The sequence below is a fragment of the Pseudomonas sp. PB101 genome, from assembly GCF_009764265.1.
Lineage (GTDB): Bacteria > Pseudomonadota > Gammaproteobacteria > Pseudomonadales > Pseudomonadaceae > Aquipseudomonas.
Genome location: NZ_RWIR01000045.1, coordinates 1 through 115,343 on the forward strand (window position 1 = coordinate 1; position 115,343 = coordinate 115,343).

At 61.3% G+C, this 115,343-nt stretch carries 104 protein-coding genes (1 of these 104 running past the window's edge); 81 read left to right on the forward strand and 23 right to left on the reverse strand.

Translation table 11 applies throughout. From position 1 onward, the window contains the following. The 3 genes from EI969_RS13095 to EI969_RS13105 form a co-directional block, all read left to right on the forward strand. The coding region (locus tag EI969_RS13095) for an S-layer family protein (protein ID WP_160388189.1) at window positions 1-5,119 on the forward strand (5,119 nt) is incomplete at its 5' end. A 277-nt stretch (window positions 5,120-5,396) separates the two neighbouring features. Further along, complete coding sequence (locus EI969_RS13100; protein WP_160388190.1) at window positions 5,397-7,373, forward strand: hypothetical protein; 1,977 nt, start codon at window positions 5,397-5,399, stop codon at window positions 7,371-7,373. 223 nt (window positions 7,374-7,596) lie between these two features. Beyond that, window positions 7,597-9,879, forward strand: coding sequence for an autotransporter outer membrane beta-barrel domain-containing protein (locus EI969_RS13105; RefSeq protein WP_160388191.1), 2,283 nt, complete (start codon window positions 7,597-7,599; stop codon window positions 9,877-9,879). A gap of 70 nt (window positions 9,880-9,949) precedes the next feature. Here EI969_RS13105 and EI969_RS13110 read toward each other — a convergent pair whose 3' ends face one another. From EI969_RS13110 to EI969_RS13135, 6 genes are all read right to left on the reverse strand, one after another. Continuing rightward, window positions 9,950-11,440, reverse strand: a complete 1,491-nt coding sequence (locus EI969_RS13110) for a hypothetical protein (RefSeq protein ID WP_160388192.1) — start codon at window positions 11,438-11,440, stop codon at window positions 9,950-9,952. 260 nt (window positions 11,441-11,700) lie between these two features. After that, window positions 11,701-12,915: a carboxypeptidase-like regulatory domain-containing protein gene (locus EI969_RS13115; protein ID WP_160388193.1), complete on the reverse strand. Its 1,215-nt coding sequence runs from the start codon at window positions 12,913-12,915 to the stop codon at window positions 11,701-11,703. 146 nt (window positions 12,916-13,061) lie between these two features. After that, window positions 13,062-15,002: a cyclic di-GMP receptor LapD gene (gene lapD / locus EI969_RS13120; RefSeq protein ID WP_160388194.1), complete on the reverse strand. Its 1,941-nt coding sequence runs from the start codon at window positions 15,000-15,002 to the stop codon at window positions 13,062-13,064. A gap of 22 nt (window positions 15,003-15,024) precedes the next feature. Beyond that, window positions 15,025-15,732, reverse strand: a complete 708-nt coding sequence (gene lapG / locus EI969_RS13125) for a cysteine protease LapG (RefSeq protein ID WP_160388195.1) — start codon at window positions 15,730-15,732, stop codon at window positions 15,025-15,027. 74 nt (window positions 15,733-15,806) lie between these two features. Continuing rightward, on the reverse strand, window positions 15,807-16,202 hold the full coding sequence (locus EI969_RS13130) for a YbaN family protein (protein ID WP_160388196.1): 396 nt from the start codon (window positions 16,200-16,202) through the stop codon (window positions 15,807-15,809). A 10-nt stretch (window positions 16,203-16,212) separates the two neighbouring features. After that, a complete protein-coding gene (locus tag EI969_RS13135) occupies window positions 16,213-16,800 on the reverse strand; it encodes a YecA family protein (RefSeq protein WP_046816855.1) in 588 nt (195 codons plus the stop codon). Between the two features lie 273 nt (window positions 16,801-17,073). On the opposite strand from EI969_RS13135, the gene recQ reads away from it, so the two are divergent. The 4 genes from recQ (at window position 17,074) to EI969_RS13155 (ending at window position 21,393) form a co-directional block, all read left to right on the forward strand. After that, complete coding sequence (recQ, locus tag EI969_RS13140; RefSeq protein WP_160388197.1) at window positions 17,074-19,200, forward strand: DNA helicase RecQ; 2,127 nt, start codon at window positions 17,074-17,076, stop codon at window positions 19,198-19,200. Window positions 19,201-19,319: 119 nt separating this feature from the next. Further along, entirely contained in the window at window positions 19,320-19,754 is a 435-nt protein-coding gene (locus EI969_RS13145) for a MarR family transcriptional regulator (protein WP_160388198.1), read from the forward strand. Window positions 19,755-19,881: 127 nt separating this feature from the next. After that, the gene (locus tag EI969_RS30790) at window positions 19,882-21,072 is read left to right on the forward strand and encodes a hypothetical protein (protein ID WP_160388199.1); all 1,191 of its coding nucleotides are present in this window, start codon (window positions 19,882-19,884) and stop codon (window positions 21,070-21,072) included. Window positions 21,073-21,105: 33 nt separating this feature from the next. Then, entirely contained in the window at window positions 21,106-21,393 is a 288-nt protein-coding gene (locus tag EI969_RS13155) for a SelT/SelW/SelH family protein (RefSeq protein ID WP_160388200.1), read from the forward strand. Here EI969_RS13155 and EI969_RS13160 read toward each other — a convergent pair. Both EI969_RS13160 and EI969_RS13165 read right to left on the reverse strand, forming a co-directional pair. Further along, window positions 21,387-22,280: a DMT family transporter gene (locus EI969_RS13160; RefSeq protein WP_160388201.1), complete on the reverse strand. Its 894-nt coding sequence runs from the start codon at window positions 22,278-22,280 to the stop codon at window positions 21,387-21,389. The genes EI969_RS13155 and EI969_RS13160 overlap by 7 nt on opposite strands. Window positions 22,281-22,351: 71 nt before the next feature. Continuing rightward, on the reverse strand, window positions 22,352-23,116 hold the full coding sequence (locus EI969_RS13165) for an AraC family transcriptional regulator (protein ID WP_160388202.1): 765 nt from the start codon (window positions 23,114-23,116) through the stop codon (window positions 22,352-22,354). Window positions 23,117-23,250: 134 nt separating this feature from the next. On the opposite strand from EI969_RS13165, the gene EI969_RS13170 reads away from it, so the two are divergent. Beyond that, a complete protein-coding gene (locus EI969_RS13170; RefSeq protein WP_160388203.1) occupies window positions 23,251-24,066 on the forward strand; it encodes a UDP-2,3-diacylglucosamine diphosphatase in 816 nt (271 codons plus the stop codon). Window positions 24,067-24,244: 178 nt separating this feature from the next. On the opposite strand, the gene EI969_RS13175 is transcribed toward EI969_RS13170, so the two are convergent. Beyond that, a complete protein-coding gene (locus EI969_RS13175; RefSeq protein WP_160388204.1) occupies window positions 24,245-24,835 on the reverse strand; it encodes an HD domain-containing protein in 591 nt (196 codons plus the stop codon). Between the two features lie 27 nt (window positions 24,836-24,862). Further along, entirely contained in the window at window positions 24,863-25,174 is a 312-nt protein-coding gene (locus EI969_RS13180; RefSeq protein ID WP_103394688.1) for a DUF962 domain-containing protein, read from the reverse strand. A 160-nt stretch (window positions 25,175-25,334) separates the two neighbouring features. Between EI969_RS13180 and EI969_RS13185 the strand changes: the two genes are divergently transcribed. Continuing rightward, window positions 25,335-26,396, forward strand: coding sequence for an AraC family transcriptional regulator (locus tag EI969_RS13185; protein ID WP_160388205.1), 1,062 nt, complete (start codon window positions 25,335-25,337; stop codon window positions 26,394-26,396). On the opposite strand, the gene EI969_RS13190 is transcribed toward EI969_RS13185, so the two are convergent. Beyond that, window positions 26,353-27,807 carry a TrkH family potassium uptake protein gene (locus EI969_RS13190; RefSeq protein ID WP_160388206.1) on the reverse strand — a complete coding sequence of 485 codons (1,455 nt, stop codon included), beginning with the start codon at window positions 27,805-27,807 and terminating at the stop codon, window positions 26,353-26,355. The genes EI969_RS13185 and EI969_RS13190 overlap by 44 nt on opposite strands. Window positions 27,808-27,928: 121 nt before the next feature. Between EI969_RS13190 and EI969_RS13195 the strand changes: the two genes are divergently transcribed. Then, window positions 27,929-28,495, forward strand: coding sequence for an NAD(P)H nitroreductase (locus EI969_RS13195; protein ID WP_160388207.1), 567 nt, complete (start codon window positions 27,929-27,931; stop codon window positions 28,493-28,495). Between the two features lie 128 nt (window positions 28,496-28,623). Here the strand turns inward: EI969_RS13195 and EI969_RS13200 are convergent, their stop codons facing one another. From EI969_RS13200 to EI969_RS13225, 6 genes are all read right to left on the reverse strand, one after another. Next, entirely contained in the window at window positions 28,624-29,967 is a 1,344-nt protein-coding gene (locus EI969_RS13200) for a HAMP domain-containing sensor histidine kinase (RefSeq protein WP_160388208.1), read from the reverse strand. A gap of 179 nt (window positions 29,968-30,146) precedes the next feature. Continuing rightward, window positions 30,147-30,596, reverse strand: a complete 450-nt coding sequence (locus EI969_RS13205; protein ID WP_160388209.1) for a Spy/CpxP family protein refolding chaperone — start codon at window positions 30,594-30,596, stop codon at window positions 30,147-30,149. Window positions 30,597-30,818: 222 nt separating this feature from the next. Next, window positions 30,819-31,496 carry a response regulator transcription factor gene (locus tag EI969_RS13210; RefSeq protein ID WP_160388210.1) on the reverse strand — a complete coding sequence of 226 codons (678 nt, stop codon included), beginning with the start codon at window positions 31,494-31,496 and terminating at the stop codon, window positions 30,819-30,821. Window positions 31,497-31,503: 7 nt separating this feature from the next. After that, window positions 31,504-31,917 (reverse strand): translation initiation factor 2, encoded by a 414-nt coding sequence (locus EI969_RS13215; RefSeq protein WP_150716551.1) that lies wholly within the window; start codon window positions 31,915-31,917, stop codon window positions 31,504-31,506. Between the two features lie 110 nt (window positions 31,918-32,027). Further along, on the reverse strand, window positions 32,028-32,327 hold the full coding sequence (locus EI969_RS13220; protein ID WP_160388211.1) for a YciI family protein: 300 nt from the start codon (window positions 32,325-32,327) through the stop codon (window positions 32,028-32,030). A 1-nt stretch (window position 32,328) separates the two neighbouring features. Further along, entirely contained in the window at window positions 32,329-32,925 is a 597-nt protein-coding gene (locus EI969_RS13225) for a septation protein A (protein ID WP_160388212.1), read from the reverse strand. Window positions 32,926-33,012: 87 nt separating this feature from the next. Between EI969_RS13225 and EI969_RS13230 the strand changes: the two genes are divergently transcribed. From EI969_RS13230 to arfB, 7 genes are all read left to right on the forward strand, one after another. After that, window positions 33,013-33,876, forward strand: a complete 864-nt coding sequence (locus tag EI969_RS13230) for a PHP domain-containing protein (RefSeq protein WP_160388213.1) — start codon at window positions 33,013-33,015, stop codon at window positions 33,874-33,876. A gap of 13 nt (window positions 33,877-33,889) precedes the next feature. After that, window positions 33,890-34,519, forward strand: a complete 630-nt coding sequence (locus tag EI969_RS13235) for an L-threonylcarbamoyladenylate synthase (RefSeq protein ID WP_160388298.1) — start codon at window positions 33,890-33,892, stop codon at window positions 34,517-34,519. A gap of 60 nt (window positions 34,520-34,579) precedes the next feature. Further along, the gene (locus EI969_RS13240; protein ID WP_173862173.1) at window positions 34,580-35,338 is read left to right on the forward strand and encodes a ScpA family protein; all 759 of its coding nucleotides are present in this window, start codon (window positions 34,580-34,582) and stop codon (window positions 35,336-35,338) included. Window positions 35,339-35,349: 11 nt separating this feature from the next. Then, complete coding sequence (gene scpB / locus EI969_RS13245; RefSeq protein ID WP_160388214.1) at window positions 35,350-36,309, forward strand: SMC-Scp complex subunit ScpB; 960 nt, start codon at window positions 35,350-35,352, stop codon at window positions 36,307-36,309. A 258-nt stretch (window positions 36,310-36,567) separates the two neighbouring features. Next, entirely contained in the window at window positions 36,568-37,788 is a 1,221-nt protein-coding gene (gene rluB / locus EI969_RS13250; RefSeq protein ID WP_160388215.1) for a 23S rRNA pseudouridine(2605) synthase RluB, read from the forward strand. Window positions 37,789-38,706: 918 nt separating this feature from the next. Beyond that, window positions 38,707-40,119 carry an amino acid permease gene (locus tag EI969_RS13255; protein ID WP_160388216.1) on the forward strand — a complete coding sequence of 471 codons (1,413 nt, stop codon included), beginning with the start codon at window positions 38,707-38,709 and terminating at the stop codon, window positions 40,117-40,119. A gap of 203 nt (window positions 40,120-40,322) precedes the next feature. Continuing rightward, a complete protein-coding gene (gene arfB, locus EI969_RS13260) occupies window positions 40,323-40,736 on the forward strand; it encodes an alternative ribosome rescue aminoacyl-tRNA hydrolase ArfB (protein ID WP_160388217.1) in 414 nt (137 codons plus the stop codon). On the opposite strand, the gene EI969_RS13265 is transcribed toward arfB, so the two are convergent. The 6 genes from EI969_RS13265 to phhA form a co-directional block, all read right to left on the reverse strand. Then, window positions 40,733-41,932, reverse strand: a complete 1,200-nt coding sequence (locus tag EI969_RS13265; RefSeq protein ID WP_160388218.1) for an MFS transporter — start codon at window positions 41,930-41,932, stop codon at window positions 40,733-40,735. The two genes, arfB and EI969_RS13265, sit on opposite strands and share 4 nt — an antisense overlap. A 98-nt stretch (window positions 41,933-42,030) precedes the next feature. Next, entirely contained in the window at window positions 42,031-42,216 is a 186-nt protein-coding gene (locus tag EI969_RS13270) for a hypothetical protein (RefSeq protein WP_160388219.1), read from the reverse strand. Window positions 42,217-42,288: 72 nt separating this feature from the next. Further along, window positions 42,289-42,420 carry a hypothetical protein gene (locus EI969_RS30550; RefSeq protein WP_008051162.1) on the reverse strand — a complete coding sequence of 44 codons (132 nt, stop codon included), beginning with the start codon at window positions 42,418-42,420 and terminating at the stop codon, window positions 42,289-42,291. Between the two features lie 275 nt (window positions 42,421-42,695). Beyond that, window positions 42,696-43,889 (reverse strand): amino acid aminotransferase, encoded by a 1,194-nt coding sequence (locus tag EI969_RS13275; protein ID WP_160388220.1) that lies wholly within the window; start codon window positions 43,887-43,889, stop codon window positions 42,696-42,698. Continuing rightward, window positions 43,889-44,245, reverse strand: a complete 357-nt coding sequence (locus EI969_RS13280) for a 4a-hydroxytetrahydrobiopterin dehydratase (RefSeq protein ID WP_046816880.1) — start codon at window positions 44,243-44,245, stop codon at window positions 43,889-43,891. The genes EI969_RS13275 and EI969_RS13280 overlap by 1 nt, the downstream gene beginning before the upstream one ends. 105 nt (window positions 44,246-44,350) lie before the next feature. Further along, on the reverse strand, window positions 44,351-45,142 hold the full coding sequence (phhA, locus tag EI969_RS13285; protein ID WP_160388221.1) for a phenylalanine 4-monooxygenase: 792 nt from the start codon (window positions 45,140-45,142) through the stop codon (window positions 44,351-44,353). Between the two features lie 280 nt (window positions 45,143-45,422). Here phhA and EI969_RS13290 point away from each other — a divergent pair, with 280 nt between their 5' ends. The 64 genes from EI969_RS13290 to EI969_RS13605 form a co-directional block, all read left to right on the forward strand. Then, window positions 45,423-46,982, forward strand: a complete 1,560-nt coding sequence (locus tag EI969_RS13290; protein ID WP_160388222.1) for a sigma-54-dependent transcriptional regulator — start codon at window positions 45,423-45,425, stop codon at window positions 46,980-46,982. Window positions 46,983-47,300: 318 nt separating this feature from the next. Next, window positions 47,301-48,041 (forward strand): flagellar basal body rod protein FlgF, encoded by a 741-nt coding sequence (locus EI969_RS13295; RefSeq protein ID WP_160388223.1) that lies wholly within the window; start codon window positions 47,301-47,303, stop codon window positions 48,039-48,041. Window positions 48,042-48,086: 45 nt separating this feature from the next. Then, the gene (flgG, locus tag EI969_RS13300; protein WP_047532060.1) at window positions 48,087-48,872 is read left to right on the forward strand and encodes a flagellar basal-body rod protein FlgG; all 786 of its coding nucleotides are present in this window, start codon (window positions 48,087-48,089) and stop codon (window positions 48,870-48,872) included. 52 nt (window positions 48,873-48,924) lie between these two features. After that, on the forward strand, window positions 48,925-49,620 hold the full coding sequence (flgH, locus tag EI969_RS13305; protein WP_150716535.1) for a flagellar basal body L-ring protein FlgH: 696 nt from the start codon (window positions 48,925-48,927) through the stop codon (window positions 49,618-49,620). Window positions 49,621-49,647: 27 nt separating this feature from the next. Further along, window positions 49,648-50,736 (forward strand): flagellar basal body P-ring protein FlgI, encoded by a 1,089-nt coding sequence (locus EI969_RS13310; protein WP_160388299.1) that lies wholly within the window; start codon window positions 49,648-49,650, stop codon window positions 50,734-50,736. A gap of 11 nt (window positions 50,737-50,747) precedes the next feature. Further along, entirely contained in the window at window positions 50,748-52,034 is a 1,287-nt protein-coding gene (flgJ, locus tag EI969_RS13315) for a flagellar assembly peptidoglycan hydrolase FlgJ (protein ID WP_160388224.1), read from the forward strand. A gap of 23 nt (window positions 52,035-52,057) precedes the next feature. Further along, window positions 52,058-54,103: a flagellar hook-associated protein FlgK gene (flgK, locus tag EI969_RS13320; protein ID WP_160388225.1), complete on the forward strand. Its 2,046-nt coding sequence runs from the start codon at window positions 52,058-52,060 to the stop codon at window positions 54,101-54,103. Window positions 54,104-54,116: 13 nt separating this feature from the next. Beyond that, the gene (locus tag EI969_RS13325; RefSeq protein ID WP_160388226.1) at window positions 54,117-55,688 is read left to right on the forward strand and encodes a flagellar hook-associated protein 3; all 1,572 of its coding nucleotides are present in this window, start codon (window positions 54,117-54,119) and stop codon (window positions 55,686-55,688) included. 113 nt (window positions 55,689-55,801) lie between these two features. Beyond that, window positions 55,802-59,395 carry a glycosyltransferase gene (locus EI969_RS13330; RefSeq protein WP_160388227.1) on the forward strand — a complete coding sequence of 1,198 codons (3,594 nt, stop codon included), beginning with the start codon at window positions 55,802-55,804 and terminating at the stop codon, window positions 59,393-59,395. 699 nt (window positions 59,396-60,094) lie between these two features. Further along, a complete protein-coding gene (gene rfbF / locus EI969_RS13335) occupies window positions 60,095-60,868 on the forward strand; it encodes a glucose-1-phosphate cytidylyltransferase (protein WP_160388228.1) in 774 nt (257 codons plus the stop codon). Further along, window positions 60,850-61,932, forward strand: coding sequence for a CDP-glucose 4,6-dehydratase (gene rfbG, locus EI969_RS13340; protein WP_160388229.1), 1,083 nt, complete (start codon window positions 60,850-60,852; stop codon window positions 61,930-61,932). Before rfbF ends, rfbG begins: the two co-directional genes overlap by 19 nt. Then, complete coding sequence (locus tag EI969_RS13345; protein ID WP_160388230.1) at window positions 61,929-62,489, forward strand: dTDP-4-dehydrorhamnose 3,5-epimerase; 561 nt, start codon at window positions 61,929-61,931, stop codon at window positions 62,487-62,489. Before rfbG ends, EI969_RS13345 begins: the two co-directional genes overlap by 4 nt. After that, the gene (locus EI969_RS13350; protein ID WP_160388231.1) at window positions 62,486-63,712 is read left to right on the forward strand and encodes a class I SAM-dependent methyltransferase; all 1,227 of its coding nucleotides are present in this window, start codon (window positions 62,486-62,488) and stop codon (window positions 63,710-63,712) included. The genes EI969_RS13345 and EI969_RS13350 overlap by 4 nt, the downstream gene beginning before the upstream one ends. Beyond that, window positions 63,709-64,830, forward strand: coding sequence for a DegT/DnrJ/EryC1/StrS aminotransferase family protein (locus tag EI969_RS13355; RefSeq protein WP_160388232.1), 1,122 nt, complete (start codon window positions 63,709-63,711; stop codon window positions 64,828-64,830). Before EI969_RS13350 ends, EI969_RS13355 begins: the two co-directional genes overlap by 4 nt. Then, window positions 64,827-65,492: an acetyltransferase gene (locus EI969_RS13360; RefSeq protein WP_160388233.1), complete on the forward strand. Its 666-nt coding sequence runs from the start codon at window positions 64,827-64,829 to the stop codon at window positions 65,490-65,492. The genes EI969_RS13355 and EI969_RS13360 overlap by 4 nt, the downstream gene beginning before the upstream one ends. A 30-nt stretch (window positions 65,493-65,522) precedes the next feature. Then, window positions 65,523-66,251, forward strand: a complete 729-nt coding sequence (locus tag EI969_RS13365) for a cephalosporin hydroxylase family protein (protein ID WP_160388234.1) — start codon at window positions 65,523-65,525, stop codon at window positions 66,249-66,251. A gap of 52 nt (window positions 66,252-66,303) precedes the next feature. After that, window positions 66,304-69,225, forward strand: a complete 2,922-nt coding sequence (locus EI969_RS13370) for a TIGR00180 family glycosyltransferase (RefSeq protein WP_160388235.1) — start codon at window positions 66,304-66,306, stop codon at window positions 69,223-69,225. A 135-nt stretch (window positions 69,226-69,360) separates the two neighbouring features. After that, window positions 69,361-70,551, forward strand: a complete 1,191-nt coding sequence (gene pseC, locus EI969_RS13375) for a UDP-4-amino-4,6-dideoxy-N-acetyl-beta-L-altrosamine transaminase (protein WP_160388236.1) — start codon at window positions 69,361-69,363, stop codon at window positions 70,549-70,551. Beyond that, window positions 70,551-71,171 (forward strand): pseudaminic acid biosynthesis-associated methylase, encoded by a 621-nt coding sequence (locus tag EI969_RS13380; RefSeq protein ID WP_160388237.1) that lies wholly within the window; start codon window positions 70,551-70,553, stop codon window positions 71,169-71,171. Before pseC ends, EI969_RS13380 begins: the two co-directional genes overlap by 1 nt. Continuing rightward, window positions 71,168-71,875, forward strand: a complete 708-nt coding sequence (gene pseF / locus EI969_RS13385) for a pseudaminic acid cytidylyltransferase (RefSeq protein ID WP_160388238.1) — start codon at window positions 71,168-71,170, stop codon at window positions 71,873-71,875. The genes EI969_RS13380 and pseF overlap by 4 nt, the downstream gene beginning before the upstream one ends. Continuing rightward, on the forward strand, window positions 71,872-73,377 hold the full coding sequence (gene pseG, locus EI969_RS13390) for a UDP-2,4-diacetamido-2,4,6-trideoxy-beta-L-altropyranose hydrolase (protein ID WP_160388239.1): 1,506 nt from the start codon (window positions 71,872-71,874) through the stop codon (window positions 73,375-73,377). The genes pseF and pseG overlap by 4 nt, the downstream gene beginning before the upstream one ends. After that, on the forward strand, window positions 73,370-74,422 hold the full coding sequence (pseI, locus tag EI969_RS13395) for a pseudaminic acid synthase (protein WP_160388240.1): 1,053 nt from the start codon (window positions 73,370-73,372) through the stop codon (window positions 74,420-74,422). Before pseG ends, pseI begins: the two co-directional genes overlap by 8 nt. Before the next feature lie 226 nt (window positions 74,423-74,648). Next, entirely contained in the window at window positions 74,649-75,575 is a 927-nt protein-coding gene (locus EI969_RS13400; RefSeq protein WP_150716515.1) for a ketoacyl-ACP synthase III, read from the forward strand. 90 nt (window positions 75,576-75,665) lie between these two features. Next, window positions 75,666-76,958 carry a motility associated factor glycosyltransferase family protein gene (locus tag EI969_RS13405; protein WP_160388241.1) on the forward strand — a complete coding sequence of 431 codons (1,293 nt, stop codon included), beginning with the start codon at window positions 75,666-75,668 and terminating at the stop codon, window positions 76,956-76,958. Beyond that, window positions 76,955-77,221 (forward strand): hypothetical protein, encoded by a 267-nt coding sequence (locus tag EI969_RS13410; protein ID WP_160388242.1) that lies wholly within the window; start codon window positions 76,955-76,957, stop codon window positions 77,219-77,221. The genes EI969_RS13405 and EI969_RS13410 overlap by 4 nt, the downstream gene beginning before the upstream one ends. Before the next feature lie 244 nt (window positions 77,222-77,465). After that, window positions 77,466-78,317: a flagellin domain-containing protein gene (locus EI969_RS13415; protein ID WP_015096259.1), complete on the forward strand. Its 852-nt coding sequence runs from the start codon at window positions 77,466-77,468 to the stop codon at window positions 78,315-78,317. Window positions 78,318-78,389: 72 nt separating this feature from the next. Continuing rightward, window positions 78,390-78,743: a flagellar protein FlaG gene (locus EI969_RS13420; RefSeq protein WP_102699439.1), complete on the forward strand. Its 354-nt coding sequence runs from the start codon at window positions 78,390-78,392 to the stop codon at window positions 78,741-78,743. An 83-nt stretch (window positions 78,744-78,826) separates the two neighbouring features. Continuing rightward, window positions 78,827-80,263, forward strand: a complete 1,437-nt coding sequence (gene fliD, locus EI969_RS13425; protein ID WP_160388243.1) for a flagellar filament capping protein FliD — start codon at window positions 78,827-78,829, stop codon at window positions 80,261-80,263. 129 nt (window positions 80,264-80,392) lie between these two features. Further along, the gene (gene fliS, locus EI969_RS13430; protein ID WP_160388244.1) at window positions 80,393-80,788 is read left to right on the forward strand and encodes a flagellar export chaperone FliS; all 396 of its coding nucleotides are present in this window, start codon (window positions 80,393-80,395) and stop codon (window positions 80,786-80,788) included. Between the two features lie 10 nt (window positions 80,789-80,798). Next, window positions 80,799-81,095, forward strand: coding sequence for a hypothetical protein (locus EI969_RS13435; RefSeq protein ID WP_015096255.1), 297 nt, complete (start codon window positions 80,799-80,801; stop codon window positions 81,093-81,095). A 172-nt stretch (window positions 81,096-81,267) separates the two neighbouring features. Continuing rightward, window positions 81,268-82,743 carry a sigma-54 dependent transcriptional regulator gene (locus EI969_RS13440; RefSeq protein WP_102699435.1) on the forward strand — a complete coding sequence of 492 codons (1,476 nt, stop codon included), beginning with the start codon at window positions 81,268-81,270 and terminating at the stop codon, window positions 82,741-82,743. 110 nt (window positions 82,744-82,853) lie between these two features. Continuing rightward, complete coding sequence (locus tag EI969_RS13445) at window positions 82,854-84,062, forward strand: PAS domain-containing sensor histidine kinase (RefSeq protein ID WP_160388245.1); 1,209 nt, start codon at window positions 82,854-82,856, stop codon at window positions 84,060-84,062. Window positions 84,063-84,067: 5 nt separating this feature from the next. Continuing rightward, window positions 84,068-85,453, forward strand: a complete 1,386-nt coding sequence (locus EI969_RS13450; protein WP_160388246.1) for a sigma-54 dependent transcriptional regulator — start codon at window positions 84,068-84,070, stop codon at window positions 85,451-85,453. A 237-nt stretch (window positions 85,454-85,690) separates the two neighbouring features. Continuing rightward, on the forward strand, window positions 85,691-86,017 hold the full coding sequence (gene fliE, locus EI969_RS13455) for a flagellar hook-basal body complex protein FliE (protein ID WP_008021337.1): 327 nt from the start codon (window positions 85,691-85,693) through the stop codon (window positions 86,015-86,017). A 15-nt stretch (window positions 86,018-86,032) separates the two neighbouring features. Continuing rightward, entirely contained in the window at window positions 86,033-87,820 is a 1,788-nt protein-coding gene (fliF, locus tag EI969_RS13460; RefSeq protein WP_160388247.1) for a flagellar basal-body MS-ring/collar protein FliF, read from the forward strand. Beyond that, window positions 87,813-88,832 carry a flagellar motor switch protein FliG gene (gene fliG / locus EI969_RS13465; protein ID WP_007983391.1) on the forward strand — a complete coding sequence of 340 codons (1,020 nt, stop codon included), beginning with the start codon at window positions 87,813-87,815 and terminating at the stop codon, window positions 88,830-88,832. Before fliF ends, fliG begins: the two co-directional genes overlap by 8 nt. Before the next feature lie 4 nt (window positions 88,833-88,836). Then, a complete protein-coding gene (gene fliH, locus EI969_RS13470; RefSeq protein ID WP_160388248.1) occupies window positions 88,837-89,634 on the forward strand; it encodes a flagellar assembly protein FliH in 798 nt (265 codons plus the stop codon). After that, a complete protein-coding gene (gene fliI, locus EI969_RS13475; protein WP_046037767.1) occupies window positions 89,624-90,982 on the forward strand; it encodes a flagellar protein export ATPase FliI in 1,359 nt (452 codons plus the stop codon). Before fliH ends, fliI begins: the two co-directional genes overlap by 11 nt. Before the next feature lie 6 nt (window positions 90,983-90,988). Further along, window positions 90,989-91,438: a flagellar export protein FliJ gene (gene fliJ, locus EI969_RS13480; RefSeq protein WP_160388249.1), complete on the forward strand. Its 450-nt coding sequence runs from the start codon at window positions 90,989-90,991 to the stop codon at window positions 91,436-91,438. 136 nt (window positions 91,439-91,574) lie between these two features. Further along, window positions 91,575-91,874, forward strand: coding sequence for an STAS domain-containing protein (locus tag EI969_RS13485; RefSeq protein WP_150716501.1), 300 nt, complete (start codon window positions 91,575-91,577; stop codon window positions 91,872-91,874). A gap of 5 nt (window positions 91,875-91,879) precedes the next feature. Next, window positions 91,880-93,586: a fused response regulator/phosphatase gene (locus EI969_RS13490; protein ID WP_160388250.1), complete on the forward strand. Its 1,707-nt coding sequence runs from the start codon at window positions 91,880-91,882 to the stop codon at window positions 93,584-93,586. Window positions 93,587-93,616: 30 nt separating this feature from the next. Next, window positions 93,617-93,967: an Hpt domain-containing protein gene (locus EI969_RS13495; RefSeq protein ID WP_160388251.1), complete on the forward strand. Its 351-nt coding sequence runs from the start codon at window positions 93,617-93,619 to the stop codon at window positions 93,965-93,967. 100 nt (window positions 93,968-94,067) lie between these two features. After that, window positions 94,068-95,414: a flagellar hook-length control protein FliK gene (locus tag EI969_RS13500; RefSeq protein WP_160388252.1), complete on the forward strand. Its 1,347-nt coding sequence runs from the start codon at window positions 94,068-94,070 to the stop codon at window positions 95,412-95,414. A 236-nt stretch (window positions 95,415-95,650) separates the two neighbouring features. Beyond that, window positions 95,651-96,154 (forward strand): flagellar basal body-associated protein FliL, encoded by a 504-nt coding sequence (gene fliL, locus EI969_RS13505; RefSeq protein WP_160388253.1) that lies wholly within the window; start codon window positions 95,651-95,653, stop codon window positions 96,152-96,154. Window positions 96,155-96,163: 9 nt separating this feature from the next. Next, window positions 96,164-97,132 carry a flagellar motor switch protein FliM gene (fliM, locus tag EI969_RS13510; RefSeq protein WP_103394738.1) on the forward strand — a complete coding sequence of 323 codons (969 nt, stop codon included), beginning with the start codon at window positions 96,164-96,166 and terminating at the stop codon, window positions 97,130-97,132. A 66-nt stretch (window positions 97,133-97,198) separates the two neighbouring features. Next, entirely contained in the window at window positions 97,199-97,645 is a 447-nt protein-coding gene (gene fliN / locus EI969_RS13515; RefSeq protein ID WP_095944071.1) for a flagellar motor switch protein FliN, read from the forward strand. Between the two features lie 30 nt (window positions 97,646-97,675). Further along, window positions 97,676-98,089 carry a flagellar biosynthetic protein FliO gene (gene fliO / locus EI969_RS13520; RefSeq protein ID WP_160388300.1) on the forward strand — a complete coding sequence of 138 codons (414 nt, stop codon included), beginning with the start codon at window positions 97,676-97,678 and terminating at the stop codon, window positions 98,087-98,089. After that, window positions 98,089-98,847: a flagellar type III secretion system pore protein FliP gene (gene fliP / locus EI969_RS13525; protein ID WP_150716495.1), complete on the forward strand. Its 759-nt coding sequence runs from the start codon at window positions 98,089-98,091 to the stop codon at window positions 98,845-98,847. The genes fliO and fliP overlap by 1 nt, the downstream gene beginning before the upstream one ends. Further along, window positions 98,844-99,113 carry a flagellar biosynthesis protein FliQ gene (gene fliQ / locus EI969_RS13530; protein WP_015096238.1) on the forward strand — a complete coding sequence of 90 codons (270 nt, stop codon included), beginning with the start codon at window positions 98,844-98,846 and terminating at the stop codon, window positions 99,111-99,113. The genes fliP and fliQ overlap by 4 nt, the downstream gene beginning before the upstream one ends. Window positions 99,114-99,116: 3 nt before the next feature. Continuing rightward, window positions 99,117-99,899 carry a flagellar biosynthetic protein FliR gene (gene fliR, locus EI969_RS13535; protein ID WP_150716493.1) on the forward strand — a complete coding sequence of 261 codons (783 nt, stop codon included), beginning with the start codon at window positions 99,117-99,119 and terminating at the stop codon, window positions 99,897-99,899. A 3-nt stretch (window positions 99,900-99,902) separates the two neighbouring features. Continuing rightward, complete coding sequence (gene flhB, locus EI969_RS13540) at window positions 99,903-101,042, forward strand: flagellar biosynthesis protein FlhB (protein ID WP_160388254.1); 1,140 nt, start codon at window positions 99,903-99,905, stop codon at window positions 101,040-101,042. A 229-nt stretch (window positions 101,043-101,271) separates the two neighbouring features. Beyond that, the gene (flhA, locus tag EI969_RS13545; protein WP_160388255.1) at window positions 101,272-103,401 is read left to right on the forward strand and encodes a flagellar biosynthesis protein FlhA; all 2,130 of its coding nucleotides are present in this window, start codon (window positions 101,272-101,274) and stop codon (window positions 103,399-103,401) included. A gap of 11 nt (window positions 103,402-103,412) precedes the next feature. Next, a complete protein-coding gene (gene flhF / locus EI969_RS13550; protein ID WP_160388256.1) occupies window positions 103,413-104,741 on the forward strand; it encodes a flagellar biosynthesis protein FlhF in 1,329 nt (442 codons plus the stop codon). Window positions 104,742-104,857: 116 nt separating this feature from the next. After that, window positions 104,858-105,688 carry a flagellar synthesis regulator FleN gene (fleN, locus tag EI969_RS13555; protein ID WP_007975361.1) on the forward strand — a complete coding sequence of 277 codons (831 nt, stop codon included), beginning with the start codon at window positions 104,858-104,860 and terminating at the stop codon, window positions 105,686-105,688. Then, entirely contained in the window at window positions 105,685-106,425 is a 741-nt protein-coding gene (gene fliA, locus EI969_RS13560) for an RNA polymerase sigma factor FliA (protein WP_007894214.1), read from the forward strand. Before fleN ends, fliA begins: the two co-directional genes overlap by 4 nt. Window positions 106,426-106,592: 167 nt before the next feature. Beyond that, entirely contained in the window at window positions 106,593-106,964 is a 372-nt protein-coding gene (locus tag EI969_RS13565) for a chemotaxis response regulator CheY (protein WP_003183998.1), read from the forward strand. Window positions 106,965-106,985: 21 nt separating this feature from the next. Beyond that, the gene (locus tag EI969_RS13570; RefSeq protein ID WP_160388257.1) at window positions 106,986-107,774 is read left to right on the forward strand and encodes a protein phosphatase CheZ; all 789 of its coding nucleotides are present in this window, start codon (window positions 106,986-106,988) and stop codon (window positions 107,772-107,774) included. Between the two features lie 54 nt (window positions 107,775-107,828). Further along, entirely contained in the window at window positions 107,829-110,090 is a 2,262-nt protein-coding gene (locus tag EI969_RS13575) for a chemotaxis protein CheA (protein ID WP_160388258.1), read from the forward strand. Between the two features lie 48 nt (window positions 110,091-110,138). After that, the gene (locus EI969_RS13580; RefSeq protein WP_160388259.1) at window positions 110,139-111,281 is read left to right on the forward strand and encodes a chemotaxis response regulator protein-glutamate methylesterase; all 1,143 of its coding nucleotides are present in this window, start codon (window positions 110,139-110,141) and stop codon (window positions 111,279-111,281) included. Then, on the forward strand, window positions 111,281-112,021 hold the full coding sequence (locus tag EI969_RS13585; RefSeq protein ID WP_007980738.1) for a flagellar motor protein: 741 nt from the start codon (window positions 111,281-111,283) through the stop codon (window positions 112,019-112,021). Before EI969_RS13580 ends, EI969_RS13585 begins: the two co-directional genes overlap by 1 nt. Window positions 112,022-112,033: 12 nt before the next feature. Beyond that, on the forward strand, window positions 112,034-112,924 hold the full coding sequence (motD, locus tag EI969_RS13590; RefSeq protein ID WP_150716486.1) for a flagellar motor protein MotD: 891 nt from the start codon (window positions 112,034-112,036) through the stop codon (window positions 112,922-112,924). 43 nt (window positions 112,925-112,967) lie between these two features. Then, window positions 112,968-113,756 (forward strand): ParA family protein, encoded by a 789-nt coding sequence (locus EI969_RS13595; RefSeq protein WP_150716485.1) that lies wholly within the window; start codon window positions 112,968-112,970, stop codon window positions 113,754-113,756. Window positions 113,757-113,882: 126 nt separating this feature from the next. Further along, a complete protein-coding gene (locus tag EI969_RS13600) occupies window positions 113,883-114,821 on the forward strand; it encodes a CheW domain-containing protein (protein ID WP_160388260.1) in 939 nt (312 codons plus the stop codon). Window positions 114,822-114,894: 73 nt separating this feature from the next. Then, on the forward strand, window positions 114,895-115,343 hold the 5' portion of the coding sequence (locus EI969_RS13605; protein ID WP_007980742.1) for a chemotaxis protein CheW. 37 nt of this gene lie beyond the right edge of the window; only the first 449 of its 486 coding nucleotides appear in the window; the start codon lies at window positions 114,895-114,897; the stop codon falls past the right edge of the window.

Here is a 115,343-nt window from a genome sequence, read left to right on the forward strand (position 1 = left end):
GGACGGCGACAGCAGCACCGCCAACCTGGTCCTGCAGATCCACAACAACGATGACCCAGTGACCCTCCAGGGCCTCAACGTGTACGGCGGTGAACTGACGGTCTACGAAAAAAATCTCAGCGACGGCTCCCACCCCGACACCCCGGCGCTGACTCAGAGCGGGACCTTCACGGTGACCGCCCTCGATGGCCTGCAAACCCTGACCGTGGGCGGCATCGCCGTGGTCACCGGAGGCGTGGCGGCCGGCTTCCCGCAATCGATCACCACGCCACTGGGCAGCACCCTGACCATCACCGGCTTCAACCCGGTTACCGGCGTGATCAGCTACAGCTACACCCTCAACGATAACGAAGCCCATCCGACGGCCAACGGCGCCAACAGCCTGCCCGAGAATTTCAACGTTGTGGCTACCGACACCGATGGCGACATCGCGAACGGGCAGATCAACGTCAACATCATCGACGACCTGCCGAAGGCTAAAGCCGATAGCGATTCGGTGCAGGAGGGCGGAACCGTCAGCGGCAATGTGCTGGACAACGACATCGCTGGGGCCGATGGCCCGGCGGCCACTGGCGCCGTAGTCGGCGTACGCGCCGGCAGCGACACATCAACCCCGGCCCTCGATGGGCTGAACACGCCCATCAACGGCACCTACGGTTACCTGACCCTCGATGCCAACGGCAACGCCGTATATCACAGCACGCCTAACGCGGTGAGCGGCCCCGGCGCGGTGGATGTGTTCACCTACACCGTGCGCGATTCCGATGGTGACGAAAGCACCACGACCATCACCATCGACGTCTACAACAGTTGCCTCAAAGCGGTCAGCGACAACGACGTAACCGTCTACGAAAAAGCCCTCGACCTGGGCAAGGACGGCCAGGACCTGGTCGCCGGTACGGTCATCGGCAGCGATCCGACCAACACCGGCGAAACCGCGTCCGGCACGCTGGTGGGCTCGGTCACCCACGCCGTCGGTGCGATCACCTACGCCCTGGTCGGCACCCATGTCGGGGAGTTCGGGCAGATTCAGCTCAACGCCAACGGCACCTATACCTACACCCTGACGACCCCGCCGAGCACCACGCCGCACGCCAACGACGGCCCGAACGTGATGCACGAGACCTTCACCTATCAGGCCACCGACTCGCTGGGCAACATCGTCACCAGCACCATCGTGGTGGACATTGTCGATGATGTGCCGAAGGCGATGAACGACAGCAATCTCAGCACGGCCTCGGAGACTACGCTGAGCCTCAGCGGCAATGTGTTCAACAACGACGTGATCGGCGCCGATAAAGTCGCCCTCGGCCTGAATGCAGGCCCGGTCACCCCCGGCACTTTCACCGGTACCTATGGCACCCTGGTGCTCAACGCCAATGGCACCTACACCTACACGCTGAGCACCAGCGATGCCGACTTCAAGGCGTTGCACGGCGGCGGCAACGGCACCGAAACCTTCACCTACACCATCACCGACTCGGACGGCGACATCAGCACCGCCAACCTGGTGCTCAACGTCCACAACAACGATGACCTGGTCACCCTCAACGGCCTCGACGTGTATGGCGGCGAGCTGACGGTCTACGAAAAAAATCTCGGCGACGGCACCACCCCCAACATATCGGCCCTGACCCAGAGCGGGACCTTCACGGTGACCGCCCTCGATGGCCTGCAAACCCTGACCGTGGGCACCCTCACGGTCATCAGCGGTGGCGTGGTCGCCGGCTTCCCGCAAACCGCCACCACACCGCTGGGCAGCACCCTGACCATCACCGGCTTCAACCCGGTCACCGGCGTGCTCAGCTACAGCTACACCCTCAACGATAACGAAGCCCATGCGACTGCGAGCGGCGCCAACAGCCTCACCGAGAACTTCAACGTCGTCGCTACCGACACCGATGGCGACATCGCGAACGGCCAGATCAACGTCAACATCGTCGATGACCTGCCGGGCGCCAAACCTGACTCGTCGTCGGTGACGGAGGGCGGCACGGTCAACATCAGTGTGCTGGGCAATGACATCAGCGGCGCCGATGGTCCGGCGACAGTGGTCGGCGTGCGTGCCGGCAGCAATACCTCGACGTCGGCCGTCGGCGGGCTGGGCAACCAGATCACTGGCGCCTACGGCTACCTGACCCTCGATGCCAACGGCAACGCGGTGTATCACGCCAATCCGAATTCGGTGGGCCCTGCCGGGGCTACGGATACGTTCACCTACACCGTGCGCGACACCGATGGCGATGAAAGCACCACCACCATCACCGTCAACGTGGCCAACAGCATCATCAAGGCCAACCCCGACAGCGACGTGACGGTCTACGAAAAAGCCCTCGACCTGAGCAAGGACGGCCAGGACCTGGCTGCCGGTACGGTCACCGGCAGCGACCCGGGCAACAGCGGCGAAACCTCGTCCGGCACCCTGGTCGGTTCTGTTTCGGGGGCCAGCGGCGCGCTCACCTATACCCTGGTCGGCAGCGCCACCGGCACCTACGGGCAGATCCTGCTCAACGCCGACGGCAGCTACACCTACACCCTGACCTCGGCGCCGAAAACCTCGCCGAACGCCAACGACGGGCCGAACAGCCTGAGTGAAAGCTTCACCTACAAGGCCACCGATGCGTCGGGCAACAGCAGCACCAGCACCATCGTGGTCAACATTGTCGATGACGTGCCCAAGGCGGTGGCAGCGGATCGCTCGGTGGCGGCGGTGGAGATCGACTCCAACCTGCTGATCGTGCTCGACGTCTCCGGCAGTATGGTCGACCCTTCCGGCGTACCTGGCCTGTCGCGGCTGGAGCTGGCCAAGCAGGCCATCAGTGCCTTGCTGGATAAATACGACGACCTCGGCGACGTGAAAGTGCAGCTCGTCACCTTCAGCAGCAGCGCCACCGACAGGACCTCGGTGTGGGTCGATGTCGCGACCGCCAAGACCCTGCTCATCGGCCTCACCGCGAACGGCGGGACCAACTACGACGCCGCCGTGGCGACCATGAAAACGGCGTTCACCACCTCGGGCAAACTCACGGGTGCACAAAACGTCGGCTACTTCTTCTCCGACGGCAAACCCACCGATGGCCAGGAAATCGGCACCTCCGACGAAACCTCGCTGAAAGCCTTCCTCGATGCCAACAACATCAAGAACTACGCGATCGGCTTGGGCAGCGGCGTGAGCAACGCCAACCTCAATCCGCTGGCCTATGACGGCAGCAGCCACACCGACACCAATGCGGTGGTGGTGACCGACCTCAACCAGCTCAACTCGGTGCTGTCCGGCACCGTGATCGGCGCACCGGTGACCGGTTCGCTGCTCGGCGAAGGCGGCACCTTCGGCGCCGACGGCGGCTTCATCAAGACCATCACGGTGGATGGCACCACCTATACCTACGATCCGGCCGGCAACGGTTCGCTGAACTTCAGCGGCGCTGCCAACCACGGCACCTTCAACACCGCGAACAACACGTTGAGCATTGCCACCAACAACAGCGGGACCTTGCTGGTCAACCTGGATAGCGGTGAATACACCTACATTTCGCAGAAAACCACGGCGGTGGTGATCACCGAAAACATCGGCTTCACCGTCAGCGACAACGATGGCGACCTTTCCAGCTCCACCCTGACGATCAAAGTCATACCGAACGCCCCGCCAGTGGCTACCGATGACCATGTCATCACCAACGTGCTCGAGGGCACCGTGGTGGTGCCGGGCGAGCTGTTGCTGGCCAACGACACCGATCCCAACGGCGATCCACTCTCGGCGAATCCGACGTCCTTCAACACCGGCTGGGTAGCGAGGGGGGCGGAGTTCACCGGGCTCACCCAGGTTCCCAACTTCACTGGCAGCAGCGCGCAAGCCCTGACCCTTGCCCGCAGCGCTTTCGTCGCCAACGCGGCGGCCATGACCGCCGTCCTGGTGGTCAGTGGTGCGCTGGGCTCGGTCGGCAACAGCAACTATGACGACCGTATTACCGTCAACCTCAAGGATGGCGAAACCCTCCACCTGAACCACGACCTGGCGGCCGGGCGCATCGCCATGGAGTACTCGATCAACGGCGGCGCGTTCACCCCCATCGCGGACGGTGGGATGATCACCGCAACATCGGATGCAACCTATCAAATCCACATCAGCAACATCCCCAATAGCTCAAGTGGCGGCAACGGTTCTGAAACCTATAAATTGACCATGACCGTCAACTACTCCGAGGCCCATGACATTGCCCCGGACTACCACGGCACCTACACCGCCAACGACAACCATGGCGGCAGCGACTCGGCCAACGTGACCATCAGCTATCAGGGTGGCCATACCCTCACCGGCACCGGCGGGGATGATGTCCTGGTGGCGGGCGCGGACAGCAACGTCATAAATGCCGGCGGTGGCAACGATGTGCTCACCGCTGGTTCCGGCAACAACGAGCTGCACGGCGACGCCGGCAACGACTTGCTCTTCAGCGGCCCGGGCAATGACACCCTCGACGGCGGCACGGGCATCGATACGGCCAGCTACGCCCACGCCACGGCCGGGGTAACGGTCAACCTCAGCCTGCTCGGTGGTCAAAACACCCTGGGCGCGGGAACAGACATCCTGACCGGCATCGAAAACCTCACCGGTTCGAACTTCAACGACACCCTGACCGGCGACAACACTGGCAACGTCATCACCGGCGGCCTGGGCAATGACGTCCTCAACGGTGGAGGCGGCGATGACTTGTTGATCGGTGGCCTGGGCAACAACACCCTCAGTGGCGGGGCGGGGGCCGATACCTTCCAGTGGCTCAAGGGCAACAGCGGTCATGACGTGATCACCGACTTCACGCCCGGCACCGACAAGCTCGACCTGTCGCAACTGCTGCAAGGGGAAAACGGCACCACGGCGTCGCTGGATGACTACCTGCACTTCACCGTCACCGGCAGCGGCCCATCGACGGTGACCAGCATCGACGTCAGCGCCATGGCCGGCGCCGCGCCGAACCAGACCATCGACCTGGCCGGCGTCGACCTGGCCAGTCATTACGGTGTGACGCCGGGGGCGGGCGGGGTGATCGCTGGCGGGCATGACACGGCCACCATCATCAACGGCATGCTCAACGACCACTCGTTGAAGGTGGATACCGTGTGACCTGAAAGCCTGAACGAAAAACCCGCCATTCCTGCGCAAGGGATGGCGGGTTTTTTGTTGTCTGCGTCAAAGGTATCTGTCCGACCGACGGTAACGAAAACTGTAATTTCTGACAGTGGTCAGCCCCCCGTGTCTGCCGTTAAATCAAGACATTCGGGTGAGTGAAGTGATCGTCCAGGTACCCGTTAATGCACGGCAACTAATCAGTGCCGGAGTTCCCCGTCTGACATTGGACGACCAAGTATGAGCAACCAGCTCAACACCAAGGAGTAGTGAAATGTCTAAAAGCGAAGATTTTGCCATCAACGGCAGAAACAGGGCGCAATACCGGGCGTATCGCGCCAGCCTGCGTCTTGTGGATCTGGGAGCCCCTGAACCTGATTCGAGTAACCCACTATTGCCGCCCTTGACAGCGTTAGGACCACAATATCTTCCGTATTCTTATAGAAGCCAGCCGCTCAAGTTCATGATTCCGACATTCGACGATCATGATTCTACTGTGCCGACACTCGTGACTATCCGAATGACGGTAGATGGAACCAAGGACGATGTTAGTTATAAATATGAAGATGTGACACCTCTCACCCCACCGCCACCTATTTCTATGACCTTGCATTTGGCAAGCAGGAATACTCCCGGACTACGTAAAATCAGTTATACCCTGGACTTTGGCGGGAATGAAGCAACTGTAAACGAACTGGAGTATAGGGTGGACTTTGTACCGCCAAATCTTGATAAGTTGATTGCTGTGCCTCAATCCGTGAAAGATTATGGTATCGGCCCGGAGGATTTTCAAAGTGGTGCAACTCTTGCTTTGACCTATCCGGATTACTCTAACAAGAGGCTGGGCGATACGATCAAGTGTTATATCGGTCCCGATAGCACCGTCAAGAGAGAAGTGGGCTCCATTACATTTGATGAAAGTAATTTTAGCAAACCAATAGTATTTAATTTAACGGCTGCTCACGTCGCTGGTTACAATGGAAAGTGCATTGTTTTCTGTGAGGCAGTCAGTTACCCGGGTGTCCCAACCACCCCTTCAGGCAATACCGAGGTGTGGGTATCCCAAAAGCTCAGGCCGGTGGTCGCAGAGGAATTGGACGTTCCGCAGGCGCCCTCCTTGACCAGTACGCTTCTGGTAGAGCACTTGATTGATGGCGTCGGTGCCGGTCTTAAACTTGTATTTCCAAATTTCGACAATGCGGTGGATGAAATCGAGTACTCCATCGATGGCGCGGTGCAACCTCCAAAACATATAACCGCTATTCCGTTTCTGAATATGCTGAACAACCAGGCGCTCCTCAATTCGGGGCATGGCAGGCGACAAGTAAAGCTCGGCTACAGAATCAAGCGCGGTAACTTTTACTTTCCTGTGGCACCTGTTGAGAAACAGGTTTGGCTTGATGTGAGGAAACCCGCTGCACCCTTTGATCCTGCCAATCCTGCTCCGCCGGATCTCACCTTGTTGCAGCCATGGATCCAGGGACCCTACAGTACTGAAAAAAATAAACTGACGGTGGCGGACAAACAAGACGGTGGCGTCGTCAAAGGTTATTTGCCTTTCCACACTCGTTTTAAAAAAGGCGACACGGTACGCTTTTATATTAATGGGCGTGACGCGCCGCCGCCGGGTGGCGTTTGGGTCTTCCCTAGCGATGACAGCGAAGACCCATCAAAACCAATAGAGTTTGAGTTCGAATGGGATTGGCTTGGCACCATTCCAGATGATGTCGATGCAAATCTTAATTGCATTGTGGAACATGATCTCAATGACAACTTGGCAATTTCCCCGGTGGAGTATGCGGAAATCAAGATGCAGCCGATCGTTTTGACTGCAGCCGCATTTGCGCATATGCATGCAGACCCACGAATTGGTTTTATTTGCAGTTCGTTGAGAAAGCTACCAGGTGGTCAAGTTGTCGGCGTCGTTAGAATTCCTGCGGATACGCGGCTGGAAGACAATGAAGTTGTACTGACTTACGGTGGCTATCCCACGGATGCTGCTGATGAAACGAGTATTATTCCAGGGACCAAGGTTGAGGTAAAACACACTCCCACCAAGGCGGAAGCCGCTACCGGCTTTGATATGTATGTTCCCTATATCCATCTGCAAACCACGCATAACGCGTATGGCCGAACGGACTATGAGCTCAACATTGCCGGTGAGGATGTTTTCACCAAGGGTGCTGTGGTCCGGGTCAACATGAGTCGAGGTTCGGACACCTGCGATCTGGTTCCGGTCATTCCTGTTTGACCTGAGCATCGGCATGGGAATCCTTGCCTGCCAGGCCCATGGGTGTATCCGGTACCGAGGTGCCGGATACCCCCCCTTTGTTGCGTTTAAATTTTGTGTTGGATTTTTCATACACCTTAAAGGATTAATCCTACATTTTTTTGTAGGAGGCATCTGTAAAGTCCGCAGCCCTCAACGTTTTCCGTTCTCTTCGGAAGACGAGAAGACGAAACAGGACCCAGCTATGAGTATTGATAATCGAACTGCATTTAAACCATTGTCCACAAAAGGTTTCGGAGTGCTGGCACTATTGCCAGCATTTTTTTTGGTGAACACTTCGGCGATGGCGGCAATCATTGTTGGCGCTGGGGAGAATGTAACGGTAGGTCCGACGGATCCGCTTAGCGACTACGTGGTGGAAAAGGGAGGGGCACTCAACCTGGTGGGAGCCACGACCCAAAGCCTGTCCATTCGGACCGGCTCGACCCTGAACATCGATGGCGCCGTCATCAACAGCAACAAGGGCGACCATGGGATTTCAGTGAATAGCAGCCAGGCCACCATCCGCTCGGCCGTTGTAACCGCCGACGGTCGAGCGCTGTGGGTCAATCGGCCACCCTCGTCCACTCAAGGTTCGACAGTCACCGCCAGCGATAGTCAGTTTCGGGGCGGAGAGAGCGGCGCGTTGGTCACGGGCCTGAGTACATTGACGCTGCTCAACAGCGAGTTGCGAGGCGTGAATGCCGGCAGCGTCGGCCTCGACAGTCGCGGCGGCGATGTGCGTGCACTGGCGGACACGCTGATCAGCGGCGACAGCGCAGGTGTGCGGATGACCAATGACTCCTCACGCGTCGGCCGCAATTCACTGGTGCTGGACAACTCCACCGTAGAGGGTCGCAACGGCCCGGCAATCCTGGTGGAGGGGGGCGTTCAGGGGGCGACGATTGATGTGCGCAACAATGCCGTCTTGCGCGCGGCGGATGGCAACCTGTTGACAGTGCAAGGCGCCTCCACGGCGGCAATGAACATCGTCGGCAGTGCGCTGGAGGGCAATGTACAGGTCCTGGGCAACAGCAGCGTCGACCTCTCCTTCGACGGGGCTTCGATGGTGGGTGACATCGTGCGCGAGGACGGCTCGTCTGCCCAGGTCGATTTGAACAACGGATCATCCTTCACCGGGCGCCTGAACAACAGCAACCTGAGTATCAACAGTCAATCGAGCCTGACGATGGTTGGCGATGACAGCATCGACCATTTATCAATGAATGACGGCACGCTTAATTTCGGCGCGGCTGGCGAGCAACGTGACTATCGTCAACTCGAGGTCGGCAGCCTGGAAGGCAGCGGCATCATTGCCATGCAGGGGGATTTCGCCACCGGCGAAAGTGACTTGCTCAAGGCGGCAAGCGCGACGGGCAGCTTTGAGCTGGCCGTCAACGCGTCGGGGACAGATGCCGCTTCTCCGCAATCATTGACCCTGGTTCAGGTCGGCAGCAATCAGGCGACCTTTGCGTTGCTGGGAGGCAGGGTCGATCTGGGTACCTGGGAATACGATCTGGCCGAAAGGGCCAACGCATCGGGCGGAACCGACTTCTATCTGAACCCGACCACACGGCTCAGCTCGAGTGCCCAATCGGTGGTGGCGCTGTTTCAAACGGCCCTGACCGTGTCGTATGGCGAGACCAAGTCACTGGAAAACCGCATGAGTGAATTGCAGGCGGACGATCGACTTCACGGTGTCTGGGTACGGCCATATGGCAACAAGTACAACGTCGACGATGGTTCCGGTGTCGGCTACCGACAGCAGCAGCAAGGGTTTTCCATGGGGGCCGATACCCGATTGGGGGACAGCCGTTGGCGGCTCGGCCTGCTGGCCGGTTACAGTCAATCCGATCTGGATCTGCATGGCGGCACATCCGCCACGGTCGACAGCTACTACGTGGGTCCCTATTTTGGCTGGCTGAATCCGGATAATGGTTATTACGTCGATGGTGCGCTCAAGTTCAACCATTTCCGTAATGACTCCAAAGTCACCATGAGCGATGGCACGCGCGCAAAAGGCGATTACAGCAATTCAGGGGTGAGCGCGCTGGTAGAGGCTGGCCGCCATATCAACCTGGGGAACGACTGGTTTGCCAAGCCGTCAGCCCAGGTGTCGGCGGCGAGGATCGAAGGCGCAGACTACCGGCTCGACAACGGTATGGAAGCTGACGGCGATCACATCGATTCACTGCGGACAAAGCTCGGAGTCAGTGCCGGTCGAAGCATCAAACTGGAGCGCGACGTCCGTGTGCGACCGTACGCCAGTGTGGCCGTGATCCACGAGTTTGCCAGCAACGACGACAATGTGCGGGTCAACGGAAACAGCCTCAACAACGATCTGTCCGGCTCGGGTCTCGAGTTCGGCATGGGAGTTACCGTTTCCTTGTCCGAGTCGATGCGGCTTGACGCCGGTGTCGATTATTTCAAGGGTAACGATGTTGAGCAGCCGGTTGCGGCCCGCCTCGGCTGGAGTTACCAGTGGTAAAGACTGAAGTGAAAAAAAACCGCATCAAGCGGTTTTTTTTCGTTTTGCCAGCCTCGATGTTTACCAGCCCTTACCGAGAGGGCGCCCCAATAACGCTAATGGTCCATGTATTGGACTCGGCATCAGGGTTATCTGCATCGACGGCGCTGACGACATAGGTGGTGCCGACTTCCAGCGCGCTGACAAGTCTCACCCATTGGCCATTGTCGTTGGAGTCCTCCGGCTTCGAATCGATGACCCCATTGATCTTGACCCTGACCGATGCCAGCGGCCTGGTTTCACCCCGGACATAGACGTGCTTGGAGAGGGTGCTGCCACCGTCGTCAATCACTGTGCCGGCAGAGTCGTGAACCAAGGTGATTTTCGGTGCCTGGTTGCCTTTCACGGTAAACGGATACGGGGCAGACTCGCCGCCATCGGCATACTTTGCCTTGGCGACAAGGGAATAGGATTTCTCCGCCAATGGCCCGATGGGGAGCTTGTAGTGTCCGCTTGTCACTGTTGCCATACCTAAAGATTCGGTGCCGTTGTAAATCTCGATTGACTGGTTCTCTTCACCCCCGCCTTCAACATCCAGTTCTGTTTCGAAGGTGTCGCCATCCTTGTCTACGACCTTGCCCTTTTTATCGGTGACGGTATCGAGGGTAGCGGCTTGCGCCGTTCTGACGGTAAAGGTCCGCGGGCCGTCGACATCATCATTATAGGAAGCCTCGACGCCGAGGCTGTAATCGCCATCCGGTAACGCTGTAAAGGTGTGGCTCCATTCACCCTTGTCATCGGCTTTCAGCGGGACGGATTCCGGACGTCCTCCAATCAGTGAAAGATTTCCCTCGGCGAGTGCGCCGCCTTTGACGGTCAGCTTTCTTCGGATGGTAGTTGCACCCTCTGCAACGGGATTGCCTTCGTCGTCGGTCACCTCGTCGATGGACAGAGGGGTCGCTGCTTTCACGGTAAAGGTGAAAACGCTGGACTCTTTACCCGCGGAAGACTTGAGTTTGATGGCGTATGTCTTTGCTTCCAGGTCGACGAGTTTGATGCTGAGTTTTCCGCAACCGTTGGTCAAACCGGACTCCAGTTCAGTTTCCCCATCGAATGCCAGGGTGTCTTCGCTGGGCACCGCATCGGCGTGGATGGTGACCGAACTTTCATAGGTCGTGCCATTGTCTGGAATCAGGCCTGTCGCCCCGCGCACTTCTCTGATGATTGGGGTTTCGGTCGCTACAGTGAATTTTTTGGGGGGCAGGGAGACAGGTTCAGAGCCGTACTTGCCTACTGCGAATATCGAGAAGCAATCAAGTTTCGTCACCGTGATCAGCGGCGTCTCCCAATTGCCGCTGCCGTCACTGTTCGCTTCGCCCAGTTTATCCGAGCCATTCACTATCCAGATGATCTTATTGGGCTCCGCACCGTTTCCGATCACCTTGAAAGATGTTTTGAAGGTGGTTTGGCCCACGATGGAAATGCCGTCGGGGTCGAGGACTTGCCTGATCGTCAGCAGATCGAGGTCTTCAATTGCTGGGTCGGAAGAGAGTGATGAATGGCCTGTCGGTAAGCTGGTCATGGCGGTGACTCCGGTTATGAGAGTAAACGGAGTTATTAGGGAGGCAAACTTGAACGCTGACTACTGTCATAAATAACAGGCTTGCAGCGGTTTCCGATAGACGGCTTATGCTCATGGGGGGCATTGCAGTTTTTGAAATGGCTGGATATTCGGTGCCGGGCTGGAATGGCTTATGTCATCATTATCTGATGTGCATTGATTTAAATGAAAAAAAACCGCATTGAGCGGTTTTTTTTCTGTTGCCTGCATTCGGTTTTAAATTAACGCTCAGTGGAATTCTTGGTTGGCGCAACGGTAATGGTCCATGTATTGGACTCTGCGTTATCGCCGTACTGGGCTACCGCGCTCATCGCATACCGGGTTCCAGGGATCAGTCCGGTGACGAGCTTGACCCAATCGCCCTTATCATTTGCAGGTTCTGCCTTTTCCACAATGACACCATTGATCTTGAGCTTGATTGCCTCCAACGGTGCGGCAACACCCCTGACATAAACATATTTTTGCGTGGTGCTGCCGTTATCCTCGATCGGGCCATTTGTATCGTAGATACGGGTGCTGTGCGGCTTGATGGTCGAATCGACGGTGAAGGTCCGCGGTGCGGTCGTTTCCACGGGGGTATAGTTGGTCCGAGCGGTCAGGCTGTAGAGCGCCGCGGGCAAATCACTGAATGTATGCTCCCAGAATCCGGAATCACCCGCTGTCACGGTCACTGACGCCGGTTGTCCGCCAAGCAGGGTCAGCTCACCATTGTTGCGTGCCTTGCCTTTGATGGTCAGGGTCGTTTGGGCGGTGGTGTCGCCCTCTTCTACGCTGTTCCCGTCATCGTCCAGTACATCATCAAGACTCAGCGGCATGTCCCCGGCCACTGTAAACCTGAACACAGTGGACTCTTTATTGTTCGGTGCCTTGATCTTGATGTTGTATTGCCCCGTTTTCAGTTCATCCAGGCGCAGTTGGAACAGCCCGTCAGCATTAACCAATGCTTTCTTGCCCGTTGTCGTGTCGCCATTGAAGGCCTCGACTTCAACGTTGGGCGGGGCATTGCCGGTGATTTCTGCCCAGTCGCCGTCGTAGGTGCCGCCCTCTTCGATAGCACCGTCCTTGCCAGCGACGGAATTGATAATGGGTGTTTCGGTCGCCAGGACAAAGATTTTACGTCGGGAGCTATTTTGCGGCGGGAATTTTTCCTGGGCGAAAATCGTGTAGCGCCTGAAGTCTGACAGCGTGAAATTTTTTTCCCAAATGCCCGAAGCATTGCTGGTCATCTCAGTGAGCCTGATCTCGCCATCGCGCAGCCTCAGGTCGGTATTTACCTCGGACGTGCCTTTGAAGGTCAGGGTTTTATCGTACGTGATGCCGTTATCATCAATGAGATTATTGCTGGAATCGCGGACTTCATCGAGAGTTACAGGTGTGGATACTTCAAGGGGGACGTCAGGGAAGTGCTCCGAGGTGCTTGGTGTTTTACCGGTCATGTTGATAACTCCATTTGCTGTTGAGGGAAACGAAGTTATTTAAGGCCCGAAGTACTTCAGGTGGCTACTGTCATAACTAACAGGTATTTGTTGATTTTCGAAAGATGCGGCGTGTTATTCGAACAAAGTGACTAGCGCCAAATACTTCACATCGGCTGCGGCGGTCCGATCAAACGCCCCATTACGCCAAATATCCCCAGTGCCCTGATCGTTTCCAACTCCCCTTGGGTTTCTACTTGCTCCGCAATCAACGGCAAATCGATGCTGTTGGTCGTCCGGTAAACCGCCTCGATAAACAGACGCTTGTCAGTCTGTTCGTCGATGTTGCGAATGTACGCCCCATCGATCTTCAAGTACGCCAGGCCCAATTGGGTGAGGTTGCCGATCTGACTGAAACGCCCGCCAAAATGTTGCAGGCCGACTCGATAACCCGTGGCCAGCAGGCTGTGGCTCAAACGCTGCAGTTCTTCGGGGGACGGCAGTTGGCGTTCGTCTATTTCCAGGGTCAGCAGCGGCGCCAGTTCCGGCAGGGAGTCGAGCAGGTCGAGGATTGCTCGCCATTGCACCGGGTCGCGCAGGGTGCTGCCGGACAGGCTCAGTGCCAAGGGGCGGCGGTTGATCACCAGGTCGTCCAGCGTGGCTTCGAGCATCGCCAGGTCGAAACGCGCAGACCAGCCGAGACGTTCGATCCATGGCAGGAAATGCCCGGCGGCAATCGCCTCGCCCTGTGGGTCGAGCAGGCGTGCGAGCACTTTGTGATGCAGCACCTGACGGGTGTCGGCGCATTGCACGACGGGCTGGAAGTACAGCTGCATTTTTCCCTCGGTCAAAGCGTCGTCGATCCAGGTACGCCAGTCGTGCTGGGAGTGATTGGGCGCCGTGTCGCGGTGGCTTAGATGAATCCAGGGTCGCCCCGGATGCTGGCGTGATTCAGTCAGGGCCTGATCGAGGCGCAGGAGTACGGTGCTGACCGGCTCGCCGGGGCGGTAGGCGACAACCCCCAGATGGGCGACCGGCATGCAATCGCTGGCGCCGGTCAGGCGCAGGTTTTCCAGGCTGATGCTGATATCGGCGGCCAGGCGCGCGGCACTTTCTGCGTCCAGGCCCGGGGTCAACAGGCTGAATTCGCCGCCCCGGTTGCGCGCCGCCAGCCAGGTGCGCCGCTCGGGCAATTGAGTCAGGCGCCTGAGCAATACGCCGACGGCGCAGATCAGCGCGTCAGTGCGTTGGCCGCCCAGGCGCTGGTTGAGCCCGTTCAGGTCGTTGATCCGCAACATCAACAAATGGCCATCGCGGCTCTGTTCGCACGCGCGCAAATAGTCGGCCAGTTGCTCATCGAGCAGGCGTCGGTTGGCCAGGCCGGTGAGGCTGTCCAGATAGGATTCGGCCCGCAGCTTTTCGCTGCGCGCGGCCTCTTCGGCGAACAGCGCCTTGAGCTTCTCGACCATCTGGTTCATCGCCAGCACCACCCGCTTCAGTTCCGGTGTCCGTGGCAGTTTCGCCAGGCTGAGAAACTCGCGTTTACTGATGGCCTCGGCTTGTCGAACCATGCTGTCGAGCGGGCGAAATTGCCGGCGCAGCATCCATCCTCCAATCACCGCACTGAACAGTCCGCACCATAGCAACCAGATCAGGCTACCCAGGGTGCTGTCCCAGAGCTTGGCCAGGGCGAATTGCGGATTGCTCAGCACTTCGACCCGAGCCAGTTGCTCCCAGCCGCGCATGATCAAGGCGTCGCCACCTTCCGGGCGCAGGTTGACCAGCTTGACGAACCAGCCAGGCACACCGTCGATTTCCGTTGGTGTACTGCGTTCCACCAGCGTCTGCTGATCCTTGAGCCTGATGACGCGGATGCTGCTGAAATAGCCGCTGTCGAAAATCGAACTGACCATCAGCTCCATCATCGCCGGGTCGTCGACCTGTGCGGTCAGTGACAGCCCCAGCGCGGTGGCCGCGTCCTGGGCGTGGGCGCGCAGTTGACTGAGCGTTTGCTCGCGGGAGCTTTCCAGGCTGGCGAAAAAACTGCCGCTGAACGCCACCAGCAGGAACAGGCAGATGGCCAGGAACAACTGTTTACGCAGTGTCATACATCGCTCCTTGCCATGGCGGTTAGCCGTCGCCGATGTCGAACCCTTCGGCCTGCATTTTTTTCAACACGTCCTGCCAGCGCGACAGCTTCTTCGAGTCACTGCTGCGCTGACCGCCGTTCTTGCCCGGCAGGTACAGGCCTTCAGCGTTGAATGCGTAAACCGGCAGCAGGTCTTTGCGCTGCGAGGCGGGGCGGATTTCGCCGATCAGGTTGTCCAGCACCAGTGGATCGGCCGTGGGGGCGCTGTAGAACGTCAGCACCATGTGCGCCTGGTTCTGGCTGAGGGCCTTGACGTAGGTGATGCGCAGCTTTTCGCTGGGGATGCCGAGCCGGCGCAGGCTGAAATACTTCGCCAGGGCGTAGTCCTCGCAATCGGCGGCGCCCTTGATCAGGGCTTCGACGGGCGTGGCCCAGTAGTCGGTCTGTTGCCAGATGCGTGTATCGTCCTGGAAATTCAGCTGCTGATTGAAGAAGCGGTTGACCGTATTGAGCTGCTCACGTTCGGGCGCGCCACGTGCACTTTGCAGCATTTGACTCCACGCCTCGATCCGGCTTCGAGCCGGTCCCGGCAGGCCGTAGCGTTTTTCCACGGTTTGCAGGATCTGCGCAAAGTCCCAGTCGGCACGGACCACATTGAATGCGGTCAGCAGCAAACCGGCCAGCAGCACCCAACCGCCGAGCCGAAGTCGGAGCGCTGGCCATCCTGGACTACGCAGACTGCGGGCCATGTCTGGCTGCTCGAGTGTAGGTGGGTGGAGTTTAGGTGGAGTTTTTGCCGGGGTAGGGCAGGTCTCGGGAAATTTCAGGGCTTTTGCAGGGTTTTTTGCTTGAGGATGTAGAGGGTCACCAGCACCGCACTGGTCAGCATGAAGCCCCGCGCCCAGGGCAATGGCACCAGGTAGCATGAGAAGAGGATGCTCGCCCACATCAGGCCGATGGCGTAGACCTTGCCCTTGAGCGGGATACCGTTGCCGTCGAGGTAATCGCGGATCCATGGACCAAGCCGTGGATGCTCCACCAGCCATTGATAGAAACGCGGCGAGCTACGGGCGAAGCAGGCAGCCGCCAACAGCAGGAAAGGCGTGGTGGGCAATACCGGCAGGAAAATCCCGATCACCCCCAGCGCCACGCTCAGCCAGCCGATGGCCAGCAGCACGTAGCGCAACATCAGGGGACGGTTGCCTATGGGGTTGTCCATAGGCCCGATCTTAGTGGTGACGTGGCTTGAGAATCGCCGGTTTTTCGTCTGGCGCGTTGCACAGCAGGTACAGCGCGGTCAGGGCTTCCGGGATCTGCACGATCATATCGTCCATCAGGTTGGCATCGGCGGCAATGTCGGAGAACTCCGGTTGCTCGTCGAACAGGCCCGAGCCGACCATGATCGGCAGCAGCATTTCGCTGACTTCGTCTTCGGCGGTTTCAAACCAGGCTTCTTCGCGCAGGAACACGCCTTCCATGAAACCGATGCACCAGCCGCGCAGTTCGGAGTCGTCCGGGTCGTCGCCCAGGTCGAGGTCGCACGGCAACTCGAACTCCTCGTCGGAGGCCAGTTGGCGGGCGATGTGGGCCTTGAGGCCGATCAGCGTGGCTTCGATCTCTTCGCGCTGGGCTTCGCCACTGTAATGCGGCTCTTCGGCGAACAGTGCGTCGATCCACTCACGGTCAGGAACGGTTTCGGAACAGATCGACAGCGCGGTGAGGTAGCCGTGGGCGGCCACGTAGTCCAGCGCCTCGTCATGCAGTTCATCAGCGTCGAGGAATACTTGCAGGCGGGTTAGTTGCTCAGCGAAGGACATTAAAGGACTACCTTGGGGAATGTTCGATGCGGGAATTCTAGGCCTTCTTGAGCGCTTGGGCCAGCCGCACGGCATATTTGCGCGTTGATGTGTCTTATCAGCGGTGCCCTTTGCCGGACGGTGCTCGGGTATACTCGCGCGTTTTGTGATGCCCTGCTGGCGTCACGGCTGAAATGTGAAGCGTCATGCAATGCGCACTTACGATTTGTCGGTGCAGCGTCGCGGGTTCTGAACCAGCCTTGCAGGGATGTTTCGGTGATTTTTGGAGTTTTTATGCTCGAACAGGCTCAACGCGTCCTCAAGGACATCTTCGGCTACGACAGTTTCCGTGGCCGCCAGGGTGCAATCATTGAGCGCGTGGCCAGCGGCGGCGATGCCCTGGTCCTGATGCCTACCGGCGGCGGCAAATCCCTGTGCTTCCAGGTCCCGGCGTTGCTGCGCGAAGGCCTGGCGGTGGTGGTCTCGCCGCTGATCGCACTGATGGACGATCAGGTCGCCACCCTCGAAGAGCTGGGCGTGGCCGCCGCCGCCTTGAACTCCACCCTCAGTGCCGAGCAGCAGCGCGACCTCGCCGTGCGCATCCGCCGCGGTGAAGTGAAGATGCTCTACCTGGCGCCGGAACGTCTGGTCCAGCCGCGCATGCTGTCCTTCCTGCAGGGGCTGAACATTTCCCTGTTCGCCATCGACGAAGCCCACTGCGTGTCGCAATGGGGCCACGATTTCCGCCCGGAATACCTGCAACTGGGCCAGTTGGCGGAAATGTTCCCCGACGTGCCGCGCATCGCGCTGACCGCCACGGCCGACAAGCGCACCCGGGAAGAAATCGTCACCCGCCTGCACCTGCAAGACGCCGAGCGCTTCCTGTCGAGCTTCGACCGGCCGAACATCTTTTATCGCATCGTGCCCAAGGAACAGCCGCGCAAGCAGTTGCTGGCGTTCCTTGCCGAGCGCCGCAGCGATGCCGGCATCGTCTATTGCCTCTCACGCAAGAAAGTCGAGGAGGTCGCCGCGTTCCTCAGCGAGCAGGGCTTCCCGGCGCTGCCGTACCACGCCGGCCTGCCCAATGATCTGCGCGCCTTCAATCAGAAGCGCTTCCTCAATGAGGAAGGCCTGATCATGGTCGCGACGGTGGCGTTCGGCATGGGCATCGACAAGCCCAACGTGCGATTTGTCGCGCACCTCGATCTGCCGAAATCCCTTGAGGCCTACTACCAGGAGACCGGTCGCGGCGGCCGTGACGGCTTGCCGGCGGATGCCTGGATGGCCTACGGCCTGCAAGACGTGGTGATGCTCAAGCAGATGTTGCAGAACTCCGAAGGCGACGAGCGACACAAGCGCCTGGAGCAACACAAGCTCGACGCCATGCTCTCGCTCTGCGAAGAAACCCGCTGCCGTCGGCAAACGCTGCTGGCCTACTTCGACGAAGACATGCCCGAGCCTTGCGGTCATTGCGACAACTGCGTCGATGGCGTGCAGACCTGGGACGCCACCGAGCCTGCGCGTCAGGCGCTGTCGGCGATCTACCGCACCGGCCAGCGCTACGGCGTCGGGCACCTGGTGGATGTATTGCTGGGCAAGGACAACGAAAAGGTGCGCAACTTCGGCCATCAGCACCTGTCGGTGTTTGGTGTCGGCAAGGCGAGGGCGGAGGGCGAATGGCGCTCGTTGTTCCGTCAGTTGGTGGCCCGAGGTCTGGCCGACATCGACCTCGAAGGCTACGGTGGCTTGCGTCTGAGCGACAAATGCCGGCCGCTGCTCAAGGGCGAGGTGACGCTGGAGTTGCGTCGCGACCTCAAGGCGCAAACCGTGGCGAAAAGCAGCAAGAGCCAGGCGAGCCAACTGGTGCGCGGCGAAGAGCGCGAACAGTGGGAAGCCTTGCGCGCCCTGCGGCGCAAGCTCGCCGAAGAACATGGCGTGCCGCCGTACGTCATCTTCCCCGATTCGACCTTGCTGGAAATGCTCCGCAGCCAGCCCACCTCGCTGGCGGAAATGGCCACGGTCAGCGGCGTCGGCGCGCGCAAGCTCGAGCGTTATGGCGAGGCGTTCCTCGAAGTGCTCGGCGGCCAGGTCGAGGCGCCGAAGGTGGTGGCCGACGTGCGTCACGAACTGATCACCCTGGCGCGCGCCGGCATGACGCCGGTGCAGATCGCCGGTCAGTTGCAGTGCTCGGAAAAGAACGTCTACACCATGCTGGCCGAAGCGATCGGCAAGCAGCAGTTGTCGCTGGAGCAGGCGCTGGATCTGCCTGAAGAGCTGATGGGTGAAGTCCAGGACGCCTTCCTCGACGGCGAAGGCGAGTTGCCGCCGGTTTCCGAGATCGCTGCGCTGTTCGCAGGCAGGGTACCGGAAGGGGTTTTGTACTGCGTCCGCGCTGCCTTGCAGTCGGAATTCGAGATTTGAGACATCGGCAGTGCTGATGTAACGATTCACTACAGATCAAGCCTTGCCTCAAATCGAGGCTCATGCTTAGCTGACTAATAATTAGTTTTAATTTATTTCAGTCTAATCATGAGTGTTTTATGCCGTTAACCGATCAACACCGCTTTGGCATGCAATTGGCCCAGATGTCCCGTGGCTGGCGCGCCGAACTGGATCGCCGACTGGCGGGCCTGGGCTTGTCCCAGGCACGCTGGCTGGTGCTGCTGCACCTCGCGCGTTTCGAAGAAGCCCCCACCCAGCGTGAGCTGGCACAAAGCGTCGGCGTCGAAGGCCCGACCCTGGCCCGTTTGCTCGACAGCCTGGAAAGCCAGGGTCTGGTGCAACGCCAGGCCGTGCTGGAGGACCGTCGGGCGAAGAAAATCGTGCTCTGCGCGCCGGCCCGCCCCCTGATCGAACAAATTGAAACCATTGCCACGCAACTGCGCCACGAACTGTTCGAAGGCGTCGATGAGGCGGACTTGAAGGTGTGCATGCGGGTCCACGGGCATATCCTGGGCAACCTTGAAAAATCCTGAGGCATAACCGACCGCCAGGCTTTTGAGCCAGCGCATTGAGCAGACTATAAGAACTACTCGGCAATATCGTGTTCGTAACGGACGTACGAACCTGTTCGGGTAGTTTTTGCAGATCTCAAGGATGCTCATGCTCAAGTGTTGGCGATTGGTTTTACGCATTGGTTCTCTGGGGTTGCTGGCCGGGGTCGCGGTCACTTACTCGGCATGGACACTGGCGCTGGGCCTGGGGGAAATCACCCTGCATTCGGCGCTGAACCAGCCGTTGCGTGCCGATATCGCCCTGGTGGATGCGGCCGGCCTGGAGGAGAGCGAGCTGTCGGTGAGCCTGGCAACGGCAGACGAGTTCAGCCGCGCCGGGGTCGACCGGGTGTATTTCCTCGACAACCTGAAGTTCACCCCGGTCCTGCGCGGCAATCGCCGCCTGATCCAGGTGACTTCCAGCAAACCGGTCAGCGAACCCTTTCTGAATTTCCTCGTGCAACTCGACCAGCCCAACGGTCGGTTACTGCGCGAGTACACGGTGCTGATCGATCCGCCGGGTTCGCCTGGGGTTGTTCCTGCCACTGATGAAGTCGTTTCGATTTCGCCTGCGTCCGCATTTCCCAGTGTTCAACCGGTCGCAGCGCCGTCACCCGTGGCCAGGACGACGCCGGAGGCCGACGTCCTCCCGGTCGACCCCGCTGACGAGCAACTGGCTGACAGCGCCCTGCAAACCACTGTCGATGAGCTCAACGCGAAGCTTCAGGGCCAGGAAGTGCTGATCGCCGAGCAGAAGCAGCGGTTGGCCGAGCTGCAGACCCAGCTGGCGGAACTCAAGAAGGTCAAGGCGCAACCGATGGCTTCCGATACCGCGGCGCGAGCCTCCGCAAAGGTTGAAAGCCCCGGGATTGGCTGGCTGCAGATTACCGGCGTGTCGGCGCTGATGGTGTTGCTGGCGCTGCTCTGGTTTGTTCGTCGTCGGCGCCGGGAACATCAGGCCATAACGTCAGAGGATGGGCCTTCGCCGCATGAACCGTTGCCGGAGATTTTTACCGAGCCAGTGAAGTGGCCGACCGTCATGCCGCCGTCCCCTGCGTCGTGCGACGAGGTACCAGCCAGCGAAGGGTCTGAGCCGGTCGCAGCGGGTGTGGCGATAGCCGCTGAAACCGCGATTGACGATGGCTACCGGCTCAACCTGGATGAGCTGTCCATTGCGTCGAACTGGGAGGTGATCAGCCCAGACGATAACAGCCAGCCGGCTGCCCTGACCGTGCCTGCGTTCGCGTTGGAGGAACTACCTGCTCCAGCGACTCGGCAGCAGTCGGTCGGGCTATCATAGCGGCGTCGTCAAACTCTGGAGCCTTGTCCCATCATGACCGCTGCCAAACCCGAAATCGTCATCACCTATTGCACGCAATGCCAATGGCTGTTGCGTGCGGCCTGGCTGGCCCAGGAACTGCTCAGCACCTTTGGTGATGACCTGGGCAAAGTCTCCCTGGTGCCGGGCACCGGCGGGGTCTTTCATGTGTTCTGTGACGCTGTGCAGATCTGGGAGCGCAAGGCGGACGGTGGCTTCCCCGAGGCCAAGGTGCTCAAGCAACGGGTCCGCGACCAGATCGATCCGGACCGAGACCTGGGACACAACGACCGCACTCAGTGAGACGCGGCCTCGGCGGCAACGGCTTGCTTGCTGGAGCCACTTGAGAACCGGCTGGACACCACAATCGCCACAATGATCAGCGCGCCTCCGAGCAACATGCGCAGGGTCGGGTTTTCGTTGAACAGCAGCCACGCGACGGTGATGCCGTAGACCGGCTCCAGGGCGAATACCACGGCGGCGGTGCGTGCCTTGATCACCGCGAGGCTGGCGACGAACAGGCTGTGGGCGACACCGGTACAGAACACGCCGAGCAGGCCGATCCACAGCCAGTCGATGGCGCGCACTTCGCTCAACTGAGGCGCCGCCACCGGCAGCAGGCACAGGGCAACCACCACGTTCTGGCACAACGCTGCCTGCACGGGCGGAACGCGTCCGGAGCTGGCACGGTTGGTCAGCGACAGCAGGGCGAACAGCAACCCGGAAGCCACGGCCCACAACAGGCCGGTGGTGGCGCCGCTGGCCAGATCGAAGTCAGGCGTGACCAGCACCAGCCCGACACTCACCAGCAGCACCAGCACGATTTCATTGGCGCGAATGCGCTCGCGGAAGATCAGCCCTTCGAGGATCACGGTAAAGGCCGGGAAGCTGGCGAAGCCGAGCGTCGCAATCGCCACGCCTGCGACTTTCACCGCAATGAAGAAGCTCACCCAGTGCCCGGCTAGCAACAAGCCGCTGAGCAGCAGCCGACGCCAGTCCACGGCCTCGAGTTTTTGCCAGCGCGTCTGGCTGGCGAACCGTGCAAAAAAACCCAGCGCGAGCACGGCAAAAGCGGCGCGGCCGAACACGATGACCGCCGGTGACGCGGCAGCCAGTTTGCCGAACACGCCGGTCAGGCCGAACATCAGTGCGCCTATATGCAAGGCGCCAAGGGCGGTACGGGGAGTCATTGCAATCCTTAACGACAAACGAACAGAGGCATCATTGAAGCGCGTAACCGCCCGGCAAGTCTGTCGGCAGACTAGCGTTTTTTGTCGCCAGTCTCGCGCCGCAGTTTGCTGGGCGATGCCCCGAACTCGCGCAGCACCGCCGCCGCGAACGCACTCTGGGAGCTGTAGCCGACGCGGCTGGCAATCTCGCCGATGGCCAGCGCCGAGTTGCGCAGCAAGCCCACCGCGATGTGCAAGCGTCGGCTGCGGATGTAGTCCATCGGCGTCTGCCCGCACTCGGCCACGAACCGCGCATGCAAACGGGCGCTGGAAAGGCCGGCCACCCGGGCCAGGTCGGCCACTTGCAGCGGGTAGGCCGCGTACTGATCGATGTGTGAGTTCAGCGCAGCGTAGGGCAGGCGCCGACCGCCGACGGCGTCGGGCCTGGCGTTGTTCAGACTGGCCAGCAACAGCACCGCGCCTTGCTGGGCGATCAGCGGGTCATCGACCGGACTGTTCGCCAGCCAACTGACGAGTTGGCTTTGTCCCGCGTCCAACGACAGGCGGCCGGGGTTGTCGAGCAAACGTCGGCTTGGCTCGGCGTGATCGCCCAACGACTGGGCGACCCATTGTTCACTGGGCACATCCAGCACCAGGCAGCGGCTGCCATTGGGGCTGCCACACGCATGATGAGCGCCCGACGGTATCACCACGAAGCTCTGCTGGACCACCTGGCTGCCACGGCCGTCAACCTCGAAATCCAGGGCGCCCGAAAGCCCGAACACCAGTTGCGCGTGGTCGTGGCTGTGGACGATCAGGTCGTGGCTGTATTGGCGCAGCGTGAGGATCGGTCTCATCGCGGGTCTCCCGGTTCAGGGCGTCAGTCTACACCGAGCGGGCCTGCAAGCGCTGTCACAGGACTGACTTGGCGCTGTCATGGACGATTAACCGGGCCGGAGCAGACTTGGCAAAACTTGCCTGAGGGTTGCCCATGACCAGCGCCGAGCTCGCCAAACCCACCCGTAAGCAACGCGTACGGACTTTATGGATTTCCGATGTGCATCTGGGCACCCGGGATTGCCAGGCTGAACACCTGTCGCGGTTTCTCAAGGGTTACCATGCGGACAGGATCTACCTGGTCGGCGACATCATCGACGGCTGGAAACTGCGCGGCGGCATGTACTGGCCGCAGGCACATACCAACGTTATCCGGCGCCTGTTGACCATGAGCAAGCGTGGCACCGAGGTGATCTACGTCACCGGTAACCATGACGAATTCCTGCGCCGCTATTCGAAGCTGATCCTGGGCAATATCCAGCTGGTGGACGAAGCCGTGCACGTCACCGCCGACGGCCGGCACCTGCTGGTGATCCATGGCGATCAGTTCGATGTGATCACCCGCTACCATCGCTGGCTGGCCTTTCTCGGTGACTCGGCCTACGAATTCACCCTGACCCTCAACCGCTGGCTCAATCATTGGCGCGCGCGATATGGCTATGGCTACTGGTCGCTGTCGGCCTATCTCAAGCACAAGGTGAAAACCGCGGTCAGCTTCATCAGCGACTTTGAGGAAGCCATCGCCCATGAATGCGTCAAGCGCGAACTGCACGGGGTGGTGTGCGGGCATATTCACCATGCCGAGATTCGCAAGGTCGGCGAGGTGGACTATCTCAATTGCGGCGACTGGGTGGAGTCGTGCACGGCGCTGATCGAGCATTGGGATGGTTCGATCGAGCTGTATCGGTTGGCGGATGCGCAGGCGCGGGAGGCGCAGTTGAAGGCGGCTAAAGTCGCAGAACTGGCTTGATTGATTTGATTTTTGTGGCGAGGGGGCTTGCCCCCGTTGGGCTGCGCAGCAGCCCCAAAACCATTCACCACGGAATGCCAATAGATCGGCACTTGTAGGTTTACGGCGGCTTCGCCACCGAACGGGGCGGTGCGGCGATCCGACAAGCCCCCTCGCCACAATGGTTCCGCCGGATCTGTCAGGCTGGCGAATGCTCTTGCATCGCCGCCTTGTAGATCGAATGCCTCGGGTGCGCAAACAGGCGCTCCATCATCGGCTCGAAAAAGCTCAATGGCAGCGTGTCATATTCCGGGTCAAACGCCGCCGCATCGTACCTGGCGCAGAACTCGACGGTCGCCTGGTATTGCGGATGGTCCTGGAATTGCTCGCGCAGATGCCGATCCATGCCCAGGTGATGAAAAAAGTAGTAGCCCTGAAAGATCCCGTGCTTTTCCACCATCCACAGGTTCTCGGCGCTGACGAACGGCTTGAGGATCGCCGCTGCGATGTCCGGGTGATTGTAGGAACCCAGGGTGTCGCCGATGTCGTGGAGCAGGGCGCAGACCACGTACTCTTCGTCGCGACCATCGCGCCAGGCGCGGGTGGCGGTTTGCAGCGAGTGGGTCAGGCGATCCACCGGGAACCCGCCAAAATCACCCTCCAGCAACTTCAGGTGCGCCACGATCCTGGTCGGCAATTGTCGTGCGTAGGCACTGAAGTCCGCGGCGATGATCGCCCAGTCTTCCTGTGTGCCGTCCTTCATGTGGGTGAAGCGGGCATTGGCATTCATGAGCAACTCTCTTGTGGCGGCTGTCGGCTAGAACGGAACGCGCCCCAGGACCATGTCCCGGTACATGACAAAATCGCCGAGCAGGCTGTAGAAGGGATGTTGGAAGGTGGCCGGACGGTTCTTCTCGAAGAAGAAGTGACCGACCCAGGCAAAGCTGTAACCGGCCAGAGGCAGGGCCCACAACAGCATCCAGGCACCCCGACCAATGGTCAGCGCCAGTATCAAGATAACCAGCGTTGTGCCGATAAAGTGCAGACGGCGACAGGTACTGTTGCTGTGTTCGCTGAGGTAGTAAGGGTAGAACTCAGCGAAACTGTTGAATCGTTTGACGTTTTCCACGACTGCGATCTCTGTGGTTATTGTTCTGACGGCAAGTTGTTCTGCGGGTAGCTTATTTGAGTCTAGAGTGATCAATGGCATCAGCCAGTGACAATAGGCGCCACTTTAGTATCCTTCGGTCAATAGCCGTCACAGGCGGCTCACCATGTAAGAAAACGCCATGAGCGAACGAACGACTTCTGCAAGCTGGGCGATGGGGATTGTCAAAGCGCTGGAGATGGACGGCCTGGATTGCCGGGTTCTGTTCAAGCAGCTGGGGCTCGACTACGCGGCACTGGATGATCCGGATGCACGCTTCCCGCAAGATTCCATGACACGACTGTGGCAACGCGCCGTCGAACTGTCCGGCAACCCGGCCATCGGCCTGAACATGGGCAAGGTGGTACGGCCGGCGCAGTTCCATGTGACCGGTTATGCCTTGATGTCCAGCCGGACCCTGGCCGAAGGCTTTCAGCGTCTGGTGCGCTATCAGCGAATCATCGCCGAAAGTGCCGACCTGAGTTTCAAGCTGCTGGAAGAAGGCTACGCGCTGATTCTGACGGTGCATGGCGACCATCTGCCACCGACCCGGCAAAGCGCCGAGGCTTCGCTGGCCTGCGCCCTGGCGCTGTGCGGCTGGTTGACCGGGCGTACGTTGCATCCGCGCAAAGTGTTGGTGCAAGGCGCCGAGCCGGTCAACCTGGAACCCTACAAACAAGCCTTCCATGCACCGCTGGTGTTCAACGCGCCTTACGATGCGCTGATTTTCGAACGCGCGGACATGGAAGCCCCACTGCCGACGGCCAACGAAGCCATGGCATTGCTGCATGACCGCTTTGCCGGCGAATACCTGGCACGCTTTTCCGAAAGCCGCGTGACCCACAAAGCGCGGCAGGTGTTGTGTCGCCTGTTGCCCCAGGGCGAACCCAAGCGCGACGCCGTGGCGCAGACCCTGCATCTTTCCCAGCGCACCCTGCAACGGCGTTTGCAGGAAGAGGGCACGAGCTTTCAGGTGCTGCTGGACGATACCCGGCGCGAACTGGCCGAGCAGTACCTGGCGCAACCGACCATGACCTTGCTGGAGATCGCCTACCTGCTGGGGTTCGCCGACCCGAGCAACTTCTTCCGGGCTTTTCGCCGCTGGTTCGATGCCACGCCCGGCGAGTACCGGATGCGGCTGATGCAGGCTCCTGAAGCGGTCAATGACGCCAAAATGCCGGAATACAAAGCACAAACACAGTGATGATCTCCAGTCGGCCGAGCAGCATGCCGAACGACAGGATCCACTTGGCGGCATCCGGCAGGGTCGCGAAGTTGCCCGCCGGGCCGATGGTCTCGCCGAGCCCCGGGCCGACACCGGACACGGTACTGGCCGCGCCGGTGAGGGCGGTCATCCAGTCCACGCCGAGCAGCGACAGCAACAGCGCAATCACGCAGATAGTGATCGCAAAGAAGAACGAAAAGGTGAGGATCGAACGTACGATCTCTTCGTCGAGACGGTGACCGTTGTACTTCTGCTTGATGACCGCGCGCGGGTGAATCAGCTGGTTAAGGTTGGCCTTGAGCAGGATATAGGCCACCTGGAAGCGGAAAATCTTGATGCCGCCCGCGGTCGAGCCTGAGCAACCGCCGACAAACCCAAGATAGAAGAACAGCATCAGCGAGAAATTGCCCCACAGGCTGTAGTCCCCCAGCGCGAAACCGGTCGTCGTCACCACCGACGTCACGTTCAGCGCCACATGCCGCAGCGCATCCAGCCAATGCAGCTGGGTCGTCCACCAGTACCAGGTGCCGAGCACCAGCCAGGTCACCAGCAGCATGCCGAGCAAACCTTGCACCTGCTGATCCTTGATCAACGCCCGACGGTTACCACGCAACGTTGCCACATACAGGGTGAACGGCAGGGCGCCGAGAATCATGATGACGATCGCGACCCAGTGCACCGCCGGTTGCGGCCACTTGGCCAAAGACTGGTCGGAGGTGGAGAAGCCGCCGGTGGAAATCGCTGACATCGCATGGTTGATCGCATCGAACAGGCTCATCCCGGCCCACCAGAACGCCAGGCTGCCGACAATGGTAATGCCGACGTAGGCCGCCACGATCAAGCGCGCCACCATGTGCGAACGGGGCATGACTTTTTCCGAGCGGTCCGACGATTCGGTCTGGAACAGCCGCATGCCACCGATGCGCAGCAGCGGCAGGATCGCCACCGCCATGCCGATAAAGCCGATGCCGCCGATCCAGTGCAGCAACGAGCGCCACATCAGGATGCCGGGGGACATGGTGTCCAGGCCGTTGAGCACGGTGGCGCCGGTGGCGGTGATGCCGGACATGCTTTCGAAGAATGAATCGGTGTAGCTGATGTGCTGGGTCAGCAGGAACGGCAATGCGGCGAAGATGCACACCACCAGCCAACTGCTGACTGTCAGCAGGTACATGTCCCGGGGGCGCAGGTGGATGTGCTCGGGGCGGCCCGGAATCACCAGCGCCAGCCCGGCGACAAAGGTGATCATGCTGGCCCAGAGGAACGACGGCAGATCGCTGGTGCGCTCGAAAATGACCAGCGTGGCCATGGGCACGACCATGGAGATCGCCAGCGTGATCAGGAAGATGCCGATGATGAAACCAATGATCCGTAAGGTCGGCAACGCCATGAGGTCCGCTCGGCTGATAGGGGAAAGGGCGCCATTCTACCCGTGAGACAGGGCATGTAAACCGGCACCGCTGCGACAGTTACAGCTAGAATAGCCGCACTCATTTTTCAGGAGGTGGCCGATGCAGGCTCTCGACGTTTTGCTCAACCGTGTTTCCGTTCCCCGACTTGTTGAACCTGCACCCACCGCCGAGCAGCGCGAGGTGTTGTTCGGCGCCGCCATGCGCGCCCCGGATCACGGTCACTTGCAGCCTTGGCGCTTCCTGACGGTGGAAGGCGCGGCGCGTGAGCAAATGGGCGAGTTGCTGGCTGAAGCGGCAAAGCTTGCGGACATTGAAGTCAATGAAGCGGCCATCGACAAGGCGCGCAATGGTCCGCTGCGGGCGCCGTTGGTGGTGGTGGTGATCGCCCGCGTGCAGGAGCACTTCAAGTATCCCAAGTCCGAGCAACTGCTGGCGGCGGGCTGCGCGGCCCACGGGATTTTGCTCGCGGCCTATGCCCAGGGCATTGGTGCGGTGTGGCGTACCGGCGACCTGGCTTACTCGGCGCATGTGGCCAAGGGGTTGGGCCTGGCGGAAGGGGAGGAGGTGATTGCCTTCCTGTATCTGGGCACGCCGCAAAAAGAACCGCGAGTGGCCGAGAAAGTCGACCTCGCCGAATTCGTCAGCGCCTGGCCAGGCAAGGCCTGACACCGCAAAACCTGTGGGAGCGAGCCTGCTCGCGATAGCGGCCGGTCAGTCAATTTGATTGTTGAGTGTGCCGCCGTCATCGCGAGCAAGCTCGCTCCCACAGTAGAGCTGTGTAGTTCAAACCAGGATCAGGGCTGAACGACAGCCCCAGGCACCAACGGCAATTCAATACTGGCAATGAACCCGCCCTCCGGGTGATTGGCCAGCACCAGGCTGCCGCCATGTCGCTCCGCCGCACGGCGGGCGATGGCCAGGCCCAGGCCATGTCCGGCCGCGGTCTGCCCCGGCGCCCGATAGAACGGCTCACCGAGCTGGCTCAAATGTTCGGCACTGACCCCGGGCCCGTGATCGCGCACGGTCACGACGATCCGCTCACCCTGACGCAGCGCCTGCATCTCGATCGGCAGGCCACCCGCCGGATTGAAGCGCTGGGCATTGCGCAGCAGGTTGTCCACGGCCCGTTCGATCATGGTCGGCCAGCCCTTCAGGTTCAGTTGCGACTCGGCTTCGAGCTGCACGAGCTGCTCGGGTGAACCGAGTTGCGCATCCTTTTGCAGGGTACTGAGCAAGGCGTTCAAATCCACCTCTTCGGCGCTGGCGTTGTCGGAGTCGACCCGCGCCAGCACGAGGATTTCGCTGATCAGCGCTTCCAGCCGGTCGCACTCTCGGGTCAGGCGCGGCCAGAGCTGTTCGCGTTCCTGCGGGCCGGCCCGTTCGGCGAGCGCCAGCGCGATACGCAGGCGGGCGAGGGGCGAACGCAGTTCGTGGGAGACATCACGCAGCAATTGCCGCTGGCTGCCAATCAGGCTTTGCAGGCGCGCGCCCATGCGATTGAAGTCGTTGGCCAGCACACCAAATTCATCGCGACGATTGGCCAGTTTGACCAGGCTGTTCTGTTGATAGGTGGTTTGTCCAAGGTCATGCACCGCGCCGCGCAGACGGCTGAGCGGGCGGGTGATGGAAAAGGTCACCAACAGGCTGAACAGGGTCAGCACCACCAGGGCGATCCCCAGCGCACTGAGCGGCCAGAGCAGGCTTTCGCGGTGCCAGGCGTCCAGCTCCGGGTGCGGTATGCGGTAGATGAACAGGTAGGTGTCACCGGTTTTTTCGCTGGTGAACTCATCGGTCAGGCGCCGCCATGGCAGGCGTCGGTCATCGTTGTTCTGGCGCGCCTCAAAGGCCGCCGCACGTTTGGGGAAGGTGCCGCGCACCACCGGATCGCCGCTCTCGTTGAGCACCTGGACGTCGATGTGATACTGGTGTTTGCGCTCCTGCAGAAGGTCCTGGGCAGCGTCTTCGCCCTGGGATTCGTAGGTTTGCGTCCATTGTTCGGCCAGCGTGTTGAGGCCCGGGTGACGGCTGAGAATCCAGGCGTCCTGGTTGAGCATGTGCCCGAGCAGGATGGAAAGCCCCGCAACCAGAGTGATGGCCAGCCAGAAGCTGGCCAGGATACGCCAGAACAATGAACGCACGGAAAATCCTCGAACGATACAATTCTATGTAGGAGCGAGCCTGCTCGCGAAAAACGAATAGACGACACGTGCTGCCTGATGCCGCGCGTTATCGTTGACGTCCATCGCGAGCAAGCTCGCTCCTACAGTAAAAACTTCAGACCCAACGGTGATAAGCCATTGGGTCCGGGGTCAGCGCATTATTGCGCTTTTTGCGGTTGCTGCGCTTTCCAGGCCTTGAATTCAGCCCACTCGGCGCGACGCTCGGCCTGTTTCTTCTGGATCTCGTCGAATTTCTTCTGTTGATCCGGTTTCAACACGGCGCGCACGTCAGCTTCGGCTTTCTGGTGCTTGGCCGCCATCTCGTCTTTCATGGCTTTCTGGTCGGCTGGCGAGAGTTTCTCCAGGTATTTATCGACCAGTTGCTTACGCTCGTGCATCTGTTCGCCCATGATCTTGCGGATCTGCTCGCGCTGCTCGCGGCTCAGGTCCAGTTGACTGTACGGTCCTTTGCCGTGCATGCCGTGCATCTGACCGCCGTGGCGCGAGCCGTCCATCGGCCCACCCATCGGGCCTGCGTCTTCAGGCATGGCCATGGCAACGGTCGGCAGGGCGGCAGCGAACATCAGAGCGATAAGAGTCTTGCGCATGGTGTATCTCCTTGTCTCGTTCCCGGTACGTTCCGGATGAGTGCAGATTACGCAGATCAAGGTCAGCGGCAGTCAGCGGAGCGTAAAGCTTGGGTAAAGACGATTTCGCATCCGCCTGACACAACTCCGACCCTGAGCCGGCTTGCTGGCGATTCATACGACGCGGTGTGTCAGGAGCGCCGCCATCGCCGGCAAGCCAGCTCCTACACAGGACGGTGGAGATCAGAGGCTGTAGTAGTAACCACGGCTGCGCAGGGCCACGATGCGCGGCCGGCCGTCGGGGTGCGGGCCGATCTTCTTGCGCAGATTGCTGACGTGCATGTCCAGGCTGCGGTCGTACAGGGTCAGCTTGCGGCCGAGGGCGATCTGCGCCAACTCCTGTTTGTCCAGGGGCTCGCCGGGTTGCTTGAGCAGGGCTTCGAGCAGGCGGCTTTCGGAAACGGTGAGGGTGAACTCCTGTTCGTCGATGCTGACCACGCCGCGCACCGGGCTGAAACACAGGTCGCCCAGTTCCATTTGGCTGGACACCGCTGCCGGGTGGCTGCGACGCAGGACGGCGCGCAGGCGGGCGGTCAGTTCCCGCGGGTCGCAGGGCTTGGCCAGGTAATCGTCGGCGCCCAGTTCCAGGCCGAGGATACGGTCCAGCGGCTCGCCCCGGGCCGAGAGCATCAGCACCGGCAAATCCGGGTGATCGTTGCGCAACTGCTTGAGCAGTTCCAGACCGCTGCCATCGGGCAGCATCACATCCAGCACCACGGCCGCCGGGGCGGTTTCGGCCAATGCCCGACGAGCGCTCTGGCCATCGTGACAGGCACGTACCTGAAAGCCTTCCTGGCTCAGCCAACTGCTCAGGAGCTCACACAGCTCCTGGTCATCATCAATCAGTAACAGCTCGCTCATGACTCACTCAATTTAGCCATTGTCGACGTTTTCGACTTGCTCCACTGGCGAAGATACCGCAGAGCAGAGCCAATAGCGCTACCCCCGCGCCAATGACAAACCATTGTTGCTGGTCTGTCAGCAAGCGCGGCAGCGGACTGCTGGCCTGGGCTTCCTTGAGTTGCAGCTTCAAACGCTGGTTCTCCTGGCGCAACCGGGCCAGCAGCGGGCTTTCGCGTTCGCCGTCGGCAGTTTGCAATTGTTTGTTCAATTCTTCCCGTTGCCGTTCGCTTTCTTTCAAGCGTTGCTGCAGCTCGGTGATCTGGCTGCCGGCGCTCAAGGACAGCGGCGTCGAGTTTCCACCCTCGGCGTAGTCTTCACCGTGGGCGGGCGCCACGATCGATAACGTGACCAACATCAGGCACAACGGACCTTTGCGCATGGCGACTCCTGGTTCCAATACGAGTATTGGAAAAGTTGTCGGCCGGCAAACGAGAATAATGAGCGATTGAGAACGCGATGAACCGATATGGTTCACCGCGTGGGGACAAGTTATGGCAGGACTTGCTTGAACGGCTTCACCAGAACGTTGGCGTAGACACCTGCGGCGATGTACGGATCGGCGTCGGCCCAGGCCTGGGCGGCGCTCAGGGAATCGAATTCGGCGACGATCAGGCTGCCGGTGAAACCCGCCGCGCCCGGATCATTGCTGTCGACCGCCGGGTGTGGACCGGCCAGAACGATGCGGCCTTCGCCCCTGAGCACTTGCAGGCGCTCGAGGTGCGCAGGCCGTGCGGCCAGGCGGGCTTCCAGGGAGTTGGCGACGTCTGTGGCAATGATTGCGTAAAGCATGTCAGTCCTCGGTTTTTGGCGTAGTGGTGTCGGCATCGTGCAGATGGCGGGACAGGTAGATGCCCTGACCGACCAGGAACAGCAAAGTCATGCCCAGGCTGCCGAAGACCTTGAAGTCGACCCAGTAGCTCTGGAAGGTGAACGCGACAAACAGGTTGGCGGCACCGCAAAACAGGAAGAAGGCGATCCAGGCGATGTTCAGGCGCGTCCAGACCGGTTCCGGCAAGGTCAGCGCGTGGCCCATGATGCGTTTGATCAGCAGGCTGTCACCGACGAAGTGACTGCCGATGAACGCCAGGGCGAACAGCCAGTTGACCACCGGCGCTTTCCACTTCAGGAACGTTTCGCTGTGGAACGCCAGGGTCAGGCTGCCGAAGACCAGGCAGGCGATCAGGGTCAGCCACTGGCTCTTCTCCAGCTTGCGCTGCTTGATGAACAGCGTGCCGTAGACCACCAGGGAACTGATGATCAGCATCGCGGTGGCGCTGTAGATACCGCCTACAGTGACCTCGTGGCCGGCGATGTCGACGACCCGTGGATCGATTTTGAAGACGATGAAAAACAGCAGGAGCGGGATGAAATCGATGAATTGTTTCACAGTGGCAGCCAGAAGCAGGATGTGGCGGCATAATAACAAACATACGGGCGCGCGATAGCGCCAGCTGAATTGAGGTTACAAACCCCTGTGAATGTTGATTTGCACTGCCATAGCACGGCCTCCGATGGCGCTTTGGCGCCTGCGGTACTGGTGGCGCGGGCGTTCGAGAAAGGCGTGCGAGTCCTGGCCTTGACCGATCACGACACCCTCGAGGGCCTCGACGAGGCCCGCCAGGCGGCTACCGCGCTGGGGATGCAACTGGTCAATGGCGTCGAACTGTCCTGCACCTGGGGCGGCGCGACCATTCATGTGCTGGGCTACGGTTTTGACGTGAACGCCGCGCCGTTGGTCGAGGCCATCGCCAGACTGCATGATGGCCGCTGGCTGCGCTCCGAGGAAATCAGCCGCAAGCTGGCGCTCAAGGGCATGCCGGGGGCGCTGGAGGGCGCCCGGCAGATCCAGCAGGCGCTGGGCGACAGCGGCAACGCGCCGGCCCGCCCGCATTTCGCCGACTGGATGGTGCGCGAAGGTTTCGTCAAGGACCGCGCCGAGGCGTTCCGCAAATGGCTGGGCGCCGGCAAGCTGGGCGACGTCAAGCAACACTGGCCGACGCTGGAAGAAACCGTCGAGACCCTGCGCGCGGCCAAGGCCTGGGTCAGCCTGGCGCATCCCTGGCACTACGAATTCACCCGAAGCAAGCGACGTCGCCTGATTGCCGACTATATTCAAGCAGGGGGCCACGCCATCGAAGTGGTCAATGGCTACCAGCCTGCCGAGCAAGTGGGCAGCCTGGCCATTCTGGCCCGTGAGTTCGGTCTGCTGGTCAGTGCCGGCAGTGATTTTCATGGCCCTGGAGGCTGGTCGGAGATCGGTGAATACCGGCCGCTCCCGGAGGATCTGCCACCACTATGGTGTCGATTCAAACATGACCCAATTATTGCCGCCGTTTGAACAGGTAGAGAACGTGAGTCAATTTTTCCAGATTCATCCGGAAAACCCGCAAGCGCGCCTGATCAAACAGGCCGTCGAAATCATCCGCAAGGGCGGGGTGGTGATTTATCCCACGGACTCTTCCTACGCCATTGGTTGCCAGATCGGCGACAAGGTGGCTGTGGAGCGTGTACGACGTTTGCGCGGGCTGGATGAAAAGCACAACTTCGCGCTGATTTGCTGCGACCTGTCGCAACTCGGGCTGTTCGCCAAGATCGACACCGGCACTTTCCGCTTGCTCAAGGCCCACCTGCCGGGCCCGTACACCTTCATTCTCAACGCTACCCGTGAAGTGCCGCGGCTGTTGCTGCACCCGAAAAAACGCACCATCGGCCTGCGGGTGCCGAGCCATCCGATTGCCTTGGCACTGCTGGAGCAACTCGGCGAGCCGTTGATGAGCGTGAGTCTGATCATGCCCGGCGAAACCGACCCGATGTATGACCCCTATGAAATGCGCCAATTGCTCGAGCACCAGGTCGACCTGATCATCGATGGCGGCTTTGGCGGGATCAAGGCGTCCACCGTGATCAACCTCGCCGACGGCGAGCCGGAAGTCATTCGCGTTGGTTGCGGTGACCCGACGCCGTTCATGGTCGAGGCCTAGATGTCCGCAGTAGAACCCGTCGACAGTCAGGCCGGAGCGCAGCAGGAACTGCCCTTCGCCATGGTCTATGGCCAGGCGGTCATGGAAATGCCGCTGGACCTGTACATCCCGCCGGATGCCCTCGAAGTCTTTCTCGAAGCCTTTGAAGGCCCCCTCGACCTGCTGCTGTACCTGATCCGCAAACAGAACATCAACATCCTCGACATCCCGGTGGCGGAAATCACTCGCCAGTACATGGGCTACGTCGAGTTGATGCAGTCGGTGCGCCTGGAACTGGCCGCCGAGTACCTGGTGATGGCCGCGATGCTGGCCGAGATCAAGTCGCGGATGCTGCTGCCGCGGGCCGAAACCGTCGAGGACGAAGAGGACGACCCGCGCGCCGAACTGATCCGCCGCTTGCAGGAATACGAGCGCTTCAAGGCTGCCGCCGAAGGCATCGATGGCTTGAGTCGCGTCGGTCGCGACGTGGTGGTGCCCAAGCTGGACGCCCCGGAAGCCCGAGCACGCAAGCTGCTGCCGGACGTGCGCCTGTCAGAGTTGCTGTTGTCCATGGCCGAGGTGTTGCGCCGTGGCGACATGTTCGAAAGCCACCAGGTCAGTCGCGAGGCGCTGTCGACCCGCGAACGCATGAGCGATGTGCTGGAACGCCTCAAGGGCGGCGGTTTTGTGCCGTTTGTCGAGCTGTTCACCGCTGAGGAAGGGCGCCTGGGGGTGGTGGTGACCTTCATGGCGATCCTTGAATTGGTCAAGGAATCCCTGGTCGAGCTGGTGCAGAATGAGCCATTTGCCGCGATCCACGTGCGAGCCCGAGCCGAATAACGAGTTGAATCATGAACCTGACTGAACCCCGCGAGCTGGCGCCATTGCTTGAAGCCTTTCTGTTGGCCTCGGGAAAGCCGCAATCCCTGGAAAGCCTGTTCGAGCTCTTCGAGGAAGGCGAACGGCCGGAGCCGCCGGTCTTCAAGAAGGCCCTGACGATTCTCGCCAAGTCTTGCGATGGCCGCGCCTTTGAATTGAAGGAGGTGGCCTCGGGGTATCGCCTGCAAATCCGCGAGAAATTTTCGCCGTGGGTCGGGCGTCTTTGGGAGGAGCGCCCGCAGCGTTATTCCCGCGCCATGCTGGAAACCATGGCCCTGATCGCTTATCGCCAGCCGATCACCCGGGGTGAAATCGAAGACGTGCGGGGCGTGGCGGTCAACAGCAACATCGTCAAGACGCTGATGGAGCGCGAGTGGATTCGCATCGTCGGCTACCGCGACGTGCCCGGCAAACCGGCGATGTTCGCCACCACCAAGGCGTTCCTCGACCACTTCAACCTGAAAAACCTCGACGACCTGCCGCCGCTGGCGGAGCTGCGCGAGCTGGAACCGGACCCGGTGCTCGATTTCGACGACGCCCCCGTGCCCGCCGGGCTGCAAGAGCTGGCCGATGCCAGTGCCGAGCCGGAAGAGCCAAAGGAAGAAACCAGTTTCCACACGCTGTTGTTGGAGCTGGACAGCATGGAAGAGGGGCTCAAGACCGACTTCGACGACTTGCTGCGCGATGGCGCGTCGCCTGAGTTCGATCCGGAACAGTCGGAAGTCGAACCGGCACAGCCCGAGCCTGAGCCTGAAATCGAGCCGGAGCCGGAAGACGACATCCTCGGCGTTGCCGAAGCCCGCGAGAAGCTGCTGGCCGCTGTAGCCGCCCTCGAACAGCCGAAACCCGAGCCGCAGCTGTCGGACGAAGAAGCCGAAGCCCTTGCCCTGGCTGAAGCCATCGAAGCCGAACGCCGCGAATTCGAAGACTGACCCTGTAGGAGCCGGCTTGCTGGCGATGCGGCCAACGCGGTATCTCTGAGGGACCGCGGTGACCTCATCGCCAGCAAGCCGGCTCCTACAGGAAGTGGGTGACCTTGCGCGATCACCGATCGGCGGAAAAACCAATAACCTTGCCTTGATCAGCTAGTCTCTGATGCGCAAACGCCCGCATGCGCGTATGATTCGCTACCCTTCGGCGATCCCTTCGCCAAAGTACCCAGTTTCAAGACCACACCGGGAGGTGCCCAGATGAGTATCAAAGACCAGAAAGACGACCAGGAAATCGGCCCAGCAGGCGAAAAACTGCAGAAAGTCCTCGCCCGTATCGGCGTCGGCTCGCGCCGTGACGTGGAAGCCTGGATCAGCCACGGCCGCATCAAGGTCAACGGCAAAGACGCCACCCTTGGCCAGCGCGTCGACATGCACGACGCCATCACCATCGATGGCAAGGTGATCAAGCGCGAAGAGGCCGCCGAGTCGGTCCGCCGCGTGATCATGTACAACAAGCCCGACGGCGAGATCTGCACCCGTGTCGACCCGGAAGGTCGCCCGACCGTGTTCGACAAAATGCCAAAGCCGAAAGAAGGCCGCTGGATCAACATCGGTCGTCTGGACATCAACACCACCGGTTTGCTGATGTTCACCACCGACGGTGAGCTGGCCAACCGCCTGATGCACCCTTCCTACGAAATGGACCGTGAATACGCGGTGCGTGTGCGTGGCGAAGTCGATGACGAGATGATCGAGCGCCTGAAGGCTGGCGTTGTCCTTGAAGATGGCCCGGCCAAGTTCACCGACATCAAGCAGGCTCCGGGTGGTGAAGGCTTCAACCATTGGTACCACTGCGTGGTGATGGAAGGTCGTAACCGCGAAGTTCGTCGCCTGTGGGAATCCCAGGGTCTGGTGGTCAGCCGCCTGAAGCGCGTGCGTTTCGGTCCGGTGTTCCTCAACTCGGACCTGCCGATGGGTCGCTGGCGCGAAATGAGCCAGTACGAAGTCGACATCCTCAGTGCCGAGGTCGGCCTGACGCCGGTCGCGATGCCGCAGATGAACGCCAAGAGCAAAGACAAGCTTGACCGTATGCAGCGCAAGTCGTCGCGTCCGATGGCCAAGGCCGAGCGCGTGCGTACCCTGCGTCCAGCGACTGGCGCAGCCACCGCACCTGCCGCGCCACGTGCCAGCCGCGAGCCGCAGATCGAAGGCGAGCGTCCAGGCCGCAAGCCAGCTGCGCGTCAGGACGGCGAACGCGGTCCACGCACGCCACGTCCGGCCAATGGCCGTACCGAGCGTGGCGAAGGTCGTGGTACGCCGGTAGCCGACCGCCCGGCCGACACCAAGCGCCCGGCCAAGCCGGCGCCGAAGCGTCCGGGGATCAAACTGGTCGATGGCGACAAGTCATCGGGCAAGCGCCGTGGCGCACCGGCCGGTTCCGGCCAGCGTCCGGGCTTTGGTCGTCGCAAGCCTGAGTAATCGGCTGAGCGCTTGATAAAAAACGCCAACCTTCGGGTTGGCGTTTTTTTTGGGGGGGCTTTCAATGGTTTGGAGTCCACTTCATTTTCAGCGTAGCCACGGTCCCTAGTAGGAGCCGGCTTGCTGGCGATGGACTCAAGTGCACCGCGTTTATCCAGTTCATACGCGTTATCGGTAACGACCATCGCCAGCAAGCCGGCTCCTACAGGTATTGCGTTATGTGTCTTTCCCGCGATAGCGCCAGTTGCCGCGCCGGGATGTCCGAAGTGGAAAGCCTAAATTACGCCCTGTAAAGAAAACCTGACGAAATCCGCAGATTAACCCCGTGAAATCGCCTTCTCTCGAACACTGTAAGAAAAGTCTTACGCATCATTGCCTTGCATCCTTCTCCCAACCCTCTAGCCCGCTTGTTTCAACACGCCATGCAGGGTCAGATGCGCGCCATGCCTGTCGTGCAGGTGCATAACAAAAAGGAGGCGCAATGAACGCCGCAATCCATCTCCATCTCTCTGCGAGGGGCGGTTTTCCTGCCTTTCCCGTCGATGATCCGCAAGGGTCTGACCCATTTTTTGCAGCCGCCCGGGCTCTTCGGGGCGGACACAGGCAATCCCGGCCATAGACACGCTTGTCCAGCGGGTCTGGCAGCAGGGGGTTACAGGTGTACAATGCGCCGCGTTTTACCTGTGACCTCCTGCGCATCAGCGCAAACCTCAAGGCTATCCGCCTTGTTCACTCCGTCGCGTCACGAGCGTGTCGGGTTCGATTTCGTCACAGATAAAAACAAACAGGTGACGCATGACCGTTGTAAATACGCTGAACTCCTGGTGCCTGCGCTGGGGTTTGATCGGTGCCGCTTAACGCCTTTGCTGAGCAGCAACGTCTACTGAACATCATCAAACCTTGCGTGAGACCCTTTTCATGAGTGGACAAAACCCGCAATCAGGCGAGCTGAAACGCGGCCTGAAAAATCGCCACATTCAATTGATCGCCCTCGGTGGCGCAATCGGTACCGGCTTGTTCCTCGGCTCGGCCGGGGTACTGAAATCCGCCGGCCCGTCGATGATCCTCGGCTACGCCATCTGCGGCTTCATCGCCTTCATGATCATGCGCCAACTGGGCGAAATGATCGTCGAAGATCCGGTGGCCGGCTCCTTCAGCCACTTTGCGCACAAGTACTGGGGCGGCTTTGCCGGCTTCCTGTCGGGCTGGAACTGCTGGATCCTGTACATCCTGGTGGGCATGTCCGAGTTGACGGCCGTCGGCAAATACATCCACTACTGGGCGCCGGACATCCCGACCTGGGTCTCCGCAGCGGCCTTCTTCGTGCTGATCAACGCGATCAACCTGGCCAACGTCAAAGTGTTCGGCGAGGCCGAGTTCTGGTTCGCGATCATCAAGGTCGTGGCGATCGTCGGCATGATCGCCCTGGGCAGCTACCTGCTGGTCAGCGGCAATGGCGGCCCGCAAGCAGCGGTCAGCAACCTGTGGTCCCACGGTGGCTTCTTCCCGAACGGCATCAGCGGTCTGGTGATGGCCATGGCGTTCATCATGTTTTCCTTCGGTGGCCTGGAAATGCTCGGCTTCACCGCTGCCGAGGCCGACAAGCCGAAAACCGTGATCCCGAAAGCCATCAACCAGGTGATCTACCGGATCCTGATTTTCTACATCGGTGCCCTGATCATCCTGCTGTCGTTGACCCCGTGGGACAGCTTGCTGACCACCCTGAACGCTTCCGGTGATTCCTACAGCGGCAGCCCGTTCGTGCAAGTGTTCTCGATGCTGGGCAGCAACACCGCCGCGCACATCCTCAACTTCGTGGTCCTGACCGCGGCGTTGTCGGTGTACAACAGCGGCACCTACTGCAACAGCCGCATGCTGCTGGGCATGGCCGAACAGGGCGACGCGCCGAAAGGCCTGGCGAAGATCGACAAGCGTGGCGTGCCGGTGCGTTCGATCCTGGCCTCGGCCGCCGTGACCCTGATCGCGGTACTGCTGAACTACCTGATCCCGCACAGCGCGCTGGAACTGCTGATGTCGCTGGTGGTGGCCACCCTGGTGATCAACTGGGCGATGATCAGCTACTCGCACTTCAAGTTCCGCCAGCACATGAACAAGACCAAGCAGACGCCGTTGTTCAAGGCCTTTTGGTACCCGTACGGCAACTACATCTGCCTGGCGTTCGTGTTGTTCATCCTTGGCGTGATGCTGTTGATTCCGGGGATCCAGACTTCGGTGTACGCGATTCCGGTGTGGCTCGTGTTCATGTGGGTCTGCTACGGCATCAAGAACAAGCGTAGTGCGCAACACGCATTGCAGGCTGCAGTGAAGTAACTCAGTCGCAGAAACAACGAACCCGGCCATGTGCCGGGTTTTTTGTGTGCGCGCTGCAAAAAACTGTAGGAGCGCGGCTTGCCCGCGATGAACGATAACGCGGTGTACCTGATAAACCGTGGCGCCTGAATCGCGGGCAAGCCACGCTCCCACAAGGTCCGCATCGCGGTATCCTGAACACCCTCGAATACGGACGCTTTTCCATGCTGGTGATTTCCAACAACGTGCATCTGCCGGATGCCGAGATCGAGTTGACGGCCATTCGCGCCCAGGGCGCCGGTGGGCAGAACGTCAACAAGGTCTCCAGCGCGGTGCACCTGCGCTTCGACATTCCGGCGTCGTCTTTGCCCGAGTTTTACAAGGAGCGGCTGCTGGCACTGCGCGACAGCCGCATCACCAGCGACGGGGTGTTGATCATCAAGGCCCAGCAGTACCGGACGCAGGAGCAGAACCGTGCTGATGCGCTGGAGCGTTTGGTCGAGTTGATCCAGGGCGCCACCAAGGTCGAGAAAAAGCGCCGCCCGACCAAGCCGACTCTTGGCTCGAAGACCCGTCGCCTCGAATCCAAGAGCAAGCGCGGCAACATCAAGGCCGGGCGCGGCAAGGTCGATTTCTAGCGGGTGTCCCGCGCTTCGCGTTGCTTGGGTGCCTGCCGGTACAGGTAAAGGCTCAGGATCAATCCGCTCACCGCGGCGAGGGCGGCGAACAGGAAGATCGAAGCGAAGCCGAACCCGGCTGCAATGGCCCCGGCCAGCGGCCCGGTGATCCCCAGCGACAGGTCGATGAACAGCGAGTAGGCGCCGACGGCAGCACCACGGCTGGAGGCCGGGACCAGGTTGACCGCTTCCACCCCCAGTGCCGGAAACACCAGCGAAAAGCCGAAACCGCTCAGCGCCGCACCCGCCAGTGCCCAATGGGCATCCGGTGCCAGCCACAGCAACAGCAATCCCAGGGTTTCCACGGACAGGCAGGCAATGGCCACGCGAAAGCCGCCGAGGCGGTTGATCAGGCTGCCGAACAGCAGGCGCGCGCCGATGAAGCTGGCGCCGAACAGGCTCAGGCACAGCACCGCGTTGTCCCAGTGTTGCGTGGCGTAATACAGGGTGATGAAGGTGGCGATGGTGCCAAAACCGATGGAACCCAGGGCCAGGCCGCAACCGTGGGGAAAGACCCGCCCGAGCACGTGCATGAACGGCAGGCGTTCACCGGCCACGATCGGTGCGGCGGTTTTCGGCCAGGCCAGCAGCAGGCCGAGCACGGCCAGCAAGACAATGCTCACGCCCATGCTCCACAAGCCCAACTGGTGGACGATCAGCACGCCCAAAGGCGCGCCCACGGCCAGTGCGCCGTAGCTGGCGATCCCGTTCCAGGAGATGACTTTGGCGGTGTTCGCCGCGCCGACCCGGCCGATGCCCCAGCCGATCGAGCCCGAGCCCACCAAGCTTTCCGCGCTGCCGAGCACCAGACGGCCGATCAACAGGCTGATCAGGCTCAGGGTCGGCAGGCTTTGGGTCCAGGCCGAGATCAACATGAACACACCGCTCAGGCCGCAACCGGCCAGGCCATACATCACCGCCAGCTTGCTGCCCTTGTTGTCGATGATTTTCCCGGCATACGGGCGGCTGAGCAGGGTGGCCAGGTATTGCACGCTGATCACCAGGCCCGCGATCACCGCGCCAAAGCCCAGGTCGCTGTGGACATAGCCGGGCAATACGGCCAGGGGAATGCCGATGTTCAGGTAGCCGATGAAGGTGAAAAGGACGATGGAAACGACTTGCAGCGTGACCGCCAGGGGGCGCTGGTTTTCAGGCATGGGAAAGGTCCACGGTAAAGCAGGATAGATAGGCTGCTTATGATAGCGGTGTGGACGGTTGCAGGTTGTGAAAAAGTAAAACTATTTGCCCGGTGGTGTCATTCGGCCTTGATGGGGGCGACCAGTTGCGTGGTGACCAGGGCGGCCAGCGCATTTTCCTGGGTGCCGAAACGGGCGAGCAAGGCGGCTTGTTTCTCGGGGGAGAGGCGATTCCAGATTTCGATCATTTTTTCGGCGGTGCCGATCAGGACGCCGGCCTGCGCTTCGCTGAATTCGTCGGTCATGGGGGAGGCTCGTTTCAGGCAGTGTGGAAAGCGCATGTTAGCGCTTTCCACACGGTCTGTACGGCGGGTGTTTCAGTCTTCTCTGTCAGCCTGGCGGCTGTCAGTGGCTTCTTTCGGCTCGGGTTGTTGGGCGCCGGCTTGCTGCGTGGTCGTCTGCTCAGGTACGTGCAGGCTTGGGAAGGGGAGATTGGGAATCTCGTGCATGGTTGCGCTCCTCGCTAAGTCTGTTGATAGATCTGGTCGATCCGCGCTTTAGAAAAAGCCTTGGCAGGATACAGCACTGAAAATGACAAACAGACTTTTATATCTATTTGTTTCGACGGACGGGGTTGTATAGACAGATCCAGAGGGGCAACACAAAACAAAATGTGGGAGCGAGCTTGCTTGCGATGGCGGTGTGTCATCCAACATACATGTCGTCTGATAGACCGCTATCGCGAGCAAGCTCGCTCCCACAGGGGATTTGCAGTGTGTGAGGGTTACTTGCAGACGCTGGCAATCGCCTCGGCCAGCAGGTCCAGGCGCGTGGCATCGATGCCCGCGACGTTGGCTCGCCCTGAGCTGACCATGTACACGCTGTGGTGATCGCGCAGGTTCTTCACGTGTTCCGGCGACAGGCCGGTGTAGGAAAACATCCCGCGTTGCACGCCAATGTGCGCAAAACGCTCGCGCAAACCATGAGGCTCCAGTGCCTCCACCAGACCGCTGCGCAGTTGGGCGATGCGCAGGCGCATGGCTTCCACTTCGTCGGCCCAGAGGTTTTTCAACTCTGGGTCGCCGAGGATGGTCGCGACCACCGCTGCACCGTGATCCGGTGGTGTCGACCACAGGTTGCGGGCGATGTTGGCCAGTTGGCTGCGAATGTCGGTGAGCTTGTCGGCGCTTTTCGCGCAGACAATCAGCGCACCGGTGCGGTCGCGGTACAGGCCGAAGTTCTTCGAGCAGGAGCTGGTGATCAGCAGTTCCGGCAACTCGGCGGCGAACAGCCGGGTCGACCAGGCGTCCTGTTCCAGGCCGTCGCCGAATCCTTGATAGGCGAAGTCGATCAGCGGCAGCAGTTCGCGCTTGCGTACGACCTCCAGCACCCGCTGCCAGTCATCCCGGGACAGGTCGAAACCGGTCGGGTTGTGGCAGCAGGCGTGCAGCAACACCACGTCGCCCTTGGGAGCTTCATTGAGCGCCGCCAGCATGCCGTCGACATCGAGACGGTTGTCGCTGCCCACGTACGGGTAGTGGCTGACCTTGACCTTGGCTGCCGCGAAAATCGTTTCGTGGATTGGCCAGGTCGGGTTGCTCAACCACACGCCGCGCCCTGGCAGGCACTGGGCGATGAAGTCCGCGCTCAGACGCAGGGCCCCGGTGCCACCCGGCGTCTGGGTGGCGCCGGCGCGTTGTGCGTCGATCAGCTTCGAATCGGCGCCCAGCACCAGTTCATTGATGGCCTTGCCGAACGCCGGCTCGCCGTGGCCGCCGATGTAGGTCTTGGTCGGCTGACTGTCCACCAGGCGTTGCTCGGCAAGTTTCACCGACTCGAGAATCGGCGTCAGGCCCTGGGCGTCCTTGTAGACACCCACGCCCAAATCGAACTTGCGCGGGTTCGGGTCCTGCGCGTAGGCCTCCATCAGGCCCAGGATCGGGTCGCCGGGTACTCGACCGATGGCGTCGAAATGCATTACTTGCGCCCCTCAGCGTCCTTGGCAACGATGTCGGTGCGCGCGGCCATGATGAAGTCGTTGCGATGCAGCCCCTTGATCGAGTGGCTCCACCAGGTCACGGTCACTTTGCCCCACTCGGTCAGCAGGCCCGGGTGGTGGCCTTCAGCCTCGGAGATTTCACCGACGGCGTTGGTGAACGCCAGGGCGTGCTTGAAGTTCTTGAACAGGAAAACCTTTTCCAGCTGCATGATGCTGTCGCGTACTTCGATGTTCCAGTCCGGGATCTGCTTGATCAGGATCGGCAGTTCTTCGTCGCTGACTTGTGGAGCATCGGCGCGGCAGGCTTCGCAATGGGCTTGGTTCAAAGTGGACATGGTGTGCTTCCTGAAATCGAGTGTTTTTATATCGGTCGACAGTGCCGTCACGCTAAACCAAAGCGACGGTGACTGACAGACTCACTTGTCAGCAAAAGTCGCGGTTCACGCAGCTTTTGGTTTTGGCGGAAATTTCGGTGCGTGCAGACCCATCTGCATCGCTTGCTTGACCATGCCCATGATGTCTTCGCGAGCGAGGTCGAACAGGCGCTTGAGATTTGGCAACGCGAAGTACAGTGGCTGCAGGATGTCGATGCGGTACGGCGTGCGCATGCATTCCAGCGGGTCGAAGGCTTGATGCTCAGGCTCGTCCGACAGGCAATACACAGTCTCTTTCGGTGAAGACAGGATGCCGCCGCCATAGATGCGCTGGCCTTGCGGGGTGTCGACCAGACCGAACTCGATGGTCATCCAATACAGGCGCGCCAGGTACACGCGTTCTTCCTTGGACGCCTTGAGACCGAGCTTGCCGTAGGTGTGGGTGAATTCGGCGAACCACGGGTTGGTCAGCAGCGGGCAGTGGCCGAAGATCTCGTGGAAAATGTCCGGCTCTTGCAGGTAATCCAGTTCCTCGCGGGTACGAATGAAGGTCGCTACCGGAAACTGCTTGCTGGCCAGCAATTCGAAAAAAGTCTGGAAGGGAATCAGTGCGGGAACCCGGGCAACCTGCCAACCGGTGGTTTCACCGAGGACCTTGTTGATTTCGCCGAGTTGAGGAATGCGGTCGTGGGGCAGACCGAGTTTTTCGATACCGTCCAGGTACTCCTGGCACGCACGCCCTTCGATCACTTTCAGTTGGCGAGTGATCAGCGTGTTCCACACCGCGTGTTCTTCGGCGGTGTAGTCGATAAAACCTTGCGCATCGGGCTCGCGAGCCACGTATTGCGTCTGCTTCATGCTGCTCTCCTGCTAAGGGATTTCGTTCTTGTTATGTGCTGCTATGGACCTAGAAATACCCCAAGGATTGCGCTGTTGCAGCAGGTGGTTTGTGGGCCGCGCAGGAAAAAACCTCGAAAATCGTAAAGTTTTCGTTACGAAAGTTCGTTCAGCGCGTGCCGACTGAGATTTTCGGGTTTGAAAAACGCCTTCCCTGTCACATAATCTTGACGACTATCTGAGCGCTCATGCAGAAAAATCTCTGCCAATGGCCTCATCCTTCACTGTTTGGGCCTTTTTCATGCGTATCAAAGTCCACTGCCAGAACCGCATCGGCATCCTGCGCGACATTCTCAACCTGCTGGTGGAGTACGGGATCAACGTGGCCCGCGGTGAGGTGGGCGGTGAGCATGGCAATGCCATCTATCTGCATTGCCCGAACCTGATCAACATCCAGTTCCAGGCCTTGCGTCCCAAGTTCGAAGCGATTGCCGGAGTCTTTGGCGTCAAGCGTGTAGGGCTGATGCCCAGCGAGCGTCGGCACATGGAACTCAATGCACTGCTCGGCGCGCTGGAATTTCCGGTGCTGTCGATCGACATGGGCGGTTCCATCGTCGCGGCCAACCGGGCAGCGGCGCAGTTGCTCGGGGTGCGGGTCGACGAGGTGCCGGGTATTCCCCTGTCGCGCTACGCCGAAGACTTCGATCTGCCGGAGCTGGTGCGCGCCAACAAATCGCGGATCAACGGGCTGCGGGTCAAGGTCAAGGGTGATGTGTTCCTCGCCGACATCGCGCCATTGCAATCGGAACATGACGACAGCGAGGCCATGGCCGGTGCGGTGCTGACGCTGCACCGCGCCGACCGCGTGGGTGAACGCATCTATAACGTGCGCAAGCAGGAGCTGCGCGGCTTCGACAGCATCTTCCAGAGTTCGAAAGTCATGGCCGCCGTGGTCCGCGAAGCGCGGCGCATGGCACCGCTGGATGCGCCTCTATTGATAGAAGGCGAAACCGGCACCGGCAAGGAGTTGCTGGCGCGGGCCTGCCATCTGGCCAGTCCGCGCGGGCAGTCGCCGTTGATGGCGCTCAATTGTGCCGGTCTGCCGGAGTCGATGGCCGAGACGGAGTTGTTCGGGTACGGCCCGGGTGCCTTCGAGGGCGCGCGGGCCGAAGGCAAGCTCGGGCTGCTGGAGCTGACGGCGGGCGGTACGCTGTTTCTCGATGGCGTCGGCGAAATGAGCCCGCGCTTGCAGGTGAAATTGCTGCGCTTTTTGCAGGACGGCTGCTTCCGTCGCGTGGGCAGCGATGAAGAGGTCTATCTCGATGTGCGGGTGATCTGCGCGACCCAGGTCGACCTGTCCGAATTGTGCGCTCGCGGCGAGTTCCGCCAGGACCTCTATCACCGCTTGAACGTGTTGTCGCTGCACATCCCGCCGCTGCGCGAGTGCCTCGACGGATTGACACCGCTGGTGGAGCATTTCCTCGATCAGGCCAGTCGGCAGATTGGCTGCCCGTTGCCCAAGCTCGCCCCGGCGGCCATGGAGCGGCTCAGTCATTACCATTGGCCGGGCAACGTGCGGCAACTGGAGAACGTGCTGTTCCAGGCGGTTTCCCTGTGCGACGGCGGCACGGTCAAGGCCGAGCACATTCGCCTGCCGGACTATGGCGTGCGTCAGCCCCTTGGCGATTTTTCGCTGGAGGGCGGGCTCGACGAGATCGTCGGGCGGTTCGAGAAGGCGGTGCTGGAGCGGTTGTTTTCCGAGCACCCGAGCAGTCGGCAGCTGGGTAAGCGGTTGGGGGTTTCGCATACCACCATTGCCAACAAGTTGCGCGAGTATGAGGTGGGCAAGACTGAGTCATAGGTGAAACCTGCTGCGTTTGTGCTGGCCTCATCGCGGGCAAGCCCGCTCCCACAGGTTTTGTGAGCGCGACAAGTCACTGTGGGAGCGAGCTTGCTCGCGATGGCGGTTGTGGCCGTTGCCCACGGTCACGCCTTGCCACCCACCGGCATGACACCGCCGGTTTTTCGTCTCCGATACAATCCGCCAAAACCCCTCTGAGCTCCTCAAGTCCTTTATTTGCCGGGCCTGGCGCCGCCAAAAACAACTTGGTCTGCAAATTGCTTATGCCACGTCAGTACAGCAATGGGCGGCAAACGTCCGGCAGGCAGAGGAAAGAGTGTGGACAAGTACCTTTATGTGGCTATGACCGGCGCCAGCCAGAATGCACTGGCGCAAAAGGCGCATGCCAACAACCTCGCGAACATCTCCACCAACGGCTTCCAGAAAGACCTGGAGCAGGCCCGTTCGATGCCGGTGTTCGGTGACAGCTTTCCGGCGCGTGCGTTTGCCATGGCCGAACGCCCGGCCACCGATTTCTCCCCTGGCTCGCTGGTGGAAACCGGCCGTGACCTCGACGTTGCCGTGCAAGGCAACGGCTGGATTGCCGTACAGAATCCCGATGGCGGTGAAAGCTACGTGCGCACCGGCAGCCTGAACGTCGACGCCCTTGGCGTGTTGCGCGCCGGCAACGGCATGCCGGTCATGGGCAATGGCGGGCCGATTGCCGTGCCGCCCGAGCAGCAGATCGAAGTCGGCGAGGACGGCACCATCAGCATCCGCGCGATGGGCGAAGGTCCCCGGGTGATGGCTGAAGTCGACCGCATCAAGCTGGTCAACCCGGACTTCAAGAACATGACCAAGGGCCTGGACGGCTCGATCCACACCAAGGACGGCCAGCCTGCGCAGGCAGATGCCGACGTCAAGCTGGTGTCGGGTTTCCTCGAGTCGAGCAACGTCAATGCCGTGGAAGAGATGACCTCGGTGCTGGCCTTGTCCAAGCAGTTCGAGCTGCACATCAAGATGATGAACACCGCCAAAGACGATGACCAGGCCATGGCTCGGGTCTTGCAGATCAGCTAATTACCAGAACGTCGCGCCGTAAAACAGGCGCACGAGGAGAATCGAATGCTTCCGGCTCTATGGGTTGCCAAAACAGGTCTGTCCGCCCAGGACACCAACCTGACCACCATTTCCAACAACCTGGCCAACGTGTCGACCACGGGTTTCAAACGTGACCGCGCCGAGTTCCAGGACCTGCTCTATCAGATCAAGCGTCAGCCTGGCGCCCAGTCGACCCAGGACAGCGAACTGCCGTCGGGCCTGCAACTGGGTACCGGTGTGCGCATCGTCGGCACCCAGAAAAACTTCACCGCCGGCAGCCTGCAAACCACCGAGCAGCCGCTGGACATGGCCATCGACGGTCGTGGTTTCTTCCAGATCCTGCAACCGGACGGCACCACCTCCTATACCCGTGACGGTACCTTCCACCTGGACTCCAACGGGCAGATCGTCAACGCCAGCGGCTTTGCCCTGGAGCCGGCCATTGTCATTCCGAACGATGCGCAGACCTTCACGGTCGGCCGCGACGGCACCGTGTCCATCACCGTTGCCGGCAACCCGGCTGCCCAGGTGATCGGCAACCTGCAAACCGCCGACTTCATCAACCCGGCCGGCCTGCAGGCCGTGGGCAACAACCTGTTCCTGGAAACCGCCGCCAGCGGCGCGCCGCAAGTCGGCACCCCGGGCTTGGCCGGTTTCGGTACCACGCTGCAGAACACCCTGGAAACGTCGAACGTCAGCACCGTTGAAGAGATGGTCAACATGATCACCACCCAGCGCGCCTACGAGATGAACTCCAAGGTGATCTCCACCGCCGACCAGATGCTCTCGTTCGTAACGCAGAATCTGTAATCAAGTCTATGAGGCGGCCATGAGGTCGCCTGCAACACCGTGAGGTAGGGTCATGAATCGCTTCGTCTCTGTTCTGGCATTGAGTGGGATTACCGTGCTCGCAGGCTGCGTGCCTGTGTCGCCCAAGCCCAATGACCCTTACTACGCCCCGGTGTTGCCGCGCACGCCGTTGCCGGCGGCGGCGAACAATGGCTCGATCTATCAGGCCGGTTTCGAGCAGAACCTGTACAGCGACCGCAAGGCGTACCGGGTGGGCGACATCATCACCATTACGCTGAACGAAAAAACCCAGGCCAGCAAAAATGCCAACTCGCAGATCGGCAAGAACAGCAAGACCGACATTGGCCTGAGCTCGTTCTTTGGCGGTGGCTTGAGCACCAACGATCCGATCGGCAGCGGCGACCTGAGCCTCGATGTCGGCTACAGCGGTGACCGTGCGACCAAGGGTGACAGCAAGGCGGCGCAGGGCAACACCCTGACCGGCTCGATCACCGTGACCGTCGCCGATGTATTGCCCAACGGCATCATCGCGGTGCGCGGCGAGAAGTGGATGACCCTCAACACCGGCGACGAGCTGGTGCGGATTGCCGGGCTGGTTCGCGCCGATGACATCGCCACCGACAACACCGTGTCGTCGACCCGGGTCGCCGATGCGCGCATCACCTACTCGGGCACCGGTTCGTTTGCCGATGCGAGTCAGCCAGGCTGGTTCGACCGTTTCTTCCTCAGCCCGCTGTTCCCTTTCTAGGTGGTCAGTTTGAATCTTAAACACCACATGGTGGCCGCCTTGATGTTGTCTGCAGCCTTCAGCGCTCAAGCCGAGCGCCTGAAGGACATCGCGAGCATTTCCGGTGTGCGTTCCAACCAATTGATCGGTTACGGCCTGGTGGTCGGGCTTAACGGCACCGGCGACCAGACGACGCAAACCCCGTTCACCCTGCAGACCTTCAACAACATGCTCTCGCAGTTCGGCATCAAGGTGCCGCCGGGTTCGGGCAACGTGCAGTTGAAGAACGTCGCGGCGGTGTCGATCAGTGCCGATCTGCCGGCGTTCGCCAAGCCGGGGCAGCAGGTCGACATCACCGTTTCGTCCATCGGCAACTCCAAGAGTCTGCGTGGCGGCACCTTGCTGCTGACGCCGCTCAAGGGTATCGACGGCAACGTCTATGCGGTGGCCCAGGGCAACCTCGTGGTCGGTGGTTTCGATGCCGAAGGTCGCGACGGCTCGAAGATCACCGTCAACGTTCCGTCGGCCGGGCGCATCCCCGGTGGTGCCTCGGTGGAACGTGCGGTGCCGAGCGGTTTCAACCAGGGCAACAGCCTGACGCTGAACCTCAATCGTTCCGACTTCACCACGGCCAAGCGCATCGTCGACAAGATCAACGACATGCTCGGCCCTGGCGTGGCCCAGGCCATCGACGGCGGTTCGGTTCGCGTCACCGCGCCGCTCGATCCGAGCCAGCGCGTCGACTACCTGTCGATCCTCGAAAACCTCGAGATCGACCCGGGCCAGGCGGTGGCGAAAGTCATCATCAATTCCCGTACCGGCACCATCGTGATCGGCCAGAACGTCAAGGTGTCTCCGGCGGCCGTGACCCACGGCAGCCTGACCGTGACCATCACCGAAGACCCGATCGTCAGTCAGCCAGGCCCTCTGTCCAACGGCACGACGGCGGTGGTGCCGCGTTCGAAGGTCAATGCCCAGCAGGAAGCCAAGCCGATGTTCAAGTTCGGCCCGGGTACCACCCTCGACGAGATCGTGCGGGCGGTGAACCAGGTCGGCGCGGCACCGGGTGACTTGATGGCGATCCTCGAAGCGCTGAAACAGGCCGGCGCGCTGCAAGCCGACCTGATCGTGATCTGAGGACGGCCATCGTGGATATGCGCAAGAGCGGTCTGGTCAGCAGCAGTGATTCAGGTTCCTACTCGGACCTCAATCGTCTGAATCAGCTCAAGGTCGGCGACAAGAACAGCGACGGCAACATGCGCAAGGTCGCGCAGGAGTTCGAATCGCTGTTCCTCGGCGAGATGCTCAAGTCGATGCGTTCGGCCACTGAAGCGCTGGGCCAGGACAATCCGATGAACACCCCGGCGGCCAAGCAGTACCAGGAAATGTACGACCAGCAACTGGCCGTTTCCATGTCTCGCGAAGGCGGTGGTATCGGTCTGGCGGACGTGTTGATGCGCCAGATGTCGAAGAACAAACCTCTGGCGCCGGGCGAGGCTGCCGCTGCGTCCCTGGCCAAGCAAGAGGCCGCGAAAGCCGCCGTGCAAACGCCGGTGGCGGCAGGCACGGTGGCAATCAACGGGCCGCTGTCGCGGGTCAATGGCCAGCGTCCGTTGTGGGCGTCGCGCTCGGTCCATGCGCCGCAAGAGGCGGGCGAGGGCGGTCATCGCAATGACATGGCGCTGATCAATCAGCGCCGCCTGGCATTGCCGCCGAAGCTGGCTGACCGGCTGTTGGCCGGGCTGGTGCCTTCGGCGACGACCGTGGCTACGACAGTCAACAAAACTCAATTGCCAGAGCGCACAACGACTACCGGTGCGGGACCGCTGTACAACGGCGACTGGCTGGCGAACGCGCAGCAGGCCTCCAGCGGCGGCATGCAGGTTTACGGTCGCGCCATGGCACAGATTCCTCTGGCGCCGCCGAAGAAAGCCTTCAGCTCCGCCGACCAGTTCGTCAACACCATGTTGCCGATGGCCAGGGAAGCGGCGGCGCGGATCGGTGTCGATCCACGTTATCTGGTGGCCCAGGCGGCCCTGGAAACCGGCTGGGGCAAATCGGTCATGCGCGCCCAGGACGGCAGCAGCAGCCACAACCTGTTCGGCATCAAGGCCGGCAGCAGTTGGCAGGGCGGTTCGGCGCGGGCGATCACCAGCGAATTCAGAGACGGGCAGATGGTCAAGGAGACGGCCCAGTTCCGTTCCTACGACTCCTACAAGGACAGTTTCCATGACCTTGTGACTTTGCTGCAGACCAATAATCGCTATCAAGATGTCGTGAAGTCGGCCGATAACCCAGAACAGTTTGTACGCGAGTTGCAGAGAGCCGGTTACGCAACCGATCCGAACTACGCAAGCAAGATTTCGCAGATAGCCAAGCAGATGACGAGTTACCAGAACTACGCTGCGGCGGGCGTTTCCACCACGCCTTTATAGGCACAAGGTATAAGGTCTGAAACATGAGTTTGCTCAATATCGGGATGTCGGGGCTCAGTGCTGGCCACAACTCGTTGGTCACGACCGGCAACAACATTGCCAACGTCGACACCGCCGGATACTCGCGCCAGCAATCCGTGCAGAGCACCAAGGGCTCGATTCAGTACGGCAACGTGTTCATCGGCACCGGCACCACGCTGGCCGATGTGCGTCGCGTGTATAACTCGTACCTCGATGCGCAGCTGCGCACCGCGACCTCGCTCGACAGCGAAGCCTCGTCGTTCAACGCTCAGGCCACTCCGCTGGACGCCACGCTTTCCGATAGCAACACCGGGCTGACCGGCGTGCTGCAAAAGTTCTTCACCTCGATGCAGGGCGTTTCGACCTCCGCCACCGACGACACCTCGCGCCAGTCGGTGCTGACCGGTGCCCAGGCCTTGTCCGCGCGCTTCAATTCGATTGCCAAGCAGTTGAACGATCAGAACACCAACCTGAACGGCAGCCTCGGTGACATGGCGGATCAGGTGAACAAGCTGTCCACCACGATCGCCACGCTCAACCAGAAAATTGCCGAGCTCTCCACCGGCAGCAGCCAGCCGAACGACCTGCTGGACGCGCGCACCGAAGCCGTGCGCCAACTGTCCGGGCTGGTCGGCACCCAGGTGGTCGAGCGCGGCAACAGCTACGACGTCTACATCGGCAGCGGTCAGCCATTGGTGGTCGGCAATACCACCAACACACTGCAAACCGTGCCGAGCCAGAGCGATCCATCGCGCATGGCGCTGCAGCTCAACCGTGGCTCCAGCACCATCGACGTGACCTCGGTGGTCAGCGGCGGTGAAATCGGTGGCCTGCTGACTTACCGCAAGGAAGTGCTCGACCCTTCGCTCAATGAACTGGGGCGCGTGGCACTGGTGGTTGCTGACCAGATCAACCGCCAGCAGGCGCAAGGCATCGACAAGAACGGTGATTTCGGCGCGGCGATCTTCAACAACATCAACAGTGCCGCGCTGGTCAGTCAGCGCAGCATTGCAGGGGCGAGCAACAGTGCCGGCTCAGGCAACCTGGATGTCACCATCAAGGACACCGGCAAGCTCACCGCCAGCGACTATCAGGTGACGTTCACCAGCGCGACCGACTACACCGTCAAGCGCTCGGACGGCACCGACCTGGGCGCGTTCAGCACCACGACGACCCCGGCTCCGGTGATCGACGGCTTCAGCCTGAACCTCAACGGCGGTGCGCCGAGCGCCGGCGATTCGTTCAAGGTGACGCCGACCCGTGGCGCGGCGGCCAGTATCCAGACCGTGCTCACCGACCCGAAAAAAATCGCTGCCGCCGCCCCTTTGACCGGCGTGACCACTGCCAACAACACCGGCACCTACACCCAGCCGACGCTGACCAGCACCATCGACATCTACAACCCGGCGGCCCAGGCGGAAATGCAGACCGCGCTCAAGTACTCGACGCCGGTCAAACTGGTTTTCGGCGGCGCCAGCGGCGGTAGCCAGAGCTACAACATGGTCGATGCCAAGGGCAACTCGATCGGCACCGGCACCATCGTTCCCGGTCAGAGCAACACCCTGAACCTGAAAGTCGGCATGGTCGATGCCAGCGGTGCTCCGGTCATGGACACCAGCGTCACGCCGGCCGTGCAGAAGACCTTCACCGTGCAGACCACGGTCGGCGCCACGCCAGCCAGCGGCGAAAGCTTCACCATCAACCTGGCCGGCGCGGCGTCTTCGGACAACCGCAATGCTCAAGCGTTGGTGGGTTTGCAAACCAAACAGACCGTCGACACCGGCACGGCGAGCAAGGGCATCAGCCTGACCGACGCCTACAACAAGCTGGTGACCAACGTCGGCGCCAAGGCTGCCCAGGGCAAGTCCGACAGCGAAGCCACCACGGCGATCCTGGCCAACGCCAAGGGTGCTCGTGATTCGAACTCCGGCGTCGACCTGGATGAAGAAACCGGCAACCTGGTCAAGTACCAGCAGTACTACACCGCGTCTTCGCAGATCATCAAGGCTGCGCAGGAAATTTTCACAACGCTGATCAACAGCCTTTAAGGAGTCGTAATTCATGCGCATTTCCACCGCCCAGTATTACGAAATCACCGCTGCGAATTACCAGCGCAACTTCAACAAGGCCATCGCGACCAGTAACGAAGCCAGCAGTCTGGTCCGCATCAACACCGCCGCCGATGATCCGATCGGTGCCGGTCGTTTGCTGCAACTGGGCCAGCAGAGCGCGATGCTTGATCAGTACGGCACCAACATCGAAAGCACCAAGAGTGCGTTGAGCCTGCAGGAAACCACGCTCAGCTCCATCGGTACCGCTTTGCAGCGCGCCAAGGAGCTGGCCCTCGCCGCCAGCAACGGCATTGCCACCGACGCGGACCGCAAGGCCTATGCATCGGAATTGGGCCAGATCCAGCAACAGGTGCTGGGCCTGATGAACACCCGGGACGCGAGCGGCAACTACCTGTTCTCCGGTTCGAAAACCGACACCGCGCCTTACTCGCAGAACTCGGACGGCACCTACAGCTACAACGGCGACCAGACCACCGTCGACCTCGGCATTGGCGATGGCATGACGGTCGGGACCAACACCACGGGCTGGGATGCTTTCCAGCAGACCATCAATACCAATCGCACCCAGACCACCATGACCGCTCCGGCGGTGGATGACGGGCGCGTGGTGCTGTCCAACGGTACGGTCGGCACCAGCTCCACCTACAACGCCAAATTCACCGGCGGCCAGCCTTACACCGTCAGCTTCCTCAGCAGCACCCAGCTGAAGATCACCGACGCGCTGGGTAACGACGTGACCGCCGAAGCCAGCCAGAACGGTGTCATCAGCAACGCCAACGGGGCCAACCAGACGGTGAGTTTCCGTGGCATTGACATGAAGCTGAACATCAACCTCAAGTCCGGTGATACCAACCCGGATGCGGTGATCGCCGGGCACAGTTTCAATCTGTCTTCCTCCTCGGATACCTTCAACACGTCGCGCAGCGCCGGCAACGCGTCGACCGCGGTCATCACCGGTTCCACCGTGACCAACCCGACGGCGTACACCAATGCTTTCCCGTCGGGCGGGGCAATCCTCAAGTTCACCAGCGCGACCGCTTTCGACCTGTACGCGGCCCCGATCAGCGCCGACAGCAAGCCGGTGTCGTCGGGCACCGTATCCGGCGGCAACGCTACCGCCGCGGGCGTGACCTTTGCCCTGGGCGGTGGCGCTCCGGCGTCCGGCGACCAGTTCGTGATTCAGTCCAACAACCATCAGACCCAGAACGTGCTCGACACCCTGGGCCAGATGATGACTGCGTTGAATACGCCAATCGACGGCGACGCGGTGGCCAAGCAGAAGTTTCTCGGCGCCATGGAATCGGGAATGGGCAACATCGACAGTGCGGCCAACCAGATCGGCTCGGCCATCACCACCATCGGTGCGCGCGGTCAGGCGCTGGACAACCAGACCGCGACCAACGAAAGCCTGACTCTGGCGAACACCGCGAGCCAGTCGTCGATTCGCGATTCGGACCCGGCCGAAGTCATGACGCGCCTGACCTTGCAGCAGACCATGCTGCAGGCTGCGCAGCTGGCGTTCAGCAAGATTTCCCAGCTGGGTCTGTTCAACAAGATCTGACGGTGGTCGGGCGCGCAGGCGCCCGATTGCTTGCCCCTTCAGTATTTATCGTCTTTTTGCGGTAACAAAGGGCTCGCTTTTCAGGGCGGGCTCGCGCCGCCTGTGAGCCCGCCGTGAATTCACTCCCGCTTGTCAGCCTGGTCATCCCCGCCTTCAATCCACGCTTTTTCGCTCGTGCGTTGCGCACGGCTGTGAGCCAGAGCTACGGCAATCTGGAAATCATCGTTTGCGATGACAGTCGCGGTCATGAGATCGAAGAGATCGTCGCTTCGACGGTTGAGCAGGGCGCGGCCGTACGCTACGTGCGAAATCCGCGAACCCTGGGACTGGTGGGTAACCTTCAGGCTTGTCTGGCGCAGGCGCAAGGCGAGTACATCAAGTTTCTGTGTGACGATGACCAGTTGTTCTCGGCCTGCATCGAGTATCAGGCCCAGGCCCTCATCGACTGTCCCGACGTCAACCTGGTGGTGGCCCAGCGGCTGCTCTGGGATGCCGACGACATGCCGCTGCCTTCGCGCCTGGAAAACACCCCGCTGTCCCCGGTGGGCGGGGTGTTCAAGGGTGATGACCTGCTGGCAATCTTCGAAAATTTCCCGGTCAACATCCTCGGCGGCTTCAGCAATGCGATGTTCCGTCGGGCCGACGTGCTTGAACTGCTGCCGGCACTGACTCAGCCCGGCCATTGCTTCGTCGCGACTCTGGATTTCGCCTTGTACGTCTGCCTGATGCGCCGCGGCAATCTGGCGGTGTCCAATCACGTGCTCGGCATCGAACGCCTGTACCCGGAGCGTTTGAGCGGCCAGCAGGCGATGAAGGACGCGGCCGAAACCGAGCGGCAATGGCTGTCGCAAATGCTCAAGGCCCGTGGTGGCGAATCCGCGCCGGCCCAGGGTTGGGTGCGCTATGTGCCGCTGACCCAGGTGGACGAGTCGCCGCGGGTTTGGGAGGAGTTGCCGCTGAGCCGGACCCTGGGGACAAAACAGACCACCCAGGATTGGCATGTCGGCATCGCCAGCGTCAGTTTCGCGCAGTTGTATGCCCAGTGGCTGGCGTGCCGCAGTCTCACCGAGGGTCAGCGTGAGTTGCTGGAGGACACGTTGGAAGCCTGGCCGACCCGACCGAAAATCGTTCCGATCATCATCGATGAGCAAGGCAGCCGTTCAGCGCTGGAGCTCACTCTGCAATCGCTGGCCGATCAGGATTACGCCCCTGAACTGACACTGGTGCTGTCCGCATCCTGCATCGAGGCCGAACTGGACGAGCGGGTGTTCCGCTTGCCGCTGCAGGACGACTGGCAGCAGCAGATCAACGAGCTGTTACCGCAACTTGAAGGCGCCGGCTGGTTCTATCTACTGCGTGCCGGTGATCGCCTGGTGGCGCCGGCCTTGCTGGTCATGGCTGAACGAATTGCCCTGTCGCGCACGCTGACCTGCCTGTACAGCGATGAAGGCGGGCTGCTTCAGGGCGAGTCGACCGAGCCTGCATTCAAACCGGATTTCAACCTCGATCTGATGCGCAGCTATCCCTACGTGGGTCGAGCGCTGGCGTTCGAGCGCGAGCAGTTCCTGGCACTGGGCGGTTTCGATTCGGCGCATGGCGAACTGGCGCCCCACGATGTGTTGTGGCGCATGGTCGAGAGTGCCGGCACGCAGGTGGTCGGGCACATTTGCGAGGTGCTGCTGGAGTCGGCGTTCGACCTGGCCAAATGGCTGTCGCAGCCGCAGGTGGTGGATAACAACCCGCGGCTGCTGGAGGCGCACTTGCAGCGCTTGGGCGTCGCCCACGACATTCGCCAGGGCAGTTCCGAGCTGCTCAATCGGGTCGACTATCGCCATGATGACCGGCCGCTGGTGTCGATCATTCTCGTCAGCAAGGACCAGACCCTGGCGTTGCAACGCTGTGTCGAGAGCCTGCTGGAGAATACCGCCTACGGCGAATACGAATTGCTGTTGGTGGACAACGGCAGCGAAAGCGCCGAGGCGCTTGACTGGTTCGCCGGCATGGCGCAACTGGGCAGCGACCGGGTCCGCGTGCTGCGCTGCGAGCTGCAGGGCAATGCGGCGGCGGTACGCAATTTCGCCGCGCAGCAGGCGGCTGGCGAATACGTGTTGATGCTCAATCCGTACACGGTGATCACCCAGGCGCAATGGCTGGACGAGTTGCTCAATCATGCGCAGCGTCCGGAAGTCGGCGTGGTCGGGGCCAAGCTGTTCAACCCCGATGGCCGCGTGCTGCATGCCGGTCTGATCCTCGGGTTGCAAGGGCCGGCCGGCGTGCCGTTCCATGGCGAGACGCTGCATGCGGCGGGCTACATGTACCGCTTGCAGGTCGCTCACAATTACAGTGCCGTCGGTGGTGATTGCCTGATGGTGCGCAAGGCGATCTTTGACGCCGTCGGTGGCCTCGATGAGCAAGGCCTGGCGCAGTCTCTCAACGAGGTGGATCTGTGCCTGCGCGTCGGCCAGGAAGGTTATCTGGTGGTGTGGACACCGCACGCGCAACTGGCGCTGGGCGCACAACCGGCGGGGGTTGCACGGGAAGGTGATCAGGCCCGCAGCGAGCAGGAGCAGGAAGTTTTCTATAAGCGCTGGCTGCCGATCGTGGCCCGTGATCCGGCCTACAACACCAACCTGGCGCTGCAAGGGTTGGGCGGGGCGAGCTTCAGCCTCGAGCCTGGCCTGCGTTCCGGCTGGAGCCCGTTTTCCAAGGCGCAGTTGCCGAAGATTCTCGCGTTGCCGGTCAACGCCTCCGCCATCGGCCATTACCGGGTCACGCAGCCGCTGATCGAGCTGGAAGCAGCCGGCAGGGCCCATGGGCGCATTCATTACAACCTGCCGACCATCATCGAAGTCGAGCGTCATTCGCCTGACGTGATCATCTTGCAGGGGCGCTATTCCGAAGGGCCGATCAACGAAATCCCAAGCCTGCAAAAATACTCCGGCGCGCGGCGCATCTATGAGCTGGACGACTTCGTGATCAACGTTCCGCACCGCAATGCGCATATCCGCAACATGCCGGGCAAGGACGAAATGGAGAAGCTGGTGCGGCGCGCCATCGGCATGTGCGATCGCGTGGTGGTCTCCACCGAGCCGCTGGGCAATGCGTTGTCGGACATGCATCACGACATTCGTGTGGTGCCCAACATGTTGGCCTCGCACCTGTGGACCGATCTGCGCAGTCAGCGCCGCACCTCGAAAAAACCTCGGGTCGGCTGGGGTGGCGGCACCAGCCACCACGGTGACCTGGCGGTGATCGCCGATGTGGTCCGCGAACTGGCCAATGAAGTCGACTGGGTGTTCTTCGGCATGTGCCCGGACGATCTGCGCCCGTACATGCATGAGTTCCATGGGGTGATCGGGCTGGATGTCTACCCGGCCAAGCTGGCCAGCCTGAACCTGGACCTGGCGCTGGCGCCGCTGGAGTTCCACATCTTCAACGACTGCAAGAGCAACCTGCGCTTGCTGGAGTACGGCGCTTGCGGCTACCCGGTGATCGCCACCGACACCGAGGCCTATCGCGGCTACCTGCCGTGCACCCGGATCAAGACCAACTCCACGGATGAATGGCTGCAGGCGATCCGCATGCACCTGGCCGATCCGGACGCCAGCTATCGCATGGGCGACGAGTTGCGCGAGATCGTGCTGCGCGACTACGTGCTGCGCGGCGACAATTTGCGCTACTGGGAGAATGGCTGGCTGGCAGACTGATCCTTCAGGCTGTTGCGCGCAAAGGCAGTCGACATGTAGGAGCCGGCTTGCTGGCGAAGGACTCAAGTGCGCCGCGTATATCCAGTTTGCACGCGTTTTCGTTAACGACCATCGCCGGCAAGCCGGCTCCTACAGTGCGCCGCGGTTACCCGGTTCACCCGCGTTATCGTTGACGGCCATCGCTGGCAAGCCAGCTCCCACAAGGGATCGCGCAAACCCTGTAGGAGCCGGCTTGCTGGCGATGGACTCAAGTGCGCCGCGTTTATCCGGTTTGCACGCGTTTTCGTTAACGACCATCGCCGGCAAGCCGGCTCCTACAGTGCGCCGCGTTTACCCGGTTCATACGCGTCATCGTTAACGACCATCGCTGGCAAGCCAGCTCCCACAAGGGACCGCGCAATCCCTGTAGGAGCCGGCTTGCTGGCGATGGACTCAAGTGCGCCGCGTTTATCCGGTTTGCACGCGTTATCGTTCACGACCATCGCCGGCAAGCCGGCTCCTACAATTACCCGCAGCGCGTTGGCGGGTAGCGGACCCAAAGAGCTGGCGCGTTTCCTGCAAGTCCCCCTCATATCGCCATAAAACGAGCACTTCCGGTGAGTCCGGATGCGCCCTGAACGGCGGCAGGTTTAACCCAGATGGCCCGCAAAAGCTTGATACAGCTTGGCTGAGCCCTGTGACGAACAAGAGGGGAAGGGGATGAAGGCAGTTATTTTGGCGGGTGGCCTGGGTACGCGGATCAGCGAGGAGTCGCACCTCAAGCCCAAGCCGATGATCGAGGTCGGCGGCAAGCCAATTCTCTGGCACATCATGAAGCAGTACTCCGCACACGGAATCCATGATTTCGTGATCTGCCTTGGCTACAAGGGCTATGCGATCAAGGACTTCTTCGCCAACTATTTCCTGCACACCTCTGATGTCACCTTCGACATGCGCAACAACCGCATGGATGTTCACCAGAACTACAGCGAGCCATGGCGCGTCACGCTGATCGATACCGGCGAAGAGACCATGACCGGCGGCCGTTTGCGCCGCGCCCGCCGCTATCTTGAAGACGAAAAAGCCTTCTGCTTTACCTACGGCGACGGCGTGTCGGACCTCAACATCGGGGCGTTGGTGGACTTCCATCTCGAGCACGGAAAACTGGCGACCGTCACCGCGGTACAACCGCCTGGCCGCTATGGCGCGCTCAATCGTGATGGCGACAAGGTCCTGGGTTTCACCGAAAAACCTCGCGGCGACGGTGGCTGGATCAATGGCGGCTTCTTCGTCCTGTCGCCCAAGGTCCTGCCGCTGATCGAAGGCGACGAGACCTCGTGGGAATCCGGCCCGCTGGATGGCCTGGCCGCGCGCGGCGAGCTCATGGCGTACCAGCACGACGGCTTCTGGCAACCGATGGACACCCTGCGTGACAAGAATCACCTCGAGGCGTTGTGGCAGAGCGGGGAGGCCCCATGGAAGCAATGGGACTGAGCCCGCAATTCTGGCGCGGCAAGCGGGTGCTGGTCACCGGCCACACCGGTTTCAAGGGCAGTTGGCTGACGCTGTGGCTGCAAAGCCTGGGGGCCGAGGTCAGCGGGTTTTCCCTCGACCCGTCCACCGAGCCGAGCCTGTTCGAGCTGGCGCGCGTTCACGAAGGCATCAACGATCAGCGCGGCGACCTGCGTGACCTGGGTGCGTTGCTGGAGTTGATCGCTGAAACCCAACCGGAAATCGTCCTGCACCTGGCGGCACAACCGCTGGTGCGCGAAGGTTATCGCGACCCGCTGGGCACTTACTCCAGCAACGTCATGGGCACCCTCAACCTGCTCGAAGCGATCCGCCAGGTGGGCGGCGTGCGTGCCTGTGTGCTGGTGACCACCGACAAGGTCTACGCCAACCAGGAATGGCTGTGGCCGTATCGCGAAAACGAAGCGTTGGGCGGTCACGATCCCTACAGCAGCAGCAAGGCTTGCTGCGAATTGCTGGCGCAATCCTATGCCGCCTCGTTCTTTGCCCCTGAAAAGCATGCCGAGCATGGCCTGGCATTGGCCACGGCGCGCGCCGGCAACGTGCTCGGCGGCGGCGATTTCGCCCCGGAGCGGTTGATTCCCGATGTACTCAAGGCCTGGTCGGCGGACGAGCCGGTGACCTTGCGTTACCCGCAAGCTGTGCGCCCGTGGCAGCACGCCCTGGAGCCGCTGGCCGGCTATCTGCAACTGGCTGCCGGCCTGTTCGAGCAAGGCCCGGCATTCGCCGGGGCGTGGAATTTCGGCCCCGGTGAAGCGGACATGTGCAGCGTCGGTGAAGTCGTCGAACTGCTCGCCAGCCGCTGGCCGCAAGCGCGCGGGCTGCGCATCGAACCGAGCGATATGCATGAGGCCGGCCTGTTGCGCCTGGACAGCAGCCGTGCCCGTCAATTGCTCGGCTGGCAACCGCGCTGGTCGCTGCAGCAGTGCCTGACCCAGACCCTGGACTGGCACCTGGCGTGGCAGAACGGCGATGACATGCGCGCCGTCAGCCTGGCGCAATTGAACCTGTACCGAGGCGCGCTGTGAGTGAATTCCTGCTGAAGGCGTTGCCGCTGAGCGGATTGTTCAGCGTGCAGCACAAGCGTTTCGAAGACGAGCGCGGGCACTTTTCCCGGTTGTTTTGCGAGGGCAGCCTGAGTGCGTTCGGCCAGGCGTTCCACATCCGCCAGATCAATCACTCCTGCACCCGCGAGCGCGGCAGCGTGCGTGGCCTGCATTACCAGAACGAGCGCGCGCCGGAAGCCAAGTTGATCACCTGCCTGCGCGGTGAAGTCTGGGATGTCGCGGTGGATTTGCGTCCCGACTCCGAGACTTTCCTGCACTGGCACGCCGAACACCTGCGGGCCGGCGATGGCCGCAGCCTGTTGATTCCGGCCGGGTTCGCTCATGGCTTCCAGACCCTTTCTGCCGATGCCGAGCTGCTTTACCTGCACAGCAACGACTACACGCCTGAACACGAAGGCGGGTTGTCGGTGCTCGATCCACGGCTGGCGATTGCCTGGCCGTTGCCTGTCAATAATCTGTCGGTGCGCGATGCGAGTCATCCGGCGCTCGATGAACACTTCGCCGGAGTGCGCCTATGAACTGCCGTGGTTGCGCCGCCGCGCTGACCCTGCCGCTGATCGACCTGGGCACCTCGCCGCCGTCCAACGCCTACGTGCGTGCCGACCAGCTGGAGCAGGCCGAGCAATGGGTGCCGTTGAAGGTTGCCGTGTGCCAGCAATGCTGGCTGGTGCAGACCGAGGACTACACCAGCGCCGACAGCCTGTTCGATGCCGAGTACGCCTATTTCAGTTCGTTCTCCAGCACCTGGCTGGCCCATGCCGAGCGTTATGTGGCCGAGATGGTCGAACGCTTCGGCCTGAGCGCCGACAGCCGCGTGGTGGAAATCGCGGCCAACGACGGTTACCTGTTGCAGTACGTGGCCAGGCGCGGCATCCCTTGCCTGGGCGTCGAGCCGACCCGTAGCACCGCGCAGGCGGCGCGGGAAAAAGGCCTGGAGATCCGTGAGCTGTTTTTCGGTCGCGACAGCGCCGCGCAGTTGCATGGCGAGGGCTGGGGCGCCGACCTGATGGCCGCCAACAACGTGCTGGCCCACGTCCCGGATATCAACGATTTCCTCGGCGGTTTCGCGACCTTGCTCAAGCCGACCGGCGTGGCGACTTTCGAGTTTCCGCAGTTGTTGACGCTGATGGCCGGCCAGCAGTTCGACACGCTGTACCACGAGCATTATTCCTACCTGTCGCTGACCGCTGTGCAGACCCTGTGCGAGCGCAACGGTCTTCAGGTGTTCGACGTCAGCCAGCTGCCGACCCATGGCGGTTCGCTGCGGGTGTTCGTACAGCGCCTGGACGGCGAGCGTCGCGACGTGCAACCGGCGGTCCGGCAACAGCTGCAGGCCGAACTCGCGGCCGGGGTGAAAACCCCGGCGTTCTACGCGACCCTGGCGCCCGCCGCCGAACGGATCAAGCATGACCTGCTGCGCTTCCTGTTGCAGGCCAGGGCCGATGGCAAGCGCGTGGTTGGCTACGGCGCCGCCGCCAAGGGCAACACCCTGCTCAACTACGCCGGGGTCAAGCCGGACCTGCTGGCCTGGGTGGCCGATGCCAACCCGCACAAGCAAGGCAAGTACCTGCCCGGCAGCCGCATTCCGATCGTGTCGCCGGAGCGGATCGACCTCGAGAAACCGGACTACGTGCTGGTGCTGCCGTGGAACCTGCTGGACGAGATCACCCAGGCCTTTGCCGGCATTCGTGCATGGGACGGTCGTTTTGTCATTGCCATTCCCGAGTTGATCATTCGATGAGCCGAATTCATTACACCAAGCCCAGTGTCGGTGAGCTGGAAGCCGACTACGTACTCGATGCCGTCCGCCATGGTTGGGGAGAGCGCTGCTACGAGTACCTGACGCGGTTCGAGAAGTCCTTTGCCGAGCACGTGGGTGCGACGTACGCGATCGCAACCTCCAGTTGCACCGGCGCGCTGCACATGGGGATGGCGGCGCTGGGCATCGGTGCCGGCGATGAGGTGATCCTCGCCGATACCAACTGGATCGCCTCGGCCGCGCCCATCACCTATCTGGGTGCTACGCCGGTGTTCGTCGACGTGCTCGCAGACAGTTGGTGTCTCGACCCGCAGCAGGTTCGCCGGGCAATTACCCCACGGACCAAGGCGATTCTGGCGGTTCACCTCTACGGCAATCTCTGCGACATGGATGCGTTGCTGGCCATCGGCCGCGAGTTCGGCCTGCCGGTCATCGAAGACGCGGCCGAGGCGATCGGCTCGCAGTGGCGTGGTCAGGCAGCCGGTTCGCTGGGCGCGTTCGGTGCGTTTTCCTTTCATGGCACCAAGACCATGACCACCGGCGAAGGCGGCATCTTCGTGACGTCTGACAAGGCCCTGTATGACCGCGTGCTGACCCTGTCCAACCATGGCCGGGTGGCGGGCAGCAGCAAACAGTTCTGGCCGGATTTCCTCGGTTTCAAATACAAGATGAGCAACCTGCAAGCCGCCGTCGGTTGCGCGCAGGTCGAGCGGATCGACGAGTTGATCGAGCGCAAGCGTGCGATTTTCGCCCGTTACGCCGACGCCCTGTCTGCATTGCCTGGCTTGACCATGAACCCTGAGCCGGGGCATGCGCGCAACGGCTACTGGATGCCCACCGTGGTCTTTGACCGCGAGCTGGGGATCACGCGGGACATGTTGAGCGCAGCCTTCCAGGCCGCCGATATCGACGCGCGGGTGTTCTTCTGGCCGCTGTCGTCCTTGCCGATGTTCAGCGAACTGACGGCCGACTCGCCGGTGGCGCATGCGCTGCCGGAGCGCGCGATCAATCTGCCGAGCTACCACGACATGACCGATGACGATCAGCACCGGGTCATCGAGGTGTTGCGCGCACTGGTACTGAAAAGGACCCGGCTATGAAGGTTTACCTGCTGGGGGCGGCCAATCCTGAAGCGGTACGGATGATCCTCACCCTGCAACGCAGCCAGCCGGACCTGCAGTTCGCCTTTCTCGATAACGATCCGGCGAAGCAAGGCACGCTGTTTCATGGCGTGCCGGTGGTGGGTGGCACCGACAGGGTGGCCGAGCTGAAAGGCCCCGACACGCGCTTTGTCAATTTGATCACCGGCAGTACCGCGCTGCGTCACCGGACCACCTGCGAGATCGTCGAGGCCGGTGGCACCCTGGGCAACTTCATCCACCCGGGCATCGATCTGACGATGATCACCATGGGCGTCGGCACCTATCTGCAAGAGGGCGTGATCATGCAGGCGCAAGTCAGCCTGGGTGACAACACCAGCATCAGCGCCGGCAGCGTGGTCGGGCATGAGGGGCAGATCGGTCATTCGGTGTTCATGGCGCCGGGTGTCTGCATTGCCGGTTGTGTCGAGATCGGCGACGGCACCTTCATCGGCACCAACGCCACGATCCTGCCGCGTTTGCGCATCGGCCGTTGGGTCACCATCGGTGCGGGCGCCGTGGTCACCAGAGACGTTCCAGACTATGCGGTCGTGGTGGGCAGCCCCGCCAGGACCATCAAGACCAATCCTGCTTCCTTTCAAGACGGTCGGGTTTTCAACTAACCACCGCGACTAATTTCCGGAGAGTCTGTAATGAATCCTCATGAGCAGTTTCGTGAAGAAGTAAAAGACAACATCGAAGGTCTGCAACAGGACAAAACCTTGCAAGCCACCTCGCTGGACTGGGTCGGCACGACCGCCAAACACAAGTACACCTACAACTTCAGCTGGATGGGCCGCCCGATCATTCAATTCCCCCAGGACATGGTCGCCATGCAGGAGATCATCTGGGCGCTGCAACCGGACATCATCGTCGAGACCGGTATCGCCCACGGCGGCTCGCTGGTGTTTTACGCCTCGATGCTGGAACTGCTCGGCCATGGTGAGGTGCTGGGCGTCGACATCGATATCCGCCAGCACAACCGTGAGGCGATCGAAGCGCACCCGATGAGCAAGCGGATCCAGATGATCCAGGGGTCGAGCATCGATCCTGCGATCGTCGAACAGGTTCGCCAGCGCGTCGAAGGCAAGAAAGTGCTGGTGGTACTGGACTCCAACCATACCCACGAGCACGTACTGGAAGAGCTGCGGGCCTATGCCCCGATGACCTCGGTGGGCAGTTACTGCGTAGTGATGGATACCGTGGTCGAAGACATGCCGGAAGATGCCTTCCCGGACCGCCCGTGGGGCAAGGGCGACAACCCGAAAACCGCGGTATGGGCCTACCTGGAAGAAAACCGCGATTTCGAGATCGACCAGGCCATTCACAGCAAGCTGCTGATCACCGTCGCGCCGGATGGCTATCTGCGCCGCGTACGGTAATCGACAAGACATCGTTGGGTTTTTTCGGCGATTCGCCGATGCGGGGAAATGTATGCAAGGCAATAATTCTGAACACGGGCTGGCACTCAACGAACAGTTGACCGTGGTGCTGATGTCTCACGAGCGGCCGGCGTTCTTGCGCCGCGCTGCGCGTTTCTACAGCGGCTTGCCTTGCAGGATCCTGGTGCTGGACTCTTCGGCTGAAGGTCAGCCAAGCCTGGCCGGACAGTTTGAAAATGTGGATTACCAGCATGTCCCGCAGTTTGGCTACTGGGGCGTGCGCGCCAAGCTGGCCTTTGGCGTGGAGCAAGTGACCACTCCACTCATGGTGTTTGCCGCCGACGATGACTTCCATGTGCATGACGCCCTGCGCGCAGCCGTGGCGTTCATGGCGGCCAATCCCGACTACGGCCTGTGCCACGGCTACAGCATGATGTACCTGTCACAACCCAATAGCGTCAGCTACTTCCGGCGTGACAAGAAAGTCTGCGAAGACTATTGCTCCGAGAACGCCGAGGAGCGAGTGCTCGATTACATGCACCAGTACCTCCCGCCATTCTATGCAGTCCAGCGCACGGACCTGGTCCGTGACTGGTATCAGGTCATGCCTCACGATACGTCCTTCCAGTGGCAGGAAATCGGTCACACGCACTACATGCTGGCGCGGGGCAAGGCGCGGATTCTGCCGATCCCGTATGTGGTGCGCGAGATGAACTACGGGTACTCGGACCACAACACCGAGATCTTCCACACGCTGGCGCATACCGATGCCAGGACGGTCGCCGAACGCGAAGACTTTGCCGCGTTCCTTTTCGGGCTGCCGACTCAGGTTCAAGGCGAGGACCCGGAGCAAGGCCGGCAGTTCGCGCTGCAAAGTTTTGAAGCCTTGGCCGATAGCCTGCGCACAGGCCGGGCGCTGACGACAGAGCTGATTTTCGAGTCTGCGTGGACCAGTGTCGAGACCGGCCCTGTGCGCCGTTTCGGTCCCAAGCAATACGTTGAAATGCCGTTCTACAATCAGCAGTTTTTCGATCAGTTGACCCAGTTCGAATTCCTGTTGCACGCCATGCCGGCCGGTCGTGTCCAGTTGCAGGGCCTGGAGGGTGTCTGGACCCGTCAGCAGAGCCTGATGCTCGCGCGTAACAATGACACGCCGGAAAGTGTGGTCGACCGTTTGTGGCAAGCCCACGACAGCAACGTGTTCAACCGCACGGTGGTCAAGCGCCTGGCGGCGCAGCTCGAACTGCTGGGCGAAGACGAAGAAGCGCAGGCCATGACTGACTGGGCCGCGCGTCTCGAGGCAGTGTCGGTCGAAGGCAACCGTGCGACATTCGACAAGATGCTCTCCGGTCGACTGCTCAAATGGCTCGCGCCCCGCCAGCCGGATGCCGAAGAGGCAGAGTCGATCAACCGGTACCTGGCGGCCAACGACGGTGGTCCACAGTTCGGGATCTTCCTGCTGGACCTGGATAACGATATCGACAAGCTGCAAGTCTCTCTCGACAGCCTGCTCGAAGGTCACGGCAAGGCCTTCAGGATTGTGATCTTCACCACCGGTGAAGCACCGGCGGCGACCACGGCGCAGAACACCTTGCACTTTGTCCGGGTCACGCAAAGCAACTATGTCGACAAACTGAACCAGAGTGCTCGTCAGTCGCCTTGCGACTGGTTGATGCTGGTTGAAGCCGGCGACGAGTTCACCGCCGGCGGCCTGTTGCGCGCCAGCCTGGAACTGCTGTCTGACACGCAATGCCGCGCCGTCGCCACCGACGAAATCCAGCGCACCCCGGAAGGCGCACTGGTGGATGTATTCCGTCCGGGCTTCAACCTGGATTTGCTGCAAAGCCTGCCGGCCCTGATGGCGCGTCACTGGTTGATCCGTCGGGAAGTGTTCATCGAAGTCGGCGGCTACCAGCCTGACTTCAGCAAGGCCCTGGAATTCGACTTGCTGCTGCGCATCATCGAGCAGGGCGGCCTCAACGGGCTGGCCCACCTGGACGAGCCGCTGGTGATTGCACGGGCGCCGGCACTGGAAGAAAACGCCGATGAGCGCCTGGCGTTGATGCGCCACCTGGGCAATCGCGGCTACAAGGCCAAGGTCACGTCGACGGTGCCTGGCACCTGGCAGATCGATTACCGCCATACCGAACGCCCGCTGGTGTCGATCATCCTGCCGGCCGGGGATGACCTGGCGGCGTTGCAACAGTGTCTGCAAGCCGTGTTGCTGCGGACCCGCTACATCCAGTACGAAGTGCTGATAGCGCTCAACCCGAATCAGTCGGCCGAGGTCAACGATTGGCTGGGCACCTACCAGCATCCGAAAGTCAGCGTGTTGCGTGCCGACCAGACCCTGAGTGAAGTGGCGTTGTACAACGCGGCCAGCCAGCAGGCGCAGGGCGAGTACCTGGTGCTGTTGGCCGCAGACAGTGAAGTGGTCAACCCGAACTGGCTCGAATCGCTGCTCAATCACGCCCAGCGTCCGGAAGTCGGCGTAGTCGGTCCCAAGTTGATCGACCGCGACGGCAAGGTCACCCAGGCCGGCCTGATCCTCGGCATGAACGGTGGCGTGGGCTCAGCCTTCGTCGGCGAAAAACAGGACGCCGAAGGTTACCTGCACCGCTTGGCGCTGGAGCAGAACTACTCGGCGGTGTCGATGGCGTGCCTGATGGTGCGTAAAGCCTTGTTCGACGAGCTGGACGGCCTGGACAGCGTGACCTTCGCCGACGGCTTGAGCGACGTCGATCTGTGCCTGCGGGCTGGCCAGGCCGGATACCTCACCGTGTGGACGCCGCTGGTACAGGTCATTCATTCGGGTGAGGTGCCACAGGCGCCGCAGACCCTCGATGCGCTGCGTGACAAGTGGGCGGCAGGCTTTGCCCAGGACCAGGCCTACAACGCCAACCTGGCCTTGAGCGGCAAAGGCTTTGTGCTGGGTGAAAGCGCTTCGGTGAACTGGGCGCAGTTGCTCGGGTAGGCCCGGCGAACAGGTATAAGGGATTCAAGGCATGTTCAACGCAAAATCGATCTTCATCTCAGGCGGTACCGCTGCGTTCGAGCGTCATGGCGCCCGTCGTGTGCGGGACACGCTTGCCCATGCCTGGATGCCAGCATGATTCCTTACGCTCGGCAAAGCCTTGATCAGGCGGACATCGACGCCGTGGTCGATGTATTGCAGTCTGACTGGCTGACCCAGGGGCCGACCATCGAGCGCTTCGAGCGGGCGATGGCCGAGCGCTGCGAAGCCGGTTTTGCCGTGGCGGTGTGCAATGCCACGGCGGCCCTGCACATCGCTTGCCTGGCGGCGGGGCTCGGTCCGGGCGACTGGTTGTGGACGACGCCGAACACCTTCCTCGCCTCGGCGAACTGTGGACGCTACTGCGGCGCCGAGGTGGATTTTGTCGATATCGACCCGCTGACCTGGAACCTCGATGCCACGGCGTTGGCCGTCAAGCTCGAGCGTGCGGAGCGTGAAGGCCGGCTGCCGAAAGTGCTGGTGGCCGTGGCGTTCTCGGGGCAGAGCTGCGACATGCGCAGGATTGCCGCACTGTCCAGGCGCTACGGCTTTACCGTGATCGAAGACGCGGCCCATGCTGTCGGGGCGTCCTACGCAGGGCGACCGGTGGGGTGTGGCGAGTTCGCCGCGATGACCGTGTTCAGCTTTCATCCGGTGAAAATCATCACCAGTGCCGAGGGCGGCATGGTCATGACCAACAGCCCGGAACTTGCCGAGCGTCTGCAGCGCCTGCGCAGCCACGGCATGACCCGCGACCCGCAACAAATGAGCGGCCCCAGCCACGGCCCCTGGTACTACGAACAGGTGGAGCTGGGTTTCAACTACCGCATCACCGACCTGCAAGCGGCGCTCGGCTTGTCGCAGTTGAACAAACTGGATGAGTTCATCGAGCGCCGGCGCGAACTGGCGGCACGCTATGAGCGCCTGCTCGCGTATTTGCCGCTGACCCTGCCCGGTGCGCAGCCCGAGGCCGAGTCGTCTTGGCATCTGTATGTGGTGCGCCTGCAACTCGATCAGATCAGCCTCACTCATCGTGAGGTGTTCGAGGGCTTGCGGGCCGCCGGGATCGGGGTGAACCTGCACTACATTCCCGTGCATTTGCAGCCTTACTATCGGGACCTTGGGTTCGCCGAAGGTGATTTCCCGCAGGCCGAGCGTTACTACGCCGAAGCCATCAGCCTGCCGTTGTACCCGTTGCTCAGCGATGAGCAGCAGGACTATGTGGTCGAGCAAATGCGCCAGTTGATCGAGATAATCCAGCCATTGCGGCGCGTGGGAAATGTGTGATGCGTGAGCTGACCGAGCAGGAAACTTTCTGGCAGGGCGAATTCGGCAACCAGTACGTCGAGCGCAATCTCGGGCAGTCGCTGGTGGCCGCCAACCTGGCGTTGTTTGCCAAGGCGCTGACACGGGTCGGGCACATCGACAGCCTGGTGGAACTGGGCACCAATGCCGGCAACAATCTGCAGGCGCTGCATCAGCTGTTGCCGCGCTGCGAATTGTTCGGCGTGGAGATCAATGCCAGTGCCTGTGCCGCTGTCCGGGCGTTGGGCATTGGCCACATCTGGCAAGGCTCGCTGTTCGATTTCCCTCGCGAGCGCACCTTCGACCTGACCCTGAGCAAGGGCGTGCTGATTCACCTGGCGCCGGAGCTGCTGCCGGCCGCCTATGCGCAACTCTATGAACTGAGCCAGCGCTACATTCTGATCGCCGAGTACTACAACCCGGCACCGGTCGAGGTCTCGTATCGCGGCAACAGCGGCAAGTTGTTCAAGCGCGATTTTGCCGGTGAAATGCTCGATCGCTATGACGACCTGCAACTGGTCGACTACGGTTTTGCCTACCACCGCGATCCACAATTCCCGGTGGACGACATCACCTGGTTTGTCCTGGAAAAACGCCGTTGAACAACGTCGCCATCATCCCGGCCCGCGGTGGCAGCAAACGCATACCGCGCAAGAACCTCAAGCCGTTCGCCGGTGTGCCGATGATTGCCCGCTCGATTCGGGTGGCGCAGGAGTCCGGGTTGTTTTCCCGGGTGGTGGTCAGCACCGACGACGAGGAAATCGCCGGGCTGGCGCGCGACTGTGGCGCCCAGGTGCCCTTCATGCGCCCGGCGGCACTGGCCGACGATTTCACGGGCACCGCCGCGGTGATTGCCCATGCGTTGCAGGTATTGAGCGAACAGGGTGACGAGTTCGATCACGCCTGTTGCATCTACGCGACTGCGCCGTTGTTGCAGGCGCGATTTCTCGACCAGGGGCTGAACCTGCTCAAGCAGCATCCCCACAAGGCGTTCGCCTTTTCGGTGTGCGACTTCGGTTTTCCGGTTCAGCGGGCCCTGACCCTTGATGATCACGGCGCACTGACGGCGCTCTACCCGCAGTTCCGCGATACCCGGTCCCAGGACCTGTCAGTCGCCTATCAGGATGCCGGGCAGTTCTACTGGGGCCGCAGCGATGCGTGGCGGCGTGGCGAGGTGCTGTATTCGCCGTCCAGCCTGCCGGTCATCCTGCCGCGGCATCTGGTGCAGGACATCGACACGCCGCAGGACTGGAAGCGCGCAGAGTACCTGTATGCCGCGCTCAAGGCCGGGGGTGAGCTGCAATGAGGGTGCTGATTCGCTCTGACGCTTCGCCGACCATCGGCAGCGGCCACATCGCGCGCTGCCTGTGCCTGGCCCGCGTGTTGCGCAGGCAGGGCAGTCACGTGGCTTTCGCCTGTCGCCTGCTGCCGGGGCATCGGCTGCAAGCATTGCGCGCCGAAGGTTTCGAAACCTTTGAACTGCCCGAGCGCTACAACGACGAAGACCCCCGGCAGGCCATCGAATCCATGCTGCCATGGCAGGCGGACATCGCCGCGCTGGAGCCGTTGCTGGACCCGCAGCCGGCGTTTGACTGGATCATTGTCGACCACTACGGCCTCGATCATCACTGGCAGACGGCCGCCCGGCGCTTTGCGCCACGGATCGCCGTGGTGGACGACCTCGCCACGCGCACCTACAGCGCCGATTTGCTGCTCAACCAGAATCTCTCGGGTACGCCAGAGGCTTATACATCGCTGCTGGCGCCGGGCTGCCGGACGTTGTTCGGTCCGCGGTTCGCCATGTTGCGCGACGAATTCTGTTGCCCGGCCATTGAAATCAAGCCCCGGGCCCAGCGTGTGCTGGTGAATTTCGGCGGTTTCGACGCGGCCATGCAGACTCATCACGCCATGCTGGCGATGGCCGACTTCACCGACCTGGAAGTCGATTTTGTCGCCGGTGCCGGCAACCCCGCCTGGGCGCAGATGCAGGCGTTGGCGGCCAGTCGTCCCCATTGGCGCCTGCACAGTTTTGTCAGCGACTTCTATCGATTGATGACCGAAGCCGACCTGTTTGTCGGCGCCGGCGGCGGTACCAGTTGGGAGCGCGCAGCCATGGGGCTGCCGACGATTTGCATTGCCGTGTCGAACAACCAGCAGGCCAACGGCGAGGTCATGGCGACCTCGGGCGCCCATGTGTTCATGGGGGCCCGCGAGCACGTCAGTGTCGAGCAACTGCGCCAGGCCATCGGCTTTGTCGCGGGTAACCAGGGTTTGCGCCAGTGTCTGGCCCGGCAGTCGCGCCAGCTTGTCGATGGCCGGGGTGCGCTGCGGGTGGCGGCTGCGCTGGCCGGTGCGGTGCTGAAGTTGCGTGCGGCGACCCCGGGCGATGCGCAGCTGTTGTTCGAGGGGCGCAATGCCCAGGCCGTGCGGCGCTGGTCGCTGGAGACCGGCGTGATCGAATGGCCCGCGCACCAGAACTGGCTGACCGCGAGCCTGAGCAATCCAAGGCGGCTGCTGTTGATCGCCGAGGCCGATGACGGTCCTGTCGGTGTGTTGCGTTATGACCTGCGCGGCTTTACCGCCGAGGTGTCGATTTATCTCTTCGAAGGCCGGTTCGGCCTGGGCTGGGGCAGGGCGCTGCTGGCCCGTGGAGAAGCCTTTGTGAAGGCCCGTTGGCCGCAACTGGAATCGCTCACCGCCCAGGTAATGCCGGCTAACCGGCCATCGCTGAAAGTCTTTGGTGAAGCCGGTTTTACCCAGAGTGACTGCGCGTTCACGCGCGTATTGAAGGATCCCGCAGATGAATAGCTTCAAGATTGGCGAGCGCCTGATCGGTGCCGATGCGCCGCCATTCATCATTGCCGAGATGAGCGGCAACCATAACCAGTCCCTGGAGGTGGCACTGCAAATCGTCGAGGCCGCCGCCAGGTCCGGTGCGCATGCGTTGAAGCTGCAGACCTACACGGCCGACACCATGACCCTGGACCTGGCCGAGGGCGAGTTTTTCATCAAGGATCCGAACAGCCTGTGGGCCGGTACTTCGTTGTACGCGTTGTACGAAAAGGCCCACACACCCTGGGAATGGCATGCGCCGATCTTCGCTCGCGCCAGGGAGCTGGGCTTGCTGGCGTTCTCCACGCCCTTCGATGAGAGCGCCGTGGACTTCCTCGAAAGCCTCGACGTGCCGGCCTACAAGATCGCCAGTTTCGAAAACACCGACCTGCCGCTGATACGCCGGGTGGCCGCGACGGGCAAGCCGCTGATCATTTCCACCGGCATGGCCAGCATCGCCGAAATCGATGAAACCGTGCGCGCCGCCCGCGAGGCCGGCTGCAAGGACCTGGTGCTGCTCAAATGCACCAGCACTTATCCGGCGTCACCGGCGAACAGCAACCTGCGCACGATCCCTCATTTACGCGAGTTGTTCGATTGCCAGGTGGGGCTGTCCGATCACTCCATGGGCGTTGGTGTGTCCGTGGCGGCGGTGGCGCTGGGCGCAACGGTGGTGGAAAAGCATTTCACCCTCGACCGTGCGGCCGGAGGCGTCGATGCCGCTTTCTCGCTGGAACCCGCTGAGCTGGCCAGCCTGGTGATCGAGACCGAGCGCGCCTGGCAAGCCATGGGCCAGGTGCATTACGGCGTCACCGAGGCCGAACGGCCATCCCTGGTGTACCGTCGATCGTTGTATGTCACCCGGGACATGGCGGCCGGCGAGCCCTTCGACGTGACCAACACCAGAGCCATCCGTCCGGGGCTCGGGCTGGCGCCCAAGCATGCCCCAAACCTGCTGGGACGCCGTGCCAGGCAGGCCATCAAGCGTGGCACAGCGCTGGACTGGTCGTTGGTCGAGTGACCCATTGTCGGGCTGATTCGGCAAAATAGCGTGACCTGCGAGTCATAACGCGCATCTTCACTGTATTGTATTGGCCGGGAAGATGGCGCCTGACCCTTTATCGGGTTCAGTGATAGCCCTTTGCGCTTTCCGGTCGTCGCCCTGACGCGACGCAAATCCAGGTTTGTCGGCGCCCCTCGATTCCTGCGAGTGGTGGTATTGGGCTGTTTATTATTGGGAAGCCGTAATGATTGGCATAAAAAGCATTGCGAGCTACGTTCCTGTAGCCGGCGTGGACAATTACGCACAAGGTGCAAAATTCGAGAAGGATGAAGAATTCATCCTGGGCAAGATCGGTTCGGCTTTCCTGCCGCGCAAGGGCGTTGATCAGGAAACTTCCGATCTGTGCGTAGAGGCGGCCAATGCGCTGTTTGCCAGTAACCCTGGTCTGAAACGTGAATCCATCGATGCGTTGATCGTCGTCACCCAGAACGGTGACGAAGAAGGCCTGCCGCACACCGCGGCCATCGTGCAGGACAAGCTCGGCCTGTCGACCAACGTCGCTGCGTTCGATATCTCACTGGGCTGTTCCGGTTACGTCTACGGCATCTATGCGATCAAGGGCTTCATGGAAGCCGCCGGCCTGAAGAACGGCCTGCTGATCACTGCCGACCCGTATTCGAAGATCGTCGACCCGGAAGATCGCAACACCACCATGTTGTTCGGCGATGCCGCCACCGCGACCTGGATGGGTGAAGACCCGACCTGGGCACTGGGCAAGGCCAAGTTCGGCACCGACGGTTCCGGCGCTCCGCACTTGAAAGTCACCGACGGCGTGTTTTTCATGAACGGCCGCCAGGTATTCAACTTTGCACTGCTCAAGGTGCCGGCGCATTTGCATGAGTTGCTCGGCGAATCGCAACTGAGCGCAGACGACATCGATGCGTTCTGCATTCACCAGGGCAGCGCGGCGATTGTCGATGCGGTCGCACGGCGCTTCGAGGAATGCCCGCAGAAGTTCATCAAGGACATGGTCGAGACCGGTAACACGGTGTCGTCGAGCATTCCATTGCTGCTGGAAAAGCATATTCTCGATTCCGAATGGAAGCGTGTTGCGCTCAGCGGTTTCGGAGTGGGGCTGTCATGGGGTTCGGCGATCATCTATCGTCCTTGAGTGAAAGTCTTTTAATAAAAAGACCGGTACAAAAAAGCGCCCAAGGGTTAACCTTGAGCGCTTTTTTGCTTGTAAGGAATGCGAGGTAGCATGAGCGAATTTTTTGCAGACAATGCTCAGGTTATCCAGCGGCGCTGGCCGTCGCTGTATGCGCGACTGATAACGGAAGATCGTCTGGGTATCGAGGTCAACCTGATCGAAGGTCGGGACTCGACGTTGAGCGTGGGCGGCATCCAGCTCACCAGCCGTCATGATCGCCTGCACGAGGCGCACCTGCAGGCCGCCAGCCTCCCGCTCGATAAACCACAGCTGCACGTCTACGGCACCGGTTTCGGCGATTTGCCTTCGGTTCTGCTCGAGCGCGCGGGGCTTGAAAAGCTCTACGTCCATATTCTCAACGGCGCACTGTTCGCGCTGGTGTTGCAACTGATCGACCAGCGCCAATGGCTGGGCGATCCGCGCGTGCAACTGCTGTATGCCGGCGATATGTCGGACATCTGCACGCCGTTTTTTGCGTTGCCGGCCGAAATGCTGCTGGCCGATGACTTCAGTGCGAAGATTCGTGATCGCCTGGTCAGCGAAGTGCACCTGAGTTTCAACAATCGTGATTTCGACCCGCAGTCGCCGGTCATTGTGCAGCGCTTGCACGATACCCTCGACGTGCTGCTGGCCGATGCTGATGTGGCGCAGCTGTTTGGCACCTGTCCCGAACGTGAGATCTATGTGATCGGGACAGGGCCAAGCCTTGAAGGGAATTTCGAGCGCCTGGCCGCCGTGCGCAATCAAGCGTCGCGACCGCTGTTCATCAGTGTCGACACCGCCTACAGACCCCTTCGCGAGCACGGGATAAAACCTGACCTGGTCGTGAGCATCGACCAGCGCATCAGTGCCCTGCACTTGCCGGGCGAGGGCTCCGAAGGCATTCCGCTGGTGTACTTGCCGTTGAGCGATCCAGCCATGCTCAAGGCCTGGAAAGGCAAGCGTTACGGCGGTTACTCCGCCAGCCCGGTCTACGCCGCGTTGCGTGAGCAACACCCGCGCGGACAACTCTACGTCAGCGGCAGCGTGATCCATCCTGCGGTCGATCTGGCAGTGAAGATGGGCGCGCAACGCATCACGCTATTCGGTGCCGATTTCTCCTTTCCCATGAACAGGACCCATACCGGCTGGAGCGATGGTGACCTGGGGCCGCCAGTGAACCAGGCCAGGCACTGGGTGCACGATGGTCATGGGCAGAAGGTCAAGACGCAGCTCAATTTCCGCAGCTACCTGTGCGAGCTCGAGCGTTACATTGCCAGGCATCCCGAGGTGCTTTTTTTCAATAGCAGCCGGGCAGGGGCAATGATTGCCGGTACGCAATTCAACCAGGATTTCGTGCAATGAAGTTTCAAGCGAAGGGCATCGACGGCAGCCGGCAGTGCGCGGGATTGTTTCGCCTGGGGCGTGATGTCGAAGCGGCGTTGATCATGGTTGATCTGTTCGATGAGACGCAGCGCCTGTTTGCGCGGGCGCCCCAGGATGTCCAGCAGGCCTGGGCCTTGATGCTCAGGCAAATGCTCGAGTGCCAGGAGCGCCAGGACTGGCTGGGGCTCGCTGACTTCATGGAGTATGAGTTGGTCGATTTGCTGGAAAGCCTGCCCGCCTGAATGGGCGGCAACAGCTTTGGCCCGGGCCTTTGTGAGCCGGACAGTTTCATGGCGTCATTTTTTTACGGTTGAGGGGGCGCTAAGCCCTTGTTTTCTCGGGGGTGGCAGGGTGATGGCAATTTTTTTTTAAAAAGCCCTCAAGCAACCTGCCAATCCGACGATAACTATTACGAAGGTTCTCTAGGCCATACCCGGCGGTTGCCAGGGCCGGAAGCCGCAGTACCCAACCAACGAGGAATTCGTCATGGCTTTAACCGTAAACACCAACACCACGTCGCTGGGCGTTCAGAAAAACCTGAACCGTGCTACCGACGCACTTTCGACCTCGATGCAGCGTCTGTCTTCCGGCCTGAAAATCAACAGCGCCAAGGATGACGCCGCCGGCCTGCAGATCGCAACCCGCATGGCTGCACAGATCCGTGGTGGTACCCAGGCAATCCAGAACGCCAACGACGGTATCTCCGTTGCCCAGACCGCTGAAGGCGCTCTGCAGGCTTCGACCGACATTCTGCAGCGTATGCGTGAACTGGCTGTTAAAGCACGTAACGGTACCAACAGCACTGCTGACCAGACCGCTACCAACTCCGAATTCGCTCAGATGTCTGACGAGATCACTCGTATCTCTGCTTCGACCAACCTGAACGGCAAAAACCTGCTGGACGGTACGGCTGGCACCATGCAGCTGCAAGTTGGCGCCAACACTGGTTCGGCCAACCGCATCGACCTGGTACTGAGCTCCAAGTTCGACGCCGTTTCCCTGTCCGTAGGCAGCGGTACCGTTGTTCTGACCGGTGCAACTTCCGCCACCCTGTCGGCCAACATCGACAACGCGATCACCGCGATCGACGCTGCTCTGGCATCGATCAACGCCACCCGCGCAAACCTGGGTGCTTCGCAGAACCGTCTGACCAGCACCATCTCCAACCTGCAGAACATCGTGGAAAACACCACTGCTGCACAAGGCCGTGTTCAAGACACCGACTTCGCCCAGGAAACCGCGAACCTGACCAAGCAGCAAACCCTGCAACAGGCTTCTACCTCGGTTCTGGCTCAAGCCAACCAACTGCCTTCCGCTGTACTGAAGCTGCTTCAGTAATTTCGGAATGAGTTTGAGCGGGGGAGTGTGCTTGCACGCTCTCTCGCTTTTTTACGTTAAGAGGTGATGGGCATGGAGATGAGCGTAAAGCTTGGCGTGTCTTATCCGGCTCCCCAGCCAGCGAGCACCGTCACGGACAAGGCGCCGGAAAAGCCCAAGGCCGTCAGCGTGGCAGCGGAGGCGGACAAGAAGCCGGACAAGGATGACACCCATCTGAAGCAGGCGGTGCAGCAGATCGAAAAGTTTGTACAGTCGATCAAGCGCAACCTGGAGTTCTCGATCGACGAGCAATCCGGAAAGGTCGTCGTCAAAGTGATTGCAAGCGAAACGGGCGAAGTCGTACGACAGATCCCCTCCGCAGAGGCCCTCAAGCTGGCAGAAAGCCTGAGCAATGCGAGCCACGTCTTGTTCGACGCCAAAGTCTGATAGCTGGCATGAATAGTGTTTGTACGTTCTTTGGACGCAGGTAAAGGTCAAAAGAGTGGCAGCAACCTGAAGGGAGACTAAAAATGGCAAGTCCAATTTTACCGGGTACGGGCTTAGGCTCTGGCCTGGATATCGGTGCGATCGTTACTGCGCTGGTCAACGCCGACAAATCGGCGAAACAGACGCAGATCGATACTCAGACCAAAACCAACACGCTGAGGATTTCCGGTGTCGGTTCCCTGAAAAGCGCACTGACGGCCTTTCAGACGGCGCTGACCAATCTCGGCAGCAAGACCAATCCTGCGTTTTCGGGCTTTAGCGCAACGTCGGGTACCCCGTCGATCCTCGGGGTGACTTCCGACAACACCGCCGTTGCCGGCTCCTACAGCATTGTTGTGAATAACCTGGCCACCAGCTCGAAAGTAGCCAGTGCTTCTTTTGCCGGCGGTGCTGCCAGTGCCATTCCGAGTGGTACTCTGAAAATCAGTCAGAATGGCACTGATTACGATGTCACGATTCCGGCCAATGCGACCTTGCAGAGCACCCGCGATGCCATCAACACCGCGCAGGCGAGCAATGGTATTTCCGCCAACATCGTGACCGACAGCACCGGTGCGTCGCGACTGGTGATCAGCTCCAGCAAGACCGGCGCGGGTTCCGACCTCAAGGTCAGCGGTATCACCGGCCTTGAAATCGACGGTACCGTGCCGATGGGCAGCAACCCTTCGGCTTCCAGTTCAGGGGCTGTCAACGGGATTGCGATGGATGCAGCGCTGACGATCGATGGCCTGGCGGTGACCAGCAAGAGCAATACCGTCACTGGCGCAGTCAGTGGCCTGACCCTGAACCTGACCTCCGCCAGCACCGGTACGCCGCCGGCTGCCGCGACCGTCACCGTTGCGACCAACACCACTGGTTTGCAGACGTCGATCCAGTCGTTCGTTGACTCCTACAACACCCTGATGAACACCATTAATTCCCTGTCCAAGGCGACGGCGGATGCCGATGGCAAGCTGACGGTCCAGGCGGCGTTTACCGGTGACTCGATGCCTCGCGCACTGATTTCCGAGATTCGCGGTGTACTGACGGCTCCGGGGGCGGGCGGTCCATTGGCCGTGCTGTCGCAGCTCGGTGTGATGACGGACGAAAAAACCGGCAACCTGGCGTTCAACTCGACGACGTTCAACAAGGCGATGACCACTGGCGGCATGAGTGGCCAGGTGCAGCAGCTGTTCAACGGTACCACTGATACCAACGGCCTTCTGGCGCGCATGGGCGCTGCCATCAAGCCTTACGTATCGACGGGCGGGTTGCTGGATCAGCGCAATACCAACCTGCAGAGCCTCACCAAGAACCTGACGAACCAGCAGTTGGCGCTGGACTTGCGTGTCGCCAACATGACCAAGACGTTGACCGCCAAATACAACGCCATGGACCTTCTGGTCGGGCAAATGAAGGCGACGGCGACCAGCATCACCTCGTTCTTCACGACCTTGAACGCTCAGAAGTCCAGCAGCTAGTCATGAGCTGACGACAAAAACCCGGCTGCGCATTTTCGCGTGTGCCGGGTTTTTGTCTTTTGATCTAAAGTTTTTTGATGCGCAGACGATACACTGGTCATACGAGTCATTGTGGTAATGAGGTAGAACATGAATCCAATGTTAGCCCTTCGGCAGTATCAGAAAGTGGGCGCGCACGCCCAGACTTCCGAAGCGAGTCCGCATCGTTTGGTGCAAATGCTCATGGAAGGTGGCCTTGACCGCATCGCGCAGGCCAAGGGCGCCCTGGAGCGCAAGGATATTCCCGGCAAGTGTGTATCGATCAGCAAGGCGATCGGCATCATCGGTGGCTTGCGTGAAGGCCTGGATCTTGAAAATTGCGCCGAGACCGTGGGCGAACTCAACAGTCTCTACATCTACATGATGAAGCGTTTGGCCGAGGCAAACATCAGCAGTGACCCGAAGATTCTCGATGAGGTCGCGGGGTTGCTGCGCACGGTCAAGGAAGGTTGGGACGGCATTGCTCAGCCAGGGCCGCAGTTCTAGGGAGGTCGCCATGAGTCTTGTATTGCAGCGAATAGAACAAACTCGAGAAGCGCTGGTCGGTGCTTTGGCCGAGCGTGACTGGGAGGCTATCGGTCAATTGGACCTCGATTGCCGTTCCTGCATGGAAGACGTCTTGAGCGAGGCTTCGCTGGACGAGGAAGTGTTGCGTAGCAATCTTGAGGAGTTGCTGTATGTCTACAAGCAGCTGCTCGAGGTCGCGATGGGTGAGAGGCAGGCGATAGTCGATGAAATGTCTCAGATCCAGCAAGCGCGAAACGCGGCAAAGGTTTACCATCTGTTTGGTTAATTAATCCCCGGTTAATCCAGACATGTGCGCCATAAATTTGACTGTGCACGGTTTTTTGACTTAACTAGTGGCTGGTTCCAGATTTCAGTCGTCTTCAGGCATATCAGGCCTGCAAGCGTTTAGCTTGCCCCAGCATTTTGGGCATTGAGTTGACTAGGGAAGTTGCTATTGCATGTGGCGTGAAACCAAAATTCTGCTGATTGATGACGATAGCGTCCGCCGCCGCGACCTGGCGGTGATTTTAAATTTTCTCGGCGAAGAAAATTTACCCTGCGGTAGCCATGACTGGCAGCAGGCTGTCGGCTCTTTGTCGTCAAGTCGTGAAGTGATCTGTGTCCTCATCGGGACGGTCAATGCTCCTGGCGCACTTCTGGGCTTGCTAAAGACACTCTCGACCTGGGATGAGTTCCTTCCGGTTTTGTTAATGGGCGATAATTCTTCCATTGACCTGCCGGAAGACCAGCGTCGGCGAGTGCTTTCGACCCTCGAAATGCCGCCCAGCTACAGCAAGCTGCTCGATTCGCTGCACCGTGCCCAGGTCTATCGCGAGATGTACGACCAGGCTCGCGAGCGCGGTCGTCATCGCGAACCCAACCTGTTCCGCAGCCTTGTCGGCACCAGCCGGGCGATTCAACACGTCCGTCAGATGATGCAGCAAGTCGCCGATACCGATGCCAGCGTGCTGATCCTCGGTGAGTCCGGCACCGGCAAGGAAGTGGTTGCGCGCAACCTGCATTACCATTCCAAGCGCCGCGAAGCGCCGTTCGTGCCGGTCAACTGCGGGGCGATCCCGGCCGAGTTGCTGGAAAGCGAATTGTTCGGTCATGAGAAGGGCGCCTTCACCGGGGCGATCACCAGCCGCGCCGGTCGATTCGAACTGGCCAATGGCGGCACCCTGTTCCTCGATGAAATCGGCGACATGCCGCTGCCGATGCAGGTCAAGCTGCTGCGCGTGTTGCAGGAGCGTACCTTCGAGCGCGTGGGCAGCAACAAGACCCAGAGCGTCGACGTGCGCATCATTGCCGCGACCCACAAGAATCTCGAAAGCATGATCGAGATCGGCACCTTCCGCGAAGACCTGTACTACCGCCTGAATGTGTTCCCGATCGAGATGGCGCCGCTGCGCGAGCGCGTCGAGGACATTCCGCTGTTGATGAACGAACTGATCTCGCGCATGGAGCACGAGAAGCGCGGTTCGATCCGCTTCAACTCGGCGGCGATCATGTCGCTGTGCCGACATGGCTGGCCGGGTAACGTCCGCGAACTGGCCAACCTGGTCGAGCGCATGGCGATCATGCACCCATACGGCGTGATCGGCGTGGTCGAACTGCCGAAGAAATTCCGCTACGTCGACGATGAAGACGAGCAGATGGTCGATAGCCTGCGCACCGATCTGGAAGAGCGCGTGGCCATCAACGGTCATACCCAGGACTTCACTGCCAACGCCATGTTGCCGCCGGAAGGCCTGGACCTGAAGGACTACCTCGGTGGACTGGAGCAAGGCCTGATTCAGCAGGCGCTCGATGATGCCAACGGCATCGTGGCGCGCGCGGCCGAGCGGCTGCGCATTCGTCGCACCACCCTGGTGGAAAAGATGCGCAAGTACGGCATGAGCCGTCGTGATGGCGACGAACAGGCGGATGATTGACGCCTGTTTTTCAATCCATTCATTTATAAGCAGTTTTTTTTAGGCACGGGTATTGCTACGTCCCTCGCAACGTTCCGTTTCACTGACGGTCAGCCAAGCGAGAGAGCACAATGCCCCAAGCCGCCCAGATGTCTCCTGTCCCTGATGCGAACGGACCGTCGTCCGCAGAGCAGGCGAGCCGGCTGGGTCTTGAGCAGGCATTCGCGCTGTTCAATCAGATGTCCAGCCAATTGACCGATTCCTACAGCATGCTCGAAGCGCGGGTAACCGAGCTCAAGGGCGAGTTGGCGGTGGTCAGTGCCCAGCGCATGCAGGAACTGGCGGAAAAAGAACGCCTGGCCAACCGCCTGCAAAACCTTCTTGATCTGTTGCCAGGCGGTGTCATCGTCATTGACGCCCAAGGCATCGTGCGCGAAGCCAATCCGGCGGCGTGCGAGTTGCTGGGGCTGCCGCTGGAAGGTGAGTTGTGGCGTCACGTCATTGCCCGCAGTTTTGCCCCGCGCGAAGACGATGGTCATGAGGTTTCGCTCAAGGACGGTCGGCGCCTGTCCATCGCCACGCGCTCGCTGGATGCCGAGCCGGGGCAGTTGGTGTTGCTCAACGACCTGACTGAAACCCGCCATCTGCAGGACCAGTTGGCCCGTCATGAGCGTCTGTCATCGCTGGGGCGCATGGTCGCTTCACTGGCTCATCAGATCCGTACGCCGTTGTCCGCCGCGCTGCTGTACGCCAGCCATTTGACCGAGCAAGCGTTGCCGGTCGCTACCCAGCAGCGCTTTGCCGGACGCCTCAAGGAGCGTCTGCACGAGCTGGAGCACCAGGTGCGCGACATGCTGGTCTTCGCCCGTGGCGAGTTGCCGTTGACCGACCGCATGACGCCTGGCCAACTGATGCAGTCGTTGCAAGCGGCGGCGCTGACCCATGTGCAGGATCTGCCGATCCGCTGGCAGTGCGACAGTCATTCGGGGGAGTTGCTGTGCAATCGCGACACCCTGGTCGGTGCGATCCTCAACCTGATCGAGAACGCCATTCAGGCCAGTGCCGGACAGTTGCGCCTGAAGATTCACCTCTACACCCGCGGCAACAACCTGCGCCTGTGTGTCAGTGACAGTGGCTCGGGTATCGATGCCGCCGTTCTGGCGCGCTTGGGCGAACCCTTCTTTACCACCAAGACCACCGGCACAGGTCTTGGCCTGACCGTGGTCAAGGCCGTGGCGCGTGCTCATCAGGGAGAATTGCAGTTGCGTTCGCGGCTCGGTCGCGGCACCTGCGCGCAGGTGATCCTGCCGTTGTTCAGCAGCGCTCAGGGAGCGGAGTGAGACAAATGGCTATCAAGGTTCTGTTGGTCGAGGATGACCGCGCGTTGCGCGAGGCACTGGCGGACACGCTGTTGCTCGCGGGGCACGATTACAAGGCGGTGGCTTCGGCGGAAGAGGCCCTGGCTGCTGTCGAGGGCGAGGCCTTCAGTCTGGTGGTCAGCGACGTCAACATGCCGGGCATGGACGGCCATCAGTTGCTGGGCCTGTTGCGAGCGCGCCAGCCCCAATTGCCGGTGTTGCTGATGACGGCCCACGGTGCGGTCGAGCGGGCGGTCGATGCGATGCGCCAAGGGGCGGCGGATTACCTGGTCAAGCCATTCGAGCCCAAGGCGTTGCTCGATCTGGTCGGGCGTCATGCCTCAGGCAATATCGGCCTGGCCGAAGGCGAAGGGCCGATAGCCTTCGAGCCGGCGAGTGCGCAGTTGCTCGAACTGGCGGCGCGGGTCGCTCGCAGCGATTCCACCGTGCTGATTTCGGGTGAGTCGGGCACGGGCAAGGAAGTGCTGGCGCGCTACATCCATCAGTACTCTCATCGCGCCAGTCAGCCATTCATTGCGATCAACTGCGCAGCGATCCCGGACAACATGCTCGAAGCGACCTTGTTCGGGCACGAGAAGGGCTCCTTCACCGGCGCCATTGCCGCGCAGGCCGGCAAGTTCGAGCAGGCCGACGGCGGCACCATTTTGCTCGATGAAATTTCCGAGATGCCCCTGGGGCTCCAGGCCAAATTGCTGCGCGTGCTGCAAGAGCGTGAGGTCGAAAGGGTCGGGGCGCGCAAGCCGATCACCCTGGATATTCGTGTGGTCGCGACCACCAACCGTGATCTGGCGGGTGAAGTGGCGGCAGGGCGCTTCCGTGAAGATCTGTACTATCGCCTGTCGGTGTTTCCCCTGGCCTGGCGCCCGCTGCGCGAGCGTACCGCCGACATCCTGCCGCTGGCCGAGCGTCTGCTGGCCAGGCACGTCAATAAAATGAAGCATTCGCCGGCCAGATTGTCCCCCGAAGCCCAGGCGTGCCTGATCGGTTATCCGTGGCCGGGCAACGTGCGCGAGCTGGACAACGCGATTCAGCGTGCGCTGATCCTGCAGCAGGGCGGCTTGATCCAGCCGCAGGATTTCTGCCTGGCCGGGCCGGTGGCTTGCGCACCGCTGCCTGCGTTGGCTGCAGCGCCGGCGCTTGTTCCGCCGGTCGAGTCCGAGTCGGCCGGTGCGCTGGGTGACGACCTGCGGCGCCGTGAGTTCCAGATGATCATCGATACCTTGCGTGCCGAGCGCGGTCGTCGCAAAGAGGCCGCCGAGCGCCTGGGCATCAGCCCGCGAACCCTGCGCTACAAGCTGGCGCAGATGCGCGATGCGGGCATGGATGTGGAAGCCTTTTTGTTCGCCACCTGATGCCTTCCCCCCTGTAGGAGCGAGCCTGCTCGCGATGAACCCGAGAACACCGCGGGGTGTCAGGTTCCCAGCGTTATCGTTGGCGATCATCGCGAGCAGGCTCGCTCCTACAGGGGGCGGCGGCGATGGGAAGGGCTTTTGTGAGACAAGGCCATGGAGCTGGCACCCTTGTTGCTAACACCTCATTACCCGCCGAGTGAGCGTCAAAAAATTGCGGGCCGCCAACGAGAGTAGAACATGAGCCAAGGTATTGAATTCAATCGGTTGATGCTGGATATGCGCGCCATGCAAATGGATGCCATGTCTGCGCCGAAATCGACGGCCGTCCCTGAAGTGGCGGGCAGCAGTTTTTCCGACATGCTCGGCCAGGCCGTCAATAAAGTGAACGACACCCAACAGGCTTCCACTCAGTTGGCCAGCGCCTTCGAAATCGGCAAAAGCGGCGTCGACCTCACCGACGTGATGATTTCCTCGCAGAAGGCCAGCGTTTCATTCCAGGCATTGACCCAGGTGCGCAACAAGCTGGTTCAGGCTTACCAAGACATCATGCAGATGCCGGTTTAAGGACGAGATTGAGTCATGGCAGAAGCAGTCGCCGATAACGTTCCGGCCAAGGCCACCCCGGTAGACGGTAAACCGCCGTTGTTCGGGTTGTCCTTCCTGGAAAACCTCTCCGAGATGACCATGTTGCGTCAGGTGGGCCTGTTGGTCGGTCTGGCGGCGAGCGTGGCGATTGGTTTTGCCGTGGTGTTGTGGTCCCAGCAGCCGGACTACCGGCCTCTGTACGGCAGCCTTGCCGGCATGGACGCCAAGCAGGTCATGGACACCCTGGCCGCCGCCGATATCGCTTACACCGTTGAGCCGAACTCCGGTGCCTTGCTGGTCAAGGCTGAAGATTTGTCCCGCGCGCGGCTCAAGCTCGCGGGCGCCGGTGTCACGCCCAGCGACGGCAACATCGGCTTTGAAATCCTCGACAAGGAACAGGGCCTGGGTACCAGCCAGTTCATGGAAGCCACCCGTTATCGTCGTGGCCTCGAAGGCGAACTGGCCCGGACCATTTCCAGCCTGAACAACGTCAAGGGCGCCCGCGTGCACCTGGCGATCCCGAAAAGTTCGGTGTTCGTGCGCGACGAGCGCAAGCCGAGCGCCTCGGTATTGGTTGAGCTCTATTCCGGTCGCTCCCTCGAGCCAGGCCAGGTCGTAGCTATCATCAATCTGGTGGCGACCAGCGTTCCCGAACTGAGCAAGTCGCAGATCACCGTCGTCGACCAGAAGGGCAACCTGCTCTCGGATCAGGCGGAAAACTCCGAACTGACCATGGCCGGCAAGCAATTCGACTACAGCCGCCGCATGGAAAGCATGCTCACCCAGCGCGTGCACAACATCCTGCAGCCGGTGCTGGGCAACGACCGCTACAAAGCCGAAGTGTCCGCCGATGTGGACTTCAGTGCCGTCGAGTCGACTTCCGAGCAGTTCAACCCGGATCAACCGGCGTTGCGCAGCGAACAGTCGGTCAACGAACAGCGTACCGCCAGCAACGGCCCGCAAGGTGTGCCGGGTGCCTTGAGCAACCAGCCGCCGTCGCCAGCCTCCGCGCCGCAAACCACCGGTGGCGCCACAGCCGCGGCCGGCATGGTGCAGCCAGGCCAGCCGCTGATCGATGCCAACGGCCAGCAAATCATGGACCCGGCCACCGGCCAGCCAATGCTCGCGCCGTATCCGGCGGACAAGCGTCAACAGTCCACCAAGAACTTCGAGCTCGACCGTTCCATCAGCCACACCAAGCAGCAGCAGGGCCGATTGAATCGCCTGTCGGTGTCGGTGGTGGTCGACGATCAGGTCAAGATCAACGCGGCCAACGGCGAAACCACTCGTGCGCCGTGGAGTGCCGATGAACTGGCGCGCTTCACTCGCCTGGTGCAGGACGCGGTCGGCTTCGACGCCAGCCGTGGTGACAGCGTCAGCGTGATCAACATGCCGTTCTCCGCCGAGCGCGGTGAAGTGATTGCCGATATTCCGTTCTACTCCCAGCCCTGGTTCTGGGACATCGTCAAGCAAGTGCTGGGTGTGTTGTTCATTCTGGTGCTGGTGTTCGGTGTGCTGCGTCCGGTGCTCAACAACATCACCGGTGGCGGCAAGGGCAAGCAGCTGGCCGGTATCGGCAGCGATGTCGAGCTGGGTGGCATGGGCGGTCTGGATGGCGAACTGGCCAACGACCGCGTCAGCCTCGGCGGCCCGCAAAGCATTCTGCTGCCGAGCCCGAGCGAAGGCTATGACGCTCAGTTGAACGCAATCAAGAGTCTGGTGGCAGAAGATCCGGGTCGTGTCGCCCAGGTCGTGAAAGAGTGGATTAACGCAGATGAGTGATAACCGAGCCGTTGCCGCCAAACTGTCCAAGGTCGACAAGGCCGCGATCCTGTTGCTGTCCCTGGGCTCCACCGACGCCGCGCAGGTGCTGCGTCACATGGGGCCCAAAGAGGTTCAGCGCGTGGGCGTGGCCATGGCCCAGATGGGGAATGTGCACCGCGAGCAGGTCGAGCAGGTGATGAGCGAGTTCGTCGATATCGTCGGCGACCAGACCAGCCTGGGCGTCGGCTCCGACGACTACGTGCGCAAGATGCTCACCCAGGCCCTGGGCGAGGACAAGGCCAACGGCCTGATCGACCGCATCCTGCTCGGTGGCAACACCAGCGGGCTCGACAGCCTGAAGTGGATGGAGCCGCGCGCCGTCGCCGACGTGATCCGTTACGAGCACCCGCAGATTCAGGCGATCGTGGTGGCGTATCTCGATCCGGACCAGGCCGGCGAAGTGCTCGGCAACTTCGACCACAAGGTGCGGCTGGACATCATCCTGCGCGTGTCTTCGTTGAACACCGTGCAACCGGCAGCCCTGAAAGAACTCAACCAGATTCTCGAGAAGCAGTTCTCCGGCAACTCGAATGCCTCGCGCACCACCCTGGGTGGCATCAAGCGCGCGGCGGACATCATGAACTTCCTCGACAGCTCGATCGAAGGCCAACTCATGGATTCGATCCGCGAAGTCGACGAAGACCTGTCCGGTCAGATCGAAGACCTCATGTTCGTGTTCAACAACCTGGCCGATGTCGACGACCGCGGGATCCAGGCACTGTTGCGCGAAGTGTCCTCCGATGTGCTGGTGCTGGCCCTCAAGGGGTCGGACGAAGGCGTCAAGGAGAAGATCTTCAAGAACATGTCCAAGCGTGCGGCCGAACTGTTGCGCGACGACCTGGAAGCCAAGGGCCCGGTGCGCGTCAGCGACGTCGAAACCGCGCAGAAGGAAATCCTCACCATCGCCCGCCGTATGGCCGAAGCCGGAGAAATCGTTCTCGGCGGCAAGGGCGGCGAGGAAATGATCTAACACCATGGTCAAGAATGATGATGCACCCACTGACCTGATCCGGGCCAGGGATGTCAGTGGCTTCGAGTCCTGGGCGCTGCCCAGCTTCGACCCGCCGGTACCCGAGCCGGAACCGGAGCCTGAACCCGAGCCGCCGGAAATGGAGGAAGTGCCGCTGGAGGAAGTCCAGCCACTGACTCTCGAAGAGCTCGAAAGCATTCGCCAGGAAGCCTACAACGAAGGCTTCGCGGTGGGCGAGAAGGAAGGGTTCCACAGCACCACGCTCAAGGTCCGCCAGGAAGCCGAAGTGGCCCTGACCGCCAAGATCGGGGCGCTGGAGCAATTGATGACGCACCTGTTCGAGCCCATCGCCGAGCAGGACACCCAGATCGAAAAGTCCCTGGTCGACCTGGTGCAACACATCACCAGGCAGGTGATCCAGCGCGAGCTGGCCATCGACTCGACGCAGATCGAACACGTCATGCGCGATGCCCTCAAGCTCCTGCCGTTGGGCGTGGGCAATGTGCGGCTGTACATCAATCCGCAGGACTTCGAACAGGTCAAAGCCCTGCGCGAACGCCATGAAGAAACCTGGCGCATCGTCGAGGACGAAGCGTTGTTGCCTGGCGGTTGCCGGGTCGAGACAGAACACAGCCGCATTGACGCCACGGTCGAAACCCGCGTCGCGCGGGTGATGGACAAGCTGTTCGACCAGTTGCACGAGCAGGCCCTGCACCCGGCCGCGCCAGACGTGAGCCTGGACCTGCCGGTCGACAGCAAGCCTGCCGCCGCGCCAGAACCGGATGCGCCCGATGCGCCTTGAGCGCACCAGCTTCGCCAAGCGCCTGGGCAGCTATGCCGAGGCCACGGAGCTTGCCGGCGCGCCGATCCTTGAGGGCCGCCTGCTGCGCATGGTCGGCCTGACCCTTGAAGCCGAAGGCCTGCGCGCCGCCATGGGCAGCCGCTGCATGGTGATCAACGACGACAGCTACCACCCGGTGCAGGTCGAAGCCGAGGTGATGGGTTTCTCCGGCAGCAAGGTTTTCCTGATGCCGGTCGGCAGTGTCGCCGGCATTGCGCCCGGTGCCCGCGTGGTGCCGCTGGCCGATACCGGTCGCCTGCCCATGGGCATGAGCATGCTCGGGCGGGTGCTCGACGGTGCCGGTCGCGCGCTGGACGGCAAGGGCGGGATGAAAGCCGAAGACTGGGTGCCGATGGATGGCCCGACCATCAACCCGCTCAAGCGTGAGCCGATCAGCGAGCCGCTGGACGTGGGCATCCGTTGCATCAACGGCATGTTGACGGTCGGTCGCGGCCAGCGTCTCGGCCTGTTCGCCGGTACCGGCGTCGGTAAATCCGTGCTGTTGGGCATGATGACCCGCTTCACCGAGGCCGACATCATCGTCGTCGGGCTGATCGGTGAGCGGGGTCGTGAAGTTAAGGAGTTCATCGAGCACATCCTCGGTGAAGAAGGGCTCAAGCGCTCAGTGGTGGTCGCGTCCCCGGCGGACGATGCACCGTTGATGCGCTTGCGCGCGGCCATGTATTGCACGCGCATCGCCGAGTATTTCCGCGACAAGGGCAAGAACGTCCTGTTGCTGATGGATTCCCTCACGCGTTTCGCCCAGGCCCAGCGGGAGATCGCCCTGGCCATCGGCGAACCGCCGGCGACCAAGGGTTATCCGCCATCGGTGTTCGCCAAGCTGCCGAAACTGGTGGAGCGCGCCGGTAATGCGGAGAAGGGCGGTGGTTCAATCACCGCGTTCTACACCGTGTTGTCCGAAGGCGATGACCAGCAGGACCCGATTGCCGACTCGGCGCGGGGCGTGCTCGACGGACACATCGTGCTGTCCCGGCGTCTGGCCGAGGAAGGGCATTACCCAGCCATCGACATCGAGGCGTCCATCAGCCGGGTGATGCCGGCGGTGGTGTCGCCGGAACACATGGTTCGTGCGCAGTACTTCAAGCAATTGTGGTCGCGTTATCAGCAGAGCCGCGACCTGATCAGCGTTGGCGCTTATGTCGCCGGCGGCGATCGCGAAACCGACCTGGCGATTTCCCTGCAACCGCAACTGGTCAAATACCTGCGCCAGGGCCTCAACGACAGCATCAGCCTGGGCGAAAGCGAAGCGTATCTCGCCTCGATCTTCGCGCCCGCGGCGGGCGGTTAAGCGCGCATGGCGCAGACTCGGGCAGGGCGGCTGGCGCCGGTGGTGGAAATGGCCGAAAAGGCCGAGAAAACCGCGGTCCAGCGCCTGGGGCACTTTCAAGGGCAGGTTCGCCTGGCGGAAAGCAAGCTTGCCGACCTCGAGGCCTTCCGCCTCGACTACCAGGAACAATGGATCGTACGCGGCAGCGGCGGCGTCTCGGGCCAATGGTTGCTGGGCTATCAGGGCTTCCTTGCGCAACTGGGCACGGCGATTGACCAGCAACGGCAAAGCCTGGCCTGGCATCAAAACAACCTGAACAAGGCCCGGGAAACCTGGCAGCAGGCCTTTGCCCGGGTCGAAGGCTTGCGCAAACTGGTGCAGCGCTATGCCGATGAGGCGCGGGCGCTTGAAGACCGGCGCGAACAGAAATTACTGGATGAACTGTCCCAGCGCCTGCCGCGTGAGAGTCCGTATTGAGTCAGGTCATGCGCGTTATCGTTCTTCGCGGGCTAGCCACGCTCCCACAGGTCGTGCAGCCCTCAGCCTTGCCGCAACCTGTAGCCGATGCTAAACCTTGTACAAGCAGGTTCCTCAATGACAAGGAAGCCATGACATGTCAGTCCTAACAGAAGTGTCCCAGGATGGGCAAAAGCTGACGATTTCGATCAAGGGCCGTTTCGATTTCGCCAAGCATCAGGAATTTCGTCAGTCCTACGAAGATAAACAGCTTTCGGCGGTTGTGGTCGACCTCAAAGAAGCCACTTACCTCGACAGTTCGGCCCTGGGCATGCTGCTTTTGCTGCGCGATCACGCCGGTGGCGACGACTCCGACATCCGCGTGGTCAACAGCAGTACCGACGTGCGCAAAATCCTCGCCATCTCCAACTTCGACAAGCTGTTCGACATCAGTTGATTGCCATGCAGCCCATGGAGCCGCTGACGATCCTGATTGCCGAGGACAGCGCCGCCGATCGCCTGCTGTTGTCCAGCATCCTGCGCCGCCAGGGGCATGAAGTGCTGACGGCGGCCAACGGTGCCGAGGCGGTCGAGGCGTTTGGCCGGCAACAACCGCACCTGGTGTTGATGGATGCAATGATGCCGGTCATGGACGGCTTCGAGGCGGCCCGGCAAATCAAGGCCCTGGCCGGGGAAACCCTGGTGCCGATCATCTTCCTCACCTCGTTGTCCGAAAGCGAGGCCCTGGCCCGTTGTCTGGAGGTCGGCGGTGACGACTTTCTGGCAAAACCCTATAACCAGGTGATTCTCGCGGCCAAGATCAAGGCGATGGATCGCTTGCGGCGCTTGCAGGACACCGTTCTGCAGCAGCGTGACCAGATCGCCCGGCATCACGAGTACCTGCTCAACGAGCAGCGCGTGGCCAAGGCCGTTTTCGACAAGGTGGCGCACTCCGGCTGCCTGAATGCCGCGCCGAACATCCGTTATCTGCAATCGCCCTATGCGCTGTTCAACGGCGACCTGTTGCTGGCCGCGTTCACGCCGGCCGGGGACATGCACGTACTGCTGGGCGATTTCACCGGTCACGGTCTGCCGGCGGCCGTGGGCGCCATGCCCCTGGCCGAAGTCTTTTACGGGATGACCGCCAAGGGCTATGGCCTGGCGGAAACCCTGCGCGAAATGAATGCCAAGCTCAAGCGCATCCTGCCGGTGGACATGTTCTGCTGCGCCACGTTGCTGTGCCTGAGTTTTCAGCGCCGTTCGGTGGAGGTCTGGAATGGCGGAATGCCGGACGGTTACCTGCATTGCATGGCCAGTGGCGAGCGAATCCCCTTGCCGGCGCGGCACCTGCCTCTGGGGGTGCTGAGCCCGGAATCCTTCGATGAGCGCACCGAAGTGTTTCCCATGGCGCTCGGGGACCGGGTGTTCCTCTTGTCCGATGGGGTGATCGACACCTGCGACGCCAATGAACAGTTGTTTGGCGTGCAACGATTGCAGCAGGTATTCGCCGCCAATCGTCAGGCGGATGCGCTGTTCGAAGAGATCGAGCAGGCGCTCCGCGATTTTGGCGGGGAAGCGCGCGACGATGTCAGCATGGTCGAAATCAGCCTGCTGGAGCCGGCGCAGATCACGCCGCCGGCATTGGTCTACTCCGACAGCGGCCAGTCGTGCCCGCTGGACTGGTCGGTGAGCTTCGAGTTTCGCGCGGCCACGCTCAAGCGGTTCAATCCGTTGCCATACCTGTTGCAGCTGCTGCTCGAGGTACATGGCCTTCGGGCTCAAAGCGGTGCGCTCTACAGTGTGCTGGCGGAGCTCTATTCCAATGCGCTGGAGCATGGCGTGCTGGGGCTGGACTCGAGCCTCAAGCGCAATGCCTCGGGATTCGCGCGGTATTATCAAGAGCGCAGTACCCGCCTCGGCGAGCTGCAGGAAGGCTTTGTACGGGTACATTTGCAGGTGACGCCGACGGACGATGGCGGTTGCCTGACCATTCACGTCGAAGACAGCGGCAAGGGTTTCGATGTCGAGCGGGTGATGGCAAGACCTTTGGAAGACATCCGCCTGTCGGGACGCGGGGTCAGTCTGATCCGCCAGTTGGGGCGTAATGCCCGCTGGACCGACAATGGTCGAAGTGCACGCGTGGAGTTTATCTGGGAGGCTCTGGCATAATCCGCGCATTCTTGATCAAGGAGTGAGCAAGTGGACGAGACACATGTGGACCGCAACGCGCTGAGTGCATTGCAGGAAGTGATGGAGGAGAGTTATCCGGATCTGCTCGATATCTTTCTTGCGGACTCCGAAGAGCGCCTGGAAGTCTTGAGAGCGGCTGGCAGTGGCGACCTGCTCGTTGAAACCGCCCATAGCTTCAAAGGCAGCAGCAGCAATATGGGCGCCGTCAGGCTGACCGAGCTGTGCCATCAACTTGAGCAGCAGGCCAGGACTCTGCCCGTCAACGACATTCAGGAACTGGTCCGCGAAATCGATCGCGAGTTTGCCTCTGTCCGGCCTCTATACGAAGCCGAGCGACAGCGTTGCCCGGCAAAAATCTGAGCATGCCCTGCTTTTGGTCTCTATCGAGTGAAACTGGCTCGACCTTTGCAGTTATCTGACCCAACTGTACTTACGAGCCCTGTGCAGCGGAGACCGTTTCATGCCCGTTACCCCGAATATTCTGCTTCAGGCCTCCAGGCAGGCCCAGACTCAGGCCGCCTCCGCCAATCCTTCGGCGCCGGCCGCCGAGCCCGGGGACAAGGCCGCAAGCTTCGCTCGTGTCTACGCCAGTCAGGCTCAAAGCAAGCCCGATGCGGTGGCGGATGCCTCGGTCAAGCCAGGTCGCGACAAAACCTCGGACGTCGCCGCCAGGAAAGACGCAGGTGAAGACAAATCTGCCGCCGATGAGCCGGTGGTTGCCGATGGCGGCAAATCCTTGCCTGCCGATAAACCGGTGCAGGCTGACGACAAGAGCGCCGGCGATGATGGGTCAGATGCCGACCCGGCTCCGGTCGTCGATGCCGCGCCGGTCGATCCGGCGCTGGATCCTGCGTTGCAGCCAACCACCCAGCCTGCGCCAGCAACGCCTGCCGTAGCCGATGCAGTGCAGCCAGCGGTTGAAGCCTCGCTTGCTGCGGCGGTCGCGCCTGCAAACGTTGCGGCGCCTACCGGCACTGACGGCGACTTCGACCCCGAGGCCGATCCGCTCGACGCCCTGCCGGCGTTACGCCTGGCGATGGAGCAGAGCGGGCACGTATCGGCTTCCAGCCAGGCGCAGCCAAAGGCTGCATCGACACAGACACAAGCCCAGGCTGACGGTGAGCTGACGTCGACGCAAAACTTTGCCGCCGGCATGGCGACCATGCTCGATGTCCAGGCGGACAAGGACAGCACTGCTCAGGGCGACGACAAGGCTTTCAGCGGCTTGATCGATGACGGCCTGAAGGACCTCAAGTCCGCCAGCAGCGACACCCGTGTCGATGATTTCGCCAACCGCCTGGCCGCGCTGACCCAGGCGGCCACGCCGAAGACCGCCAATGCCTTGCCGGTGAACCAGCCGATCGCCATGCACCAGAACGGCTGGACCGAAGAGGTGGTGAACCGGGTCATGTACCTGTCCAGCGCCAACCTCAAGGCGGCGGACATCCAGTTGCAGCCCGCCGAGCTTGGACGTCTGGACATTCGGGTGAGCATGGTTCCCGATCAACAGACCCAGGTCACCTTCATGAGCGCGCATCCGGGCGTGCGTGAAGCGCTGGATGGCCAGGTTCATCGCTTGCGCGACATGTTCGCCCAGCAGGGCATGGGGCAGGTCGATGTCAACGTTTCGGACCAGTCCCGCGGTTCGCAAGACCAGGGGCAAAACCAGCAGGCGCAAAGCGGTCGCAGCAATGCGAGCGGTGGCCGTCTCGACTCGGTCGGTGACGACGTTGCGCCAAGCGTCGCTGAAGTGGCTGCCAATACCACCAGCGTAATCGGCTCCAGTGTGGTCGATTACTACGCCTGACGAACACAACACCTGACCCTGTGGGAGCGAGCTTGCTCGCGATGGCGGCATAACGTTCAACATCTTTGTTGACTGTCACACCGCCATCGCGAGCAAGCTCGCTCCCACAGTGGTTTTGCAGTGTTGCCCGGATTGCTGGCAGTCCGTCGCTCCATCTCCCCCAACAGTTCTGGCATAACACTTGCTCTTGCCTTGCCGTGCGACTGTGAAAACCCGATTAGTGACGGATTATTGGCATGGCGAAGAGCGACGCAGCAGTAAAAGAACCCGCAACCAAAGGCAAACTCAAGCTGATTGTCCTGATCGTGGTGGCCCTGCTGCTGGCGATCGGTGTGTCCGTGGGCGCGACCTGGTACTTCATGCACAGCGCTCAGGGCAAGCCTGCCGCCGCCGAGGCGCAGACCGCTCCGGTCGGTAAGCAGCCAGCGATTTTCGAACCGATGGCACCGGCTTTCGTGGCCAACTTCAACCAGAACGGTCGCCAGCGCTACATGCAAGTGAGCATCACCATGCTCGCGCGCAACCAGGCGGACCTGGAGGCACTCAAGGTCCATATGCCGGTGATCCGCAACAACCTGGTCATGCTGTTCTCCGGGCAGGACTTCGCGACCCTCGCCTCGCCGGTCGGTCAGGAAATGCTGCGGCAGAAAGCCACCGCCAGCGTCCAGGAAGTGGCGCAGAAAGAGCTCGGCAAAGTGGTCATCGAACAGTTGCTTTTCACTAATTTCGTACTGCAGTAGGAACACGACATGGCCGTGCAGGACCTGCTGTCCCAGGATGAGATCGACGCGCTGTTGCATGGCGTCGACGATGGTCTGGTACAGACCGAAAACGCTGCCGAACCCGGCACCGTCAAAAGCTACGACCTGACCAGCCAGGATCGCATCGTCCGTGGACGCATGCCGACCCTGGAGATGATCAACGAGCGTTTCGCCCGCTACACCCGCATCAGCATGTTCAACATGCTGCGTCGCTCGGCGGACGTGGCGGTCGGTGGCGTGCAGGTGATGAAGTTCGGCGAATACGTGCACTCGCTGTACGTGCCGACCAGCCTCAACCTGGTCAAGATCAAACCGCTGCGCGGCACTGCGCTGTTCATCCTCGACGCCAAGCTGGTGTTCAAGCTGGTGGACAACTTCTTCGGCGGCGACGGCCGCCACGCCAAGATCGAAGGGCGTGAATTCACCCCGACCGAACTGCGTGTGGTGCGCATGGTGCTGGAGCAGGCGTTCGTCGACTTGAAAGAAGCCTGGCAGGCGATCATGGAAGTCAACTTCGAGTACATCAACTCGGAAGTGAACCCGGCCATGGCCAACATCGTCGGCCCGAGCGAAGCCATTGTGGTGTCGACCTTCCACATCGAACTCGATGGCGGTGGCGGCGACCTGCACGTGACCATGCCGTACTCGATGATCGAGCCGGTGCGCGAAATGCTCGACGCCGGCTTCCAGTCGGACCTCGACGACCAGGACGAGCGCTGGGTCAACGCCCTGCGCCAGGACGTGCTGGACGTCGATGTGCCGATCGGTGCGACCGTGGCCCGCCGGCAGTTGCGCCTGCGCGACATCCTGCACATGCAGCCGGGGGATGTGATCCCGGTCGACATGCCGGAAGAAATGATCATGCGCGCCAACGGCGTGCCGGCCTTCAAGGTCAAGATGGGCTCGCACAAGGGCAACCTGGCGTTGCAAGTGATCGAGCCGATCGAGCGCCGCTGACCGGCGCTCGTACCCGTTCGCAATTAACCGAATTCTGAATTTTTGCTCGCCGAGGACACCGACACTATGAGTACGCAAGACGATCAGGCTCTGGCCGATGAGTGGGCTGCGGCCCTGGAAGAAACCGGCGATGCCGGGCAGGCCGACATCGACGCCTTGCTGGCTGCCGATTCCGGCAACTCCGCGTCCAACCGCCTGCCGATGGAAGAGTTCGGCAGCGTGCCGAAAAACAACGATCCGGTGAGCCTCGAAGGCCCGAACCTGGACGTGATCCTTGATATCCCGGTGTCGATTTCCATGGAAGTGGGCAGCACCGACATCAACATCCGCAACCTGCTGCAACTCAACCAGGGTTCGGTGATCGAGCTCGATCGCCTGGCCGGCGAGCCGCTGGACGTGCTGGTCAACGGCACGCTCATCGCCCACGGCGAAGTGGTGGTGGTCAACGAGAAGTTCGGCATCCGCCTGACGGACGTGATCAGCCCGAGCGAACGCATCAAGAAGCTGCGCTGAGTGAAAAGGGTTCTCGGGTTTGTCCTGGCAATGCCGTTCAGCGTGCTGGCGGCTGAACCTGTCGCCACGGCGGCCACGGCTGCTGCGCCGGCGGTGAGCAGCGGGGTGGGCGGTCAGCTGACGCAACTGGTGTTCGGCTTGCTGCTGGTGCTGGGGCTGATCTTCCTCCTCGCCTGGTTGCTGCGCCGGGTCCAGCAGGCCGGTCCGGCGGGCAAGGGGCAGGTGATCGACATCGTCGGCTCCCGTGCGCTGGGGCCGCGTGACCGCCTGATGCTGGTGCAGGTCGGCAACGAGCAGATCCTGTTGGGCCTGAGCCCCGGTAGCATCACGGCGCTGCACGTCCTCAAGGAGCCGGTGCAAGTGCCGAGCGCCGAGAAGGCGACGCCGGAATTTGCCCAGCGCCTGCTGGAGATGCTGGGTAAAGATCAAAAGGATAAGAAGTAATGGGTGCGCTACGCATCGTCTTGACGCTGGCCCTGATGCTGGCCGCGCCGTTGGCATTGGCCGCCGATCCGCTGTCGATCCCGGCCATCACCCTGGGCACCAATGCGCAGGGTGCGCAGGAATACTCGGTCAGCCTGCAGATCCTGCTGATCATGACCGCGCTGAGTTTCATCCCGGCGTTTGTCATGCTGATGACCAGCTTCACCCGGATCATCATCGTCTTCTCGATCCTGCGCCAGGCCCTGGGCCTGCAGCAAACACCGTCGAACCAGATCCTCACCGGCATGGCGCTGTTCCTGACCCTGTTCATCATGGCGCCGGTGTTCGACCGGGTGAACCAGGACGCCTTGCAGCCGTATCTGGCGGAAAAGCTCACGGCCCAGGACGCGGTGGCCAAGGCGCAGGTGCCGATCAAGGATTTCATGCTCGCCCAGACCCGCACCAGCGATCTGGAGCTGTTCATGCGCCTGTCCAAGCGCACTGACATCGCGACGCCGGATCAGGCGCCTTTGACCATCCTGGTGCCGGCCTTCGTGACCTCCGAGCTGAAAACCGCGTTCCAGATCGGTTTCATGATCTTCATTCCATTCCTGATCATCGACCTGGTCGTGGCCAGTGTGTTGATGGCCATGGGTATGATGATGCTCTCGCCGCTGATCATTTCCCTGCCGTTCAAGATCATGTTGTTCGTGCTGGTGGATGGCTGGGCGCTGATCATCGGCACGCTGGCCAGCAGCTTTGGAGGTGTGTCGCCATGACGCCGGAAGTTGCGGTCGATATTTTCCGTGAAGCGCTGTGGCTGACCACCATGATGGTGGCGGTGCTGGTGATCCCAAGTCTGCTGGTGGGCCTGCTGGTGGCGATGTTCCAGGCCGCCACCCAGATCAACGAACAGACCCTGAGCTTTTTGCCGCGCCTGCTGGTGATGCTGGTGACGCTGATCGTTGGCGGTCCATGGCTGGTGCAGACCTTCATGGAATATATCCTGCAGCTGTACGGCAGCATTCCCCAGGTCATCGGCTAAGCCATGTCACTGCTTGCGCTGACCGATACCCAGATCAGCACCTGGGTGGCGACATTCATGTTGCCGCTGTTTCGCGTCGGCTCCTTGCTGATGGTCATGCCGGTATTCGGCACGACCCTGCTGCCGCGGCGCATCCGCCTGTATTTCGCCCTGGCCATTACCGTGGTCATCGCGCCGGGCCTGCCACCGATGCCTCCGGTCAATCCGCTGGACTTGAGCGGGCTGCTGCTGATCGCCGAGCAAATCCTCATCGGCGCGGTGATGGGTTTTTCCCTGCAGCTGTTCTTCCAGGCCTTTGTGGTCGCCGGGCAGATCGTCGCGATCCAGATGGGCATGGGCTTCGCCTCGATGATCGACCCGGCCAACGGCGTATCGACGGCGGTGATCGGGCAATTCTTCACCATGCTGGTGACGCTGCTGTTCCTGTCCATGAACGGTCATCTGGTGGTGTTCGAGATCCTCACCGAGAGCTTCACCACGCTGCCGGTAGGCGGCGGCCTGATGGTCAATCACTACTGGGAGCTGGCCGGCAAGCTTGGCTGGGTGCTCGGTTCGGCGTTGTTGCTGGTGCTGCCGGCGATCACCGCGCTGCTGGTGGTCAACATCGCGTTTGGCGTCATGACCCGCGCGGCGCCGCAGTTGAACATTTTCTCGGTCGGCTTCCCGCTGATCCTGGTCCTGGGGCTGTTTATCGTCTGGGTCGGGCTGGCGGACATCCTCAATCAGTACCAACCGCTGGCCACCGAAGCCTTGCAGTTGTTGCGCGATATGGCACGGGCGAGCTGAGTCATGGCTGAGAGCGAAAGCGGTCAGGACAAAACAGAAGACCCCACGGAGAAGCGCAAGCAGGACTCCCGTGAAAAGGGTGAGGTAGCGCGCTCCAAGGAGCTCAACACCCTGGCGATCATGCTCGTCGGTGCCTCGGCGTTGCTGATTTTCGGCGGGGCCATGGCGCAGGACATGATGGAGCTGATGCGTCTCAACTTCTCGCTGCCGCGCGAAGTGATCCTGGATCAGCGCTCCATGGCCACCTACCTGATGCGCTCGGGGCAAATTGCCCTGTGGTCGATCCAGCCGGTGATGATCACCCTGGTGCTGGCCGCCATCATCGGTCCGATTTCCCTGGGCGGCTGGCTGTTCGCGGCGAGCTCCATGGCGCCCAAGTTCAGCCGCTTGAACCCCGGTCCCGGGCTCAAGCGCATGTTCTCGACCAAATCGCTGGTGGAGCTGATCAAGGCCCTGGCCAAATTCATCATCATCCTGTTCGTGGCGCTGGCGGTGTTGTCGTCGGACATCGACGACCTGCTGCGCATTGCCCATGAGCCCCTGGACATGGCAATCATCCATAGCCTGCAAGTGGTGGGCTGGAGCACCCTGTGGATGGCGTGCGGGTTGATCCTCATCGCCGTGGTGGACGTGCCGGTGCAACTCTGGGAAAGCCACAAGAAACTGTTGATGACCAAGCAGGAAGTGCGTGACGAGCACAAGGACCAGGATGGGCGGCCGGAGGTCAAGCAGCGGATTCGACAGCTGCAGCGCGAAATGTCCCAACGGCGGATGATGGCGGCGATTCCCGAGGCCGACGTGGTCATCACCAACCCGACGCACTACGCCGTGGCCCTCAAGTACGACCCGGAGAAGGGCAATGCGCCGGTGTTGCTGGCCAAGGGCAGCGACTTCCTGGCCCTGAAGATCCGCGAGATCGCGGCGGCCAACGAGATCCTGCTGCTGGAGTCGCCGGCGCTGGCGCGTTCGATCTACTACTCCACCGAACTGGAGCAGGAAATCCCCGGCGGGCTCTATCTGGCGGTTGCCCAGGTACTGGCTTACGTCTACCAGATCCGCCAGTACCGGGCGGGCAAGGGCAAGCGGCCGGATCCGCTCAAGGATGACCTGCCGATTCCGCCGGATCTGCGCCGCGATTCCTGAGTTTTGCGCTGCTGCTGATGGCCCCTTCGCTGGCAAGCCAGCTCCCACAGGTTCGGCGATAACTTGTGGGAGCGCGGCTTGCCCGCGAAGGCGTCAGTCCAGGCGATGCATATCCCCCTGAAAAAACACTCTATTTCTCCTGCCGCAAAAGTTGGAAAGCTTCTTGCAGTAGCCGCTCTGCGCCTGCTTCAGGCGTCAAAAGTTTGCTTTAAAGGAACGGGGAAAACCGGTGGATCGCTCTCAGTTAATCAACACAGCTCGCACAAACGTCGCCGACCTCAGTCGGGGCAATCTGGGCGTGCCGCTGTTGTTGCTGGTCATGCTGGCGATGATGATGTTGCCGGTGCCGCCGTTCCTGCTCGACGTGTTCTTCACCTTCAACATTGCCCTGTCCATCGTCGTGCTGCTGGTGTGCGTCTACGCCTTGCGCCCGCTGGATTTCGCGGTGTTCCCGACCATTCTGCTGGTGGCGACGCTGTTGCGCCTGGCGTTGAACGTGGCCTCCACGCGGGTGGTGATGCTTCACGGCCAGGACGGTCATGCGGCGGCCGGCAAGGTGATCCAGGCGTTCGGCGAGGTGGTGATCGGCGGTAACTACGTGGTCGGTATCGTGGTCTTCGCGATCTTGATGATCATCAACTTCGTCGTGGTGACCAAGGGTGCGGGGCGGATTTCCGAGGTGAGCGCGCGTTTCACCCTCGATGCGATGCCCGGCAAGCAAATGGCGATCGACGCCGACCTCAACGCCGGCCTGATCGATCAGGCCCAGGCCAAGGCGCGCCGCTCGGAAGTGGCCCAGGAGGCCGAGTTCTACGGCTCCATGGACGGTGCCAGCAAATTCGTCCGGGGTGACGCCATCGCCGGCCTGTTGATCCTGTTCATCAACCTGATCGGCGGCATGGCGGTCGGTATCTTCCAGCACGGCATGACCTTCGGCGACGCCGGCAAGGTGTATGCGCTGCTGACCATCGGTGACGGTTTGGTGGCGCAATTGCCATCACTGTTGTTATCGACAGCGGCGGCGATCATGGTGACCCGTGCTTCCGGTTCGGAAGACATGGGCAAGCAGATCAATCGGCAGATGTTCGCTTCGCCCAAGGCGCTGGCGGTGGCGGCAGGCCTGATGGCGGTCATGGGCCTGGTGCCCGGTATGCCGCACTTCTCGTTTCTCAGCATGGCGGCCATGGCGGCCGGTGGCGCCTACCTGTTCTGGAAGAAGCAGAACGTCGCCAAGGTGCAGGCCCTGCAAGAGGTCAAGCGCCAGCAGGAACTGCTGCCGTCGCCGGCCCGCGCCCAGGAAACCAAGGAGCTTGGCTGGGATGACGTGACGCCGATCGACATGATCGGCCTGGAAGTGGGTTATCGCCTGATTCCTTTGGTGGACCGCAACCAGGGCGGCCAGTTGCTGGCGCGGATCAAGGGGGTGCGCAAGAAGCTGTCCCAGGATCTGGGCTTCCTGATGCCGACCGTGCATATCCGCGACAACCTCGACCTGGCGCCAAGTGCCTATCGCCTGACCCTCATGGGCGTGATCCTGGCCGAAGCGGAGATTTACCCGGACCGCGAGCTGGCGATCAACCCGGGGCAGGTCTACGGCACGCTCAACGGCATTACCGCCAAAGATCCGGCTTTCGGCCTGGAGGCGGTCTGGATCGAAATCAGCCAGCGCGCCCAGGCACAATCGCTCGGATATACCGTGGTCGATGCCAGTACAGTGGTGGCCACCCACTTGAACCAGATACTCTACAAGCATTCCAGTGAACTGATCGGTCACGAAGAAGTGCAGCAACTCATGCAATTGCTGGCCAAAAGCTCGCCAAAGCTGGCCGAGGAGCTGGTGCCGGGCGTGGTTTCGCTGTCGCAGCTGCTCAAGGTGCTGCAAGCGCTGTTGGCCGAACAGGTGCCTGTGCGCGATATCCGCAGCATTGCCGAGGCGATCGCCAACAATGCCGCCAAGAGTCAAGATACCGCCGCGCTGGTGGCTGCCGTGCGGGTTGGCGTATCCCGTGCAATAGTCCAAAGCATTGTAGGCACTGAGTCGGAGCTGCCAGTTATCACGCTGGAGCCAAGGTTGGAACAGATATTGCTCAATAGTCTGCAGAAGGCAGGACAAGGCTCTGAAGAGGGCGTTCTGCTGGAGCCAAGCATGGCTGAGAAGCTGCAGCGCTCGCTGATCGACGCGGCGCAGCGCCAGGAGATGCAAGGTCAGCCGGTGATTCTGCTGGTGGCCGGTCCGGTTCGCGCGATGCTTTCGCGATTTGGACGGCTCGCAGTCCCGGGTTTGCACGTGTTGGCTTACCAGGAAATCCCTGACAACAAGCAAGTGACCATCGTTGCGACAGTAGGGCCCAACGGCTGAGGTAGTGGTTTATGCAAGTTAAGCGTTTTTTCGCCGCCGATATGCGTCAGGCCATGAAGCTGGTTCGTGATGAGCTGGGCGCTGATGCCGCCATTATTGGCAACCGGCGCATTGCTGGTGGTGTCGAGCTGACGGCTGCGCTGGATTACAAATTGTCGGCGCTGGCGCCGCGTGTTCCGAACATGGAGCTCGAAGACGAGCTGCGCAAGACTCAGTCGCGGATCGTCACCGCCCAGGCCGAATTGAGCCTGCGCAGCGATGGCGAGAGCGACAAGAGCACCAATCGCCAGTTGTTCGCCGGCTTGCCGCTGACCGCCGCCGAGCCGCTGATCGAACCGACGTACGCCGAACCCCGTCGCCCGGCACCGGCCGCAGCGCCGGCAGCCGGCGGCGTGGACCCGCGCGCGTTCGACTCGATGCGCTTCGAGCTCAACAGCCTGCGCGAACTCATGGAAGTACAACTCGGCTCCCTGGCCTGGAACCAGCTGCAAGGCAGCCGTCCGGACCAGGCCAACCTCTGGCGTCGCCTGCAACGCATCGGCCTGTCCGGCCCGCTGTCGCGCGACCTGCTGGCGCTGATCACCGACATCGAAGAGCCGCGTCAGGCCTGGCGCATGTTGCTGGCGCACCTGGCGCGGATGATCGCTACCCCGGAAGTCGAGCCGCTGGAAGAGGGCGGTGTGATCGCCATGGTCGGCCCTGCCGGCATGGGCAAGACCACCACCCTGGCCAAGCTGGCTGCGCGTTACGTGCTCAAGTACGGCGCGAACAACATTGCCCTGGTGAGCATGGACAGCTTCCGCATCGGCGCCCAGGAGCAGCTCAAGACCCTGGGGCGCATCCTCAATGTGCCGGTGACCCACGTCGATCCGGGCCAGTCCCTGGTGCAGGCGCTGGAACCCTTGCTGCGCAAGCGCGTGGTGCTGATCGATACCGCCGGCCTGCAGGCCAGCGACCCGGCCCTGCGCATGCAGCTCGAAAGCCTGGCCGGTCGGGGCATCCGCTCGAAAAATTATCTGGTTCTGGCAACCACCAGCCAGAAACAGGTTCTAACGGCCGCTTATCATAGTTACAAGCGTTGCGGGCTCGCCGGCTGCATCCTGACTAAACTGGATGAAACGGCAAGCCTGGGCGAGGTGTTGAGCCTCGCCATCAGTCATGAGCTGCCGGTGGCGTACCTGACCGATGGTCCGCGGATTCCGGATGATCTTCATCTGCCGCGCCGTCATCAGTTGGTCAGTCGCGCTGTCAGCGTGCAAATGCAGGAAGAACCCAGCGAAGAAGCCATGGCTGACATGTTCGCTGATATCTACCACAGCCCGACCAAGCAGGTTGGCTGAGGTAATAATGAATCGTTTTTGTACCTACATCGATGGTCTGCCATGCATTGTTCCGTTTGCGAACGCGCAGCCAGTAATGTGGCCTCCGTCTATGCAAGACAAGGTAAAGAAATAACATGGGCAGCATGCATCCCGTACAGGTGATCGCGGTGACCGGCGGCAAAGGTGGCGTCGGGAAAACTAACGTGTCAGTGAACTTGTCCCTGGCTTTGGCTGAGCTTGGCCGGCGCGTCATGCTGCTGGACGCCGACCTGGGACTGGCGAACGTCGATGTTCTGCTGGGCCTGACACCCAAACGTACCCTGGCCGACGTGATCGAGGGCCGCTGCGAACTGCGCGATGTATTGCTGCAGGGGCCAGGCGGCATCCGTATCGTTCCGGCCGCCTCCGGCACTCAGAGCATGGTGCACCTGAGCCCCGCGCAACACGCTGGCCTGATCCAGGCCTTCAGTGATATCGGCGACAACCTCGACGTGCTGGTGATCGACACCGCCGCGGGCATCGGCGAGTCGGTCGTCAGCTTCGTTCGCGCAGCCCAGGAAGTGCTGCTGGTGGTGTGCGACGAGCCGACCTCGATTACCGATGCCTACGCCTTGATCAAGTTGCTCAATCGCGACTACGGCATGAACCGCTTCCGCGTCCTGGCCAACATGGCCCAGAGCCCGCAGGAAGGGCGCAACCTGTTCGCCAAGTTGACCAAGGTCACCGATCGCTTCCTCGACGTCGCCCTGCAATACGTCGGCGCGGTGCCCTACGACGAAAGCGTGCGCAAGGCTGTGCAGAAGCAGCGCGCCGTCTACGAGGCGTTCCCGCGCTCCAAGTGCTCGCTGGCGTTCAAGGCCATCGCGCAGAAGGTCGATACCTGGCCGCTACCGGCCAACCCGCGCGGGCACCTGGAATTCTTCGTCGAGCGGCTCGTGCAGCAGACAGCAGGACCTGTGCTATGACAGCCAGCGGCTACAACCTCTACAAGAAGTCGGCACGCGATGCGCAGTACGAGCTGATCGAGCGTTACGCGCCGCTGGTTAAACGCATTGCTTACCACTTGCTGGCGCGCCTGCCGGCCAGTGTCCAGGTCGAAGACCTGATCCAGGCCGGGATGATCGGCCTGCTTGAAGTATCGACCAAATATGACGCCAGCAAAGGCGCCAGTTTCGAGACGTACGCGGGCATTCGAATCCGCGGCGCCATGCTCGATGAAGTGCGCAAGGGGGACTGGGCGCCACGTTCGGTCCACCGTAATACGCGCATGGTCAGCGATGCCATCCGCTCGATTGAAGCGAAAACCGGCCGTGACGCTAAAGATCACGAGGTTGCGGCCGAACTCCAATTGAGTCTCGACGATTACTACGGAATTTTGAACGACACCCTGGGCAGCCGCTTATTCAGTTTCGACGATCTGTTGCAGGACGGCGAACACGAAGGGCTGCACGAGGATGGCGCGAGTGCTCATCTCGAGCCGTCACGCGATCTGGAAGATGAACGTTTCCAGGCTGCGCTGGCGGATGCGATTGCCAATTTGCCGGAGCGTGAGCGACTGGTGTTGGCGCTGTACTACGACGAAGAGTTGAACCTCAAGGAAATCGGTGAGGTCCTGGGGGTCAGCGAATCGCGGGTCAGCCAGTTACACAGCCAGTGCGCGGCCCGTTTGCGGGGGCGTTTGGGGGAGTGGCGAGCGCGCTGAAGGCAGTGTGGGGACACTGCGAACGAGGCTGGTGTGGTGTTGAACTGCCCCGGTCGCGATCTGTTGTGCTCCAGACAGTCATTGAGTGCTTTGCCGGATTGATTGAAATGGCGCGTCCAGGTGCTGGGCGCGTTTAAGACTGCTTGGAGGTCGAATTGGACAAGAACATGAAAATCCTCATCGTTGATGACTTCTCAACGATGCGGCGGATCATCAAGAACCTGCTGCGTGACCTTGGGTTCACCAACACCGTCGAGGCCGACGATGGCACTACCGCCATTCCGGTGCTCAACAGCGGAAGCATCGACTTTCTGGTAACGGACTGGAACATGCCTGGCATGACCGGTATCGATCTGCTGCGCCACGTGCGCGCCGATGAAAAGCTCAAGCACCTGCCGGTGCTGATGGTGACCGCTGAAGCCAAGCGTGAGCAGATCATCGAAGCGGCCCAGGCCGGCGTTAACGGCTATGTGGTCAAACCCTTCACGGCCCAGGCGTTGAAAGAAAAAATCGAGAAGATTTTCGAACGCATCGGTTGATGAGTGCGCCACGGGGGAGCTATGGGCAATAACGAATCTTCATTGGGCGACTTTGAGTCGACCCTGAAAAAACACGCCGTCGAATTGGTCGCAAGTCTTGAAAAAGGCAAGTTCGGCGACGCCGTGCAATTGATCCATGAGCTCAACCAGACCCGTGACCGCGGCCTGTATCAGGAGGTGGGCAAGCTCACACGCGAGCTGCACAGCGCGATCGTCAATTTCCAGATTGACCCGCACATGCCGCAAGCCGAAGAAGTGTCGCAGATCACCGATGCCGCCGAGCGCCTGGGGTACGTTGTCAAGCTGACCGAAGCCGCGGCCAACCGCACCATGGACCTGGTGGAAAGTGCCACGCCGCTGGTCAACGGCCTGGCGGATGAAGCCCAGGCCTTGAGCGCGGACTGGGGGCGCTTCATGCGTCGTGAAGTCGGCGCCGAAGAGTTCCGCGAACTGGCCCGGCGGGTCGACGGCTTCCTGGCGCGCAGCGGCACGGACAACCGCGCGGTGTCGGGCAACCTCAACGACATCCTGCTCGCCCAGGATTACCAGGACCTCACGGGGCAAGTGATCAAGCGTGTGACCCAACTGGTCACCGAAGTCGAAAGCAACCTGCTCAAGCTCGTGCTGATGGCCAGTCAGGTGGACCGCTTTGCGGGCATCGAACATGACCGTGAAGCGATGCTTGCTGAAAAAGATCCACAAAAACATCTCTCTCAGGGTGAAGGTCCGCAGATTCATGCCGATAAAAGAGAAGACGTTGTGTCCGGTCAGGACGATGTGGACGATTTGTTATCCAGCCTTGGATTCTAGCGTTTTGGAATTTCAGGTTTTTTGGGTTTTTAGACCTGTAGGAGCACCCCCTTAATGAGCTTCGGCGCCGATGAAGAGATCCTTCAGGATTTCCTGGTTGAGGCCGGCGAGATTCTAGAGCAACTGTCCGAGCAACTGGTCGAGCTGGAAAGCCGTCCGGATGATGCGGATCTGCTCAATGCAATTTTTCGCGGTTTTCACACTGTAAAAGGGGGCGCCGGCTTCCTCCAGCTCAACGAGCTGGTGGAGTGCTGCCACATCGCCGAGAACGTGTTCGACATCCTGCGCAAGGGTGAGCGTCGCGTCGATTCGGAACTGATGGACGTGGTTCTCGAAGCGCTGGACGCGGTGAACGGCATGTTCAGCGAAGTCCGCGAGCGCAGCCCGATCACGGCTGCAACGCCAGAATTGCTGGCGGCGCTGGCCCGTCTGGCCGAGCCGCAATCGGCTGACGAGGCGGTCTCTGCGCCGGTCGCCGAGGTGATCGAAGAACCGGTGGCCGAAACCGCTTCCGACGACATCACCGATACCGAATTCGAACAACTGCTGGACTCGCTCAATGCCGTCAAGGCACAGGCCGAGGCGCCGGCGGTTGCCCAAGCACCTGCAAGCGAGGCACCTGCCAGCGACGAAATCACCGATGCCGAGTTCGAGTCGTTGCTCGATCAGTTGCACGGTAAAGGCCAGTTTGCCATCGATGCGGTTGCGCCGGCTCCGGCTGCGCCACAAGCACCGAAAGCGGCGGGCGACAGTTCCGATATTACTGATGACGAATTTGAAGCACTGCTGGACCAGCTGCATGGCAAAGGCAACTTTGCCGTCGAGGCACTGGAGTCGGCCATCGCTTCGGTGCCTGCAGCCGCAGCACCCAGCGCGGCGGCGGCCGGCGGCGATCTGATTTCCGATCACGAGTTCGAAGCACTGCTCGACGAACTGCACGGCAAGGGCAAGTTCAGCGAAGTCGGCACCGCGGCGGTGGCCAACGGTTCGAACGCGACTACTGTTGCGGCAGCGCCAGCCAAGGCGGCGGCACCGAAACCGGTCGCCAAGGCCCCGGAGCCAAAAGCCCAGGCCCCGGCAGCCGCTGCTGCCCCGGCTGCGGCTCGCGCCCCGGCCGCGCCACCGGCGGAAAAACCGGCGAGCGAAGCCGAGACCACCGTACGCGTCGACACTGCGCGTCTCGACGAGATCATGAACATGGTCGGCGAGTTGGTGCTGGTGCGTAACCGCCTGGTCCGCCTGGGCCTCAACAGCGGCGACGAAGCCATGTCCAAGGCCGTGTCGAACCTCGACGTAGTCACGGCCGACCTGCAGACCGCGGTCATGAAGACCCGGATGCAACCGATCAAGAAAGTCTTCGGGCGCTTCCCGCGCCTGGTTCGTGACCTGGCCCGCCAGCTCAAGAAAGAGATCAACCTGGAACTGGTCGGCGAAGAAACCGACCTCGACAAGAACCTCGTCGAGGCCCTGGCCGACCCGTTGGTCCACTTGGTGCGCAACGCGGTCGACCACGGCATCGAATCGCCGGAAGAACGCGAAGCCTCGGGCAAGGCTCGTGGCGGCAAGGTGATCCTGGCGGCCGAGCAGGAGGGCGATCACATCCTGCTGTCTATCTCCGACGACGGCAAAGGCATGGACCCGAATGTCCTGCGTTCGATCGCGGTGAAACGCGGTGTGATGGACAAGGATGCCGCCGATCGCCTGAGCGACACCGAATGCTACAACCTGATCTTCGCCCCGGGTTTCTCGACCAAGACCGAGATCTCCGACGTATCCGGTCGCGGCGTGGGCATGGACGTGGTGAAAACCAAGATTTCCCAGCTCAACGGCTCGATCAACATCTACTCGGCCAAGGGCCAGGGTTCGAAGATCGTCATCAAGGTGCCGCTGACCCTGGCGATCATGCCGACGCTGATGGTCATGCTCGGCAACCAGGCGTTCGCGTTCCCGCTGGTGAACGTCAACGAGATCTTCCACCTCGACCTGTCGACCACCAACGTGGTGGACGGCCAGGAAGTGGTGATCGTGCGGGACAAGGCCCTGCCTTTGTTCTACCTCAAACGCTGGCTGGTCAGCTCCGCCGCTCACGAAGAGCAGCGCGAAGGCCATGTGGTGATCCTTTCGGTGGGCACCCAGCGGATCGGCTTTGTCGTCGATCAACTGGTGGGCCAGGAAGAAGTGGTCATCAAGCCGTTGGGCAAAATGCTCCAGGGAACGCCGGGCATGTCCGGCGCCACCATCACCGGTGACGGCCGCATCGCGCTGATTCTCGATGTACCGAGCATGCTCAAGCGTTACGCCACACGGCGTATTTGATTCTGGTGGAGCGGGGCGCCTGGCCTCGCTCCATCTAATGGAGTGTTTATGGCAGTCAAAGTCCTGGTGGTGGACGATTCGGGGTTTTTCCGCCGCCGCGTCTCGGAAATTCTTTCAGCGGATTCCAATATCCAGGTCGTCGGTACGGCGACCAACGGCAAAGAGGCGATCGATCAGGCACTGGCCCTCAAGCCAGACGTGATCACCATGGACTACGAGATGCCGATGATGGACGGCATCACCGCCGTGCGGCACATCATGCAGCGCTGCCCGACCCCGGTGTTGATGTTTTCCTCGCTCACCCACGAAGGCGCCCGGGTCACCCTCGATGCGCTGGATGCCGGCGCGGTGGACTTCCTGCCGAAGAATTTCGAAGACATCTCGCGCAACCCCGAGAAGGTCAAGCAACTGCTGTGCGAGAAGATTCTGAGCATCTCGCGCAGCAATCGTCGTGTCAGTCACTACAGCGCTCCGGCGCCTGTCGCTGCGCCAGCCCCGACACCTGCACCTGCGCCTTCGAGCGTCGGCAGTTTTGCCAGCAGCGCGCCTGTGCGTGCGGCACCGGCACCGATCCCGGTGCGTACGCATGCGCATGCGGCCACTGCGTCGTCGCCCACGCCGAAACGCAAAAACTACAAGCTGGTGGCCATCGGTACGTCCACCGGCGGCCCGGTTGCGCTGCAACGGGTGTTGACCCAATTGCCGGCCAACTTCCCGGCGCCGATCGTGCTGGTCCAGCACATGCCGGCGGCCTTCACCAAGGCCTTCGCCGAGCGCCTGGACAAGCTCTGCCGCATCAGCGTCAAGGAAGCCGAGGATGGCGACATCCTGCGTCCGGGCCTGGCTTTGCTGGCGCCGGGTGGCAAACAGATGATGATCGACGGCCGCGGCGCGGTGAAAATCCTCCCGGGTGACGAGCGTCTGAACTACAAACCGTGCGTGGACATCACCTTCGGTTCGGCAGCCAAGACCTACGGCGACAAAGTTCTGGCGGTCGTCCTGACCGGCATGGGCGCCGACGGCCGTGAGGGCGCGCGCCTGCTCAAGCAGGGCGGCAGTTCGATCTGGGCACAGGACGAAGCCAGTTGCGTGATCTATGGCATGCCGATGGCCATCGTCAAGGCTGAACTCGCCGACGCGGTGTACAGCCTCGACGACATTGGCAAGCACCTGGTCGAGGCCTGTCTCTGATGGATGTTCTAAGCCTGATCGGCATCATCATGGCCTTTGTCGCCATTATTGGCGGCAATTACCTGGAAGGCGGTCATCTCGGCGCCCTGGCCAACGGCCCGGCAGCGCTGATCGTGCTCGGCGGCACCATCGGTGCGGCGCTGCTGCAATCGCCGATGAGCGCCTTCAAGCGCGCCATGCAGATCCTTGCCTGGATCCTGTTCCCGCCACGCGTGGACCTGGCCGGCGGCATCGACCGCGTGGTCAACTGGAGCCTGACGGCGCGCAAGGAAGGCCTGCTGGGCCTGGAAGGCATCGCCGACGCCGAACCCGACAACTACGCGCGCAAAGGCCTGCAACTGCTGGTCGACGGCGCCGAGCCGGAAGCGATCCGGAGCATTCTGGAAGTGGATTTCTACACCCAGGAAAGCCGTGATATCGAAGCGGCCAAGGTCTTCGAAAGCATGGGCGGTTACGCGCCGACCATCGGCATCATCGGTGCGGTGATGGGCCTGATTCACGTCATGGGCAACCTGGGTGATCCGTCGCAACTGGGTAACGGCATCGCCGTGGCCTTCGTCGCCACCATCTACGGCGTGGCCAGTGCCAACCTGGTGCTGCTGCCGATTGCCGCCAAACTCAAAGCCATCGCGCTGCGCCAGTCGCGTTATCGCGAAATGTTGCTGGAAGGACTGCTGTCGATCGCCGAAGGTGAAAACCCTCGCTCCATCGAGTTGAAGCTCCAGGGCTTCATGGATTAAGGGAATAAACTCATGGCCCGTCGTCGACATCAGGAAGAGCATGTAAACCATGAACGTTGGCTGGTTTCCTATGCCGACTTCATCACCTTGCTGTTTGCTTTCTTCGTGGTGATGTACTCGATCTCGTCGATCAACGAAGGCAAGTACAAGGTCATTTCCGAGGCGCTGGTCGGGGTCTTTACCGACTCCGATCGTTCGCTCAAGCCGATCCCCATCGGTGACGAACGGCCGAAGACCGTGACCCCGGCCAAGCCGCTGGTCAAGGACAGCGACCAGGTCGATGCCGGTGTCTCCGGCGCCAGCGATCCGCTCAAAAGCATCGCCGACGACATCAGCGCGGCGTTCGGCGACCTGATCAGCTCCAACCAGATGACCGTGCGCGGCAACGAGTTGTGGGTCGAGATCGAGCTCAATTCCAGCCTGTTGTTCGGCAGCGGCGACGCCATGCCCAGCGACATCGCGTTCAACATCATCGACAAGGTCGCAGCGATCCTCAAGCCGTTCGACAACCCGATTCATGTCGAAGGCTTCACCGACGATCAACCGATCCGCACCGCGCAGTACCCGACCAACTGGGAGCTCTCTTCGGCCCGCTCGGCGAGCATCGTGCGCATGCTGGCGATGCAGGGGGTGAACCCCGGTCGCCTGGCTTCGGTGGGTTATGGCGAGTTCCAGCCGGTGGCCAACAATGCCACCGCTGAAGGCCGCGCACGCAACCGTCGGGTGGTGCTGGTGGTGTCGCGCAACCTCGATGTGCGCCGCAGCCTGACCGGCACCGGAACCGCCAATGCGCAACCGGATGCCGCCTTGAAGCGTGCTGGCACACAAACTGCACCGACCCCGGTCAAGTCGCCGGTACGAGAGAACGCCGTCAATTCTCCGTCGCCCGCATTAACACGTTGAGCTATTTCTCGGTCGATCCGTTCGGCCGGGAGGAACAATCCGAATGAGAGTCTGGGCAGTCGCCAATCAAAAGGGTGGTGTCGGTAAAACCACTTCCTCCATCGCTTTAGCCGGGTTACTGGCCGAGGCGGGCAAGCGCGTGGTCGTGGTCGACCTCGATCCCCACGGCTCCATGACCAGCTACTTCGGCTACGACCCCGATACCCTGGAACACAGCAACTACGACCTGTTCCTGCACAAGGGCAACGTGCCCCAGGGTTTGCCGGGTCAACTGCTGCTGTCGACCAGTGACGAACGCATCTCCCTGTTGCCCTCCAGCACCGCGCTGGCCACCCTTGAGCGCCAGTCGCCGGGGCAGAGCGGTCTGGGCCTGGTGATTGCCAAGAGCCTGGCGCAACTGTGGCAGGACTTCGATTACGCGGTGATCGACAGCCCGCCATTGCTCGGCGTGCTGATGGTCAATGCCTTGGCGGCGAGCCAGCAACTGGTGATCCCGGTGCAGACCGAACACCTGGCGGTCAAGGGCCTGGAGCGCATGGTCAACACCCTGGCAATGATCAACCGCTCGCGCAAGCAGGCGCTCCCGTTCACCATCGTGCCGACGCTGTTTGACCGCCGCACCCAGGCCTCCCTCGGCACCTTGCGTGTACTGCGCGACAAATTCCCCGACGATATCTGGCAAGGCTATATCCCGGTGGACACGCGCCTGCGCGATGCCAGCCGCGCCGGGCTGACGCCTTCGCAGTTCGACGGCAAAAGCCGTGGCGTTCTCGCTTACCGTGCGTTGCTCAAGCACCTGTTAGCGGCACAACTCGTTCCGCAGGTGGCCTGACATGACCCCGATCCCTGTAGGAGCGAGCTTGCTCGCGATGAACCTGAGCGCACCACGGGGTGTCAGGTTTCCCGAGTCATCGTTGACGACCATCGCGAGCAGGCTCGCTCCTACAGGTGTGCGCGCATGAGCCGCCCATTGAAGACTACCTCGCGCCCGCAACTGGCCTTGCAGTCCTACCTGGACAGCCTGCTGCAGGAAGTGACTGAAGAGTTGACGCTGCCCCTGGAGGCAATGGCCGAGGAGATCGCCGCCGACACCGTGCTGGACGAGTTCCAGGCTGCCGTGCTCGAAGAACAGGCCCGGGATGCGCAGAAAACCGCGCCCGTGGTTGCGCCAGTCGCACCGGTGGCCAAGGTGCCGGTGGCTGTGGTCGAAGCGCCGGAGCCCGTTCTGGCACCGGTATCGACCCTTGCGCCGCTGTTGCAAACCCTGAGCGCTCCCGTCATTGAAACGCCTGTGGCGCTGGAGACTCCGGTTATCGAGGAGCCTCAGGCGCTGGTGCCGCCAATCGTCGAAGTGCACCTGCCACCGAGCAACACGCCGCCTCCGGTCGATTCCGATGGTCGTCCGTCCTGGGCCGCCGAGCCTTTCGAATGCCTGCTGTTCGATGTCGCCGGCTTGACCCTGGCGGTGCCGCTGGTGTGCCTGGGGTCGATCTATTCCCTGGCCGGTCACGAGTTGACGCCGCTGTTCGGCCAGCCGGAATGGTTCCTCGGCATCCTGCCGAGCCAGGCCGGCAACCTCAAGGTGCTCGATACCGCGCGCTGGGTCATGCCCGATCGCTACCGCGACGATTTCAAGCAGGGCCTGCAATACGTGATTTCGGTGCAAGGCTACGAGTGGGGGCTGGCGGTGCATCAGGTCAGCCGCTCGTTGCGCCTGGACCCGAATGAAATCAAATGGAGAAGTCACCGGGGCCAGCGGCCATGGCTCGCCGGCACGGTGATCGAACACATGTGCGCCTTGCTCGATGTCGCCTCCCTGGCCGAGTTGATCGCCAGTGGTGGGGCAAAGCACATGTCCGGCAGCAAGCCGAACCAAAAACCGATAAACATCAGATAAACAACAGGCGACGCCACTCGATGGCGTTGCACGGAACACACACCGCCAGGGCGGTTTCTTGAGGGGTCAGGGTATGAATGACAAGGCAACGGCGGCAAAAGGTTCCGAAGATCCGATCCTGCAATGGGTCACCTTCAAGCTGGACAACGAGACCTACGGCATCAACGTGATGCGCGTTCAGGAAGTGTTGCGCTACACCGAAATCGCCCCGGTCCCGGGTGCCCCGAGCTACGTGCTGGGCATCATCAACCTGCGCGGCAACGTCGTCACCGTGATCGACACCCGCCAGCGCTTCGGCCTGATGAATGCCGAGATCAGCGACAACACCCGTATCGTCATCATCGAAGCCGACAAGCAGGTGGTCGGGATCATGGTCGACAGCGTGGCCGAAGTGGTTTACCTGCGTCAGTCGGAAATCGAAACCGCACCGAACGTGGGTAACGAAGAGTCCGCCAAGTTCATTCAAGGCGTATGCAACAAGAACAACGAATTGCTCATCCTGGTCGAGCTCGACAAGATGAT

Excerpts from the sequence above, each read along its gene's own strand:
- fliJ (WP_160388249.1), top strand. The coding sequence starts at position 90,989 with ATGGCGCAGACTCGGGCAGGGCGGCTGGCGCCGGTGGTGGAAATGGCC.
- EI969_RS13265 (WP_160388218.1), bottom strand. The coding sequence starts at position 41,932 with ATGCCTGAAAACCAGCGCCCCCTGGCGGTCACGCTGCAAGTCGTTTCC.
- EI969_RS30550 (WP_008051162.1), bottom strand. The coding sequence starts at position 42,420 with ATGCACGAGATTCCCAATCTCCCCTTCCCAAGCCTGCACGTACCTGAG.
- EI969_RS13255 (WP_160388216.1), top strand. The coding sequence starts at position 38,707 with ATGAGTGGACAAAACCCGCAATCAGGCGAGCTGAAACGCGGCCTGAAA.
- EI969_RS13355 (WP_160388232.1), top strand. The coding sequence starts at position 63,709 with ATGAGCCGAATTCATTACACCAAGCCCAGTGTCGGTGAGCTGGAAGCC.
- EI969_RS13500 (WP_160388252.1), top strand. The coding sequence starts at position 94,068 with ATGCCCGTTACCCCGAATATTCTGCTTCAGGCCTCCAGGCAGGCCCAG.
- EI969_RS13585 (WP_007980738.1), top strand. The coding sequence starts at position 111,281 with ATGGATGTTCTAAGCCTGATCGGCATCATCATGGCCTTTGTCGCCATT.
- fliF (WP_160388247.1), top strand. The coding sequence starts at position 86,033 with ATGGCAGAAGCAGTCGCCGATAACGTTCCGGCCAAGGCCACCCCGGTA.
- motD (WP_150716486.1), top strand. The coding sequence starts at position 112,034 with ATGGCCCGTCGTCGACATCAGGAAGAGCATGTAAACCATGAACGTTGG.
- EI969_RS13360 (WP_160388233.1), top strand. The coding sequence starts at position 64,827 with ATGAAGGTTTACCTGCTGGGGGCGGCCAATCCTGAAGCGGTACGGATG.
- EI969_RS13175 (WP_160388204.1), bottom strand. The coding sequence starts at position 24,835 with ATGAATGCCAATGCCCGCTTCACCCACATGAAGGACGGCACACAGGAA.
- fliR (WP_150716493.1), top strand. The coding sequence starts at position 99,117 with ATGTCACTGCTTGCGCTGACCGATACCCAGATCAGCACCTGGGTGGCG.
- EI969_RS13325 (WP_160388226.1), top strand. The coding sequence starts at position 54,117 with ATGCGCATTTCCACCGCCCAGTATTACGAAATCACCGCTGCGAATTAC.
- EI969_RS13195 (WP_160388207.1), top strand. The coding sequence starts at position 27,929 with ATGCAGGCTCTCGACGTTTTGCTCAACCGTGTTTCCGTTCCCCGACTT.
- fliP (WP_150716495.1), top strand. The coding sequence starts at position 98,089 with ATGGGTGCGCTACGCATCGTCTTGACGCTGGCCCTGATGCTGGCCGCG.
- EI969_RS13565 (WP_003183998.1), top strand. The coding sequence starts at position 106,593 with ATGAAAATCCTCATCGTTGATGACTTCTCAACGATGCGGCGGATCATC.
- EI969_RS13420 (WP_102699439.1), top strand. The coding sequence starts at position 78,390 with ATGGAGATGAGCGTAAAGCTTGGCGTGTCTTATCCGGCTCCCCAGCCA.
- EI969_RS13220 (WP_160388211.1), bottom strand. The coding sequence starts at position 32,327 with ATGCTTTACGCAATCATTGCCACAGACGTCGCCAACTCCCTGGAAGCC.
- pseC (WP_160388236.1), top strand. The coding sequence starts at position 69,361 with ATGATTCCTTACGCTCGGCAAAGCCTTGATCAGGCGGACATCGACGCC.
- fliN (WP_095944071.1), top strand. The coding sequence starts at position 97,199 with ATGAGTACGCAAGACGATCAGGCTCTGGCCGATGAGTGGGCTGCGGCC.
- EI969_RS13485 (WP_150716501.1), top strand. The coding sequence starts at position 91,575 with ATGTCAGTCCTAACAGAAGTGTCCCAGGATGGGCAAAAGCTGACGATT.
- EI969_RS30790 (WP_160388199.1), top strand. The coding sequence starts at position 19,882 with ATGCTCAAGTGTTGGCGATTGGTTTTACGCATTGGTTCTCTGGGGTTG.
- EI969_RS13290 (WP_160388222.1), top strand. The coding sequence starts at position 45,423 with ATGCGTATCAAAGTCCACTGCCAGAACCGCATCGGCATCCTGCGCGAC.
- EI969_RS13215 (WP_150716551.1), bottom strand. The coding sequence starts at position 31,917 with ATGCGCAAAGGTCCGTTGTGCCTGATGTTGGTCACGTTATCGATCGTG.
- EI969_RS13490 (WP_160388250.1), top strand. The coding sequence starts at position 91,880 with ATGCAGCCCATGGAGCCGCTGACGATCCTGATTGCCGAGGACAGCGCC.
- EI969_RS13450 (WP_160388246.1), top strand. The coding sequence starts at position 84,068 with ATGGCTATCAAGGTTCTGTTGGTCGAGGATGACCGCGCGTTGCGCGAG.
- EI969_RS13205 (WP_160388209.1), bottom strand. The coding sequence starts at position 30,596 with ATGCGCAAGACTCTTATCGCTCTGATGTTCGCTGCCGCCCTGCCGACC.
- EI969_RS13145 (WP_160388198.1), top strand. The coding sequence starts at position 19,320 with ATGCCGTTAACCGATCAACACCGCTTTGGCATGCAATTGGCCCAGATG.
- fliH (WP_160388248.1), top strand. The coding sequence starts at position 88,837 with ATGGTCAAGAATGATGATGCACCCACTGACCTGATCCGGGCCAGGGAT.
- fliI (WP_046037767.1), top strand. The coding sequence starts at position 89,624 with ATGCGCCTTGAGCGCACCAGCTTCGCCAAGCGCCTGGGCAGCTATGCC.
- EI969_RS13400 (WP_150716515.1), top strand. The coding sequence starts at position 74,649 with ATGATTGGCATAAAAAGCATTGCGAGCTACGTTCCTGTAGCCGGCGTG.
- EI969_RS13165 (WP_160388202.1), bottom strand. The coding sequence starts at position 23,116 with ATGAGACCGATCCTCACGCTGCGCCAATACAGCCACGACCTGATCGTC.
- flgK (WP_160388225.1), top strand. The coding sequence starts at position 52,058 with ATGAGTTTGCTCAATATCGGGATGTCGGGGCTCAGTGCTGGCCACAAC.
- fliS (WP_160388244.1), top strand. The coding sequence starts at position 80,393 with ATGAATCCAATGTTAGCCCTTCGGCAGTATCAGAAAGTGGGCGCGCAC.
- EI969_RS13105 (WP_160388191.1), top strand. The coding sequence starts at position 7,597 with ATGAGTATTGATAATCGAACTGCATTTAAACCATTGTCCACAAAAGGT.
- EI969_RS13415 (WP_015096259.1), top strand. The coding sequence starts at position 77,466 with ATGGCTTTAACCGTAAACACCAACACCACGTCGCTGGGCGTTCAGAAA.
- EI969_RS13580 (WP_160388259.1), top strand. The coding sequence starts at position 110,139 with ATGGCAGTCAAAGTCCTGGTGGTGGACGATTCGGGGTTTTTCCGCCGC.
- EI969_RS13350 (WP_160388231.1), top strand. The coding sequence starts at position 62,486 with ATGAACTGCCGTGGTTGCGCCGCCGCGCTGACCCTGCCGCTGATCGAC.
- EI969_RS13440 (WP_102699435.1), top strand. The coding sequence starts at position 81,268 with ATGTGGCGTGAAACCAAAATTCTGCTGATTGATGACGATAGCGTCCGC.
- EI969_RS13270 (WP_160388219.1), bottom strand. The coding sequence starts at position 42,216 with ATGACCGACGAATTCAGCGAAGCGCAGGCCGGCGTCCTGATCGGCACC.
- EI969_RS13435 (WP_015096255.1), top strand. The coding sequence starts at position 80,799 with ATGAGTCTTGTATTGCAGCGAATAGAACAAACTCGAGAAGCGCTGGTC.
- rfbG (WP_160388229.1), top strand. The coding sequence starts at position 60,850 with ATGGAAGCAATGGGACTGAGCCCGCAATTCTGGCGCGGCAAGCGGGTG.
- EI969_RS13370 (WP_160388235.1), top strand. The coding sequence starts at position 66,304 with ATGCAAGGCAATAATTCTGAACACGGGCTGGCACTCAACGAACAGTTG.
- phhA (WP_160388221.1), bottom strand. The coding sequence starts at position 45,142 with ATGAAGCAGACGCAATACGTGGCTCGCGAGCCCGATGCGCAAGGTTTT.
- EI969_RS13595 (WP_150716485.1), top strand. The coding sequence starts at position 112,968 with ATGAGAGTCTGGGCAGTCGCCAATCAAAAGGGTGGTGTCGGTAAAACC.
- EI969_RS13570 (WP_160388257.1), top strand. The coding sequence starts at position 106,986 with ATGGGCAATAACGAATCTTCATTGGGCGACTTTGAGTCGACCCTGAAA.
- lapD (WP_160388194.1), bottom strand. The coding sequence starts at position 15,002 with ATGACACTGCGTAAACAGTTGTTCCTGGCCATCTGCCTGTTCCTGCTG.
- EI969_RS13445 (WP_160388245.1), top strand. The coding sequence starts at position 82,854 with ATGCCCCAAGCCGCCCAGATGTCTCCTGTCCCTGATGCGAACGGACCG.
- fliL (WP_160388253.1), top strand. The coding sequence starts at position 95,651 with ATGGCGAAGAGCGACGCAGCAGTAAAAGAACCCGCAACCAAAGGCAAA.
- pseI (WP_160388240.1), top strand. The coding sequence starts at position 73,370 with ATGAATAGCTTCAAGATTGGCGAGCGCCTGATCGGTGCCGATGCGCCG.
- lapG (WP_160388195.1), bottom strand. The coding sequence starts at position 15,732 with ATGGCCCGCAGTCTGCGTAGTCCAGGATGGCCAGCGCTCCGACTTCGG.
- EI969_RS13240 (WP_173862173.1), top strand. The coding sequence starts at position 34,580 with ATGGTCTATGGCCAGGCGGTCATGGAAATGCCGCTGGACCTGTACATC.
- EI969_RS13365 (WP_160388234.1), top strand. The coding sequence starts at position 65,523 with ATGAATCCTCATGAGCAGTTTCGTGAAGAAGTAAAAGACAACATCGAA.
- fliM (WP_103394738.1), top strand. The coding sequence starts at position 96,164 with ATGGCCGTGCAGGACCTGCTGTCCCAGGATGAGATCGACGCGCTGTTG.
- rluB (WP_160388215.1), top strand. The coding sequence starts at position 36,568 with ATGAGTATCAAAGACCAGAAAGACGACCAGGAAATCGGCCCAGCAGGC.
- flgH (WP_150716535.1), top strand. The coding sequence starts at position 48,925 with ATGAATCGCTTCGTCTCTGTTCTGGCATTGAGTGGGATTACCGTGCTC.
- EI969_RS13405 (WP_160388241.1), top strand. The coding sequence starts at position 75,666 with ATGAGCGAATTTTTTGCAGACAATGCTCAGGTTATCCAGCGGCGCTGG.
- EI969_RS13275 (WP_160388220.1), bottom strand. The coding sequence starts at position 43,889 with ATGCATTTCGACGCCATCGGTCGAGTACCCGGCGACCCGATCCTGGGC.
- fliQ (WP_015096238.1), top strand. The coding sequence starts at position 98,844 with ATGACGCCGGAAGTTGCGGTCGATATTTTCCGTGAAGCGCTGTGGCTG.
- scpB (WP_160388214.1), top strand. The coding sequence starts at position 35,350 with ATGAACCTGACTGAACCCCGCGAGCTGGCGCCATTGCTTGAAGCCTTT.
- EI969_RS13190 (WP_160388206.1), bottom strand. The coding sequence starts at position 27,807 with ATGGCGTTGCCGACCTTACGGATCATTGGTTTCATCATCGGCATCTTC.
- arfB (WP_160388217.1), top strand. The coding sequence starts at position 40,323 with ATGCTGGTGATTTCCAACAACGTGCATCTGCCGGATGCCGAGATCGAG.
- fliG (WP_007983391.1), top strand. The coding sequence starts at position 87,813 with ATGAGTGATAACCGAGCCGTTGCCGCCAAACTGTCCAAGGTCGACAAG.
- EI969_RS13115 (WP_160388193.1), bottom strand. The coding sequence starts at position 12,915 with ATGACCGGTAAAACACCAAGCACCTCGGAGCACTTCCCTGACGTCCCC.
- fliD (WP_160388243.1), top strand. The coding sequence starts at position 78,827 with ATGGCAAGTCCAATTTTACCGGGTACGGGCTTAGGCTCTGGCCTGGAT.
- EI969_RS13155 (WP_160388200.1), top strand. The coding sequence starts at position 21,106 with ATGACCGCTGCCAAACCCGAAATCGTCATCACCTATTGCACGCAATGC.
- EI969_RS13130 (WP_160388196.1), bottom strand. The coding sequence starts at position 16,202 with ATGGACAACCCCATAGGCAACCGTCCCCTGATGTTGCGCTACGTGCTG.
- EI969_RS13310 (WP_160388299.1), top strand. The coding sequence starts at position 49,648 with ATGGTGGCCGCCTTGATGTTGTCTGCAGCCTTCAGCGCTCAAGCCGAG.
- fliA (WP_007894214.1), top strand. The coding sequence starts at position 105,685 with ATGACAGCCAGCGGCTACAACCTCTACAAGAAGTCGGCACGCGATGCG.
- EI969_RS13280 (WP_046816880.1), bottom strand. The coding sequence starts at position 44,245 with ATGTCCACTTTGAACCAAGCCCATTGCGAAGCCTGCCGCGCCGATGCT.
- EI969_RS13110 (WP_160388192.1), bottom strand. The coding sequence starts at position 11,440 with ATGACCAGCTTACCGACAGGCCATTCATCACTCTCTTCCGACCCAGCA.
- EI969_RS13135 (WP_046816855.1), bottom strand. The coding sequence starts at position 16,800 with ATGTCCTTCGCTGAGCAACTAACCCGCCTGCAAGTATTCCTCGACGCT.
- flgG (WP_047532060.1), top strand. The coding sequence starts at position 48,087 with ATGCTTCCGGCTCTATGGGTTGCCAAAACAGGTCTGTCCGCCCAGGAC.
- EI969_RS13185 (WP_160388205.1), top strand. The coding sequence starts at position 25,335 with ATGAGCGAACGAACGACTTCTGCAAGCTGGGCGATGGGGATTGTCAAA.
- EI969_RS13160 (WP_160388201.1), bottom strand. The coding sequence starts at position 22,280 with ATGACTCCCCGTACCGCCCTTGGCGCCTTGCATATAGGCGCACTGATG.
- EI969_RS13100 (WP_160388190.1), top strand. The coding sequence starts at position 5,397 with ATGTCTAAAAGCGAAGATTTTGCCATCAACGGCAGAAACAGGGCGCAA.
- recQ (WP_160388197.1), top strand. The coding sequence starts at position 17,074 with ATGCTCGAACAGGCTCAACGCGTCCTCAAGGACATCTTCGGCTACGAC.
- EI969_RS13170 (WP_160388203.1), top strand. The coding sequence starts at position 23,251 with ATGACCAGCGCCGAGCTCGCCAAACCCACCCGTAAGCAACGCGTACGG.
- EI969_RS13210 (WP_160388210.1), bottom strand. The coding sequence starts at position 31,496 with ATGAGCGAGCTGTTACTGATTGATGATGACCAGGAGCTGTGTGAGCTC.
- EI969_RS13575 (WP_160388258.1), top strand. The coding sequence starts at position 107,829 with ATGAGCTTCGGCGCCGATGAAGAGATCCTTCAGGATTTCCTGGTTGAG.
- flhF (WP_160388256.1), top strand. The coding sequence starts at position 103,413 with ATGCAAGTTAAGCGTTTTTTCGCCGCCGATATGCGTCAGGCCATGAAG.
- pseG (WP_160388239.1), top strand. The coding sequence starts at position 71,872 with ATGAGGGTGCTGATTCGCTCTGACGCTTCGCCGACCATCGGCAGCGGC.
- fliO (WP_160388300.1), top strand. The coding sequence starts at position 97,676 with ATGCCGTTCAGCGTGCTGGCGGCTGAACCTGTCGCCACGGCGGCCACG.
- EI969_RS13410 (WP_160388242.1), top strand. The coding sequence starts at position 76,955 with ATGAAGTTTCAAGCGAAGGGCATCGACGGCAGCCGGCAGTGCGCGGGA.
- EI969_RS13600 (WP_160388260.1), top strand. The coding sequence starts at position 113,883 with ATGAGCCGCCCATTGAAGACTACCTCGCGCCCGCAACTGGCCTTGCAG.
- flhB (WP_160388254.1), top strand. The coding sequence starts at position 99,903 with ATGGCTGAGAGCGAAAGCGGTCAGGACAAAACAGAAGACCCCACGGAG.
- EI969_RS13380 (WP_160388237.1), top strand. The coding sequence starts at position 70,551 with ATGCGTGAGCTGACCGAGCAGGAAACTTTCTGGCAGGGCGAATTCGGC.
- rfbF (WP_160388228.1), top strand. The coding sequence starts at position 60,095 with ATGAAGGCAGTTATTTTGGCGGGTGGCCTGGGTACGCGGATCAGCGAG.
- fleN (WP_007975361.1), top strand. The coding sequence starts at position 104,858 with ATGGGCAGCATGCATCCCGTACAGGTGATCGCGGTGACCGGCGGCAAA.
- fliE (WP_008021337.1), top strand. The coding sequence starts at position 85,691 with ATGAGCCAAGGTATTGAATTCAATCGGTTGATGCTGGATATGCGCGCC.